Annotated in this window: 103 protein-coding genes, 3 tRNA genes and 1 other RNA gene (1 of these 107 only partly in view); 58 read left to right on the top strand and 49 right to left on the bottom strand. The window is 72.1% G+C overall.

All coding sequences use genetic code 11. The features are described 5' to 3' along the window. Positions 1-825, top strand: coding sequence for a phytanoyl-CoA dioxygenase family protein (locus FHR37_RS23445; RefSeq protein WP_092881927.1), 825 nt, complete (start codon positions 1-3; stop codon positions 823-825). Between the two features lie 127 nt (positions 826-952). Then, positions 953-2,098: an FAD-dependent oxidoreductase gene (locus FHR37_RS23440; RefSeq protein ID WP_092881929.1), complete on the top strand. Its 1,146-nt coding sequence runs from the start codon at positions 953-955 to the stop codon at positions 2,096-2,098. Here the strand turns inward: FHR37_RS23440 and FHR37_RS23435 are convergent. After that, entirely contained in the window at positions 2,083-3,303 is a 1,221-nt protein-coding gene (locus tag FHR37_RS23435; protein ID WP_092881931.1) for an MFS transporter, read from the bottom strand. The genes FHR37_RS23440 and FHR37_RS23435 overlap by 16 nt on opposite strands. 90 nt (positions 3,304-3,393) lie before the next feature. On the opposite strand from FHR37_RS23435, the gene FHR37_RS23430 reads away from it, so the two are divergent. After that, complete coding sequence (locus tag FHR37_RS23430; protein ID WP_092881933.1) at positions 3,394-3,954, top strand: TetR/AcrR family transcriptional regulator; 561 nt, start codon at positions 3,394-3,396, stop codon at positions 3,952-3,954. Positions 3,955-4,029: 75 nt separating this feature from the next. Continuing rightward, the gene (locus FHR37_RS23425) at positions 4,030-4,419 is read left to right on the top strand and encodes a hypothetical protein (protein ID WP_092881935.1); all 390 of its coding nucleotides are present in this window, start codon (positions 4,030-4,032) and stop codon (positions 4,417-4,419) included. 35 nt (positions 4,420-4,454) lie between these two features. On the opposite strand, the gene FHR37_RS23420 is transcribed toward FHR37_RS23425, so the two are convergent. Continuing rightward, on the bottom strand, positions 4,455-6,011 hold the full coding sequence (locus FHR37_RS23420; RefSeq protein ID WP_092881937.1) for a protein kinase domain-containing protein: 1,557 nt from the start codon (positions 6,009-6,011) through the stop codon (positions 4,455-4,457). Between the two features lie 197 nt (positions 6,012-6,208). After that, entirely contained in the window at positions 6,209-7,171 is a 963-nt protein-coding gene (locus tag FHR37_RS23415; protein WP_139238843.1) for a M23 family metallopeptidase, read from the bottom strand. Between the two features lie 393 nt (positions 7,172-7,564). Between FHR37_RS23415 and FHR37_RS23410 the strand changes: the two genes are divergently transcribed. Then, positions 7,565-9,559, top strand: coding sequence for a DNA polymerase (locus FHR37_RS23410; protein ID WP_092882429.1), 1,995 nt, complete (start codon positions 7,565-7,567; stop codon positions 9,557-9,559). Between the two features lie 21 nt (positions 9,560-9,580). Here FHR37_RS23410 and FHR37_RS23405 read toward each other — a convergent pair whose 3' ends face one another. After that, positions 9,581-10,054: a Dps family protein gene (locus tag FHR37_RS23405; RefSeq protein WP_237768624.1), complete on the bottom strand. Its 474-nt coding sequence runs from the start codon at positions 10,052-10,054 to the stop codon at positions 9,581-9,583. A gap of 267 nt (positions 10,055-10,321) precedes the next feature. On the opposite strand from FHR37_RS23405, the gene FHR37_RS23400 reads away from it, so the two are divergent. The 3 genes from FHR37_RS23400 to FHR37_RS23390 all read left to right on the top strand — a co-directional run bounded on the left by FHR37_RS23400 (position 10,322) and on the right by FHR37_RS23390 (position 12,371). Continuing rightward, positions 10,322-11,224 (top strand): SDR family oxidoreductase, encoded by a 903-nt coding sequence (locus FHR37_RS23400; protein ID WP_092881941.1) that lies wholly within the window; start codon positions 10,322-10,324, stop codon positions 11,222-11,224. A gap of 118 nt (positions 11,225-11,342) precedes the next feature. Then, positions 11,343-11,609, top strand: coding sequence for a DUF6458 family protein (locus FHR37_RS23395; protein WP_092881943.1), 267 nt, complete (start codon positions 11,343-11,345; stop codon positions 11,607-11,609). Then, positions 11,610-12,371, top strand: a complete 762-nt coding sequence (locus FHR37_RS23390; RefSeq protein ID WP_092881945.1) for an SDR family NAD(P)-dependent oxidoreductase — start codon at positions 11,610-11,612, stop codon at positions 12,369-12,371. A 59-nt stretch (positions 12,372-12,430) separates the two neighbouring features. Here the strand turns inward: FHR37_RS23390 and hpnH are convergent, their stop codons facing one another. The 9 genes from hpnH to FHR37_RS32685 form a co-directional block, all read right to left on the bottom strand. Then, entirely contained in the window at positions 12,431-13,438 is a 1,008-nt protein-coding gene (gene hpnH, locus FHR37_RS23385) for an adenosyl-hopene transferase HpnH (RefSeq protein ID WP_092881947.1), read from the bottom strand. Continuing rightward, positions 13,435-14,973 carry a 4-hydroxy-3-methylbut-2-enyl diphosphate reductase gene (gene ispH, locus FHR37_RS23380; RefSeq protein WP_238344811.1) on the bottom strand — a complete coding sequence of 513 codons (1,539 nt, stop codon included), beginning with the start codon at positions 14,971-14,973 and terminating at the stop codon, positions 13,435-13,437. The genes hpnH and ispH overlap by 4 nt, the downstream gene beginning before the upstream one ends. Beyond that, positions 14,970-16,895 carry a squalene--hopene cyclase gene (gene shc / locus FHR37_RS23375; RefSeq protein WP_092881951.1) on the bottom strand — a complete coding sequence of 642 codons (1,926 nt, stop codon included), beginning with the start codon at positions 16,893-16,895 and terminating at the stop codon, positions 14,970-14,972. The genes ispH and shc overlap by 4 nt, the downstream gene beginning before the upstream one ends. Next, positions 16,895-17,920: a polyprenyl synthetase family protein gene (locus FHR37_RS23370; protein WP_092881953.1), complete on the bottom strand. Its 1,026-nt coding sequence runs from the start codon at positions 17,918-17,920 to the stop codon at positions 16,895-16,897. Before FHR37_RS23370 ends, shc begins: the two co-directional genes overlap by 1 nt. Next, a complete protein-coding gene (hpnE, locus tag FHR37_RS23365) occupies positions 17,917-19,332 on the bottom strand; it encodes a hydroxysqualene dehydroxylase HpnE (RefSeq protein WP_092881955.1) in 1,416 nt (471 codons plus the stop codon). Before hpnE ends, FHR37_RS23370 begins: the two co-directional genes overlap by 4 nt. Continuing rightward, positions 19,329-20,327 carry a phytoene/squalene synthase family protein gene (locus FHR37_RS23360; RefSeq protein ID WP_092881957.1) on the bottom strand — a complete coding sequence of 333 codons (999 nt, stop codon included), beginning with the start codon at positions 20,325-20,327 and terminating at the stop codon, positions 19,329-19,331. The genes hpnE and FHR37_RS23360 overlap by 4 nt, the downstream gene beginning before the upstream one ends. 7 nt (positions 20,328-20,334) lie before the next feature. Continuing rightward, positions 20,335-21,372 carry a squalene synthase HpnC gene (hpnC, locus tag FHR37_RS23355; protein WP_237768625.1) on the bottom strand — a complete coding sequence of 346 codons (1,038 nt, stop codon included), beginning with the start codon at positions 21,370-21,372 and terminating at the stop codon, positions 20,335-20,337. A gap of 239 nt (positions 21,373-21,611) precedes the next feature. Continuing rightward, complete coding sequence (murJ, locus tag FHR37_RS23350; RefSeq protein ID WP_092881961.1) at positions 21,612-23,180, bottom strand: murein biosynthesis integral membrane protein MurJ; 1,569 nt, start codon at positions 23,178-23,180, stop codon at positions 21,612-21,614. Next, positions 23,177-24,640, bottom strand: a complete 1,464-nt coding sequence (locus tag FHR37_RS32685; RefSeq protein ID WP_092881963.1) for a sensor histidine kinase — start codon at positions 24,638-24,640, stop codon at positions 23,177-23,179. Before FHR37_RS32685 ends, murJ begins: the two co-directional genes overlap by 4 nt. 124 nt (positions 24,641-24,764) lie before the next feature. Between FHR37_RS32685 and FHR37_RS23340 the strand changes: the two genes are divergently transcribed. Both FHR37_RS23340 and FHR37_RS23335 read left to right on the top strand, forming a co-directional pair. Continuing rightward, on the top strand, positions 24,765-25,451 hold the full coding sequence (locus FHR37_RS23340) for a response regulator transcription factor (protein ID WP_092881965.1): 687 nt from the start codon (positions 24,765-24,767) through the stop codon (positions 25,449-25,451). 195 nt (positions 25,452-25,646) lie between these two features. Beyond that, positions 25,647-26,327, top strand: a complete 681-nt coding sequence (locus FHR37_RS23335; RefSeq protein ID WP_237768627.1) for a hypothetical protein — start codon at positions 25,647-25,649, stop codon at positions 26,325-26,327. Between the two features lie 34 nt (positions 26,328-26,361). On the opposite strand, the gene FHR37_RS23330 is transcribed toward FHR37_RS23335, so the two are convergent. After that, entirely contained in the window at positions 26,362-27,189 is an 828-nt protein-coding gene (locus FHR37_RS23330; protein ID WP_092881967.1) for a GAF and ANTAR domain-containing protein, read from the bottom strand. A gap of 372 nt (positions 27,190-27,561) precedes the next feature. Here FHR37_RS23330 and FHR37_RS23325 point away from each other — a divergent pair, with 372 nt between their 5' ends. The 8 genes from FHR37_RS23325 to FHR37_RS23290 all read left to right on the top strand — a co-directional run bounded on the left by FHR37_RS23325 (position 27,562) and on the right by FHR37_RS23290 (position 36,414). After that, positions 27,562-29,409 (top strand): ABC transporter substrate-binding protein, encoded by a 1,848-nt coding sequence (locus FHR37_RS23325; protein WP_092881969.1) that lies wholly within the window; start codon positions 27,562-27,564, stop codon positions 29,407-29,409. Beyond that, on the top strand, positions 29,406-30,467 hold the full coding sequence (locus tag FHR37_RS31990; protein ID WP_092881971.1) for an ABC transporter permease: 1,062 nt from the start codon (positions 29,406-29,408) through the stop codon (positions 30,465-30,467). The genes FHR37_RS23325 and FHR37_RS31990 overlap by 4 nt, the downstream gene beginning before the upstream one ends. A gap of 9 nt (positions 30,468-30,476) precedes the next feature. Continuing rightward, positions 30,477-31,352 (top strand): ABC transporter permease, encoded by an 876-nt coding sequence (locus FHR37_RS23315; RefSeq protein WP_092881973.1) that lies wholly within the window; start codon positions 30,477-30,479, stop codon positions 31,350-31,352. Further along, positions 31,345-32,235, top strand: coding sequence for an ABC transporter ATP-binding protein (locus FHR37_RS23310; protein WP_237768628.1), 891 nt, complete (start codon positions 31,345-31,347; stop codon positions 32,233-32,235). The genes FHR37_RS23315 and FHR37_RS23310 overlap by 8 nt, the downstream gene beginning before the upstream one ends. Continuing rightward, complete coding sequence (locus FHR37_RS23305; RefSeq protein WP_092881977.1) at positions 32,232-33,173, top strand: ABC transporter ATP-binding protein; 942 nt, start codon at positions 32,232-32,234, stop codon at positions 33,171-33,173. The genes FHR37_RS23310 and FHR37_RS23305 overlap by 4 nt, the downstream gene beginning before the upstream one ends. Before the next feature lie 44 nt (positions 33,174-33,217). Continuing rightward, entirely contained in the window at positions 33,218-34,648 is a 1,431-nt protein-coding gene (gene fxlM, locus FHR37_RS31020; protein WP_202817943.1) for a methyltransferase, FxLD system, read from the top strand. Positions 34,649-34,879: 231 nt separating this feature from the next. After that, positions 34,880-35,512: a DUF4956 domain-containing protein gene (locus FHR37_RS23295; protein WP_092881979.1), complete on the top strand. Its 633-nt coding sequence runs from the start codon at positions 34,880-34,882 to the stop codon at positions 35,510-35,512. Further along, complete coding sequence (locus FHR37_RS23290; RefSeq protein WP_092881981.1) at positions 35,509-36,414, top strand: polyphosphate polymerase domain-containing protein; 906 nt, start codon at positions 35,509-35,511, stop codon at positions 36,412-36,414. Before FHR37_RS23295 ends, FHR37_RS23290 begins: the two co-directional genes overlap by 4 nt. 145 nt (positions 36,415-36,559) lie before the next feature. Here the strand turns inward: FHR37_RS23290 and FHR37_RS23285 are convergent, their stop codons facing one another. Continuing rightward, a complete protein-coding gene (locus tag FHR37_RS23285; RefSeq protein ID WP_092881983.1) occupies positions 36,560-39,829 on the bottom strand; it encodes a glycoside hydrolase family 2 TIM barrel-domain containing protein in 3,270 nt (1,089 codons plus the stop codon). Positions 39,830-39,993: 164 nt separating this feature from the next. Further along, positions 39,994-40,767, bottom strand: a complete 774-nt coding sequence (locus tag FHR37_RS23280; RefSeq protein ID WP_092881985.1) for a dienelactone hydrolase family protein — start codon at positions 40,765-40,767, stop codon at positions 39,994-39,996. Between the two features lie 89 nt (positions 40,768-40,856). On the opposite strand from FHR37_RS23280, the gene FHR37_RS23275 reads away from it, so the two are divergent. Genes FHR37_RS23275 through FHR37_RS23265 form a run of 3 tightly spaced genes read left to right on the top strand, consistent with a single transcriptional unit; the run spans position 40,857 to position 43,686 of the window. Then, positions 40,857-41,981 carry an NAD(P) transhydrogenase subunit alpha gene (locus tag FHR37_RS23275; protein WP_092881987.1) on the top strand — a complete coding sequence of 375 codons (1,125 nt, stop codon included), beginning with the start codon at positions 40,857-40,859 and terminating at the stop codon, positions 41,979-41,981. Then, on the top strand, positions 41,982-42,290 hold the full coding sequence (locus FHR37_RS23270) for an NAD(P) transhydrogenase subunit alpha (RefSeq protein WP_092881989.1): 309 nt from the start codon (positions 41,982-41,984) through the stop codon (positions 42,288-42,290). Further along, on the top strand, positions 42,283-43,686 hold the full coding sequence (locus FHR37_RS23265; protein WP_092881991.1) for an NAD(P)(+) transhydrogenase (Re/Si-specific) subunit beta: 1,404 nt from the start codon (positions 42,283-42,285) through the stop codon (positions 43,684-43,686). The genes FHR37_RS23270 and FHR37_RS23265 overlap by 8 nt, the downstream gene beginning before the upstream one ends. Before the next feature lie 62 nt (positions 43,687-43,748). Here FHR37_RS23265 and FHR37_RS23260 read toward each other — a convergent pair whose 3' ends face one another. Both FHR37_RS23260 and FHR37_RS23255 read right to left on the bottom strand, forming a co-directional pair. Next, positions 43,749-46,049, bottom strand: coding sequence for an HNH endonuclease signature motif containing protein (locus FHR37_RS23260; protein WP_179771019.1), 2,301 nt, complete (start codon positions 46,047-46,049; stop codon positions 43,749-43,751). Positions 46,050-46,257: 208 nt separating this feature from the next. Further along, positions 46,258-46,812 carry a cysteine hydrolase family protein gene (locus tag FHR37_RS23255; protein ID WP_092881995.1) on the bottom strand — a complete coding sequence of 185 codons (555 nt, stop codon included), beginning with the start codon at positions 46,810-46,812 and terminating at the stop codon, positions 46,258-46,260. Positions 46,813-47,004: 192 nt separating this feature from the next. On the opposite strand from FHR37_RS23255, the gene FHR37_RS23250 reads away from it, so the two are divergent. Continuing rightward, positions 47,005-48,018, top strand: a complete 1,014-nt coding sequence (locus tag FHR37_RS23250; protein ID WP_202817944.1) for an ABC transporter ATP-binding protein — start codon at positions 47,005-47,007, stop codon at positions 48,016-48,018. Beyond that, on the top strand, positions 48,015-48,788 hold the full coding sequence (locus FHR37_RS23245) for an ABC transporter permease (protein ID WP_092881999.1): 774 nt from the start codon (positions 48,015-48,017) through the stop codon (positions 48,786-48,788). The genes FHR37_RS23250 and FHR37_RS23245 overlap by 4 nt, the downstream gene beginning before the upstream one ends. A gap of 7 nt (positions 48,789-48,795) precedes the next feature. Here the strand turns inward: FHR37_RS23245 and FHR37_RS23240 are convergent, their stop codons facing one another. After that, positions 48,796-50,322: a glycosyltransferase family 2 protein gene (locus FHR37_RS23240; RefSeq protein ID WP_092882001.1), complete on the bottom strand. Its 1,527-nt coding sequence runs from the start codon at positions 50,320-50,322 to the stop codon at positions 48,796-48,798. 101 nt (positions 50,323-50,423) lie between these two features. Next, on the bottom strand, positions 50,424-51,074 hold the full coding sequence (upp, locus tag FHR37_RS23235) for a uracil phosphoribosyltransferase (RefSeq protein ID WP_092882003.1): 651 nt from the start codon (positions 51,072-51,074) through the stop codon (positions 50,424-50,426). A 349-nt stretch (positions 51,075-51,423) separates the two neighbouring features. On the opposite strand from upp, the gene FHR37_RS23230 reads away from it, so the two are divergent. From FHR37_RS23230 to FHR37_RS23205, 6 genes are all read left to right on the top strand, one after another. Then, a complete protein-coding gene (locus FHR37_RS23230; protein WP_092882005.1) occupies positions 51,424-51,777 on the top strand; it encodes a hypothetical protein in 354 nt (117 codons plus the stop codon). Positions 51,778-51,953: 176 nt separating this feature from the next. Then, positions 51,954-52,448, top strand: coding sequence for a tRNA adenosine deaminase-associated protein (locus tag FHR37_RS23225; protein WP_092882007.1), 495 nt, complete (start codon positions 51,954-51,956; stop codon positions 52,446-52,448). A gap of 130 nt (positions 52,449-52,578) precedes the next feature. After that, positions 52,579-53,115 carry a tRNA adenosine deaminase-associated protein gene (locus FHR37_RS23220; RefSeq protein ID WP_175542389.1) on the top strand — a complete coding sequence of 179 codons (537 nt, stop codon included), beginning with the start codon at positions 52,579-52,581 and terminating at the stop codon, positions 53,113-53,115. Positions 53,116-53,180: 65 nt separating this feature from the next. Continuing rightward, positions 53,181-53,618, top strand: coding sequence for a tRNA adenosine(34) deaminase TadA (gene tadA, locus FHR37_RS23215; protein ID WP_092882011.1), 438 nt, complete (start codon positions 53,181-53,183; stop codon positions 53,616-53,618). 34 nt (positions 53,619-53,652) lie between these two features. Continuing rightward, positions 53,653-53,737 (top strand) — tRNA-Ser (locus tag FHR37_RS23210). 103 nt (positions 53,738-53,840) lie between these two features. Next, on the top strand, positions 53,841-55,376 hold the full coding sequence (locus tag FHR37_RS23205; RefSeq protein ID WP_202884557.1) for a potassium/proton antiporter: 1,536 nt from the start codon (positions 53,841-53,843) through the stop codon (positions 55,374-55,376). 12 nt (positions 55,377-55,388) lie between these two features. Here the strand turns inward: FHR37_RS23205 and FHR37_RS23200 are convergent, their stop codons facing one another. Both FHR37_RS23200 and FHR37_RS23195 read right to left on the bottom strand, forming a co-directional pair. Beyond that, on the bottom strand, positions 55,389-55,964 hold the full coding sequence (locus FHR37_RS23200; RefSeq protein WP_092882013.1) for a LytR C-terminal domain-containing protein: 576 nt from the start codon (positions 55,962-55,964) through the stop codon (positions 55,389-55,391). Between the two features lie 29 nt (positions 55,965-55,993). Then, complete coding sequence (locus FHR37_RS23195) at positions 55,994-56,290, bottom strand: type II toxin-antitoxin system VapB family antitoxin (RefSeq protein WP_092882016.1); 297 nt, start codon at positions 56,288-56,290, stop codon at positions 55,994-55,996. A gap of 186 nt (positions 56,291-56,476) precedes the next feature. On the opposite strand from FHR37_RS23195, the gene dhaK reads away from it, so the two are divergent. Genes dhaK through ptsP form a run of 3 tightly spaced genes read left to right on the top strand, consistent with a single transcriptional unit; the run spans position 56,477 to position 60,591 of the window. Then, positions 56,477-57,478, top strand: coding sequence for a dihydroxyacetone kinase subunit DhaK (gene dhaK / locus FHR37_RS23190; RefSeq protein WP_092882018.1), 1,002 nt, complete (start codon positions 56,477-56,479; stop codon positions 57,476-57,478). A 6-nt stretch (positions 57,479-57,484) separates the two neighbouring features. Next, positions 57,485-58,141, top strand: a complete 657-nt coding sequence (dhaL, locus tag FHR37_RS23185; RefSeq protein ID WP_237768629.1) for a dihydroxyacetone kinase subunit DhaL — start codon at positions 57,485-57,487, stop codon at positions 58,139-58,141. 2 nt (positions 58,142-58,143) lie between these two features. Then, positions 58,144-60,591: a phosphoenolpyruvate--protein phosphotransferase gene (ptsP, locus tag FHR37_RS23180; protein ID WP_092882020.1), complete on the top strand. Its 2,448-nt coding sequence runs from the start codon at positions 58,144-58,146 to the stop codon at positions 60,589-60,591. Here ptsP and FHR37_RS23175 read toward each other — a convergent pair. Next, positions 60,584-61,858: a PrsW family intramembrane metalloprotease gene (locus tag FHR37_RS23175; protein ID WP_237768630.1), complete on the bottom strand. Its 1,275-nt coding sequence runs from the start codon at positions 61,856-61,858 to the stop codon at positions 60,584-60,586. The two genes, ptsP and FHR37_RS23175, sit on opposite strands and share 8 nt — an antisense overlap. Positions 61,859-62,186: 328 nt before the next feature. Here FHR37_RS23175 and FHR37_RS23170 point away from each other — a divergent pair, with 328 nt between their 5' ends. Beyond that, the gene (locus FHR37_RS23170; protein ID WP_092882022.1) at positions 62,187-62,525 is read left to right on the top strand and encodes a YciI family protein; all 339 of its coding nucleotides are present in this window, start codon (positions 62,187-62,189) and stop codon (positions 62,523-62,525) included. Between the two features lie 12 nt (positions 62,526-62,537). On the opposite strand, the gene FHR37_RS23165 is transcribed toward FHR37_RS23170, so the two are convergent. Then, on the bottom strand, positions 62,538-63,539 hold the full coding sequence (locus FHR37_RS23165; protein WP_092882024.1) for an ArsR/SmtB family transcription factor: 1,002 nt from the start codon (positions 63,537-63,539) through the stop codon (positions 62,538-62,540). A gap of 131 nt (positions 63,540-63,670) precedes the next feature. Between FHR37_RS23165 and FHR37_RS23160 the strand changes: the two genes are divergently transcribed. Beyond that, positions 63,671-64,891, top strand: a complete 1,221-nt coding sequence (locus FHR37_RS23160) for an MFS transporter (RefSeq protein ID WP_092882026.1) — start codon at positions 63,671-63,673, stop codon at positions 64,889-64,891. 64 nt (positions 64,892-64,955) lie between these two features. Here FHR37_RS23160 and FHR37_RS23155 read toward each other — a convergent pair whose 3' ends face one another. Both FHR37_RS23155 and FHR37_RS23150 read right to left on the bottom strand, forming a co-directional pair. Further along, positions 64,956-65,327, bottom strand: a complete 372-nt coding sequence (locus tag FHR37_RS23155) for an SgcJ/EcaC family oxidoreductase (RefSeq protein WP_092882028.1) — start codon at positions 65,325-65,327, stop codon at positions 64,956-64,958. 198 nt (positions 65,328-65,525) lie between these two features. Beyond that, positions 65,526-65,614: transfer RNA gene (locus FHR37_RS23150), tRNA-Ser, on the bottom strand. Between the two features lie 161 nt (positions 65,615-65,775). On the opposite strand from FHR37_RS23150, the gene ffs reads away from it, so the two are divergent. The 3 genes from ffs (at position 65,776) to FHR37_RS23135 (ending at position 70,666) form a co-directional block, all read left to right on the top strand. Beyond that, an RNA gene (gene ffs, locus FHR37_RS23145) (signal recognition particle sRNA small type) lies at positions 65,776-65,872 on the top strand. Positions 65,873-65,958: 86 nt separating this feature from the next. Then, positions 65,959-69,150 (top strand): DNA polymerase III subunit gamma and tau, encoded by a 3,192-nt coding sequence (locus tag FHR37_RS32680; RefSeq protein WP_237768631.1) that lies wholly within the window; start codon positions 65,959-65,961, stop codon positions 69,148-69,150. A gap of 232 nt (positions 69,151-69,382) precedes the next feature. Then, on the top strand, positions 69,383-70,666 hold the full coding sequence (locus FHR37_RS23135) for an MFS transporter (RefSeq protein ID WP_237768632.1): 1,284 nt from the start codon (positions 69,383-69,385) through the stop codon (positions 70,664-70,666). Positions 70,667-70,685: 19 nt separating this feature from the next. On the opposite strand, the gene FHR37_RS23130 is transcribed toward FHR37_RS23135, so the two are convergent. Further along, positions 70,686-71,309, bottom strand: a complete 624-nt coding sequence (locus FHR37_RS23130) for a hypothetical protein (protein WP_092882033.1) — start codon at positions 71,307-71,309, stop codon at positions 70,686-70,688. Between the two features lie 543 nt (positions 71,310-71,852). On the opposite strand from FHR37_RS23130, the gene FHR37_RS23125 reads away from it, so the two are divergent. The 3 genes from FHR37_RS23125 to FHR37_RS23115 all read left to right on the top strand — a co-directional run bounded on the left by FHR37_RS23125 (position 71,853) and on the right by FHR37_RS23115 (position 73,597). After that, positions 71,853-72,197 (top strand): YbaB/EbfC family nucleoid-associated protein, encoded by a 345-nt coding sequence (locus FHR37_RS23125; protein WP_202884556.1) that lies wholly within the window; start codon positions 71,853-71,855, stop codon positions 72,195-72,197. Positions 72,198-72,270: 73 nt separating this feature from the next. Next, on the top strand, positions 72,271-72,870 hold the full coding sequence (recR, locus tag FHR37_RS23120; RefSeq protein ID WP_092882035.1) for a recombination mediator RecR: 600 nt from the start codon (positions 72,271-72,273) through the stop codon (positions 72,868-72,870). A gap of 154 nt (positions 72,871-73,024) precedes the next feature. Further along, positions 73,025-73,597: a DUF5063 domain-containing protein gene (locus tag FHR37_RS23115; RefSeq protein ID WP_092882437.1), complete on the top strand. Its 573-nt coding sequence runs from the start codon at positions 73,025-73,027 to the stop codon at positions 73,595-73,597. Positions 73,598-73,707: 110 nt separating this feature from the next. On the opposite strand, the gene FHR37_RS23110 is transcribed toward FHR37_RS23115, so the two are convergent. The 6 genes from FHR37_RS23110 to FHR37_RS23085 form a co-directional block, all read right to left on the bottom strand. Continuing rightward, a complete protein-coding gene (locus FHR37_RS23110; protein ID WP_092882037.1) occupies positions 73,708-74,127 on the bottom strand; it encodes a VOC family protein in 420 nt (139 codons plus the stop codon). Between the two features lie 5 nt (positions 74,128-74,132). Continuing rightward, positions 74,133-74,567 (bottom strand): helix-turn-helix domain-containing protein, encoded by a 435-nt coding sequence (locus FHR37_RS23105; protein WP_092882039.1) that lies wholly within the window; start codon positions 74,565-74,567, stop codon positions 74,133-74,135. After that, positions 74,564-75,139 carry a GtrA family protein gene (locus FHR37_RS23100; protein WP_175542390.1) on the bottom strand — a complete coding sequence of 192 codons (576 nt, stop codon included), beginning with the start codon at positions 75,137-75,139 and terminating at the stop codon, positions 74,564-74,566. Before FHR37_RS23100 ends, FHR37_RS23105 begins: the two co-directional genes overlap by 4 nt. Positions 75,140-75,203: 64 nt before the next feature. After that, positions 75,204-75,965 carry a decaprenylphospho-beta-D-erythro-pentofuranosid-2-ulose 2-reductase gene (locus FHR37_RS23095; protein WP_092882439.1) on the bottom strand — a complete coding sequence of 254 codons (762 nt, stop codon included), beginning with the start codon at positions 75,963-75,965 and terminating at the stop codon, positions 75,204-75,206. A gap of 46 nt (positions 75,966-76,011) precedes the next feature. Next, positions 76,012-77,394, bottom strand: a complete 1,383-nt coding sequence (locus FHR37_RS23090) for an FAD-binding oxidoreductase (protein ID WP_092882041.1) — start codon at positions 77,392-77,394, stop codon at positions 76,012-76,014. Beyond that, on the bottom strand, positions 77,384-78,310 hold the full coding sequence (locus FHR37_RS23085) for a decaprenyl-phosphate phosphoribosyltransferase (protein ID WP_092882043.1): 927 nt from the start codon (positions 78,308-78,310) through the stop codon (positions 77,384-77,386). Before FHR37_RS23085 ends, FHR37_RS23090 begins: the two co-directional genes overlap by 11 nt. A 242-nt stretch (positions 78,311-78,552) precedes the next feature. Here FHR37_RS23085 and FHR37_RS23080 point away from each other — a divergent pair, with 242 nt between their 5' ends. Then, entirely contained in the window at positions 78,553-79,872 is a 1,320-nt protein-coding gene (locus FHR37_RS23080; protein ID WP_092882045.1) for an aspartate kinase, read from the top strand. On the opposite strand, the gene FHR37_RS23075 is transcribed toward FHR37_RS23080, so the two are convergent. Both FHR37_RS23075 and FHR37_RS23070 read right to left on the bottom strand, forming a co-directional pair. After that, positions 79,869-80,465 carry a phosphoribosyltransferase family protein gene (locus tag FHR37_RS23075; protein WP_175542391.1) on the bottom strand — a complete coding sequence of 199 codons (597 nt, stop codon included), beginning with the start codon at positions 80,463-80,465 and terminating at the stop codon, positions 79,869-79,871. The two genes, FHR37_RS23080 and FHR37_RS23075, sit on opposite strands and share 4 nt — an antisense overlap. A gap of 20 nt (positions 80,466-80,485) precedes the next feature. Next, the gene (locus FHR37_RS23070; RefSeq protein WP_092882049.1) at positions 80,486-82,171 is read right to left on the bottom strand and encodes a DHA2 family efflux MFS transporter permease subunit; all 1,686 of its coding nucleotides are present in this window, start codon (positions 82,169-82,171) and stop codon (positions 80,486-80,488) included. 173 nt (positions 82,172-82,344) lie between these two features. On the opposite strand from FHR37_RS23070, the gene FHR37_RS23065 reads away from it, so the two are divergent. Next, positions 82,345-83,445: a GNAT family N-acetyltransferase gene (locus FHR37_RS23065; protein WP_139238845.1), complete on the top strand. Its 1,101-nt coding sequence runs from the start codon at positions 82,345-82,347 to the stop codon at positions 83,443-83,445. Here the strand turns inward: FHR37_RS23065 and FHR37_RS23060 are convergent. After that, positions 83,391-84,677: a DUF418 domain-containing protein gene (locus FHR37_RS23060; protein ID WP_092882053.1), complete on the bottom strand. Its 1,287-nt coding sequence runs from the start codon at positions 84,675-84,677 to the stop codon at positions 83,391-83,393. The two genes, FHR37_RS23065 and FHR37_RS23060, sit on opposite strands and share 55 nt — an antisense overlap. Positions 84,678-84,740: 63 nt before the next feature. On the opposite strand from FHR37_RS23060, the gene FHR37_RS32675 reads away from it, so the two are divergent. Then, positions 84,741-85,718, top strand: a complete 978-nt coding sequence (locus tag FHR37_RS32675; protein ID WP_139238846.1) for a DprA-like winged helix domain-containing protein — start codon at positions 84,741-84,743, stop codon at positions 85,716-85,718. A gap of 10 nt (positions 85,719-85,728) precedes the next feature. Continuing rightward, complete coding sequence (locus FHR37_RS23050; protein ID WP_237768633.1) at positions 85,729-88,728, top strand: glycine--tRNA ligase; 3,000 nt, start codon at positions 85,729-85,731, stop codon at positions 88,726-88,728. A 21-nt stretch (positions 88,729-88,749) separates the two neighbouring features. Here the strand turns inward: FHR37_RS23050 and FHR37_RS23045 are convergent, their stop codons facing one another. Together FHR37_RS23045 and FHR37_RS23040 are read right to left on the bottom strand one after the other, a co-directional pair. After that, on the bottom strand, positions 88,750-89,169 hold the full coding sequence (locus tag FHR37_RS23045; protein ID WP_092882057.1) for an ester cyclase: 420 nt from the start codon (positions 89,167-89,169) through the stop codon (positions 88,750-88,752). Between the two features lie 137 nt (positions 89,170-89,306). Next, a complete protein-coding gene (locus FHR37_RS23040; RefSeq protein WP_330831767.1) occupies positions 89,307-91,364 on the bottom strand; it encodes an ABC transporter substrate-binding protein in 2,058 nt (685 codons plus the stop codon). A 382-nt stretch (positions 91,365-91,746) separates the two neighbouring features. Here FHR37_RS23040 and FHR37_RS23035 point away from each other — a divergent pair, with 382 nt between their 5' ends. Then, the gene (locus FHR37_RS23035; protein ID WP_092882061.1) at positions 91,747-92,292 is read left to right on the top strand and encodes a DoxX family protein; all 546 of its coding nucleotides are present in this window, start codon (positions 91,747-91,749) and stop codon (positions 92,290-92,292) included. Positions 92,293-92,409: 117 nt separating this feature from the next. Beyond that, positions 92,410-93,015: a GNAT family N-acetyltransferase gene (locus FHR37_RS23030; RefSeq protein WP_237768634.1), complete on the top strand. Its 606-nt coding sequence runs from the start codon at positions 92,410-92,412 to the stop codon at positions 93,013-93,015. Here the strand turns inward: FHR37_RS23030 and FHR37_RS23025 are convergent. Next, entirely contained in the window at positions 93,004-94,020 is a 1,017-nt protein-coding gene (locus FHR37_RS23025; RefSeq protein WP_092882063.1) for an amidohydrolase family protein, read from the bottom strand. The two genes, FHR37_RS23030 and FHR37_RS23025, sit on opposite strands and share 12 nt — an antisense overlap. A gap of 240 nt (positions 94,021-94,260) precedes the next feature. On the opposite strand from FHR37_RS23025, the gene FHR37_RS23020 reads away from it, so the two are divergent. Beyond that, positions 94,261-95,094: a class I SAM-dependent methyltransferase gene (locus tag FHR37_RS23020; RefSeq protein ID WP_092882065.1), complete on the top strand. Its 834-nt coding sequence runs from the start codon at positions 94,261-94,263 to the stop codon at positions 95,092-95,094. Between the two features lie 42 nt (positions 95,095-95,136). Here the strand turns inward: FHR37_RS23020 and FHR37_RS23015 are convergent, their stop codons facing one another. Both FHR37_RS23015 and FHR37_RS31975 read right to left on the bottom strand, forming a co-directional pair. After that, complete coding sequence (locus tag FHR37_RS23015; protein WP_092882067.1) at positions 95,137-95,718, bottom strand: mycothiol transferase; 582 nt, start codon at positions 95,716-95,718, stop codon at positions 95,137-95,139. 47 nt (positions 95,719-95,765) lie between these two features. Further along, positions 95,766-97,544: an HNH endonuclease signature motif containing protein gene (locus FHR37_RS31975; RefSeq protein WP_092882069.1), complete on the bottom strand. Its 1,779-nt coding sequence runs from the start codon at positions 97,542-97,544 to the stop codon at positions 95,766-95,768. A gap of 200 nt (positions 97,545-97,744) precedes the next feature. On the opposite strand from FHR37_RS31975, the gene FHR37_RS23005 reads away from it, so the two are divergent. Next, entirely contained in the window at positions 97,745-98,590 is an 846-nt protein-coding gene (locus tag FHR37_RS23005; RefSeq protein WP_092882072.1) for a phosphotransferase, read from the top strand. 95 nt (positions 98,591-98,685) lie between these two features. Here the strand turns inward: FHR37_RS23005 and FHR37_RS23000 are convergent, their stop codons facing one another. From FHR37_RS23000 to FHR37_RS22985, 4 genes are all read right to left on the bottom strand, one after another. Beyond that, on the bottom strand, positions 98,686-99,627 hold the full coding sequence (locus tag FHR37_RS23000) for an aminoglycoside phosphotransferase family protein (RefSeq protein WP_175542392.1): 942 nt from the start codon (positions 99,625-99,627) through the stop codon (positions 98,686-98,688). 143 nt (positions 99,628-99,770) lie between these two features. Beyond that, positions 99,771-99,844, bottom strand: a tRNA-Pro gene (locus FHR37_RS22995). A gap of 16 nt (positions 99,845-99,860) precedes the next feature. Then, a complete protein-coding gene (locus tag FHR37_RS22990) occupies positions 99,861-100,424 on the bottom strand; it encodes a GNAT family N-acetyltransferase (RefSeq protein ID WP_202817945.1) in 564 nt (187 codons plus the stop codon). A gap of 24 nt (positions 100,425-100,448) precedes the next feature. Continuing rightward, the gene (locus FHR37_RS22985) at positions 100,449-101,351 is read right to left on the bottom strand and encodes a metallophosphoesterase (protein WP_092882442.1); all 903 of its coding nucleotides are present in this window, start codon (positions 101,349-101,351) and stop codon (positions 100,449-100,451) included. Between the two features lie 97 nt (positions 101,352-101,448). Here FHR37_RS22985 and FHR37_RS22980 point away from each other — a divergent pair, with 97 nt between their 5' ends. Then, positions 101,449-101,901: a GatB/YqeY domain-containing protein gene (locus tag FHR37_RS22980; RefSeq protein WP_092882076.1), complete on the top strand. Its 453-nt coding sequence runs from the start codon at positions 101,449-101,451 to the stop codon at positions 101,899-101,901. Positions 101,902-102,008: 107 nt separating this feature from the next. Here FHR37_RS22980 and FHR37_RS22975 read toward each other — a convergent pair whose 3' ends face one another. Further along, the gene (locus tag FHR37_RS22975) at positions 102,009-104,447 is read right to left on the bottom strand and encodes a penicillin-binding protein (RefSeq protein WP_175542394.1); all 2,439 of its coding nucleotides are present in this window, start codon (positions 104,445-104,447) and stop codon (positions 102,009-102,011) included. A 236-nt stretch (positions 104,448-104,683) separates the two neighbouring features. Here FHR37_RS22975 and FHR37_RS22970 point away from each other — a divergent pair, with 236 nt between their 5' ends. Further along, the gene (locus tag FHR37_RS22970; protein ID WP_092882080.1) at positions 104,684-105,007 is read left to right on the top strand and encodes a WhiB family transcriptional regulator; all 324 of its coding nucleotides are present in this window, start codon (positions 104,684-104,686) and stop codon (positions 105,005-105,007) included. Between the two features lie 122 nt (positions 105,008-105,129). Here the strand turns inward: FHR37_RS22970 and FHR37_RS22965 are convergent, their stop codons facing one another. Together FHR37_RS22965 and FHR37_RS22960 are read right to left on the bottom strand one after the other, a co-directional pair. Next, positions 105,130-106,284: an ArsA family ATPase gene (locus FHR37_RS22965; protein ID WP_175542395.1), complete on the bottom strand. Its 1,155-nt coding sequence runs from the start codon at positions 106,282-106,284 to the stop codon at positions 105,130-105,132. Further along, the gene (locus FHR37_RS22960) at positions 106,281-107,291 is read right to left on the bottom strand and encodes an ArsA-related P-loop ATPase (protein ID WP_092882082.1); all 1,011 of its coding nucleotides are present in this window, start codon (positions 107,289-107,291) and stop codon (positions 106,281-106,283) included. Before FHR37_RS22960 ends, FHR37_RS22965 begins: the two co-directional genes overlap by 4 nt. A 131-nt stretch (positions 107,292-107,422) precedes the next feature. Between FHR37_RS22960 and FHR37_RS31970 the strand changes: the two genes are divergently transcribed. From FHR37_RS31970 to FHR37_RS22940, 4 genes are read left to right on the top strand one after another with little or no spacing between them, the layout of a single operon-like run. After that, on the top strand, positions 107,423-107,578 hold the full coding sequence (locus FHR37_RS31970) for a DUF4177 domain-containing protein (protein ID WP_092652338.1): 156 nt from the start codon (positions 107,423-107,425) through the stop codon (positions 107,576-107,578). Continuing rightward, on the top strand, positions 107,575-108,036 hold the full coding sequence (locus tag FHR37_RS22950; RefSeq protein WP_092882084.1) for a RidA family protein: 462 nt from the start codon (positions 107,575-107,577) through the stop codon (positions 108,034-108,036). The genes FHR37_RS31970 and FHR37_RS22950 overlap by 4 nt, the downstream gene beginning before the upstream one ends. A 9-nt stretch (positions 108,037-108,045) precedes the next feature. Beyond that, positions 108,046-109,026 (top strand): NUDIX hydrolase, encoded by a 981-nt coding sequence (locus FHR37_RS22945; RefSeq protein WP_237768635.1) that lies wholly within the window; start codon positions 108,046-108,048, stop codon positions 109,024-109,026. Then, the gene (locus tag FHR37_RS22940; RefSeq protein WP_237768636.1) at positions 109,023-109,844 is read left to right on the top strand and encodes an MBL fold metallo-hydrolase; all 822 of its coding nucleotides are present in this window, start codon (positions 109,023-109,025) and stop codon (positions 109,842-109,844) included. The genes FHR37_RS22945 and FHR37_RS22940 overlap by 4 nt, the downstream gene beginning before the upstream one ends. 9 nt (positions 109,845-109,853) lie before the next feature. Here the strand turns inward: FHR37_RS22940 and FHR37_RS22935 are convergent, their stop codons facing one another. Then, complete coding sequence (locus FHR37_RS22935; protein WP_092882086.1) at positions 109,854-110,528, bottom strand: Crp/Fnr family transcriptional regulator; 675 nt, start codon at positions 110,526-110,528, stop codon at positions 109,854-109,856. Between the two features lie 287 nt (positions 110,529-110,815). Here FHR37_RS22935 and nth point away from each other — a divergent pair, with 287 nt between their 5' ends. The 4 genes in view from nth to FHR37_RS22915 are tightly spaced (at most 5 nt apart) and all read left to right on the top strand, a layout consistent with a single transcriptional unit that may run on beyond the window. Further along, entirely contained in the window at positions 110,816-111,511 is a 696-nt protein-coding gene (gene nth / locus FHR37_RS22930; RefSeq protein ID WP_237768672.1) for an endonuclease III, read from the top strand. Continuing rightward, positions 111,508-112,227 carry a TlpA family protein disulfide reductase gene (locus FHR37_RS22925; protein ID WP_092882090.1) on the top strand — a complete coding sequence of 240 codons (720 nt, stop codon included), beginning with the start codon at positions 111,508-111,510 and terminating at the stop codon, positions 112,225-112,227. Before nth ends, FHR37_RS22925 begins: the two co-directional genes overlap by 4 nt. Further along, positions 112,224-112,931 (top strand): NUDIX hydrolase, encoded by a 708-nt coding sequence (locus FHR37_RS22920; protein ID WP_175542397.1) that lies wholly within the window; start codon positions 112,224-112,226, stop codon positions 112,929-112,931. The genes FHR37_RS22925 and FHR37_RS22920 overlap by 4 nt, the downstream gene beginning before the upstream one ends. 5 nt (positions 112,932-112,936) lie before the next feature. Further along, positions 112,937-113,607: the 5' portion of a MarP family serine protease gene (locus tag FHR37_RS22915; protein WP_237768673.1), read on the top strand. 514 nt of this gene lie beyond the right edge of the window; the window shows 671 of its 1,185 coding nt (coding positions 1-671); its start codon is at positions 112,937-112,939; the stop codon falls past the right edge of the window.

Raw genomic sequence — 113,607 nt, 5'->3', positions numbered from 1 at the left:
GTGGACGACGAGGCATTGGCGACGGCACTGCGGACCTTCCGGGACTCCGGACTGCTGATCCTGCCCGGCGTGTTCGACGCGGACCGGGTGGCGACCCTGCGGTCGGCGTACGACGACCTGCTGCGAGCCGAGCTCGGGCAGGACCTCGGCGACGGCACCGGCCGCGAAACCGGCCGTGACACCTCCGGCCGGGTGCAGCCGACCGACGGGCGCAAACACGTGCAGATGCAGTTGCCGCTGGTGCCGCCGTTCTCCGACGTGGAGACGATCGCGCACCCGCTGCTCCTCAGGGTGCTGACCGCCATCCTCGGCGACGGCCTGCACTGCTCGTACTACAACTCCAACACCGCGTTCCCGGGCTCGACGTACCAGCGGGTGCACCGTGACGCCGGCCCGGTCTTCGGCGCCGACCTCGGCGTGCCCACCCCCACCACGGCCGTCGTCGTCAACATCCCGCTGTGTGACTTCACCCGGGAGAACGGCAGCACCGAGGTCTGGCCCGCGTCGCACCTGATCGTGGACTCGGTGCAGGACGCCGGCGTCGACCTCACCACCAGGGCGCAGGCGCTGGCGTCGGCCCGGATGGACGTGCCGGCCGGCGCCGCGGTGATCCGCGACCTGCGGCTGTGGCACCGCGGTGTGCCCAACGAGTCCGCCGGGGCCCGCTCCATGCTCGCCGTCGTCTACCAGCGTGCCTGGCTGTCCTGGCGGGCGCCGTCGCTGCGGGTCCCGGCGGCCACCTGGCAGGCGTGGCCGGACCATGTCCGATCGATCTTCTCGGCGGCGCCTGTCGACGCCGAGGACGGGGACCGTCCTGACGTCTGAGGAAACGGCGAGGACCTGCGTGACCTTCCCCGCGGCCGGGCCTGGCTGACCTGGCCGACCTCCGGCCCCGGCCCGGCTCGATCCCACCGGTGGGAAGGCTTCGGCCGCTCCGCTGGTTGGACCGGGCGTGGGCAGCCCGGAGGAGACGCAAGCGCAGGCCGAGGTCGACGTGGTGGTGATCGGCGCCGGACAGGCGGGCCTGTCCAGCGCGTACCACCTGCGGCGCGACGGGTGGGCGCCCGGCACCGGGTTCGTGGTGCTGGACGCCGACCCGCTGCCCGGCGGTGCGTGGCGGCACCGGCCCAGCACGCTCACCATGGCCAAGGTGCACGGCATCTTCGACCTGCCGGGCAGCCGGTTCGGTACGGCCGGAAGCGATGACGGACGCGACGACGCCGACGGCACCGACCCGGGAGTGAGTCGACCGGTGGCCGAGGTGGTGGCCGACTACTTCGCCGCGTACGAACGCCGCAACGCGCTGCCGGTGCTGCGCCCGGTCCGAGTGGACAGCGTGCGCGAGTTCGGCGACCGGCTCGTAGTCGCCGCGGGTGACCGTGAGTGGGCGGCCCGCGCGGTGATCAACGCGACCGGGACCTGGCGGCGGCCGTACTGGCCCGCCTATCCCGGCGCCGCCGGCTTCGCCGGACGGCAGTTGCACTCGGCGAGCTACCGCGGCCCGGCGGAGTTCGCGGGCCGGCGCGTGGTCGTGGTGGGCGGCGGCAACTCGGCGGCGCAGATCCTGTCCGAGATCGCCGACGTCGCCGCCGCGACCACCTGGGTGACCCGTCGCCCGCCGGTGTTCCGCGACGGTTTCACCCGCGAGGACGGCCGGGCCGCCGTGGCCCGGGTCGAGGAACGCGTGCGCGCCGGGCTGCCACCCCAGAGCGTGGTCAGCGTCACCGGACTGGCGTACACCACCGTCGTCAAGGAGGCCTTGCGCAAAGGCGTCTTGACACGGCTGCCGATGTTCGAGCGGATCCGGCCCGACGGCGTGGTGTGGCCGGACGGGGCGTTCGTTCCAGCGGACGTGATCGTCTGGGCGACCGGCTTCCGCCCCGACCTCGGCCACCTCGCGCCGCTGCGGCTGCGCGAACCCGGCGGCGGCATCGCGATGGACGGCACCCGGGTGGTCGCGCAGCCTCGCCTGCACCTGGTGGGGTACGGCCCGTCGGCGAGCACCGTCGGCGCCAACCGGGCCGGCCGGGCAGCCGCGCGAGAGGTCGCGCGGCTGCTGGCGACCGAACTGCCGGTGGCGGATCAGGACGCCGGCTGACGTTCGGCCGCAGGCGCCGTCGCCACCGTCGGGACGGTCGACACAGGGAGCCGGCGGTGCAGACCTTCGGAGACGAGCAGTCCGACGGCGACGAACGCGGCGGCCACCCAGGGCAGCGCGGTGACGCTGGTGACCTGCAGGGCGCCGGCACCGGCCAGTCCCGACAGCGAGACGCCGAGGTAGAGGGCGGAGGCGTTCAGCGCGACGACCAAGGCCGGCGAGGACGGGCGCAGCGCGATCAGCCGGTGTTGCTGCGGCACGTTGACCGCCCAGGCGCCGAAGCCGTACGCCGCCATGCCGATGCCCGCGCCCACCACGGTCGTACTCGCCACGGGCAGCAGGGCGAACGTCACCAGCAGGATCGCGGCGGCACCGGTGATCAGCCACCGCGGGCCGACCCGGTCGGTCAGGTGTCCCGACAGGGGAGTGCTCACCATGCCGGCGCAGCCGGAGACGAGGAGCAGCACCGCGAGGACCGCGCCGTCGCCGTGGGTGGCCGGGCCGAGGATGACGCTCGCATAGGTGTAGGCCACGTACACGCCGAGGTACATCGCCAGCGTCACCGCGAGGCACCGCACCACGAGCCGGTCGCCGAGCGGGGACAGGCGTTCGCGCAGGGAGACCGCGGGCGGTGCGGGCACGTCCGGCAACCAGCGGGCGATCCCCAGCGCGGCGAGAACTCCCAGGGCGGCGACGAACCACATCGTCTCCCGCCAGCTCAGGACGGAGGCGAGGAAGGTACCCAGCGGGGCGCCGAGCGCGGTGGAGGAGGTGAGCCCGAAGGCCACCCAGGAGATGGCGCGGGCCCGTTGCTCCGGTGGCGCCAGCGCGGCCGCGGTGGCGCTCGCGTTGGGGGTGAACATCGCCGCACCCGCGGCGGCCAGCAGCCTGGCGACCACCACCAGGACGTACGAAGGTGCCAGCGCGGTCGCGACGTTGCCGAGCACGAACACCAGCAGTGCTGTCAACAGCAGCTTGCGCCGCGGCCACCGTCCGGTGAGCGCGGCGAGCACAGGTGCCAGGACGGCGTAGGCGAGAGCGAAGACGGTGACGAGCTGCGCCGCCTGCGCCACACCGACGTGCAGTGAGCGGGCGAGGTCGGGCAAGACGCCGGCGACGACGAAGGCGTCGGTGCCGACGGCGAACGTCCCGACGGTGAGGACGGCCGCGCGGGACGGCGGCGCGCCGGTGCGGTGGGTGTGCACGGGTCTCCCAAGATTCGGTACCGATCGGTTCCGTTTCCAGACGGTACTGACCGGTTCCGTTTTTCGTCAACCTCGGGTACGGTGAGCGGCATGCCGACCTGTGCGCGCGACCGGCTGGTGGAGGCCGCCGAGGAGCTCTTCTACTCCGAGGGCATCCGCGCGGTCGGGGTCGAACGCCTGCTGGAGGTCTCCGGCGTCGGCCGGGCGTCCTTCTACCGCCACTTCGCCGGCAAGGACGACCTGGTGGTGGAGATCGTGCGGCGTTCCGGTGAGCGCTGGCAGGCCGGGATGGAGGACGCGGTCGCGGCCCGCGGTGGCTCGCCGCTGGCGGTCTTCGACGCCCTCGCCGAACGCTTCGAGCGCCCGACCTTCCGTGGCTGCTCCTCCATCAACGCCATGGTCGAGGTCGCCGATCCGGACAGTCCCGCCCACAAGATCGCGGCCGCGCAGAAGGAAACGCTGACCGGCTACATCCAGGGCCTGCTGGTCGCGTCCGGGCAACGCCGGTCCCGCGCCCGCACCCTCGCCGAGCAGTTCGTGCTCCTGGTCGACGGCGCGATCGTGACCGCGATGCGCGAGCCGGGTCCCCGCCCGGCCCGCCAGGCGAAGGCGATGGCCGCCGCCCTCCTCGACGGAGCCGCCCGGCGATGATCGTCGGCGCGGTATAGTCCCCCCGCCACCCCGCCCGGGACGTTCGGCGTGCGGTGGCGGGGAGGGAAAGAACCGATGGACGCGTACGCCGCGCTCGCCATCGTGGCTGTCGCCGTCGTCTCGCTGGTCGTCGTACTCGTCGCCGCCGCGCCGGCGGGCTCGCCCGGTCGGCTGGACCGGCTGTGCCCGCGCCGAGGTGCCGACTCCGGCGCCGACCCGTTCACCGCCCACCGCGCGCTCCTCGGTCAGGTGTGCACCACGAGTTCGGTGCGGGTCGACCGGTACGTCGGCGCGGCCGACGCGCCCGGGCCGGACGGCTCGCAGACCCGGATCCAGGTCCGCCAGAACGGCGAGGAAAACCTGCCGGCCGGGTCGACGGCGCTGATCTACGACTACGAGCCGGACGGCGGGTACTACTGGATCGCGGCGTACGACCCGAGGCACGACCTGTCCGAGGGCGGCTGACGTCCGCTTGCTCGCCCGGCCGGACGGCCGGGGGGTCAGGCGCTGGGGTCGAAGGCGCGCCGGGCGTGCCAGGCCAGCGCCGACCGCACTTCCTCGATCTCCCGTACCCGCGACCGGCGCCCGTCCTGGTGGCCGACGGGGTAGAGCCGGTAGCCACCGTGGTACTTGCGGAACGCCCGGCCGGTGACCTTGCGCGGCGGCGTCCAGCCGTCCACCAGCCAGACCACCACCCACGGCTCGGAACGGTCGCCGACCACCCGCACCCGCGCGACCGTCTCCCACGGAATCTGCCAGCGCCGGTGTCCCTTCGCCGCCACCATGCTCTGCCGGTTCAGCTCGAGCGTGTATCCCCGGCGCGCCGACCGGATCAGGTGCCTGGTCGCCAGCACGAGCAACACGATGAACGCGAGCAGCGCGGCCACCCGCATGACCGGGTCGGAGTCGGACGACTCCCCGGCCCAGCGGGCCAGGAAGAGCCCGGCGAGGAGCTGGCAGCCCGCGATGACCAGCCCGGCCAGCCGGTTGCTGGTGAAACGCACCGTGCCGCCGTCGGTGGACGGCCGGTCGGGTTCGCCCGGCCGCCTCGCCACCTCGGCGGGCGGTGCCCCGGAGTCCGCGGGCCGCACGTCCGGGTCGGCGACCGGCGGCGCCTGCTGCCCCGCGGACGACGGCGCCTGCTGCTCGGCGGACGGCTCCTCCGGAGCGGAAGTGCTGTGCAGCTGGGTGGCGTACTGCCGTACGAGGGTCCGGACCGGCGCCGGCAACCAGTCCGCACCGTCCGGCCCGGGCGGAGGGAGGCCACCGATGCGGTCCAGGACCTGCCCGGGCGCCGGCCGGCGGGCCGGATCGCGGTCCAGGCAGGCCCGCACCACGCCGGCGAGGTCGGAGGACAGGCCGTCGAGAGTGGGTTCGTCATGCATCGCGCGGTACATCAACGCCTCGGTCGGCCCGCTGCCGAACGGGCCCTTGCCGGTCGCGGCGAAGGTGAGGACGGCGCCGAGCGCGAACAGGTCGGTGGCGGGGCCGACGTCGGCGCCGCTGATCTGCTCGGGCGCGAGGTAGCCGGGTGTCCCGAGGAACTCCCCGGTCGCGGTCAGCCGTACTCCCTCCAGCGCCTGGGAGATACCGAAGTCGATCACCCGGGGACCGTCGGCGGCGAGCAGCACGTTGGACGGCTTGAGGTCGCGGTGGATCAGCCCGGCCGAGTGGATCGCCTGCAGCGCCTCGGTGAGCCCGGCTGCCAGCCGGCGGACCGCGGGCGCGGGCAGCGGGCCGTACTCCGACACCGCCTGCTGGAGGGTGGGGCCCACGACGTACTCCGTGGCCAGCCACGGCTGGGGTGCCTCCGGGTCGGCGTCGACGACGCCGGCGGTCCAGAAGCCGCCGACCGAACGCGCCATCGCCACCTCGCGCCGGAACCGCTCGCGGAAGTCCGAATCGTCGGCCAGGTCGGTGCGGGCGACCTTCACCGCAACCGCCCGGCCGCCCGGAGAGGTGCCGAGGTAGACAGTGCCCATCGCGCCGCCGCCCAGCCGCCCACGTAGGGAGTAGGCGCCGACCTGGTGGGGGTCAGCTGGTCCCAGCGGCCGCACGCGCGCTCACTCCGTCCCGAGGCATCGGCCGGGGCGTCCCGGCGGCGGTTCCCACGTTCACGGCAGAGCATAGGCGTCGCCGGTACGCCGGGCATCGGCCACGCGCCTGATGTGCGGGGTGCGCGCGGCGTGCCCGGCGGACCGACCGGACGGAGTGGGACCCGAGTGAGACCTCGAGTGGGACCCCGGGTGAGACCTCAGCAGGAGTTCTTGCTCGCCACCACCGGCTCGTCGCCGTCGGGCTGCACGGAGTACAGCACTCCCTGCAGGCGCGAGTGCACGATCTCGCCGGGGCTGTCGGCCCAGCCGTCGTGGTTGCTGTCGTAGATCTGCTCGTAGTGCAGGTGGGAGACGCCGGTGCCGACCGCGCCGGCCAGGCCGATCCGCTCGCCCTGCCTGACCTTCTGGCCGACGGAGACGTCGCGCTCCTGCATGTGCAGGGACATCGTGTACCACCCGTCACCGTGGTCGATCTTCACGCCACCCGGCTCGGACAGCTTGACCACGGTGCCGGCGGCGGAGGCCACCACGACCATGCCGTCGGTCGCTCCGCTCTCGTTGAAGAAGTCGATCTTCATGTCGTCCGGGGCGTGTCCGGCGTACGTCGTGAACCGCAGTTCGGTGCCGCACTTCGCCGGCAGGTCGAAGGCGGGGCGGCCGTCGCTGGAGCGGGTCGCCTTCTTGGCGGCGGTCTTCCTGGTGACCTTCGGCTTCGGCGAGGCCTTCTTCGTGGCCTTCGGCTTCGGCTTCGGCTTCGGCGAGGCCTTCCTGGTGGCCTTCGGGGTCGCCTTCGCGGTCGGCTTGGCCTTCTTGGTGGCCTTCGGGGTCGGCGTCGCGGTGGCGGTCGGCGTCGCCGGCGGAGCCACCCGGTTCTGCGAACGGGAGGCGCGCTCACGCTCGGCGCGCTCGCGCGCGGTGTCGACCTGCCTGCTCACCGAGTCGTACGCCGCGACCTTGGCGGCGGAGTCGTCGAGGTGTCCGGCCTGGCGGGCGAGGATCCACGGGGTCACCGCACCCGCGGTGAGGGCGAGCACGCCGGCGACGACGGCGAGGACGCGGAGTGGCCGGCGGGGGCTACGGGAGTCTTCGGGACGAGCGAGGCTGCTGGGGCCGTCGGAGCGATGTCGGGCTGAGGAGCGGCGCGGCAGTTTTGGCGGCATCGAGCGATCTCTTTTCGTCGTGGCGGCGCGTTCACGGCACGTCCCCAGGACGTGGGGCGGTTCGCGCTCACGCACTCTCGTCCGCCGGGCGGACACGGTGCGCGGGCAGAGGAAGATCACGCGACGAACGGTGGACGCCGGCAGATGGGCCGGGCGCCGTAAGCCTTCCGGGAGCCGTGGTGCGAGGTGCTTTTGCGTTGTGTTGCCGGTTCGGCCCCCGTGGCCGACCTTGGGCAGTTTGCGGGATCGGCAGGACGTCTGCCAAGCTCGGTGTCCGCTTTGCGGGAAAATCTACGGCGAATTCCGGTCCGATCGAGGACCTTGGACCCTGGACGACGCGTGCGACGGTGACCTCCCGCGCCACTGTCGGTGGCCGCGGGCAGGATGATCGCCATGGAGCCGTGGTCGACCGCCGAGCATGCCCCCACACTGGCGGGGCTGGCGGAGCTGGTGGGATCCGCGCCCGGTCGTTGCCTCGCACTCGTCGTGGTCCCCGGCCTGGGCGTCGGGCTCGCCGTCGACGGCCACCGCCGGGCGGTCCGTTGCGCGGACCCGGCCGGGCTGGTCGCCGAGCTCGACCGGGAGCTCCGGCCGAGGTGGGTCTGGTGGGACGCCCGTACGACCGCCGGCCAGCTGCTCGCCGCGGACGTGCGGGTCCGCGCCTGCTGGGACCTCGCCGCCGGCCACCGGGTGCTCCACGGCGGCCGGCGCGATGACCCGGCCGCGGTGTGGGCCGCCGCCACCGGCCTGCCCGAGCCGCCGCCGCCCCGGCGGGAGGTGACCCTGCTCGACTGGTCCGAACCCGCCACCCTCCCGGGTGCCCTCTCCAACTCCCTCGGCGGTTCCGACGCCGCCAACCCCGCCGTCAGCTCCGACGCCAACCCCGCCGCCGGCTCCGACGCCAACCCCGCCGCCGGCTCCGACGACGAGTCCGCCGACTTCTTCGCCCACGACGGCCGGCTCCGGCCCGACGTGGCCGGTCAGGACTGGCTCGCCGACCGGGTGACCGGACCCGCCGCCGACGCCGTCCTCGACCGCGCGGCCAGGTGGGCCGCGCTCGCCCTGCGGGTCCGCGCCGCCCAGGACGCCGGCCTGCGCGCGCTGCCGGATCCCCGGGCCAGCCCGCGGTCGCTGCCGCTGGCCGTCCTCACCGCGTACGCCGAGTCCGCCGCCGCGCTGCTGGCCGTCGAGCTGGAGCACGACGGGCTTCCCCTCGACCGCGGGGCGGCCGAGCGGTACATCTCCGGCTTCGTCGGCCCCCGCCCGGCCACTCCCGCCGCCGAGGCGGCCGCCCGGGCCAGGCGGGACGCCGCGGTGGTCGACCTGTTCCGCCCCGGCTCGGGGGAGGAGGCCGGGGTGCGCGTCGACCTGCGCAACCCCGTGCAGGTCCGCGAGCTGCTGGGCCGGGTCGGGTTCAACCTCCCCGACACCCGGTCCTGGCGGCTGGAGCCGTTCCGCGACTCCCATCCGGGGGTGGCCGCGTTTCTCGACTGGCGCAAGGCCGAACGCATCGCCACGACCTACGGCTACGGCTGGCTCGACCGGCACGTCGGCGCCGACGGCCGGTTGCGCGGGACGTGGGCGGCCTCCGACGGCGCGGCCGGCCGGATGACCGCGGGCGCCGGGCTGCACAACCTGCCCGCCGGGCTGCGGGTGGCGGTCGCCGCCGAGCCGGGCCACGTTCTTGTCCGCGCCGACCTGGGCCAGATCGAGCCCCGGGTGCTGGCCGTGGTCTCCGGCGACGCCGCGCTCGCCCGGGCCGCGCGCGCCGACGACCTGTACGCCCCGGTCGCCGCACAGCTGCACTGCGACCGGCCCACCGCGAAGGTCGCCGTTCTCGCAGCGATGTACGGCCAGACCTCCGGCACGGCCGGCGCCGCCCTGCGGCGGATGGAACGCGCCTACCCGCGGGCGATCGGCTACCTCCGTACGGCAGAGGAGGCCGGCCTGGTCGGCCGGGACATCCGCACCCACGGCGGCCGGCTGATCCGGCTCCGGCCGGGGGAGAGCGACGCGAGTGATGCGGCCGAGGAGCCGGTGGACCCCCGCGCGGCGGACGCACCACCTGGATCGCGGCCGGCGGCCGACCGGGCCCGGCGGCACGGGCACGGCAGGTTCGCCCGGAACGCCGTCGTCCAGGGTGCGGCGGCGGAGTTCTTCAAGGCGTGGGCCGCGGCGGTGCGCACCGGCCTGCGCCCGTTCGGCGGCCGGATCGTGCTGTGCCTGCACGACGAGCTGTTGTTGCACGTGCCCGCCGAGCACGCCGGCGACGCGACCGCGCTGCTGGCGAGCGCGCTGGAGTCGACGGCGGGGTTCTGGGCGGCGGGCAGCTCGGTCCGCTTCGTCGCCGACGTGAGCGTGGTCACCCGCTGGTCGGAGGCGAAGTGAGGCGCGATCCGGCCGCGCGGCTCAGCCGAGCTGCGCGGCGAACATCCAGCGGTGCTTCTCCAGCGTCCGCAGGGCCTCGATCACGATGTCCTGGCTCACCGGGTCCGTCGTCTCCAGCGCCTCCATCGCCGTGCGCGCCCGCGCGATCGTGGCGTCGAGCTGGTCGACGACGGCGCCGACGACCTTGTCGTCGCTCGTGAAGCCCGGCGCCACCTCCGGGAGGTTGGTCGTGGTCGCCACGGTCGCCGGCCGGCCGTCGGCGGGTACGTCCAGCGCGACCAGGCGCTCGGCGACCGTGTCGGCGAAGTCCCGGGCGTCGTCGATCACGACGTCCAGCCGCTCGTGGACGGGCAGGAAGTAGCGGCCGCGCACGTGCCAGTGCAGCTGCTTGCCGTTCTGGGCCAGGCCCAGGAGGTCGACGAGGACCGGTTGCAGGACCTTCGCGACGTCCTTCCCCGACACCTCGTCGGTGGTCTTGGCGTGTCCTTGGGTCACCGAACTCACCTCACGTCTTCGTCACGTGGCAGGCACCCTCCACTGCCAGCCTGCGTCCCGGTCCGATGGCAGGCAAACCCCGCCGCGACCTGAGCGGATCGCCCGGCAAGGCGTACCGGCCGCCGCCGGTACGAAACGGAGCGACAGGCGGGTCGTTCCCGTACGTGATAGGAGGGACTTACGGGGTAAGCCTCCGACACGAGCGAACCGGTGCCGACCGGCGCCGACCGGGAACGGCCCCTCACACGTGCACGAGCTGGGAGATTCATGACGCAGCGCGACCAACCCGACCAGACGAGCCAGCAGGACCCGCAGCACCAGCACCCCCGCCCGGACTTCCCCGGTCAGACCCAGGAACACCCCGGCCTGGACTCCGAGATGGACCCCAAGCCCGACTACGGCTACGACACCTACCGCGGGCTGGGCCGGCTGGAGGGTAAGAAGGCGCTGATCACCGGTGGTGACTCGGGCATCGGCCGGGCCGTCGCGCTGGCGTTCGCCCGCGAGGGTGCCGACGTGGCGATCGCCTACCTCGAGGCCGAGGAGTCCGACGCGGACGAGACCGCCCGGGTGGTGGAGGAGGCCGGCCGCAAGGTGCTGCGCTTCGCGACCGACCTGAGCGAGGAGGGCAACTGCCGCCGGCTGGCCGACCAGGTGGTCAAGGAGTTCGGCCAGGTCGACATCCTGGTCAACAACGCGGCGTACCAGATGAGCTTCGGCAGCTTCGACAAGATCCCGTCGGACCTGCTGGAGCACACGTTCCGCACCAACATCATGGCGATGTTCTGGCTCACCCAGGCGGTGCTGCCGGCCATGCCCGAGGGCGGCACCATCATCAACACCTCCTCGATCCAGGCCTACCAGCCGACGCCGGCGCTGCTGCCGTACGCCACCACCAAGGGCGCCATCGTGACGTTCACCAAGGGCCTCGCGGAGGAGCTCGCCGAGCGCGGCATCCGGGTCAACTCGGTGGCGCCCGGCCCGGTGTGGACCCCGATCATCCCGGCGTCGATGCCCGCGGAGAAGGCGGCGTCGTTCGGTGCGGACGCACCGCTGGGCAGGCCGGGTCAGCCGGCCGAGCTCGCGCCCGCGTTCGTGTTCCTGGCCTCCCAGGAGTCGAGTTTCGTCAGTGGGCAGATCCTCGGCGTCACCGGCGGCCGGCTGCCGTAACCGTCCCCCGCTGGCCGACTCCGGTATCCCCCACGCGCCCGGAATGCGCGGGTGCCGGAGTCGGCCGCCGGAAAGTAGTTGAATATGGGGGTACGCGACGTTCGACGGAGGTTCCGACATGAGTATCGGCGCGGGCATTTTTCTCATCGCGTTCGGGGCGATCCTTGCCTTCGCCGTGCGGGCCAACCCGGACTGGCTGAGCCTGGACGTCGTGGGCTGGGTGTTCATGCTCACCGGCGCGACCATCCTGGCCATCACGCTGACGCTGTGGAACAAGCGGCGCCGGGCGGCCTCGATCAGCGAGCGGCAGGTCATCGAGAACGGCCGGCAGACCACCGCCGAGCGGCGGGTCTACCGCGAGACCGACGTCCCGCCCGAGGTGTGAGTGCGGGTCGCCGGTCGGTTCGCGGTGGTGACCGGCGCGTCCGGCGGGATCGGGCGCGCGGTGGCCGAGCGGCTGGCCGCCGCCGACTGCCGGCTTCTGCTGGTCGGCCGGGACGCGGACCGGCTCGCCGCGGTGGCCCGGTCCACCGGCGGGGAGCCGCTGGTCGCCGACCTCGCCGACCCTGACGACGTCGCCGGCCTGGCGGCCCGGCTGGCCGACCGGGACGAGCCGCCCGACCTGCTGGTCAACAACGCCGGCGTCGGCGCGGTCGGCCCGGCGGCGCAGGTCGACGACGCCGACCTGGACCGGCTGCTCACGGTCAACCTGCGCGCGCCGATGGAGCTCACCCGGGCCGTGCTGCCGGCGATGACCGCGCGCGGCTCAGGCCACCTGGTCTTCGTCTCCTCCATCGCCGCGGTGCTGGGAGTCGCCGGTGAGTCGGCGTACGCCGCTGTCAAGGCGGGCTTGCATGTGTTCGCGGCCAGCCTGCGGGCGGAGGTCGCCGGCGCCGGCATCGGGGTGAGCACGGTGGTCCCGGGCGTGGTGGACACCGACTTCTTCGCCCGGCGCGGCGCACCGTACGCCCGGCGCTTCCCGCGCCCGATCCCGCCGGAGCGGGTGGCGGCCGCGCTGGTGCGGGCAGTCGAACGCGACCAGGCCGAGGTCGTCGTACCCGCCTGGCTGCGCGTCCCGGTGGCCGTGCGTTCACTGGCGCCGACGACCTACCACCGGCTGGCCGGGCGCTGGGGCGGCGACGGCTGAGCCGCCGCCCGCCCCTGTCAACCGGCCCTTGTCAACCGGCCCTTGTCAACCGGCCCTTGTCAACCGGCGATGGCCCGCAACGACTGGCGCAGTGAGCCCATCGTGGCCAGCACCGCCGTCGGTTCGTACCCACAGTGCGCCATGCAGTTCGCGCACCGCGGATCCCGGCCCCGTCCGTAGCTGTCCCAGTCGGTCTCCTCGACCAGTTCCTGGTACGTCGAGGCGTATCCGTCGCTCATCAGGTAGCAGGGCCGCTGCCAGCCGAACAGCGAGTACGACGGAATTCCCCAGGCGGTGCAGGGAAAGTCCACCTTGCCCTCGAGGAAGTCGAGGAACATCGGGGAGTGGTTGAGCCGCCAGCGCGCGCGGTTGCCGTTCGCGAACGCCTTGCGGAACAGCTCCCGGGTCTGGGTGACGCCGAGGAAGTGGTCCTGGTCGGGCGCCTTCTCGTAGGCGTAGGCCGGCGACACCATCATCTGGTCGACGTGCAGGTCGTCGTTGAGGAAGTCGAGTACGTCGATCACGTTCTGCGGGCTGTCGCTGGTGAAGAACGTGGTGTTGGTGGTGACCCGGAATCCCTGTGCCTGCAGGAACCTCACCGCCGCGACCGCCTCGTCGAAGCCGCCCTCGTGGTCCACCGACGCGTCGTGGCGTTCGCGCAGGCCGTCGATGTGCACCGCGAACGCGAAGTAGGGCGAGGGCTGGAAGTCGAAGCGGTCCCACCACTTGCGGACCAGCAACGCGTTGGTGCACAGGAAGACGTAGATCTTCCGCCTCACGAGTTCGGCGACCATCCGGTCGATCTCGGGGTGCATGAGGGGTTCGCCGCCGGCGATGGAGACCATCGGCGCGCCGCACTCCTCCATCGCGGCCACGGCCTGCTCGACCGGCATCCGGCGGCGGAGCTCGTCGGCCGGGTGCTGGATCTTGCCGCAGCCCGCGCACTGCAGGTTGCAGGCGAACAGCGGCTCGAGCTCGACCAGCAGGGGAAACTTCTCCCGGCCGCGCAGTCGCTGGGTCAGCAGGTACCGCCCGATTCGCAGGCTCTGCCGCATCGGCATGGTCATGGGTTGCGCACCTCCTTCGGCAGGGTGAACTCGATGTCCTCGGTGGTGGCCACGTGCTCGCGCACGTCCACCGGGCCGAGGCCGCGCAGCGCGTCGACGGTCGCGTCGACCAGCGACGCCGGTGTCGAGGCGCCCGCGGTGACCGCGACCGTGGCCGCGTCGGGTAGCCAGGCCAGGTCGATGCCGCCGGGGTCGTCGACCAGGTGGGCCGGGGTGCCCAGGCGGCGGGCGAGCTCGACCAGCCGGTTGGCGTTGGAGGAGTTCCGGGAGCCGACCACGAGGACGAGATCGGCCTGCCGGGCCACCGACCGCAGGGCGTGCTGGCGGTTGGTGGTGGCGTAGCAGATGTCGTCCGACGCCGGACCCTGCAGCGCGGGGAAGCGGTCGTGCAGGACGCCGACGATCTCGGCCACCTCCTCCACCCCGAGCGTGGTCTGCACGAGGTAGGACACCCGGCCGGGGTCGGGCACCCGTACGCGGGCGGCGCCGGCGAGGTCCTCCACCAGCACCGTGCTGCCCGGGCGCTCGCCCACGGTGCCCTGGGTCTCCTCGTGCCCGTCGTGTCCGATGAACAGCACGGTGTCGCCGCGGTCGGCGAACCTGCGCGCCTCGCTGTGCACCTTCGCCACCAGGGGGCAGGTCGCGTCCACGACGCCGAGACCGCGGGCGGCGGCCTCGTCCCGGACCGCGGGGGACACACCGTGCGCGGAGAAGACGACGGTGGCGCCCGCGGGCACCTCGGCCAGTTCCTCCACGAACACCGCGCCGAGGCCTTCCAGCCGGGCCACGACGTGGGAGTTGTGCACGATCTGCTTGCGGACGTAGACCGGGGCGCCGCGCTGGACGAGGACCCGCTCGACGATGTCGATGGCGCGTTCCACCCCGGCGCAGAACGACCGCGGGTGGGGAAGCAGGACGGTCCGCGCCCCGGTCGCCGCACCCCAGTCGGCCAGCGCGGGCGCGACGGTGGTGAGCGTGCGCGCCGCCGTCCGCAGGTGGGCCAGCGTGACCGGTCGCCACAACGCGCCGGTGGCCGGGTCGGCGACCACCCGTACGCACGCGGTCGCGGTCGAGGCGGGCAGGCCGGCCGCGAGCCAGCCGGACTCCAGGTCGACGGCGAGGGCGCCGCTGTCGCGCAGGGGCGTGCGCGCGGCGCCGCTGACCAGGTGGTCCCGGCTCACCACCGGGCCGGTGCGCACCGTCAGGCCGATCCGGGCCAGCCGGGCGGCCAGCAGCGGTGCGCTCGGGCAGGCGACGACGCGCTCGCCGGCGCGTACCTCCGTGGCCACCACCACGTCACCCGGTGCGAGGCCGGGGTCGAGCGCGCCGGCCACCCCGGTCACCAGCACACCGCTCGGTGGCCGGCCGGTGTGCGCGAGCAGGTGGGCCGCACGTTCGGCGTGCCGGCGGCCCATGCCCGTACGCAGCAGCGTGGCCGAGGTGGTTCCCGCGGGCAGGCCACGCCGGACCGCGGCCGTCTCCAGCCGGGTCGGCGCGCACAGGGCGAACTCGGCCGCCATCGCAGCTCCCCTCATGCCCGGTCCTGCGCATCGCCTGCCGGGGTGAGCAGCCGGCCGAGCGCGGTGACCGGGAACACCAGCCGGTAGAGGTGGTAGTTGATGTAGAAGTCGCCGGGGAATCCGGTGCCGGTGAACTGCGGCTCGTCCCAGCCGCCGTCGGGGCGCTGGGTGGCCACCAGCCAGGCGATCCCGGCGCGGACGGCGGGGGACCCGCTCAGCCCGGCCGCCTCCAGCGCGAGCAGCGCCCACGCGGTCTGCGACGCCGTCGACGTGCCCTTGCCCACCCAGGTGGGATCGGTGTAGGAACGCAGGTCCTCACCCCAGCCGCCGTCGGCGTTCTGGTGCGCGGTCAGCCAGTTCGCGCCGCGGACGACGGCCCGGTCGTGCCGGGAGAGGCCGGCAGCCACCAGCGCGGGCAGGACCGCGCCGGTGCCGTACACGTGGTTCGCGCCCCACCGGCCGAACCACGAGCCGTCCTTCTCCTGCGCGTCCAGCAGCCAGCGCACCGCGCGCTGCACCTCCGGGTCGTCGGCGTGCCCCTCGTGGGCGAACATCTCCACCACGTGCGCGGTGACGTCCGCGCTGGGCGGATCGATCACCGCGCCGAAGTCGCAGAACGGCAACTGGTAGGCGAGTTCGCGGGTGTTGTCAGCGTCGAACGCGCCCCAGCCGCCGTCCCGGCACTGCATGCCGCGCAGCCAGATCCGGGCCCGGCGTACCGCCTCCTCCACCTGTGGCGACTCGGCGGTCCGGCGCAGGCCGAGCACCACCTCGGCGGTGTCGTCGGTGTCGGGGTAGCCGTCGTTGTCGAACTCGAACGCCCACCCGCCGGCGGGAGTGTGCGGCCGCCGTACGGCCCAGTCGCCGCGGACGGTGATCTCCTCCGCCAGCAGCCAGTCGCGCGCCCGCACCATCGGGCCGGCCTCGGGATCCACGCCCGCGTCGCCGAGCGCGACCAGGGCGAGTGCGGTGTCCCAGACCGGCGACTGGCACGCCTCGATCCGGCGTACGGTGCCGTCCGGGGTCTCCTCCCTGATGGTGAAGCGTTCCCAGCCGGCCAGGCCCGCCGCGAGCACCGGGTGGTCCAGCGGGTAGCCGATGGCGTGCAGCGCCATCAGCGAGTAGACCCACGGCGGCTGGATGCCGCCCCAGCAGCCGTCCTTCTCCTGCCGGGCGACGACCCACTCCGCGGCCCGGCGCAAGGCCAGCTTGCGCACCGACCGGACCGGCCGGCGTTCGTAGGCGTGCAGGGCCCGGTCCAGCCGGGTGAACGCGCCCCGCCACGTGGTCGGCGGGGCCGGTGGCGGTGCCGGCGAACCGGTGCGGAGCTCGTCGACGCTCACCCCGAGCGGGCGGTTCGGCCGGAGCGCGCCGAGGATGGTGAGGGGTACGAGAGTCTGCCGGGCCCAGCAGCCCCAGTCGTAGACGTTGAACGGCACCCAGGCCGGCGCCAGCACGATCTCCGGCGGCAGCGCGGGCACGTCGTCCCAGCTCCACTGCCCGAACAACGACAGCCAGATCCGGGTGAACACCCGGGTGGCCTCGACCCCGCCGCTGTCAAGGATGAATTGACGGGCCTGCTTGAGGTGCTGGTCGTCGGCGTCGTCGCCGGCGAGCCGGAGCGCGACGTAGGCCTCCACCGACGTGGACACGTCGCCCGGCCCGAACCGGAAGTTCGCCCACGAGCCGTCGTCGCGTTGCTGGCTTCGGATCCAGGTGGCCGACTGCGCGGTCTGCTCGTCGGTGCGGACGCCGAGGAACTGCCGCATCATCAGGTCCTCGGCGTCCATCGTGACGTTGGTCTCCAGCTCGCCCTTCCACCAGCCGGCCGGGTCCTGCAGGTCCAGCAGGTGCTCGACGGCACGGTCCAGCGCGGCGTGCGCCGACGCGTCGTCGTCGGCGTTCGGTTGCACCGACCGCGCGGACAGGCCGGCCATCAGGCGCTCCGTCCGCGCAGCTGACCCGCGACCCGGGTCAGGTCGTCGCGCACCGGGTCCGGCAGGTCGACCGTGCCCAGTGCCCGGATCCCGGCCGCGAGCTGGCGGTCCGCCTCGTCCTCGGTCCAGCCGCGGCCACCGGCCTGTTCGACCAGAGACGCGGCCCGGGCGAGCTCGGCCTCGTCCAGCGGGTCGGGCCGGCGGTAGAGGTCGCGCAACTCCTCCGCCGCCATCGTCGGGGCGGTGAGCGCGGCGACCACCGGGACGGACTTCTTCCGCGCCCGCAGGTCCGACAGCACCGGCTTGCCGGTGCGCACCGGGTCGCCCCAGATGCCGAGCAGGTCGTCGGTGAGCTGGAACGCCATGCCCACGTGCCGCCCGAACGTCGTCAGCGCCGCCAGCAGGGTGGCCGGCGCCCCCGCGAGCACCGCACCCAGCGAGGCCGAACACGCCAGCAGGGCGGCGGTCTTGTCCGCGGCCATGCTGGTGCACTCGGCGAGGGTCACGTCGTCGCGCTTCTCGAACGCGATGTCGGCGGTCTGGCCCGCGATCAGCTGCCGCACGGTCTCACCCAGCCGGCGTACGGCCACGTGGACGTGGACGGAGTCGGCCTCGGCGAGCACCTCGTTGGCCAGGGACAACAGCGCGTCGCCGGCCAGGATCGCGTCGGGTACGCCGAACCGCGCCCACACCGTCGGCCGGTGCCGGCGTTCGGTGTCGCCGTCGATCACGTCGTCGTGCAACAGCGAGAAGTTGTGCACGAGCTCGCAGGCGAGCGCGGCCGGAACGCCCGCCTCGGGCGGTGCCTGCGCCGCCTGCGCCGACAGCACCGCGAGGACCGGCCGCAGGCCCTTGCCGCGCGCTGTGGGCTCGGCCGGGAACTGGCCGTCGGAGTCCCAGAAGCCGAAGTGGTAGCCGCAGGCGCGCCGGGTGTCCGCGTCCAGCCGATCGAGTGCGGCGAGCAGGGCCGGCTCGACCATCCGGTGGGTCTCCGCGATGCGGCGTTCGGTGGGGAGCAGCGTCATGGCAGGGCCTCTCCAAGGGGGCGCGACGTCGGGGTCCTGGTGAGGGAGAGCGCGTCCGCCGCCCGCAGGCCGCTGCGTACCGCGCCCTCCATGGTGTCCGGCCACCCGGTGGCGGTCCACGCGCCGGCGAGGGTGAGCCCGGGCAGTCCGGTGTGGGTGGGTGGGCGCAACGCCGCCGTGCCGGGGCCCTGGCGGAACGTCGCGTGGGGTTCGCGGGTGACGAACGACTCGACCACCCGGGCGGTGCGGGCGCCGGGCAGCAGGTCGTCCACCGCGTTGGCGTACGTACGGCGGAGTTCCTCGGTGGTCGTGCCGACCTCGGCGTGCGCGGCCGACACCGACACCACGAGGTACTGGCCGCGGTCCACGCCCGCGGCCCGGGTCCGGTCGAAGATCCACTGCACGGGGGAGTCGAGCGCACCGGCGTACGGGAACGCCGTCACCCGCCGGTCGTAGCGCAGGTGGACGTTGACGATGGGCGCCGACCCCAGCCGGGCCCAGCGTTCCCGTGCCTCGTCGGGCACCGCGCGAGCCGGCACCAGCCGGGCGGCGGACTGGTGGGGGACCGCCACCACGACCGCGTCCGCGGTGAGTTCGTCGGTACGGGTACGCAGGACGAACCGCTCGGCGCCGGCGCCCGGATCGGCGAGTGGTTCGACGGCCAGCACCCGCACGTTCGTGCGGACGTCGACACCGAGGCGTTCCAGCAGCCGGGCCGCGGGCTGGGCGTGCAACTGCCGCAGCGACACCGCGGGCACGCCGAGGTCGGCGGCCTCGGGCCGGTCGAGGAACGCGGTGCGGAACACCTTGGCGGCCAGCGCGAGGGACGCCTCGTCGGGCGGGAGGTTCAGCGCGGCGACCGCGATCAGGCCCCACAGGCGCTCGATCGCCCGCCCGGACTGCCGGCGTTCGCGCAGCCACTCGCCGAACGTCGAGGTGTCCCTGCGCGGGTCGTCCGGGTCGACCCGGCGCAGCGCGAACGCGGCCGCGCCGGCGCGAAGCCGTTCCAGCGGGGTCAGCGGCCTGTACGCCGCCAGCGATCGGGCCAGGTGCAGCGGCGCCGGTCCGCGCCGGGTGCGGTAGATCCAGGCCGGCTGGTCCGCGTGCTCGCCCGAACGCCCGTCCGGCCGCAGCACCGGGATCGCCAGATGGTCCTGGACCGGTGCGAGTGCTGCCACGTCGAGGCGTTCCAGCAGGGCGCGGTAGGCGTGGTAGCACCGCAGGAACACGTGCTGGCCGGTGTCGGCGACCAGGCCGGACCGGCCGGAGACGGCAGGCCGGTCCAGGGAGTACGTCGCACCGCCCAGGTGCGTGCGCGCCTCCAGCAGGGTCACCCGGGCACCCCGGTCCGCCAGCCGGACAGCGGCCGCGATCCCCGCCAGGCCGCCGCCGACGACCGCGACCGACGTCATGCCTCACCTCGGGCCAGCGCCCGCGCCGCCGCCGCGAACTTCGCCCTGCCCGGCGACTCCAGGCGCTGGTCGCGAATCAGGTCGGGGTCGGCGCTGATCCGGTCCAGCAGCCGCAGGTGGACGCCGGCGATCGCCGCCGTGCACGACCGGCTGCGGCGGTCCAGCAACGGGAGCAGGGTGAGTCCGCGCACGTACCACGCCCGCGTGCGGTTCGCCTCGAACCGCACCAGGTCGGCGAAGCTGTCCGGGTCGATCAGGCCCTCCTCGGCGGCGCTCTCGCGCGGGTCGCGGGGCTCGCGCGGGTCGATGGGGCCGAGGGGGTCGCGGCCGTCGCGGGGCTCGTGGCCCTCGCGGAGTTCGCGGAGCTCGCGTAGCTCGAGGGTGCAGGCGTAGTCGTCCAGGTCGGTGGCCGGGAGGTAGATCCGGCCGCGCAGCCGGTCGTCGTACAGGTCGCGCAGGATGCAGGTGAGCTGCACAGCGACGCCGAGGGTGTCCGCCAGCGGCTCGGCCTCGGCGTAGGACCGCGGGCCGAACACCCCGAGCGACAGCCGGCCCACCGAGCCACCGACCTGGCGGCAGTAGCCCACCAGGTCCTCGAACGTCTTGTAGCGCATGCCCCGGACGTCGGCCTCGCATCCGTCGAGGAGTTCCAGGAGGGCGTCCAGCCGGATCGGGAACCGCCGCGCCGCGTCGGCCAGCGCGACCACCACCGGGTCGGACGCGGCCGGGTCGGCGGGGTCGGCCGGATCGGGGGGCGCGGGCGGCGGGCCGGCCAGCAGGCGTTCGGCCTGGTTGCGCACCACCGCCAGCCGGCGCAGCTTCTCGGCCACCGGCAGGTCGGCGTCGCCGATGTCGTCGACGCGGCGCGCCATGGCGCACACCGCGGACAGGGCGCGCCGTTTCGGCCCGGGGAGCAGCGCGATGCCGTAGGAGAAGTTCCGCGCCTCCCGGCGGGTGATCGCCGCACACGCGCGGTAGGCCTGATCGACGTTCATCTCCCTCTCATCCCCGGCCACCCGCCGGAGTACGCCGGGAACCGAGCATGCTCCGCAGCCAGGCTCCGGCGATCACCGGTGAGGTGGGCCGCGGCACCCGGCGCAGCGGGTCGTAGCCGGCGCGGCGGAGCGCCGAGCAGGTGGCCCGCCCGCCGGCGACGGAGCCCGCGACGCTCACCCGCGCCCAGCCCGACAGCGTGCCCAGCACCTGCGCGCCCGCCTCGAGGAGCTTCTGCGCCCGGGCCGTCTCGAACGCGATCAGCGCCCGCAGCGCCTCGCTCGCCCGGGGCCGGCCGAGGTCCTCCTCGCCGACGGAGAACGCGCGCAGGTCCTCCCGCGGCAGGTAGATCCGGTCCCGGCGGTAGTCCTCGCCCACGTCCTGCCAGTGCGCCAGCAGTTGGAGTGCCGTACAGATCTGGTTCGAGCGGCGGACGCGTTCGGCGGTCGCGCGGCCGAAGACGAGCAGGACGAGCTCGCCCACGGGGTCCGCGGAGTAGTGGCAGTGGTCGAGCAACTCCGCGAACGTGTCGTACCGGCGGACCCGCTGGTCGCGCCGGCCGGCCTCGATCAGCCGCAGCAGCGGGTCGGCCGGCACCCGCTGCCTGGCCACCAGCGAGGCGAGGTCGGCGACGACCGGGTCGTTCACCGGGCCGCCGTGGTAGAGCGCGCGGATGTCCGCGTCGATGCCGGCCAGCCGGTCGAGTACGGCCGACCGGTCGGCGGGTGCCCCGTCCCCGGTGTCCTCGGTGTTCCCGGCGGTTCCGGTGCCTTCGGTGTTCTCGGTGTTTCCGATCTCCTCGACGTGCCGGGCGTAGCGGTAGACCGCTTCCAGGTCCTGCCGAATGCGTACGGGCACCACCCGCAGGGTCACCGGGAAGTTCTCCGCCGCCGCCTTCGCCCACGGATCCTCGGCACCGCCGACACCATCGGTCCCGCCGGCCCCGAACCGGGCCGTCGCCGGCCCGTCCATGCCACGCGGGCCATGCGGGCCATGCGGGCCATGCGGGCCATGCGGGCCGTACGGGCCGTCCGGTCTGTCGGACATGACGCGCTCCTCGGGCGTATCTCCCCCAGCCCCCGACGACCCAGGGCACCTCGGCCGGTCACCGGCCGACGTGGGCCAGCCTATGCACGGGTCCGCGGGCGCGCGCCGACATTCGCGGGAGAAATGCCGCAAGCGATCCGTACCACCGATGATCCCGGGCGCAAGGCGGCCTTGCGGCAAGCCGGCCTTGCGGCAAGGCCGCGTTGACAGTGCTCCGGCGGCAGGACCGGGCGCCATCTCTAGGTCGGGTCCCGGCGTGGGCGCCCGCTGGTCAGGTCCCGCGCGGCCGCGCGCAGGTCGGCCAGGGCGGGCACCCGGGTGAGGACGAGCACCACGGCGTACGTCAGCAGGCAACAGGCGCCGGTCACCGCCAGGGACACCAGTGCGTGCCGGGCGCCCTCGACCGGCAGCCGGCGCGACACCGCGAAGCCCGCCGCCGCCGACGCGGCCGCGGCCACCCCGACCGCGAGGACGGTGCGTGCCACCGGCGCCAGCGCGAGGGCCCGGTGGCGCCGGGCGGTCAGCACGCTGAGCACGGTCGCGGCCAGCAGTACCGACATCGACGTGGAGGCAGCGAGTCCGGTCACGCCGTACCGCACACCGAGGGTCAGGTCGCCCACCACGTTCACGCCCATCGCGCCCAGCGCGGTGAGCACCGGCGCGCGACTGTCGCCGACCGCGAGGCTCGCCCTGGCCACCACCTCGCGCACCGCGAGGCCGAGCAGCGCCAGTGCGTACGTGGACACCGCCAGCGTGGTCAGGTGGACGGCCCGCTCGTCGAAGCTGCCGCGGGCGAACAGCAGCACGACGATCGGCCTGGCCGCCACCGCGAGCACCACCACCACCGGGGTGATCACCACCAGCACCACGCCGAGAACCCGTCCGGTCGCGCGCCGGAGCTCGCCCCGGCGCTCGGGCCGGCCGAGGGCGCTGAACGCGGGGAACAACGCGGTCGCGAACGCCGTTACCAGCACGACCTCGGCCAGCGTGACCACCCGCCAGCCGTAGCTGAGGGAGGCGATCGTGCCGGCGCCCTGGGCCGAGCCGACCGCGCGGTCGACCGTGGTGTTGACGTTGACGATGGCGCTGCCCACCAGCAGCGGCGGCACCATCCGCATCATCTCCCGGAAGCCGGGATCGCGGACGCGCAGCGAGGGCCGCAGCCGCAGGCCGATGCCGCGCACCGCTGGCAGCTGGGCGGCGAACCGGGCGGCCGACCCGACGACGAAACCACCGGCCAGCGCGGCCACGCCGAACTTCCCGCCGAAGGCGACCATCGCGCCGATCATCACCAGGTTGAACGGCACCCCCTGCACACCGGCCCAGAAGAACCGGCCGTGTGCCTGCGCGGCGCCGGCCAGGAGGTTCGTGCCGGAGACGAACACCGTCGCGACGAGGACGATGCGGGTCATCGTCACTGCCAGCGCCTCGGTGTGCGGGTCGAAGCCCGGCGCGAGGACGTCGACCACCTGATCGGCGAGGACGAACATCACCGCGGACGCAACCAGCAGGACTGCCATCGTCACTGTCAACGTGACCTGGACAGTGCGTTGCCCTTCCTTCGGGCGGTTCTCCTCGACCGCCCGCGCCACCGGCGGCACCAGCGACCTGGCCATCGCGCCGGAGACCAGCCCGAGAACGACGTTCATCACGCCCTGGGAGACGAGGAACGCGTCCACGGCGGCGTCCGCACCGAACACCGCGGCCATCACCGCGTCCCGGGCGAAGCCGAGCACCTGGCTGATTGCGGTGAGCCCGACGAGCAGCGCGGAGGAGCGGACGACGGCGGCCCGCCGGCCCCCGCTCAGCGGGTCACCCGGACATGACCGGCGGCGGGTATCCGGTCGGCGTCACCGGCGAGCTCCGGCTCGCGTTCGCCGGTGCGGTGGCGGGGCTGATCGGCGCCGCTGCCGACGAGCGGGATCAGCACCGTGAACGTCGAACCGAGGCCGGGCGTGGAGTACAGCACGACCCGGCCGTCGTGCGCCTTGGCGATCGCGGCGACGATCGCCAGGCCCAGCCCCGAACCGGACCCCGGCTCCTCCTCGGCGGCGCGTTCGAACCGGCCGAAGATGCGTTCCTGGTCGGCCTCGCTCACGCCCGGTCCGGTGTCGCGGACCCACAGCCTGGCCATCCGGGTGCTCTCGTCGACACCGGAGCCGAGCGCGATGGTGTCGTCCTCGACGGTGTGGCGTACGGCGTTGTCGGCCAGCTGCAGCAGGGCCTGGGTCAGCCGCTGGGCGTCGGCGACCACGGTGGCGTCGGTGCTCGCCTCCACCACCCAGTCGCGGTGCCCGAGGGTCCGGGCCTTCTCGGCGATCTCCTTGACCAGCACCCCGACGTTCACCGGGGCGGGCCGCAGGAAGTCCGGCCGGTCGGCGGTGGCCAGGGTCGCCAGGTCGTCGACGAGCCGCGCCATCCGGTCGAGTTCGTCCAGCACCAGATCACGGGTGGCGGCGACCTCGGCCCGGTCGTTCGGGTCCAGGAGTTCCAGATGCCCGCGCATGATGGTGATCGGCGTCCGCAACTCGTGGCCGGCGTCGTCGAGGACCTGCCGGTGCAGGGTGAGCGGCGCGAACGTGAGCGGCTGCCCGGTGGTGGGGCGGACGGGAACCCGCAGGCGGGTGAGGATCCGGCCGGTGGCCGCGAAGCCGGCCAGGGTCGCCAGCGCCAGTCCGGCCAGCGCGACGAGGGCGTACGTACGGAACTCCGCGTAGAGAACGGCCTCCAGCCGGGTGGTGTCCCGGGCCACCACGAGCGTGGCGCGGTGGCCGCCGGAACCCGGCACGGCCGTGCCGGCTAGGCGCAGGTCGCTCGCGACCGTCACCTCGCCGGACGCCGGTCCTGTCGTCCGGGCCGCCGCCCGGGCGTACGGCAGAACCTCGCTGAAGGCGGCCGGGCCGGCGAGGCCGCTTCCGGCGGACCGGGCGAGCAGCAGGCCGTCGACGAAGCCGAAGTACGCCTCGTCCGGACGCGGTGGGTGGGCGGCGAACGCGGCCGAGAAGTCCCGGCGCGTCGGTACGGCGGCCTGCCCGGTGCCGGGATCGAGGCGTACCGCCGCCGAGTTCGCGAGTTGACGGACATCGCGACTCAGTTCGGCGTCGACTTCGTGGGTCGTCCGGTCATGTTCGATCGCCATCACCGCGCCGCCGGCCGCGGCCATCGCCACGGCGCACAACGCCACCAGCCAACCGAGAACGCGGATCCGTGCCGACCGCGGAACGCGCACCAGTTGGTGCGGCGAATACCCGCCAGTGCTCACACCCACCGATTGCCCCAGTTGTCCTCGATTCGATCCGCCTCATTATCCGAAGTTACGACTCAAATGGCTGGGGAATCGCAGTTATCGCTGCCACTTGTGCCGGACGTAACGAGTCGGAAGGAGTCCGGTGATGACCCATATCCTCATTGCCGAGGACGAGCAGGGCATCTCGTCGCTGATCGAGAAGGGCCTGCGGGGCAACGGGCTGGACACCACCACCGTCCCCGACGGGGACTCCGCGCTGCGTCAGGCCCAGTCGGGCGACTACGACCTGATGGTGCTCGACCTCGGACTGCCGGGAAAGGACGGGTTCACCGTCCTCCGGCGACTGCGGGAGTCGCGCAACGCCATTCCCGTGGTGATTCTGACCGCGCGCACCTCGGTCGCCGACACGGTCGCCGGCCTGCAGGGCGGGGCCGACGACTACATGAGCAAGCCGTTCCGGTTCGAGGAGTTGCTGGCCCGGATTCGCCTTCGCCTGAACGCGATTCCACGCCCGCCGGTCACGGTGGTACGCCACGGGGAGTTCTCGCTGGACCTGCGCACCAGGCGTGCCGTCGTCGGTGACCGGGCGGTCGACCTGACCACCCGCGAATTCCTGCTCGCGGAGATGTTCCTGCGTCATCCCGGTCAGGTGCTGTCCCGTAAACAACTGCTGTCCCACGTCTGGGGATACGACTTCGACCCCGGCTCCAACGTGGTCGACGTCTATGTGCGGTACCTCCGTCGCAAACTCGGTTCGGACCGCATCCAGACGGTGCGCGGTCAGGGATACCGGCTCGTCGGCGAGAACGTCGCGGTCGGCTCGCCCGGCTGATCGGTACGCCCACCGATCTCGTCGGCACTTCGCGACCACTCGGAAAAGGGCCAATTATGCCCGGCGTAACCAAATCTGCCGCACAGATTCTCGAATGGCCGGACAAATTAGAAGGATTTCATCTCCGCCAACGGCGCGTCGCCTCGCGTTAAGACTGGTTTTGCCTGGCGACACCATGCTGGACGGGGGAGAGTCATGTCGGTTTCCGCGCCGCTCATCTGGTCGAAGATCACCGTGGACGGACGGTCGTTCCAACGGCTTCCGGTCAGGACGCGCTGGCTGACCGAGCAGGACGACCTGGCCGAGGTGCTGTCGGAGCACCTGCTCGAGATGGAGCCCGGCGACACCGTCGCGATCAGCGAGAAGGTCGCCCTGCTGCTCGAGGGCGGCACGGTGCAGACCGGCGACGTGCGGGTGGGCCGCGAGGCGCGACTGCTCGCGTCGTTCGTTCGGCCGCGCCCAGGCTCTCGCGGGCTGTCGGTGCCGGAGAAGATGGCGTACGTCCTGCGGAAGACCGGACGGGTGCGCGTCTACGCCGCCGCGGCCGCGGGCGCGGTCGGGCGCGCCTTCGGGGTGAAGGGGACCTTCTACCGCGTCGCCGGTTCGCTGGCCCGCGACATCGACGGCGGACGGCCGCCGTACGAGCACCTGCTGTTCCCGCCGTTCGAACCCGAGCACGCGGCGCGGGTGTGCGCCGAGCTCGAGCACCGGCTCGGCGTGGGCGTCGCGATCGTCGACATCAACGACTTCGGCGGCTCGGTGCGTGCGGTGTCGCCACTCTCGCTGCCGGCCCCGACGCTGGCGGCCGCGCTGGCCGACAACCCGTTGCGGCAGCGGCTGACGGGTACGCCGTTCGCGGTGGTCCGGCCCAGCTGACCGGCTGGTCCGCGCTGCCCGGCCGCGCCCTGGGTCAGGGACGGTCGGGGCGCGGTTGCACGGCCGGCCGGCGAGGACTCATCCTCGCCAGGTCGGCGGGTCCGGGACGGCCCGGCTGCGGGCGCGGCGCCTGCTGCTGGGCCGGGTGGCCGAGGAGGCTGCCGTCCGCCGTGCCGTCGAGGACCTGGCCGGCCAGGGTGGCCAGCCGCATCTGGTGCCGGCGGGCGTGGCCGCGCAACAGGACGAACGCCTGGTCGATGCCGAGACTGCGGCGTTCGGCGAGCACGCCCTTGGCCTGTTCGATGACCAGCCGGCTGTCGAGCGCCTGCTGGAGCTGCTGGGTGAGCACGTCGGCGCGCTGCTGGCGGCGTTCGCGGAGCAGGCTGATGGCGGCGACGTGGGCCAGCGCCTCGGCGAGCTCGGCGTCGGGTTCGTCGTACGGACCGGAGGTGGCGCGGTAGAGCTCGACCGCACCGAGCACCTCGTCGCGGTCGCGCAGGGGCCACGCGTGCGCGCAGGCGTACCCCTCGGCGCGGGCGGCGGCGGCGAAACCGTCCCAGCGTTCCGGCGGTGTGTCCAGGTCGGGGCAGGCCACCGGGCGGCCGAGCGCGTAGGCCTCCGGACCGGGTCCGCTGCCGGCGCGCAGGCCGGTGACCTCCGCCAGCCGGATCGACGGTGAGGAGGTGGCGGCGAGACCGAGCCGGCCGTGTTCGTCGGCGAGCATCACGGTGGCGCCGGCCGCGTCCACCAGGTCGGCGCATCGTTGCGCGAACAGCCGCAGGAAGCCGGCGTCGCCGTCCTGGCTCGCCGCGGTGCCGGCCAACTCGACGAACGTCTCGGTGATGCGTCGCTCCCGGGACACGCCAACCTCCCACCTTGCATACTCGACGGTCAGTGTCCCCGGTGCTGGCGGGGTTTGCCTCGCGGGTTGCCGACCTTGGACGCCCCGGTCTCGGGGGATTACCCGGACCCCTGGGTTCGAAACTTGAACACAGGTCCAGATCTGGCAACCACAGTGAGTGCGCGATCTGTTGACTCCCTCTGTCGGCAGGAATTTACTTGGGCGGCGTCACGCAGTGCCGAGTCGCCCCTCAGTTACATTCCGCTCTTCTTCCACGCCCCCCGTGGGCGTACATCGGTGTGCCCGGATGTGCCCGGAGTGTGCCCGGAATGTGCCCGGAAGCAAGGCGCCGACGCACTGTCCCCACGTTCGGCGAATGCATGGAGGTGCCCGATGGAGTCGTCGGACCGCAGGTTCGAGAACGTCGAAGAGGTGTTGAGCTATCAGCTCATGAACCGACGCGGCGCGCTGAAGGCCGGCCTCGGCGCCAGTGCCGCGTTGCTGTTCGGCGGCGGCTTCCTCAGCGCGTGCTCCAGCGGTGGCGGCAGCTACTCCGGCAACGGCAAGAAGCCCGAGGGTGCCGACGACGAGCCCGCGGTCGGCAAGGCGAACATCCCGACACCGCGGAACAAGACGGTCGTCATCGGCCAGGTGGACTACCAGGTCTTCAACAGCTTCAACCTGCGGATCCCCAACGGCAACGCCGCCGGCAACGGCTTCGACACCGTGGGGCGGGAGTACCTCTTCTACCTCAACCTGCCGACCGGCGAGCTGATGCCGTGGCTGGCGACCGGCTACGAGTACAACAAGGACTTCACCTCGCTCACCTTCAAGTTCGACCCGAAGGCGAAGTGGAGCGACAACAAGCCGTTCACCTCCGAGGACTTCAAGTTCACCGTCCTGCTGATGCGCGACAACGCCGAACTCCTCGGCGGCGGCGGCGACCTCAAGGACTTCGTCAAGGACGTCTCCACCCCGGACCCGCACACCGCGATCATGGAGCTGTCCAAGCCGAACCCGCGGCTGCACTACGGCTTCATCTGCACGATCGCCAGCGGCTTCGACGTCCTGCCCAAGCACATCTGGGAGGGCAAGGACCCGACGAAGTACCGCGACAACCCGCCCGTCCGCACCGCGCCGTACGTGCTGGACAAGGCGATCGCCAGCCAGAAGATGTTCGTCTGGAAGCTGAACCCCGACTACTGGAACAAGGACAAGTTCTACCCCAAGGTCGAGTACGTCATCTTCCAGTCGACCGCGCAGTCCCAGGACGCGGCCAGCCAGGCGTTCAAGCGGGCGGAGTTCGACGTCGGGTCGCTGGACGAGCAGCACGCCAAGTCGCTGCGCAGCCAGGGCTACCCGAACCTCGTCACCACGCCGTTCCACGACCCGTGCCCCCGTGCGCTGTGGCTGAACTGCGACCCGGCCCGCGGCATCATCGGTGACCCGCGCATGCACTGGGTCATCTCCTACGTCATCGACCGGCAGAAGGTCGGCTCGACGGTGTGGCCGGTGAAGACGCCGACCGCGCAGTACCCCTGGGCCGACTACGACGGCAACGACAAGTGGGAGGTCGCGTCCGTCGCCGGTGAGTACAAGATGGAGTACGACCCGGCCAAGGCGGCCAAGCTGCTGGACGAGATGGGCGCGAAAAAGGGCGCCGGCGGCAAGCGGATGTGGAAGGGCAAGCCGGCCACCATCGAGGTCATCACACCGTCCGGCGTGGACGGCGCGGAGTTCGTCATCGGCCAGCTCATCGTCGGTGAGCTGAAGAAGCTCGGCGTCACCGCCAACATCCGCAGCTACAGCGGCTCGGTGCACAGCGAGAAGTTCGAACGCGGCCAGTTCGACATCTCCTCCCAGTGGGTGTGCAGCGTGTCCTGGGACCCCAACCAGCTCTACGTCGGACTGCAGGGCAAGTACGCCAAGAAGATCGGGGTCAACTCGGTCGGGCGCAACGAGGTGCGCCTGAACGATCCCAAGCTGGACGCGCTGTCCCACCAGCTGGCGGAGATGAACCCCGAAAGCCCCGAGGCCAAGCCGCTGATGCAGCAGGCGCTGGCGGAGTACTACAAGCGGCTGCCGGTGATCCCGGTGATCCAGACCGCCTACCCGTCGTACTACAACACGACGTACTGGAAGGGCTGGCCGACCGGCTCCGACCTCTACCAGGTCCCGAACAACTGGTGGGGACAGTTCATGTTCGTGATCGGGAAGCTCCAGCCCACGGGGAAGAAGTGAGCTCGGAGGTCGCGGTCGAGCCGGGACGCGTGCGGTCCTGGCTCGCCGCGCACCCGCTCGCGAGCTACGCCGTCCGCAGGTTCGGGCTGTACCTCGTGGAGCTGTGGGGCGCGGTGACCGTCGCGTTCTTCTTCTTCCGGCTGATCCCGGGCGACCCGATCCAGACGTTCATCCAGACCCTGCAGCAGAACTACGTCTACAACGCGCAGGCCAGCGCGGCGGTGATCGATCGCTACCGCGCGGAGTTCGGCCTGGACGGCAACCTGTTCTCGCAGTACCTGCACTACATGTACCGCGTGCTGTTCCAGCAGAGCCTCGGGCCGTCACTGATCAACTACCCGACGCCCGCCCAGGACGTCATCATGCGCGCGCTGCCGTGGACGGTCGGCCTGCTCGGGCTGTCCGCGGTGCTGGCCTGGGTGATCGGCCTGCTGGTGGGTGCGCTCGCCGGATGGCGGCGGGGCAAGGCGGGCGCGGACCTGGTGACCAACGTGGCGATCGCGTTGTCGCACGTGCCGTACTACTTCCTGGCGCTGATCCTGACGTTCGTCTTCGCCTACCAGCTGGCCTGGCTGCCGGCGCGTTCGGCGTACAACGCCAGACTGACCCCGGGCATCTCGCCGGAGTTCATTTTCAGCCTGCTGAAGTACGGCCTGCTGCCCAGCCTGTCGATCGTGGTGATCGGGGTGTTCAGCTGGCTGCTGTCCACCCGGATGCTGATGGTGCCGGTGCTCGGCGAGGACTACCTCACCTACGCCCAGGCGAAGGGGTTGCGGCCGCGCAAGATCCTCACGAAGTACGCGCTGCGCAACTGCTACCTCCCGCAGGTGACGGCGTTCGGGATCTCGCTGGGCTTCATCTTCAACGGCAACGTGCTGGTGGAGCAGCTGTTCAACTACCCGGGGCTGGGCGCGACGTTGGTCAACGCCATCCAGATCCTCGACTTCAACACGATCCTGGGTGTCACCAACCTGGCGATCTTCGCGGTCCTCACCGCCAACCTCATCCTCGACCTCCTGCTCCCGCTGCTGGATCCGCGGGTCAAGTACTGGCGTTAGGGAGTGGGCATGAAACTGGTACGCGGCATGGGACGCGTGTTCACCAGCAACTGGAAGTTGACAACCGGGTTGGTGCTGCTCCTGCTGCTGATCCTCACCGCGGTGACGAGTCCGCTGATCGCCTCCGCGGTCGGCGGCGGGCAGGACCCGGTGGCGATCGCGGCGTACGAGAAGTGGCAGGTGCCCTCGCCCGACCACTGGCTCGGCACCGACCAGTTCGGCCGGGACGTCTTCGCGATGGTGATCGGCGCCCTCGCGGTGTCGCTGAAGGTCGGCGCGATCGCCGGGGTGATCTCCACGATCGCGGGCGTGCTGATGGCGTTCATCGCCGGCTACAAGGGCGGTGCCGTCGACGGGGTGCTGTCGACCTTCACCGACATGGTGCTGGTGGTGCCGAGCTTCCCGCTGCTGATCGCGCTGTCGGCGTACACCAAGAACGTCGGCATCACCCAGGTGGCGCTGATGCTCGCGGTGTTCAGCTGGCCGTTCGCGGCCCGGACGATCCGCGCGCACGTGCTGAGCCTGCGGGCGCGGCCCTACGTCGAACTCGCCAAGGTGACGAAGTTCCGCGACCTGGAGATCATCGCCTACGAGCTGCTGCCGAACATGCTTCCCTACATCGGGGTGGGCTTCGCCTCCTCGGCGCTGGGCGCGATCTTCGCCCTTGTGGGCCTTGAGGTGATCGGGCTCGGGCCGGGCGAGACCATCGACCTGGGGAAGATCATCTTCAGTGCGATCGGGACCGGTGCGCTGACCCTCGGCGCCTGGCCGATGTTCGTCGCGCCGATCCTGTTGCTCACCTTGCTGTTCGCCGCGCTGAACCTCTGCAACATCGGGTTGGAAGAGGTCTACAACCCGCGTCTGAGAGGAGTCGCCGGTGCCTAGGCCGAGCGCGACCGAACCCGCCCCGTCTCCGCCGGCGGACGCCGCGCAGCAGCGGCCGGTGCTGGAGATCAAGGGACTCAAGGTCCACTACCGCACCACCGGCGGCGACGTCGCTGCCGTCGACGGCGTGGACCTGACCGTACGCCGAGGCGAGATCCTCGGCATCGCCGGTGAGTCCGGCAGCGGCAAGAGCACCATGGCGGTGTCGCTGCTGCGGCTGCTCCGCCCGCCCGGTTACGTCGCCGGTGGCGAGATCGCCTTCCACCCCAGCGATGGACCGTCGGTCGACCTGCTCAAGGTCGACGAACGCCGGCTGCGGGCACTGCGCTGGCGGGCGCTGTCGTACCTCCCGCAGGGTTCGATGAACTCGATGAACCCGGTGATGCGGGTCGGCGACCAGTTCCGCGACGTCATCGTCGAACACGCCGGGCAGCGCCGGGGCGAGATCGACGAGATGATCCCGCGGCTGCTGCGCTCGATGGGCCTGGATCCCGGTGTGGCCCGGATGTACCCGCACGAGCTGTCCGGCGGCATGAAGCAGCGGGTGCTGATGGCGATGTCCATCGCCCTCGAACCCGACCTGGTGGTGGCCGACGAACCCACCACCGCGCTGGACGTCACCATCCAGCGGGTCATCCTGCAGAGCCTGGGCGACCTGCGTGACCAGTTCGGCGTGACGCTGGTGGTGATCTCCCACGACATGGGTGTGCACGCGCAGCTCGTCGACCGGGTGGCGGTGATGTACGAGGGACGCGTGGTCGAGGTCGGTGATGTACGCCAGGTCTTCAAGGAACCCCAGCATCCCTACACCCGCAGCCTGATCGAGTCGATCCCCCGGATCGGGGACGCGCCCTGGCAGCAGAAGGAGAGTGAGGTGCGGTGACGGCGCAGGACACCCGGGCGGAGGACACGCGGGGCAGGGACGGGCGCGGCAAGGACATCGAGCTGCGGCAGGTGGTGCAGCGGTTCCACGCCCGGGGCTCGGCGACCGGCTTCCTCACCGCGGTCCACGAGACGTCGTTCGCGCTGCGCTCCGAACCGCCGCAGATCGTCAGCCTGGTAGGGCAGAGCGGCAGCGGCAAGAGCACCATCGCCCGGATCATCCTCGGCCTGCAGGCACCCACCTCCGGCGCGGTGACCTACGGCGGCAAGGACATCTCGAAGCTGTCGCGGGCGGAGTACGACGACTACCGGCGCAACGTGCAGCCGGTCTTCCAGGATCCGTACGCGATCTTCAACCCCGTCTACCGGGTGGACCGCGTGCTGCGCAGCGCGATCAGGAAGTTCGGGCTCACCCGGTCCAAGGAGCGGGCCGGTGAGCTGATGGAGGAGTCGCTGCGGGCGGTGAAGCTCGACCCCGGCCAGGTGCTCGGGCGTTACCCACACCAGCTGTCGGGTGGGCAGCGCCAGCGCATCATGCTGGCCCGGGTGCACATGCTGCGGCCGGCCTTCATCATCGCCGACGAGCCTGTGTCCATGCTGGACGCGCAGGTGCGCAAGCTGTTCCTCGACATCCTGGTCGACTTCCGGCGCGACTACGGCATGTCGACGTTGTTCATCACCCACGACCTGTCCACCGTCTACTACGTCGGCGGCGACGTGAAGGTGATCACGAAGGGCCGGGTGGTCGAGCAGGGTCCGGTGTCGGAGGTCATGCACACGCCGAAGCACCCGTACACCCAGCTGCTGCTGGCATCGGTCCCACAACCGGACCCGGACGCCCGCTGGACCGACCGGATCGACGTGGACCAGGCCGAACGCGAGGAGGCCGGCCCGGAGCTTCCGCCCGGCGACGAGGCACTCGAGGCGCGGGTGCCCTGAGGGGCCGAGGTTTTCTGAGGGGCCGAGGTGTTCTGGGGGGCTGGGTGACTGTCAACCCGGACTTGCGCGCGCTGCGGGAGGCGCTCGTCGCCGACCTGAGGGCGCGCGACGTGCTGCACGACTCTCGGGTGGCGGAGGCGCTGGCGACGGTGCCGCGGCACCTCTTCCTGCCCGGCGTACCGGCTGAGGAGGCCTACGCCGACGAGGCGGTGGTGACTCGCCGGGACGCGGACGGCACGGCGACGAGTTCGTCCTCCCAGCCGGCGATCATGGCGATCATGCTGGAGCAGCTGGACGTCCGGCCCGGCCACCGGGTGCTGGAGATCGGTGCCGGCACCGGATACAACGCCGCGCTGCTCGCACACCTCGCCGGTCCGGACGGCAGGGTCACGACGATCGATCTGCAGCCCGACGTGGCCGACGCGGCGCGGGCCGCGCTGGTGGCGGCGGGGTACGACCGGGTGCGCGTGGAGTGCGGCGACGGCGCGCTGGGTGTGCCCGGCGGTGCGCCGTACGACCGGATGATCGTCACCGCCGGCGCGTGGGACCTGCCGCCTGCGTGGCGCGAGCAACTCGCGGTCGACGGCAGGCTGGTGGTGCCGTTCGACCTGCGGGGCGTGATGCGGTCGATCGCGTTCGAACCTGTCGAACCTGTCGAACCTGTCGAACCTGTCGATGTTGTCGATGCGGTCGACCCTGTGGACGCGGTCGGTGGGAACGCCGGGCCACGCTGGCGCAGCCGGTCGGCGTACACCTGCGGCTTCATGCCGCTGCGCGGGCTGGCCGCCGGGCCCGGACGGCGGTTCCGGATCGGCGCGTCCGGTGGGTCTGGCGTGCCCCAGGGGGAGAACGTCGGCGTCTCGTTGTCGGTCGACGACGAACGGGAGATCGGCGCCGACGGGCTGGCCTTTGCGCTGGCCGGCCGGCCGGTCGAGGTGGCCACCGGGCTGGAGCTCACCACGCCCGAACTCGTGGACGGCCTCTTCGGCTGGCTCGCGCTCACCGAACCGGACAGCTGCGGGCTGTACGCCGCCGCCGAGGCGATCGAACGCGGGCCGGTGGAGTTGCCGGTCGTCTACGACGGACCGTCCGGCCCGTCGGCCGCGATGGGCGCAGGGCTCGTGGCCGGCGCGAGTGCCGCGCTGCTGGCGAGACCGCGTACCGGCGACCGGTCGGACGTGGCACCACTGGCGGTCCGTGGTTACGGCGCCGACGGGTCCGTACTGGCCACCCGGCTGGTGGCCGCCGCCCGGGCGTGGGACGACGCCGGCCGGCCCGGCAGCGAGCTCATGCGGGTGGAGGTGCTGCCGCTGCCGGTCGGCGGTTCGGGCGACGGCGGTTCGGACGACGGCGGTTCGGACGACGGCGGTGCGTACGAGGGAAAGTACGTCGTCGACAAAAGGTACGTGCGGGTGTTGGTGTCCTGGACCGCGACGGCGACGCCCAGCCAGTGTCGTTCCTCGGAATGTGGTTGATGACAAGGCGTTCATCGGCTGCGTGACCCGAAACTGTCAGGTGTGGTCGGAGCGACCTTTCCGGACGTCGTGGACGAGCGATGCGTCATCCCCCGAGACCGTCCCTCATCGGATGAGAGACCTCTCAATCCACGTCGAAAGGCGGCTCGTCGCCGACGGGGATCACCGATTCTGGACGCAGCCGGGCGACGTCAACGACCCGTGAACACCAGCTGTCTTCGAGGAGAAGTGATGCGGAACCTTTGGACGGCACTAACCGCCAACAACCTTTGGACGGCACTGATCGCCGACCTGGTCGCCATCTGCGTCCTGGCCTATTTCGTGTACTTCCGGCGCTACTACCGTCGCGACCTGCTGCTGGCGTACATCGCTCTCAACGTCGGCGTCCTTGTCGTCACCACCCTCCTCGCCAGTGCCGGCTCCGGTGCCGGCCTGGGCCTCGGCTTCGGATTGTTCGGCATATTGTCGATCGTCCGGCTCCGTTCGGACTCGATCACCCAGGAGGAGGTCGCCTACTACTTCATCTCCCTGGCCCTCGGGCTCATCAATGGGCTACACACGGGACGCGTCTGGTTCACGCCCGCGCTGTCCGCGACGCTCCTCGCTGTCATGTACGTCGCGGACCACCCTCGGCTGCTCGTCCGGACCCGACGGCAGACGGTCACGCTCGACGCCGCCTATCCCGACCCGGGCCGCCTCTACGCAGCCCTTGAACAACTCCTGGCCGGCAAGGTCAAACACTGTGTCGTCCGTGAACTCGACCTGGTGCGTGACATCACCGTCGTCGACGTGCGGTTCCGGCTCTTCGACCGCCGCACCTCCCCGACGTACGTCGCCCGCCAACTCGACCGGATTGCTCCATGACGGCCCCCGTCGCGACGCCCCACCCTGCCGAGGTCCCGACCCGCGCCAGCGCACTCGTCGCCGACGCGCTCGCACCGCTGACCGGAGTGGACCTGCCGACGGTGCTGGAGCAGGCGGCTCTGCAGACCCGGGTCGACCGCAAGTACCTCGTTCCCGCCCAAAGCTTCACCGAGCTTCTCACCCGGCTCGGCGAGCGGTACTCCGTCCTGGAGATCGATGGCCGACGACTGTTCCAGTACGAGTCGGTGTATTTCGACACCCCTCAGTTGCACCTCTACCGCCAGCATCTGCAGGGCCGCCGACTCCGCTACAAGGTCCGTACGCGCACCTATGTGGACTCCGGCATCTGCATGTTCGAGGTCAAACTGAAAGGCCGCCGTTCACAGACCGCCAAGGCCCGCTTCCCCCACCCGGCCGAGCACCGCGCAGCGCTCACCGATGAGGCCCACCGCCTGCTCGACGACCTGCTCCACGCCGAGTACGGCATCGGCGCGCCCGAACTGGCACCGGTCGTCACCACCAGGTACCTTCGCGGAACCCTTGTCGACCTCGCAGAGGGAAACCGTTTCACCTGCGACCTCGACCTCGTCTGCCAGCACCGCGGTCGGACGGCCGACGGGCTCACGGACCAGATCCTCGTGGAGAGCAAGACCGTCACCGGCAACAGCACGGCCGACCGGATTCTCCGCGAACTCGGAGTCCGGCCGGTCAGCATCAGCAAGTACTGCGTCGCCCTCGCCCTTCTCAACCCCACAGTTGTGACCAACCCGTGGAACCGGGTTCTACGTCACCATTTCGACTGGCGTCCAAAGTCCCACCTACGCGAGTGGAACGACGTCGCAGACCCAGGAGCCGACCAATCTGACACCTGCGTCCAGATTGGTCCGCCACCAGCTACGTGACAGCACTGGGTCCGAACAGCGCTCGGTCTGAACAGCGCTCGGTCTGAACAGCGCTCGGTCCGACAACGAAGCGGCGGTCCGACCCCGAGGAGTCGGACCGCCGCTTCACTCGGACCAGACCACGACCGGCTGCTCAGCCGATCGTTCAGATCGCCCGGTGCACCTGCGCCGGGTCGTCGCCGGCGCGCAGCGGGACCAGCCGGTAGGCCAGGTCGTACGACGTACCCGACGGCACGTGGTAGACCTCCAGCGTGTCCGGCCCGCAGCTCGCGCCACCCAGCCCGCGCTGGCGGACGTCGACGGTGAGGTAGGTGACTTCGTCGCGGACCAGATCGACGGTGTGCCGCGCCGTCCCGAGCGTCTGCGCGGAGTAGTGCGACACCCCTGCCTCCACCGGCGTCGGCGCGCTCACCAGCAGCCCCGCACCGTCGGCCCGGCGCAGCGCGAGCCAGCGCACGTCGGTCTTGTTGCCGTGTTCCTGCGGCAGGATGTACGGCACGTACTGCTCGTCCACCGTCCCCGACCAGCGGCCCACCGCCGTACCGGCCTTGCGGTCGACGTAGCTCTCGTGCGGCCCGCGGCCGAACCACTCCACCTGCTCGAACCCCGCCGGCACGGTGGCCAGCACACCCACGCGCGGCAGGTCGGGCAGCCCCGCGCCCACCTCGACGTGGTGGCTCGCCGTCACCGAACCGTCGGCGCGGATCTCCCAGCGGGCCTCGTGCACGATGCCGGTGTCCGCGCCCGCCGTGCCCGCCGCGCCCTTGCCGTCCTCGGCGCCACTCTCCGGGGCGAGCCGCTCGACCCGGGTGACGAGAGCGCCGCCGTCCTTGGCCGCCTCGACCCGGACGGACTCGGTGCTCGTGACCAGGTGGTCCAGGCCCGCGTCCAGCCAGCGGAAGTACGCCTGGTGGCCGCGCTGCCACGGGCTCTCGTCCAGCCGGATGCCGTCGTTGTCGACGGGCGCCCGCCAGGTGTTGACCACGGGGCCCGACTCCAGCAGGTCCACACCGTCCACCCGCCAGGCGGTGAGCGCTCCGTCGGTACGCCGGACCGCCACCTCCACCCGGTCACCGCGAACGGTCCAGCCGTCCCCGGACTCCTCGACCGACAACGCGGCGGCCGCCGAGGCATCCGTCCTCGCGGAGGCCGCGGCGCCGGGGGCCGCCGGTCCGCTGCCGATCGGCAGCTGCACCCAGCCCACCTCGTGCCCGGGCCCGGCCAGCGGCACGTCGTCGGCGTGGAACCGCAGCGTGCCGTACGCCTCCTGGCCCGGCTCGAGTGCCGGCCGCTTCCACGGCACAGCGATCTCCTCCTCCGCACCCGGCGCGGTGGACAGCCCCGGCAGCGTGCCGGACTCCACCACGGTGCCGTCCACGCTGACCTCCCAGGAGATCCGCAGGTGGGACAGGTCGCGGAAGTCGTACTTGTTGCGTACGCGCAGCCGGTCCTCGCCGGCCAGCGTCGCGTCGAACGGCTGGAACAGCCGCTTGGCCTCCCACATCGCGGGGTGCGCGGTCCGGTCGGGCCAGAACAGCCCGTCGCAGACGAAGTTGCCGTCGTGCGGGGTGTCGCCGAAGTCGCCGCCGTACGCCCAGTAGCCCGGCTGGTCACCGGAGGAGAAGCCGGGCCGCGGGTCGTCCGGGCTCTTCCGGATTCCGTGGTCGAGCATCTCCCAGATGAACCCGCCCTGCAGCCCGTGGTAGCCCTCGATCGCCGCCCAGTAGTCGGCGAGGTTGCCGCAGCTGTTGCCCATCGCGTGGGCGTACTCGCACATGATCAGCGGCCGGAAATCGGTGGTGGTCTTCGCCCACTCCACGATCCGGTCGATCGACGGGTACATCGGGCAGATCAGGTCCGAGGACGGGTGACCGGCCGACCAGTCCGGCGCGATCGCTCCCTCGTAGTGCACCACCCGGGTCGGGTCCACCCGGCGCACCCAGCCGGCCGCCGCGTCGTGGTTGGGGCCGTAGCCGGACTCGTTGCCGAGCGACCAGGCGATGATGCTCGGGTGGTTGCGGTCGCGCAGCACCATCCGGCTCACCCGGTCCACGAACGCCGCCTGGTAGCGCGGGTCGTCGCAGACGGTCGTGTAGTTGGCGTGCGCCTCGATGTTCGCCTCGTCGACGACGTAGAAGCCGTGCACGTCGGCGAGCTCCAGGAAGTACGGGTCCGGCGGGTAGTGCGACGTGCGGACCGCGTTGACGTTGAACGCCTTCAGCACCCGGACGTCCTGCTCCACGGTCTCCTTCGGCACCGCGCTGCCGAACGTCTCGTGGTGCTCGTGCCGGTTGACGCCGCGGATGTAGACCGGGCGGCCGTTGACCAGGAGCTCTCGGTCGCGGATCTCGACGGTACGGAAACCGGTGCGGACGCGGGTCGCCTCGACCTCGTTGCCGTCGGGGTCGGCCAGGCTCACCACGACGGTGTAGAGCGTGGGCACCTCCGCGGACCAGGGTGAGACCGAGGGCAGGTCGGCGGCCAGGCCGACCACGCCGAGGCCGGGCAGGTCGCCGGCGCGCGCGGCGGTCTCGCCGGTCAGCGGCTGCGCCAGCGCCGGCCCGCCGTCGGGGGCGTCCAGGGTCGCGGTGACCTTCCAGCCGGGACCGGGCAGTTCGCCGACCTCGGCCGAGACGGTGAGGGTGCCCGCGCCGGTGGTGTGGTCGTAGCCCGCGGTGACCGCCACGTCGGCGAGGTAGGTCGCCTTGGTCGCGTAGAGATAGACCGAACGGTGGATGCCGGCCTGCCACCACTGGTCCTGGTCCTCGACGTAGCTCGCGTCCGACCACTGGATGACCTGGACGGCGAGCGAGTTGGCGCCGGGGCGCAGTGCCGCCGTCACGTCGTACTCGCTGGGCAGCCTGGAGTCCTTGCCGATGCCCACCGGGACGCCGTTCACCCAGATCGAGGACACCGAGATCGCGCCACCGACGTGCAGGACGACCCGCTCGCCGGACCAGTCCGCGGGCAGGTCGAACGTCGTGCGGTACAGCCCGGTCGGGTTGGCCGCCGGTACGTACGGTGGCCGGTTGGGCGCGAACGGCATCTGCACGTTGGTGTACTGCGGGCGGCCGTGGCCCTGCATCGTCCAGTTGCCCGGCACCGCCACCGTGTCCCAGCCGGAGACGTCCAGGTCTGCGGCGGGGAAGTCGGCGGGGGTGTCCTCGGGCCGGTCGACGACCCTGAACGCCCAGTTGCCGTCCAGCGACAGCACCCGGGCGCCGGTCTCGGTGCGGGCCTGCTCGGCGGTCGGGTACGGCAGCATGGTCGCGCGGCCGGGCAGGCGGTTCGCGCCGGTGAACTCCGGCGTCTCCCACACCCGGAGCGAGCCGAGCGCGTCGGCGCCGGTCCCGGCGGCTCCACTGGAGTGGGTCGGGTGGGCGTCGGGCCGCCCGGTCGGATCGTTCGCAGCCATGGGTGGCCCTCCTGGGTGGGATCGTTCTCAACCCACCGTAAGGCCCCCTCCGCAAGCAGGGGAAAGCGCCTGCCCGCCAGCTGAACGCCGTTCGGGAACAACCTGCGCCACCCCCACCCGCGAACCGGGGCCGCCCACCCGGACCCGGCTGGGTGACCCCTCCGTCAGGCTGGCCGGGGACCGGAGCGGACGGCGACGAACTCCCGCACCCGGGTCCACGCGTCGGCGCACTCGGCCGAGTAGTCGTCGAAGCTGCGGTCGAAGAAACTGTGCGGCGCGCCCGGGTAGGTGTGCAGCGTGTGCTCGACCCCGGCGGACTCCAGCGCGGACCGGAACTCCTCGACCTTCTCCGGCGGGATGCTCTCGTCCGCCCCGCCGAACAGGCCGAGCACCGGCGTCTTGTACCCCGCGGCCTCGCTGATCGGCGTCGGGCCGCCCTCCACGCGCTGCCGCATGCCGCCGTAGAAGCCGACGACGCCGGCGAGGTCGGTGCGCGACGCGGCGAGGAAGGAGTACGAGCCGCCGAAGCAGAAGCCGACGGTGAACACCGAGGTCACCCGGCCACGGCTCCGCAGCCGGTCCACCGCGGCGCCGACGTCGGCCGCGACCGATTCCGGAGTCGTACGGGCGACGTGGGAGCGGAAGTCGAAGTCGTCGCCACGCGCGTGCGGCGGCTCCTCGGCCGTTCGGCCGAAGTAGTCGATGGCGACGGCGTCGATGCCCACGCCGGCGAAGCGTTCGGCGAGGTTCTCGTAGAAACCGAACAGACCGCGCACGTCCGGCATCACCACCACACCGGCACCACTGGACGCGGGCGCGTCCGCCTCGTAGGCGCCGAAGGTGGCGCCGTCGGCGGCGGTCAGCGTGATGCGGGAACCGGTGACCGGTTCGGCACCGCCGGGCGGCTCGGGGGGAAGGGCGTCCGCGGGGAAGCACATGGGGTGCTCCTTTCGTCGGTGGGGTACCGCTGTCCGGGCACGGCTCCGAACCTACCTCCGCCTCCGGGGGTGCCGTAGGGTGGCCGCCCGTGAGGATAGCCGTACTTCGGGAACGCAGGACCGGTGAACGCCGCGTCGCGCTGCTGCCGGAGCAGTTGCCCCGGCTGCTGGCAGCGGGCGTCGACGTGTCGGTGGAGTCCGGCGCCGGCAACGAGGCGGGTGCCACCGACGAGGACTACCGTGCGGTGGGCGCGCAGGTGAGCGAGGAGGTGCTCGCCGGTGCCGACGTCGTGGTGTCGGTGCAGCCGATCAACCTCAGCACCGCCCGCCAGCTCGGCGAGGGTGCCGTGACGGTGTCCTTCCTGCCGACGGCGGAGGAGGGGCCGCTGGTCCGCCGGCTGCGCGAGCGCCGCATCACGTCGTTCTCGATGGACCTCGTGCCGCGCACCGCCCGCGCGCAGCCGATGGACGCGTTGTCGTCGCAGTCGATGGTCGCGGGCTACCGCGGCGCGATTGTCGCGGCCGAACGCCTGCAGCGGTTCTTCCCGTTGTTCATGACCGCCGCCGGCACGGTGCGGCCGGCGGCGGTGCTGGTGCTCGGCGCCGGGGTCGCCGGGCTGCAGGCGATCGCCACCGTGCGCCGGCTCGGTGCGGTGGTGGAGGCCTACGACGTCCGCGAGAGTTCGGCGGAGGAGGTGGCCAGCGTCGGCGCGAAGTTCGTGCAGCTCGACCTGCCGCCGCTCGCGGGTGCCGGCGGCTACGCGCGGGAGATGGACGAGGAACGCGCCACCCGCCAGCGGGAGCTGCTCGCCCCGCACGTCGCCGCCGCGGACGTGGTGATCACCACCGCCTCGGTGCCCGGCCGGACCGCGCCGGTGCTCGTCACCACTGACATGGTCGCCGGGATGCGGGCGGGGTCGGTGGTGGTCGACCTGGCCGCCGACCAGGGCGGCAACGTCGAGGGCAGCATTCCCGGCCATGAGGTGATGGTCGGGGGCGTACTGGTCTGGGGCGGCTCGAACGTGGCCAGCCAGTTGCCGCGACCGGCCAGCGAGCTCTACGGGCACAACGTCGTCAACCTGCTGTTGCTGATGGTGCGGGTCGGCGCTCTCCATCTGGACTTCGGTGATGACATCCTGTCCGCCACCTGTGTCACCCACGCGGGTGAAGTGGTCCACCGGCCGACGCTCGAACTCCTCGGGGAGGTGGGGTAGATGACCGAGGGAGTCGCTTTGCTGACCGTGTTCGTGCTCAGCGCGTTCACGGGGTACGAGGTCATCTCGAAGGTGTCCACGACATTGCACACGCCGTTGATGTCGGGGGCGAACGCGATTCACGGCGTGATCCTCATCGGGGCGATCCTGGTGACCGGCCGTGCCCGCGACGCCGTGGAGCTGTGGGTCGGACTGGTGGCGGTGTTCCTCGCGACCCTGAACCTCGTGGGTGGCTTCGTGGTGACCGACCGAATGCTGGAGATGTTCCGTGGAAGGACTCCTGCCAGGAGCCCCAGACGTCATGGCTGACCCCACGACCACGCCCGTGTGGGCGCAACTCGGCTACCTCGTCGCGGCGGTGTGCTTCATCCTCGCCCTTCGCGGGCTGGCCGCACCGCGCACGTCGCGGATCGGCAACCTCGTCGGTGCCGCCGGCGCGGTGCTCGCGGTGGCCGTGACCTTCGCCGCCGTACGTCCTGACAACCTCCTTCCGATCCTGGTCGCCATCGCTCTCGGCGCCGCGGTCGGTGCGGTCGCCGCCCGCCGGGTGGTGATGACGGCGATGCCGCAGCTGGTGGCGTTGTTCAACGGGGTCGGCGGTGCGTCGGCCGCCCTGGTGGCGCTGCTCGAGCTCCGCGAGCTCGGCGAACTCGGCGGGCTTGCCGACGCGGATGTGGGCGTCCGGATCGCGGTGGCGTTCACGGTGCTGGTCGGCGCGGTGAGCTTCGCGGGTTCGCTGGTGACGTTCGGCAAGCTGCAGGACTGGGTGCCCGGCCGGCCGATCGTCGTACCCCACACCCGGCTGGTCTACGGCGGCGTCCTGGTCGTGACCCTCGCCGCGGCGGTGACCACCGTCGTACTCGGGTCGGTGGTGTTCGGGATCGTGCTGGCGCTGCTCGCGCTCGGCGTGGGTGTGCTGCTGGTGCTCCCGATCGGCGGTGCGGACGTCCCGATCGTCGTTTCGCTGCTGAACGCCTTCACCGGCTTGTCGGTGGCGGCGAGCGGCTACCTGCTCGGCAACGCGCTGTTGCTGGTGGCGGGCACCCTGGTCGGTGCGGCCGGCACGTTGCTGACCAGGCTGATGGCACAGGCGATGGGCCGCAGCGTGACCACGATCGTGTTCGGCGGGCTTGCCGGACCGTCGACGCAGGGGGCGACGGAGGAGAGTTCCCGGCCGGTCAAGTCGGCCGGTGCCGGAGACATCGCGGTGATGCTGGGGTATGCGCGCCGGGTGGTGCTGATCCCCGGATACGGGCTGGCCGTCGCGCAGGCACAGCACGTTCTCCGCGAACTCGCCGAGGCGCTGGCCGCGCGCGACGTCGAGGTGGTGTACGCCATCCACCCGGTCGCGGGCCGGATGCCCGGCCACATGAACGTGCTGCTCGCCGAGGCCGACGTGCCGTACGAGCAGTTGGTGGAGATGGCCGACGTCAACTCGGAGTTCCGGGCCACCGACGTGGCGCTCGTGGTCGGTGCGAACGACGTGGTGAACCCGTCCGCGCGTGAACCGTTCGGCTCGCCCATCGCGGGGATGCCGATCCTGAACGCCGACGAGGCCAGGGCGGTGGTGTTCCTGAAGCGGTCGATGCGGCCCGGGTTCGCCGGGATCGAGAACCCCCTGCTGCATGACCCGAAGACAACCGTGCTCTTCGGTGACGCCAAGGAGTCGTTGACGAGGCTGGTCGCCGCGCTCCGCTCGGTGTGAGCGCAGGGAGGCCAGCTGGGCAGGCGTGAACTGCCCAGGTGACACTCCCGGGTCGGGGTCCCTCATGGTCGTTGCACTTTCTGGTGGACGTCCACCCATTCGGGCGGGATGTATTCGGGGTGGCCGTGGCTGCCCATGCGGACGGTCCAGCCCTTGTGGTGGACGAACGTGTGGTGCGTCTTGCACAAGAGGACTCCGTTCGCGAGGTCGGTCGGCCCGAAGTCATCCCAAGCCGTCATGTGGTGGGCGACGCAACGTCGTTCGGGTACCTGGCATTCGGGGAAATGGCAGTGGGATCCGTCGCGGACGGCGAGGGCCCGGCGTTGCGCTTCGGTGAAGAACCGGTCTGCCATGCCGACGTCGAGGACCTCGCCGTTGCCGCCGAGTACGACGGGGATGATGTTCGCGTCGCACGCCATCCGCCGGATCGTCGCGACCGAGAGCGGCTCCCCGCGTAGTCCGGTGATGCGGGCCGATCCGCCACCGCCGCACTTCTGACACCCGTCGTGAGGATCAACGGGCTGGTTGGGGCGGGCGCGGTCGTCGTGGTCGGGGGCAGCCTCGGGCTCCGCCGCACCCTCTTGGAATTCGGCGTCGTCTTCGGCTCCGAGGTCGCAGTCCTCGGGGCCGGTATGTGGTTCCGGATTCCCGTTGTGTGGTTCGGGTTCCGGATCGGATGATCCGGGTCCCGGTCCAGTTCCCGGGCCGGGATTGGTTCCGGTGGCGGTGTTCGGTTGTGGGTGGTGTCCGGGTTCTCGTGGTGCGGGTATCCGCTCAGCGGTTCCGACCGACGGGTCCGGCCGGTCGGCTGGTAGTTTCTCTTTGTCTGGTTGATCTTTTCGGGCAGCCGCTGTGGTCTCGGCGGCAGTGGGAGCCGCCTCCGGAGCACTGGTACCGGTCGGCACCGCACTCTCGCCGAGGTCACCTACCGCGTCCGGGTCGCCAGAACCGGCCGGGCTGTTGGGGCGGACGGGGTTGCTCGTCACGTTCGGGTCACCGACGTCGCCGAGGTCTCCGGGCTCGCCAGCGCCGCCCAGCTCGGCGGTGGGGCCGCTCGTGTCGTCGGGGTCGGTGACTGCTTGGCCCGGCTGGGCGTCGGGCGCGGTGTCGTCGACGTCCTCGCTGGGCTCGGCGTCTGCACGGGGCTCGCGGCAGCTGCTCTGCTCGGCGTCCTCAGGTGTGGCCGCCTCGGTGCCGTCAGGAGTCCTACCCGGCTTGGTGTTCTCGGCCTTGTCGGGCTTGGCGCTCTCGCCATCGCCGGCACTCTGGCCGGGTTCGGCGTCTGTCGTGCCGCCGCGACTTGCGCCCCGCCCGAACCCCCCGGACTCGCCGGACTCACCAGACTCGGAACTCTTGCTGCGCTTGGCGTTCTTGCGGGCCTTGCGCTTGGCGTTCTGGCGTTTGGCGTCGGGAGTCTGGCAGCCACACGGCATGGGGCGGATGGGGTTGAGGTCGTCGATGCTGCCGAACCCGACACCTGCCATCAGCTGCTGCAGGTGGATCAGCACGGTGACACAGTCCCGGCCCCGGCCGCGGTTGGGCGATGCCTCCCACTCGGCCATCCGGGCGATGAGTTCGGCGAACGCGTCACCACGCTTCTGGTCCAGGGGACGGTCGTCGGGTTCGGCACGCTTGTCGGAGGCGACGAGCGCTTCGATGATCTTGCGGAGTTGTTCCATCTCCAGCACCGGCAGCTTGATCACCACGGTTTCGGAGCCGGGGATGCCGTTGGGCCGGTAGAACAGGGACCGGCTGCGTTCGGCGGCGCGTTCGGCGGCGTCGAGTACCTTGCCGAGCTGCTTCTCCCATTCCTCGGGCGCGATGACCCGCAACAGGTGCCGGCCCAGCAGGCGTACGTCGTCGGGATTACGCCGCCGGGACTCCTCGATCAGGTACTCCTCGGCCGCCGCGCGTTGTTCGAGGCTGATCCACTTGGGCAGGTCTTTGATGGCTCCGGCGATGACCTGCGCGTGCCGGAACGAGACCTCCCCGCGTGCCATGGCGCGGGCGGTCAACGTGATGGTGCGGTCCAGGTCGCGGGCGAGGTTGACGGTGGCGTAGGAGTCCTTCGTGCCCATCCGCTGGGTGGTGCGCAGCCAGGCCGCCGTGGTGGCCGCGCCGGTGGTTTTGCCGATGTCGCAGGCCTCTGCCTGGCGTACCCACCCCAGTTTCAGCGCGTCGAGCCGGGACTCCTCGACGGTCAGTTCGCCGATCAGCTCACCGAGGGCGCGGGACTCGACGTAGGTGGCGGGGGTGGCCAGGGCCTCGTCGAGTCCGGCGCGGAACATGCCGACCGCAGCCCTCAACCGGGCGACGGTGCCGTAGCCACCGCCGCCGGGAAGGTCCTGCGTCGTCGAATGCATGTTCGAACTCTACTGGCTGCCACCGACACCTAACTCGTTGTCCACAAGGGCAAGCCGATCAGCTACCTGTGGACAAAAACCTGGCACCGGCCGACCGTGATTCGGGAGCACGAGCCAGGCCGTAACTCATGAGGTGTCAACGGCACCTTGCGCGCACGTAGTGCCAGTGCACGCCTGACGTGACGGGGACGAGTGGAGAACGGGACGCTCAGCCGAAGTCGACGGAGTCGGTGGTGACCGTGCCCGCCTGCCGGCCGGGGGCGGTGTGGTTTGCCCAGTAGAGATTCGTGTGGTCGATGACCTTGTCAGGCGTGGGTGCACCCCACTCGGACAGGTCCTCGGTGGTGTGGGCGTCGCCGACCAGGGTCACGTCGTACCCCCGGACGATCCCTCCGTGGAGCGTGGAACGAATGCACTCGTCGGTCTGCGCACCCGCGACGACGAGGCGCCCGATCCGGCGCTCGGCGAGCACCGCCTCGAGATCGGTGTCCTCGAACGAGTCGGGATACCGCTTGTGCACAACGGGCTCCGAGTCCTTCTGGGTGAGCTCGGGGACGTACTGCCAGCCGTCGCTGCCCATCGGCAGGTTGTCGGCGGAGGAGTGCTGCACCCACACCACGGGAATGCTCTCCGACCTCGCCCGGTCCACGAGCCGTGCGACGTTGGCAACCACGGCGTCACGGTTGTGGGCTCCTCCGACGATGTCGTTCTGCACGTCGATCACCAGCAGCGCGGTGTGCGGGCGGTTGCTCAGGGTGGTCATGGCGCTCCTCGGCGGCCAGCGGTGGTTCGGTGTGCTGACGGTATGCCCACCCGCCGACAGGCGACACCGACAAGGCGGCACCGACAGACGACACCGGCAAGCGGCAGGGCGCCGGTCGACCCTACGAAAGTCGCATCCGGTGGCGACCGAACGCCGTGGCGCGCACCGTCACGCCGTACCCAGACTGATCGGGTGACCAACGAGACCTGTACCGCCGACGGGAACGCCGTCGTGGTGGCGGACCTGCACAAGAGCTACGGCCAGGTGCGCGCCGTACGAGGTGTGAGCTTCACGGTCCGGCACGGGGAGATCTTCGCCCTGCTCGGACCCAACGGCGCCGGCAAGTCGACCACCCTGGAGATCCTCGAAGGCTTCCGTACGCGCGACTCGGGGCACGTGGAGGTGCTCGGCATCGACCCCGGGGACCGGGCGGGCGAGCGGGAGCTACGCGAGCGGATCGGTCTTGTGCTGCAGGACATCGCGGTCGAGCCGCACCTCACGGTACGCGAGACGATCGCGCGTGACGCGGGCTACTACCGCGCGCCCCGCGACGTGGACGAGGTGATCGGCCTGGTCGGCCTCACCGAGCAGCGGCGCCGGAAGGTCCGGTCGCTGTCCGGTGGCCAGAAGCGCAGGCTGGACCTCGCGCTCGGCATGATCGGCGACCCGAGCCTGCTGTTCCTCGACGAACCCACGACGGGCTTCGATCCCGCCGCCCGGCAGGGCGCCTGGGAGCTCGTACGCCGGTTGCGCGCGGCCGGGACGACCATCGTGCTCACCACGCACTACATGGAGGAGGCGCAGCAGCTCGCCGACCGGGTGGCGGTGATCACCGGCGGCCGGATCATCTCCGAGGGAACCCCCGCCACGCTCGGAGGCCGCGACAGCGCCCGGGCGCGGGTCCGGTTCGCGCTGCCCGACGGCTGCACGCTCGAAGGGATCCCGGTGGCCGCGGGGGAGTCCGTCGCGGGCCCGGAACGCGACGAGCTGGTGACCGTGGAGACCGCGGAGCCGACCGGGACGCTGCACCGGCTCACCGGCTGGGCGCTCGCCGCGGGCGCGGTCCTCGAGGGCCTCACCGTCGAACGCCCCAGCCTGGAGGACGTCTACCTCCGCCTCACCGGCTCGTCCGGAACCGACGCGTACGAAAACGACCCGGCAGGAACCGACCCGTCGTCGACCGTCCTGGAGGAGAGCGCCCGATGAGTCGCGACCTCGCGCTGCTGTGGCACCAGATCCGCTACGAGCAGCTGACGTTCTGGCGCAATCCGCAGAGCGCGTTCTTCACGTTCGCGTTCCCCGTACTGATCATCACCGTGTTCGGTCTGCTGTTCGGCGGCATCGGCCCCAGCGACTACTTCTTCGGGCTCACGGCACTGCAGTACTACGTGGGCACCATCGCGGCGACCTCCGTGCTCGGCGCGTGCTACAGCCAGCTGGCGATCGTGTTGTCGACGCGGCGTCAGAACGGCCTGCTCAAACGGGTCCGGGCGACGCCGCTGCGGAGCGGGACGTACTTCCTCGGCCTGCTGGCGCACTGCGTCCTGGTGAGCGTCGTTGACGTCCTGCTCATTCTCGGCATCGGGCGGATCTTCGGCGTACCGCTGGCCGGGCCGTCCCACTGGCCGGCGATCGCGGTGACGCTCGTGCTCGGCGCGGCCGCCTTCTGCGCCCTGGGGGTCGGGGTGGCCTCGCTGATTCGCAACGCCGAGGCCGCGCCGGCGGTCGTGCAGTTCGTCCTGTTCCCGCTGGTGTTCGTGTCCGGCACGTACATGCCGATCCACGCGGACGTGCTCAACCGGGTCGCGGACTTCCTGCCGGTACGGCCGTTCAACCAGGCGTTGCTCGCGGCGTTCGGCGGTGGCAGCGGAGGCGGCGGGTTCGCGTGGGCCGGCCTCGGCGTCCTGGCCGCGTGGGGAGTCGCCGGGGCGCTGGTCGCCGTAAGGAGGTTCCGCTGGGACCCCCGCCCCGAGTGACGGGAGATCAGATTCCGGCGACCCGCACGCTGAGGTTGCCGAGCGTGGTCCAGTGCGGCTCGACCAGCGTTCCCGTACCCACGACATGGCTGGGGCAGGGCGGTTCGGTCTGGTAGAGGCTCGGCCGGGCGATCCGCCGCTGTACGTCCCAGCCGCAGCTCTGCGCGCGCACGAAGCAGTCCCACAGCCCGTCCTCCAGCGGCCGGCCGGCCTTCGCGACGCGCGGGTCGAGCCGGGCGGTGCCGCGCAGTACGACCTGCTCGGTCTGGTCGGCGGTGTCGGGCACCAGGTGGCTGGTCGTCGGCAGCCGGTAGTCGCCGGAGTCGTTGCGGTTCTGCACGTACACGTCCAGCCGGCTGCGGCTGATCGCGGCGGTCACGTCGTAGGCGTCCTCGGGCACGTCGACCCGCAGCGGGACCGGCGGCTGCCACAGCAGCCGCCCGCCCAGCCGCCGGAAGGTCACCGGCCGGCCGTCGGCGTAGCTCAACCGGCCGCTGACCCGGATCAGCAGGTTGTCGCCGTCCCAGTCGACGCGTTCCAGGGTCGGAACGACGGTCAGCTCGCGTTCGGCGCGGGCCAGCCGGGCGATGTCGGCGTACGCGCCGGCACGCAGCAGCCGCGCCCGGACCCGCATCGACAGCGGCAGCCAGCCCTCCACGGCCGGTCCGAAGCGCTCCTCGGCCAGCTTGCCCACCTCGCGGTAGAGGAGGTGCTGGCGGTAGCGCACCGGCAGCCCCCCGAACGTCCGGCCGCCCAGCAGGCGGAGCATCTCCGCGTCGTACCAGTGCGCGTAGATCTGGTCGCGCTCGTCGCCGGGGGCGGTGTGGCTGTCCACGACGTCGAGCACTCCGCGCAGGGCGCGGTAGTACGCCCGCGGGTCGAACCGGCGGGCGGCCTGCTCGCGTTCGGGCCGGCGGATCCAGTGGCAGCACACCTCGTCGGCGAGAACGCTGATCACCTTCGCCCGGAAGTACGCCTGTGCGACGAAAAGCTGGTCGCCCAGCCAGGCCGGGCCCTCGGCGAACCGCAGGTGGTGCTCGGCCAGGAACGCCGATCGGAACAGCATGTGCGGTGTCAGCAGGCCGAACAGCTGGTCCTCCACCAGGTCGGCCTGGTCCCGCGAGGCCCGGAAGACGTGCCGGGAGACCGACCGGCCGCCGTGGCCGACCAGCTTCCCGATCACGAGGTCGGCGTTCGTACGGGCAGCCGTGGCGTACATGCGTTCCAGCGCGTTCGGGGTGAGCCGGTCGTCGGGGTCGAGGAAGTAGACGTACTCGCCCTGGGCGCGTTCGATCCCGATGTTGCGCGGCCGCCCGGGCCCGCCGGTGTGCCCGGCCTGGATGGAGCGCAGCGGCGCATGCAGCGGGGCGAGCTTCTCCAGCCGCTGGGCGGTCCCGTCATGGGAACCGTCGTCCACCATCAGGATCTCGTACTCACCGGACCCCAGGGACTGGCCCAGCAGTGACTCCAGGCAGGCGTCGAGATCGGGCCCCAGGTTGTGCACCGGGACGACGACGCTGACCTTCACGCCCATGGGAATCCCCCCATGCCGTCAGCATGGGCCGGATGTGCCGGCGACAAACCTGTGGACCGGTAAGGGACCGGTAACCGCGGGGCTTCGGTCGGACAGTCAGGTCAGCCGGCGACGCCGTACAGCCGGTCGCCCGCGTCGCCGAGCCCGGGGACGATGAAGCCGTGCTCGTTGAGGTGGTCGTCCACCGCGGCGGTGACGACCGTGACGGGGACGCCCACCGTGTCGAGCTCCGCGAGCTCGCGTTCGAGGAAGCGGAGGCCCTCCGGAGCGGCGAGCAGGCAGACCGCCGTGATGTGGTCGGCGCCGCGCTCGACCAGGAAGCGCACGGCGTCGACGAGGGTCCCGCCGGTGGCCAGCATCGGGTCGAGTACGTAGCACTGCCGGCCGGACAGGTCCTCGGGGATCCGCTGGGCGTACGTCGAGGCCTTCAGCGTGTGCTCGTCGCGGACCATGCCGAGGAAGCCGACCTCGGCGGTGGGCAGCAGCCGCACCATGCCCTCGAGCATCCCGAGCCCTGCGCGCAGGATCGGCACGACCAGCGGCTTGGGCGCCGCCAGCTTCACTCCCTGCGCCTTCGCGACCGGGGTGGTGACGGTGACCGGCTCGGTCCGGACGTCCCGGGTGGCCTCGTAGGCGAGCAGGGTGACCAGCTCGTCGGTGAGCAGCCGGAACGTCGGGGAGTCGGTACCGGCGTCACGCAGCACGGTGAGCTTGTGCGCGATCAGGGGGTGGTCGGCGACGTGGATCCGCATGGGCGTGACCCTAGGCCATCGAGGGGCGGAGCCGGAGCCGCGGTGGAGCGCCGTCCGCCCACACCACGTGGGACTCCCGTACGCCGAATCCGTACCGTGAACGAGTCCTCCCGGAGAGCCAGCGAACTGCCGTGGGAGCACGTGCGGCGCGTAAAAAGTGCAACTCGGCGTGAAAAAACCGGTCGCAGACATTGCTCCGGTCCCGGGACAAGGTCCACCTTTAGTGAGTCATGTCAGGGGTCGCCCACACCCGGCTGGTGGCCCCTCGTCACAACGGGGATCGTCCGGATCGGCGGTCAGGGTCATGAACGCAGCACAGAGACGGCAGTCGGACTCGCCAGCTCTCCGCGTGTCGGCGACGGGCGTGGTCCGCAGCGGCTGGGCCGTACCCTTCACGCAGGCCTCCACGCAGGCCTCGAGCCATCCCGGCGACCCGGGACCGCGACCTGGAGGCGCACCCGCGGGACCGGCTGCCGGCCGTACTCCCGACTCCTCTTCCTCCTCCACCACATCCTCGGCAGCCCCCGAAACCTCCCCGCCTGCCACCGAAGCGGCCGACCCGCGTCCCCTCACCGAACGCGAGTGGGAACGCCTGCGCCGCCGGGCCGCGCTGCTGCGCGACCTGGCCGAGGCCAAGGACCTCTTCGCGGTCCGGGCCAACCAGCTCCGCCGGCGGCGCCAGGCTCTGCGCCGCGCTCTCTAGCACGTCCGCCCGGTTCGTTGCGAGCTGTGCACGGGTGCCCTGACCGGCCCCGCCCCGCCGCACCTGCCCACCGCGGTCCGGGTTCGGTGGAACTTCCGGCGAAAAGGCACGGATCGGGCGAACAAAGGCCGGGAAAAGCCGGTGCATTTTCGCGCGCGTCTGCCACGATGCCCTACATGGCCGAGGAGAGCAGCACGGCGATCGACTTCGCGGTGGTCACCTACCTCGAGGAGGGCTGCTGGCGGGCGTCGTCACTGGCGAGCACGGCGGCGCGCGACCTCGACACGTTCGTGCGCACGCTGCGGCAGATGCCGGGTGACATCGGCTGTATCGGCTCCGTCTCGGTCGACGACGACTTCTTCATCCTGGTCCGGGTCGTGGGCGGCGAGGTGCGTTACCTCCTGTCCGACGTGACCGCGGCGACCGACTGGCCGCTGGCCCGGGAGGTCCTCGACGAACTCGAGTTGCCGGTTCCCATCGAGGACGACGAGGAGCAGGCACAACCCGCCGGCGACCTCACCATCGTGGCCGACCTCGGCATGGCCGCGATGGAGATGGGCGCCCTGTGTGACGACCTCGACCTCTACCCCGACGAGATGCTGTCCAAGATCGCCGAGCGCCTCGGGTACGGGCCGGCGTTCCAGCGGGCGGTCGAGGCCTCGGTCGGCTGAGACGCCGGCCATGCCGACCAACTGGCACGGTCGTGGATCGCGATCCGTAGGTTTCGATCGCGGACCCCGGCGAAAGACAGGTCCAGACAAGCCGTAGGCGCAGATCGAGAGCTCGAAGGAATGGTGCGCGGTGTCGTACTTCGCGGCGGCGTTCGCCCGCAGTGGGGACGAGTGGGTGGCGAGTGAGACCGACCTCGACGACGTGGAGACCGTGGAGGACGTGGTCGACGCGGTACGCGACGTCGAGTCCGACGACGAGATCGTCCTGGTCCTCGTCGAGGAGGAGAACTGGTTCGGCGTCGTCCGGGTGGAAGGCGACGAGGAACCCAGGGTGTACGTGTCCGACGGGGCCGAGACGCTCCGCTCACCGGTCGGTGAGGCACTGGTGAGCGAACTGGTGGAGGAACACCGGCTCGCCGCGGTGGTCGCGGGCGACGTGGGCGCCGAGCTGCCGGTGGTGCCGGCCACCGACCTCGACGAGGACGAGGACGAGCCGGTGGAGCTGCCGGCCGAACCCATCGGCGAGGCCGGGCTGCTGAACGACCTCGGCATCCGGGCCGAGGACCTGAACCGGCTGGCGAAGGCGATCGGCACGTCCCCCGCGGCGGCGGTGACGTTCCTCGCCGAACGCCTGGGGTTCGCCGAGGCACTCGAGGCGGTCCACTGAGCTCCGGTCTGGAGGGTTCCGGCCGGGAGGGGTCCGACTTGGAGGGTTCCGGCTGGGAGGACCCGATGCGGGCCGCCCTCGCCGAGGCCGCCCTGGCCCCGGACACCGGTGACGTACCCGTCGGCTGTGTCGTCCTCGGCCCCGACGGCGCCGTGCTCGGCCGGGGGCGCAACGCGCGGGAGGCGACCGGCGACCCCACCGCCCACGCGGAGGTGCTGGCGATCCGGGAGGCCGCCGCCGCGCGAGGGGAGTGGCGGCTTTCCGGATGCACCCTCGTCGTCACCCTGGAGCCCTGCACGATGTGCGCGGGTGCGCTGGTGCAGGCACGGGTCGACCAGGTGGTGTTCGGTGCGTACGACGACAAGGCCGGCGCCGTCGGCTCGCTGTGGGACGTCGTACGCGACCGCCGGCTCAACCACCGGCCGCGGGTCACCGGCGGAGTGCTCGCCGAGGAGTGCGGCGAGCTGCTGCGCCGGTTCTTCGTTGCTCGCCGGGGCGTGTGAGGCACTTCCCACGCCGTCCGGTAACCTACCCGGCGGTGGCGTGTCCGAGCGGCCGAAGGAGCACGCCTCGAAAGCGTGTGAGGGGCAACCCTCCGTGGGTTCAAATCCCACCGCCACCGCAGCAGGAGGGCCTGGGCACGAGCACCTGACGTGCCCAGGCCCTTCGGCATTGGCAACGAAACCGGCCCTCGGGGCCGACGGGGGCGGGGGGAGGTGCCGGCGATGATCACGGTCGCCGAGCTCAACGACTTCCTGCTGTACGGCGCGCTGGTCCTGCTGCTGGCGATCCTCGCCGTCCGCGCCTCGGTGCGGTTCGGCTTCCCCAGCCTGCTGATCTACCTCGCGATGGGCGTCGCGCTCGGCGAGGCGGGCCTCGGCGTCCACTTCGACGACGCCCAGCTCGCCCACGCGCTCGGCTTCGCCGCCCTGGTGGTCATCCTCACCGAGGGTGGCCTCACCACCCGTTGGGCCGAGGTACGCGGGTCGATGCTGCCCGGGCTCGTCCTCGCCACCGTCGGTATCGCGGTCAGCGTGCTCGTGGTGGCGGTGATCGTGCACGGCACCCTCGGCTTCGGCTGGCGGCTCTCCCTGCTCCTCGGTGCGGTCACCTCACCGACCGACGCGGCGGCGGTGTTCTCGGTACTGCGGAAGGTCCCGCTGCCCCGCCGGCTGGCCGGGGTGCTGGAGGCCGAGTCCGGCCTGAACGACGCCCCGACCGTGCTGCTGGTCACGCTGCTCAGCTCCACGGCGTTCGCGGAGGAGGGCGTACCCCGCATCGTCGGGCTGATCGTGGGCGAGCTCGCCGGCGGCGCGGCGCTCGGGTTCCTCATCGGGTGGGGCGGTGCGTGGCTGCTGCGGCGGGTGGCGCTGCCGTCGTCGGGCCTGTACCCGCTGGCTGTGGTGTCGTTCGCGGTGCTGGCGTACGCCTTCACCTCGTTCGTGCACTGCAGCGGTTTCGCCGCCGTCTACGTCGCGTCTCTCGTCCTCGGCAACGCCGAGCTCCCGCACCGGCCGACCACGCGGTCCTTCGTGGAGGGACTCGCGTGGCTGGCCCAGATCGGGTTGTTCGTGATGCTCGGGCTGCTCGCCTGGCCGAGCCGGCTGGACTGGAGCGACGTGCTGGCCGGCCTGGTCGCCGGGCTGGCGCTGACCTTCGTGGCCCGGCCGCTGTCGGTGTTCGTGTCGATGCTGCCGTTCCGGCCGAGGGTGCCCGACCAGTTGTTCCTCGCCTGGGCGGGGCTGCGCGGTGCGGTGCCGATCGTGCTCGCCACGATCCCGCTGGCGGCCGGGCTGGAACGCGCCGACCGGCTGTTCAACGTGGTCTTCGTCCTGGTCGTGGTGTTCACGCTGGTGCAGGCGCCGACCCTGCCGTGGGTGGGCAGGGTGCTGCGGCTCGGCGGTGAGGACGAGGTGCGTGACCTCGACGTGGAGGCGGCGCCGCTGGAACGCCTGGACGCCGACCTGCTGCAGATCCGGATCCTGCCCCGCTCCCTGCTCGCCAACGTCGAGGTGGGTGAGCTGCGGCTGCCCGAGGGCGCGTCGGTGGCGCTGGTGGTCCGTGAGGGCCGCAGCCTGGTACCCGGGATGCGAACGGCGCTGAAGGTCGGTGACGACCTGCTCGTGGTCGCTCCGCGGCGGGTACGCGAGGCCACCGAACGCCGGCTGCGGTCGGTGAGCCGTTCGGGCCGGCTGGCGGGGTGGCTGGAGGGCCATCAGCAGCCGGTGCATGCGCGGGTGCGCTGGATCCGCCGGCCCTGATCGTAGGAGCCGTCAGCCGGCGGCGTCGCCAGGCGCCGTGGGACTCGGCTTCACGCAGACCGGCACGGTGGTGGTGACGTCCATCGCCGTCGGCGCCTTGGTGACGAAGCCGTGGAAGTCGGTGCCGAGGACCAGGTCGACGCTGGCGTCGGTCCGGTTGTCCACGCTGACCTTCTCCTTGGCGACCTGGGCGGCGACCAGGATGACCTCCGGCGCGTCCTTGGCCCGGCCGCGGACCTCCGCGAACTTCACCTTCGCCTTCTTCGGGTCGTTGGCCACGGTGCCGACGGTGAAGCCGCGCTGGCGCAGGTCGGTCGCCGTCCGCTCCGCGAGCCCGCCGATCTTGCTCGCGTTGTAGACGTTCACGACCACCTTGGTGGCCGAGATCCGCTGCGTCTGACCGGCTGCGGGTGTGCTGCACACGAGGTCCGGCCCGGCGCCCGGGATGGCCTTGAGGACCGCGTGCCAGCCGAACCACCCGGCTCCGGCGACGAGGCCGAGGAGGACGGCGAGGGTGAGGGGGCCGCGGATCCTGCGCCTGCGCCGCCGCCGGATCCGGCGTTGCTCGGCGGTGTCGTCCCATGCCATGTGCGCCCCCTTCCCCGTTCGGGAAATCCTCAGCCCTTGAGCCGAAGCACGCGGGCGTGCAGCACCATGCGCTGGTGCAGGGCGGCTCGCAGTGCCCGGTGCAAGCCGTCCTCGAGATACAGCTCGTTCTGGTATTCGACCACGTGGGCGAAGAGATCTCCGTAGTAGGTGGAGTCCTCCGCGAGGAGGGTGTCCAGATCGAGGGTGCGTTTGGTGGTGACCAACTGGTCCAGCCGGATGGGGCGCGGCGGCAGGGCGGCCCATTCGCGTTGGGTCGTGCCGTGCTCGGGATAGGGGCGTCCGTCGCCGACGCGCTTGAAGATCACGGTTGGGCAGTGTAGTGGTGCCTCCTGCGGGTGACCGGGCAGAAGCGCTGGGTGTCTTCACCGTAGGCCGAATCGTGCCCTGGCGCTGCCCCTGGGGCGTGTTGGGGGTCGGCGGCGGAGCGCTCGGGTAGGACAGATCTCGGGTAGGACAGTGACGCCAGGACGGCACGGTGGGAGGGTGCGGGGATGAAGAAGATCATCAACGATCCGGCGAACGTCGTCGCGGAGGCGCTGACCGGCCTGGCCGCCGCGCACGGCGACCTCGTGCGCGTGCATCTGGACCCCGACTACGTGGTGTCGGTGGACGCGCCACGCCGGGGCAAGGTCGGCGTGGTCTCCGGCGGCGGCAGCGGGCACGAGCCGTTGCACGCCGGGTTCGTGGGGTACGGAATGCTGTCCGCGGCCTGCCCCGGGCCGGTGTTCACCTCACCGACGCCGGACCCGATCCTCGCCGCGACGAAGGCGGTGGACGGCGGTGCCGGCGTACTCCACATCGTGAAGAACTACACCGGCGACGTCCTGAACTTCGAGACCGCCGCCGAACTCGCCGCGGCCGAGAGCGTCGAGGTGGCCGCGGTGGTGATCGACGACGACGTGGCGGTACGCGACAGCCTCTACACCGCCGGCCGGCGCGGGGTCGGCGGCACCGTCCTCGCGGAGAAGATCGTCGGGGCGGCCGCCGAGCGCGGTGACGACCTGGCCTCGGTGGCCGCGCTGTGCCGCCGGGTCAACGACAACGTGGCCAGCATGGGGATGGCGCTGGACTCGTGCACGGTGCCGCACGCCGGCAAGCCGACGTTCGAGCTCGGGCCGGACGAGATGGAGATCGGCATCGGCATCCACGGCGAGCCCGGCCGCGAACGCGTGCCGCTGGAGCCCGCGAACGCGATCGTGGAACGCCTGCTGGCCCCGATCGTGGAGGACATGCCGTTCGAGTCCGGCGACCGGACGCTGCTGTTCGTCAACGGCATGGGTGGCACCCCGCTGATGGAGCTCTACATCGCCTACGCCCACGCCGAGAAGGTGCTGGCCCAGCGCGGCATCGCCGTCGAGCGGCGACTGGTCGGCAACTACATCACCTCGCTGGAGATGCCGGGCATGTCCGTCACGCTGCTGCGCCTGGACGAGGAGATGGTCGAACTGTGGGACGCACCCGTGCACACGCCCGCCCTGCGCTGGGGACGGTGACGCCGCATGTCCTCCGGTGACGACGTGCCGATGACCACGCGGGACCTGCTCCGGGTGATCGCCGACTACGCGGCCGTGGTGGCCGCCAACCGTACGTACCTCATCGAACTCGACGCCGCCATCGGGGACGCCGACCACGGGGAGAACCTCGACCGCGGCATGAAGGCCGCGGTGGACCGCCTCGCCGAGACCGAGCCCGGTACGCCCGCCGACGTGCTCCAGTCGGTGGCCACCGCGCTGATCTCGAAGGTCGGGGGAGCGGCCGGCCCGTTGTACGGCACGGCGTTCCTGCGCGCCGCCACCGCCGTCAAGGGACGTGACGAACTCGGCGCGGCCGACGTCGCGGGCGCCCTGCGAGCCGGGCTGGGCGGCGTGGTGGCGCGCGGGAAGGCCGAGGTGGGCGACAAGACGATGGTGGACGCCTGGGACCCGGCCGTCCAGGCCGCCGAGCGCGTCGTCGCGGCCGGCGGCTCCACCCGGGAGGCGCTCGCCGCCGCGGCCGACGCCGCCGAGGAGGGCATGCGGGGCACGATCCCGCTGGTCGCTCGCAAGGGCCGGGCGAGCTACCTCGGCGAGCGCAGCGCCGGCCACCAGGATCCCGGCGCCACGTCGTCGGCGCTGCTGTTCCGGGTGTTCGCCGACGTCGCCGACCACTCCTCCTAGGCATGGCGAAGCCGAACGCCCGAGTCGGAGTCGTTCTGGTCGCGCACGTGGCCGCCCTCGCCGAGGGCGTACGCACGCTCGCCGCCCAGATGGCGCCGGAGGTGGACATCCGCGCGGTCGGGGGCACCGACGACGGCGGGGTGGGTACCAGCTTCGACGCGATCCTGGAAGCGGTACAGGGCGTTCGGTCGGACGCCGGGGTGGTCGTGCTGTACGACCTGGGCAGCGCGCAACTCACCGCCGAACTCGTCCTGGAGACCCTCGACCCGGAGCAGGCCGACCGGGTGCTGCTCGTCGACGCGCCGCTGGTGGAGGGTGCGGTCGCGGCCGCGACCACGGCCGCCGGGGGAGCGGGCCTGGCCGCCGTGGCCGCCGCGGCGCGGGCGGCGTACGTGCCGTCCGCCGAGACCGGCGGGGCCGAGCCCCCGGAGCCCTCGGAGCCCTCGGAACCGGGGGAGAAGCGGGGCGAGGGGGAGGTACGGGCGCGCACGACGTTGCGTAACCCGGCCGGCCTGCACGCCCGGCCGGCGGCGGCGCTGGCACGCCTGGTCCGGGAGTACGACGCGCGGGTGACGGTCGGCCGTCCCGGTGAGCCCGGGGTGGACGCGGCCGGTGTGCTCGGCGTGGTCGCCCGGGGGCTGCGGGTCGGCGACGAGCTCGAGGTCGCCGCGGCCGGCGAGGGCGCCCGGGCGGCCGTGGACGCCGTGCTCGCCCTGGCCGACGCGGGATTCGGTGAGCTGGACGAGAAGACGCCGCCCCCGGTGCCGCCCGAACCTTCGGCGCCGGCCGAGGCCGCTGTGCCTGAGGCGTCCGAGCCGCCTGAGCCGCCCGAGCCCGGCACGCTGCGGGGCGTCGGCGCCTCGGCCGGCCTGGTGGTGGCACCGGCCCGGCACCTGCGTCGTACCGAACCCCGGCTGCCGCCGGCCGGCGGCGCGCACGAGCCGGACGCCGAACGCAGGCGGCTGGCCGCCGCCGTCGACCGGGTGAACGCCGAGCTCGGTGGCCGAGCGGCCGGCGGCGGGTCCGGCGCCGACATCGCCGGTGCCCACCAGGCGATGCTGGCCGACCCGGCGCTGCTGGCGGGAGCGCAGGCGCGGCTCGACGAGGCCACGCCGGCCGAGGTCGCCTGGTGGAGGTCGGTGCTGGAGGCGCGTGACCTGCTGGCCGGCGGGACGGACCTGGTCGCCGAGCGCGGGGTCGACGTGGAGGACCTCGGCCGCGCGGTGCTCGGCGCCCTCGGCGTGGACGTCCGGCCGTCCGTACGACCGGAGGACGTCGCCCGCGCCGTGGTGGTCGCCGAGGAGGTGTTCCCCTCCGACGTCGCGGCCCTCGGTGAGGCCGGGGTGGCGGGGCTCGCGGTCGCGCGCGGCGGGCGTACGTCGCACGCGGCGATCCTCGCCCGCGGCCTGGACCTGCCGATGGTGGTCCGGCTCGGCCCGGAGGTTCTGGACGTCCCGGACGGTACGCCGGTGATCCTGGACGCGCGGACCGGAGACCTGCGGGTGGACCCGCCGGAGCCGGAGCTGACCGCCGCCCGGCAGACCGCCCGCGACCTCGCCGCCGACCGGGAGCGGGCCCGCGCGGAGGCCGCCGGCCCGGTGGTGCGGGCCGACGGGACGCCGGTGACCGTGAGCGCGAACGTCGGCGGCCCGGTCGAGGCGCGCGCCGCCGTGGCCGCCGGTGCCGACGCGGTCGGACTGCTGCGTACCGAACTCCTCTACGTCGACCGGCCCCGGCTGCCCGGTGAGGACGAACAGGCGGCGGAGCTGGGCGCGGTGCTGGCCGAGCTCGGCGGCCGCCGCGCGGTCGTCCGCACCCTGGACGTGGGCGGTGACAAGCTGCTGCCGGCCCTCGACCTCGACCCGTGGCGGCACGGGCCGCTCGGAGTGCGCGGGCTGCGGTACGCCCTCGCGCACCCGGACCTGCTGCGGACCCAGCTGCGGGCGGCGCTGCGCGCGGCGTACGGCCACGGCGAGGTCTGGCTGATGGCGCCGATGGTGACGGTGGCCGCGGAGGCGCGGCGGTTCCGGGTCCTGGTCGAGGAGGTGGCCGGGGAGCTCGCGGCGGCGGGGACGGCGTTCGCCCGGCCGGCGAAGGTCGGGGTGATGGTCGAGGTGCCGGCGGCCGCCCTGGTCGCCGACGAGATCTGTGCCGAGGTCGACTTCGTGAGCGTGGGGAGCAACGACCTCACGCAGTACGTCATGGCCGCCGACCGGACCAACGACGCGGTGGGCGACCTCTACCAGCCCGGCCACGAGGCGATCTGGCGGCTGCTGGGGACGTTGGTCGACGCCGCCCGGGCGGCCGGTCGGCACGTCGCGGTGTGCGGCGAGCTCGCGGGGGAACCCGGCGCGGCCGTTCGGCTGGTCCGGATGGGTGTGGACGAACTCTCCATGACGCCGAACGGGATACCCGCTGTGAAGGCGGCGCTGCGGAGCCGGCTCAGCTGATCGGCTCGGGCGCCCGGTGGGCCGGCGGCGGACCGGAGACCTCCTGGGCGGTGGCCATCGCCTGGGGGTGCAGCACCGCGCGCTCGCGTGCCTCCAGCACCTTGCCGATCAGGTCGTCGCGCCAGTGGTCGGCGTCGTACCCGATCGCGCCGCGCTGGTAGCGGTCGTAGAAGAACGCGAGCTCGGTGACGGCGGTGTGGTAGTCGCGGACGGCCTTGGCGGCCTCGGCGCCCCACCTGCGCTTGACCGCCGAGCGCCAGCCGCTGCGTCCGGGCAGGCTGGACAGCAGGCGTACCTCCTCCGGCGCGATCCAGTTGGCGGCGACGAACCGCGGCAGCTGGCTCGCCACGATGCGCTGCTCGCGGCGCCGCTGCCACAGCACCACCATCGCCATCGCGGCGAACACCGGCACCATGAAGACGACGTAGACGAGGAAGAAGCCGAACTGGCTGAGCAGCGACGCGGAGGCGTTCCACAGCGCGTGCAGGCAGACCGCGGCGAGATAGCCGATCAGCGGGTAGACGAACCGGATCTGTCTGCGGCTGCGCGCCATGATGCCGACGGCGAGCCCGGTCATCGCGGTGAAGATCGGGTGGGCGAACGGCGACAGCACGCACCGCAGCGCGAACAGCATGATGCCGCCGTGGAGTCCGCCCTCGTGGATGGCGGTGCCGAGATAGAGGATGTTCTCGCTGAACGCGAACCCCACCCCGACCAGGCCGGCGTAGACGATGCCGTCGACCACGCCGTCCACCTCGCGCCGGCGGGTGGCGAGGAGCACGAACAGGAACGCCCCCTTGACCGCCTCCTCCACGAACGGCGCGGTCACCACCGTGCTCACCACGTCGCCGATCTCGGTGCCGACGGTGCGTGACCAGGCGTAGTTGAGGGCGAAGTTGCTGACCGCCGCGGCCAGCGCCGCCACCCCGGCGCCCCACAGGAACGCCATCAGCAGCAGCCGGCCGGGCTCCGGCTCCCACCGGTCGATCCACAGGAACACCGCGACCACGGGGACGACCGGCAGGAACGCGAACAACGTGCCGAGCGCGGCCGGCTCGGGTCCGGCGCCCAGCACGGTGAGCCCGATCAGCGGGGTCATGAGCGCGGCCATCACCACGATCAGGACGACCGGCGCGAGCACCCGGCGGCGGTTGCGGTGCCGGCCGGCCCAGGGGCGCAACGGCACGAGCGGTCGGCCACCGGGCAGCCCGGGCAGCCCAGAGTGAGCGGGGCCGGACTGAGCGGAGGGGGGAGGGGTCGCGCTCATCCGGAGAGCCTAGATCAGCCCGCCCCCGCTCGCAGACCGGCCGGAGCCGGGCCGGCAGGGCGCGCGCGGCCGCTCCCAGCGTCGTCGGTGTGGTTGTGGATGTGGCTGTCGATGCGGTTGTCGATGTGGCCCCGTCCCGCTCGTCATCTGGTCGACGGGCGAGGGGAGCGGGAGTGAGCAGGGACACAGGCGGCAACGAGTACCGCTGAGGAGCCGGTACGCGTGGAACCCGACCTACCTGCCGTACCCGACATGTCCGGCAACCGCGACGTTCGCCGGTCCGCACCGGGCCCGGCCAGGGCCCACCGAAGTGAGCGAAGGAGACGAGATGAAGTTCATGATGCTGGTGTGCTGGGCCGAGGGTGAGGAACTCGGTCCGGAGGAGTCGGCCGCGATGCGGCGGGACTCGATCGCCTGGATGGAACGGATGGACGCGCGTGGGGTTCGGTTGCAGGGCAACCGGCTGCGGCCGGTCGCCGACGCGCGGACCGTCCGCGTCCGCGCCGACGACGTGCTGGTGGTCGACGGCCCGTTCGCCGAGACCAAGGAACAGATCGCGGGGTACGACCTGCTGGAGTGTGCCGACCTCGACGAGGCGGTCGAGGTCGCCTCGGAACACCCGGTCGCGAGGTACGGCGCGATCGAGGTCCGGCCGTACTGGGACTGACGGCGGGAGAGTTCAGTCTCCGTCGGGGGTCAGCAGAGCGTCGGCGACGGACGTACGGGCGTAGAGAACCGACCGGCCGCTGCGGTGCGCGGTGACCAGGCCCGCGTCCCGCAGCGCCGTGAGGTGCTGGGACACCCCGGCGGCGGACATCCCGGCGCGGTGCGCGAGCTGGGTGGTCGAGGACGGAGTGTCGAGCTCGGTCAGGATCCGCGTACGGGATCGCCCCAGAACACCAGCGACCGCCGCGGCCGAGGTGGGCGTGCGCGGCTCCCACAGGTTGCCGACCCCGCGCGCGGGATACGCGAGCTGCGGCGGCTCGCCGGCCACCGACCGGGTCAGCACCCGCGGCCAGACGAACACCGATGGCACCAGCAGCAGCCCACCGCCCGCCTGGCCGCGGGTCACCGAACAGTGCCGGCGGACCAGGCGCAGGGTGCCGTCGTCCCAGTGCACGGAGTCGTGCAGCTCGTCGAGGACGTGGGCGGAGCCGTGTTCGGCGGCCTGCCGGGCGCGGTGGAAGACGTCCGCCTCGAGGAGGTCCCGGATCCGGGCCCAGTAGGGCGCGAGGGCGATCTCCCAGTACGTCTCGATCTCGGCGGCCACCTTCGCGAGCGTCTCCTCGGGCGCCTCGTACAGCAGCCTGGAGCGGGCCGACCGTCCGCCGTCGCGCCGGTCCTGGTCGGCGGCCAGCATGTCCAGCTCGGTCCGCACCTGCTCGGCCGGGGTCGCCAGGATCGCCGCCAGCTCCCCGGACAGGGCGGGGAACGGCGCGGCCGGCGTGGGGTTGAGGAAGTCGGCGAGGTAGCCGTTCAGGGGGATCAGCTCGGCCAGCCAGCCGCTGTCGAGTCCGGCCCGCGCCAGCCGGGGGCGGACCTGCGCCGCCCAGCGCCGGTGGAGCGGGGGCTCCACCTCGTCCCGGAGCAGCCGGAAGCTGGTGACGACCTCCCACATCGGCGAGACCGCGTACCTGGTCAGGGCCAGGTCCGCGGTGGAGAAGCTGAGCACCGACTCCATGCGTACTCCTCGCTGTGCCTCGGACCGTCCGGACCGTCCGGAGTGGTCCGGTCGGGTCCGGTTGGGTCCGGTGGATTCGGGTGGAGCTTAATCAATGGTCCGCCGGGTGGGCCAGGCCGCAGGGTCTGGCCATGCTCTCCTCGTTCTCCTCCTTCCGCGGGCTCCCGCCGGTCGTCTGGACCGTGTTCGCCGGCACGGTCGTCAACCGGCTCGGCTACCTCGTCACCCCGTTCCTGGTGTTCTTCCTGGCCACCCGCGACGTCACCGGTACGCAGGTCTCCTACGTCCTCGGCGCTCTCGGTGTCGGCAACCTGCTCGGGCCGGCGGTCGGCGGACTGCTCGCGGACCGGATCGGCCGGCGTCCGACGATGCTGGCCGGGCTGGTCGCCGCGTCGGTGGGGCAGGGTGCGCTCTTCCTCGCCCCCAGCGTGGCCACGATGGCGGCCGCCGCGTTGCTGATCAGCGCCGCGGGGTCGATGGTCGGGCCGGCCGCATCCGCGCTGCTGGCCGACGCCGTGGACGCCGCGCATCGGCAGCGGGCGTACGCGCTGTTCCAGTGGGGCGTGAACATCGGTACGGCCGTGGCCGGGGTGCTCGGCGGGTTCCTCGCCGCACACGGCTACTGGCTGCTGTTCGCCGTCGACGCCGGAAGCATGCTGGTCTTCGCCGCGGTGGTGGCGTTCCGGCTGCGCGAACACCGGCCGGCGGCGCCGGGTGGGGCCACGGCTGCGGCCGGGGAGAGGCGGACGGACGGGATCGGGTACGGAGTCGTCCTGCGGGACCGGCTCGGGCTTGCGCTGCTTCCGCTGTTCGGCGTACAGCTGTTCGTCTACTCGCTGACCGAGGTGGCGCTGCCGCTCGCCATCCACGACAGCGGACTGTCCCCGTCGGTCTACGGCGCGATGGCGGCGCTGAACGCGGTGATGGTGGTGCTGCTCCAGCCCGTGGTGACGGCGCGGCTGACCCGGCTGCCGCAGCTTCCGGTGCAGTGCGCGGGCGGTGTCCTGATCGCCGTCGGAGTGGCGATGACCGGACTCGCGGATTCGGTCGCCGGCTACGCGTTCTCGGTGGTCGTCTGGTCCGTCGGTGAGGTGGCCGTCGCCGGCATCGCCGCGTCGGTCATCGCCAACCTCGCCCCGGCGCACGCGCGCGGCCGCTACCAGGGCGCGTTCGGCTGGATGTGGGGGACGGCCAGGTTCGCCGCCCTCACCCTGGGCGTCGCGTTGTACTCCGGGCTCGGCCCGGGTGTGCTGTGGTGGACCGCGCTGGCGGCCGGCATCGCCTGCTCGGTGGCGACTCTCGCGTTCCACGGACGGGTCGCCCGGCGGATGGACCACGTCCTCGCCGCGTGATCGACCTTCCGGGTCACTGCCGGGTCAGCCGCCGCGGGGTCGCCGCCGCCGGGTCACTGCCGGGTCACTGCCGTAGAACGACGTTCGTGGTGGTGACCCGCCAGCCCTCGTCTTTTCGGACGAGCACGTAGGTCGCGTGCGCGACGCGGTCCGGCTCGATCCACGACTCGTGCACCACCGCGAGCTCCGGTGTCACGATGCGAACTGCCTCGGTCCGGCGTTCCGCGGCGAAGACCGCCGGCCGGCCGGTGCGTGCGAGCTCTCCGAGCCGCTCCGCGATCATCTTCCTTCCGCGGCACCACTGGCCGGTTCGGTTGACGAGATCCGCGTCCTCGTCGAACCCGGCGACGTAGGCGTCGATGTCGGCCGCGCGCCACGCCTCGCGCAGGCGGTCGATGACCGCCACGACCTCGGCTGTGCTGATGTCGGAAGCCATGGATTCTTGTACCAGGCGACGCCCTGAACCGAAGGAGTGACCGGCGAAGTGGCCGATGGCGTGACTGTCGGAGTAGCCGGGGAGTGGCCGACGGAGTGGCCGACGGAGTGACCGGTGAAGTAGCCGGTGAAGTCAGAAGGGCCCCGGCCGGTGAACCCGGTCGGGGCCTTTCAGGTGCTGGACACCCAGCTGTGGGACTGGCGGAGGATAGGGGATTCGAACCCCTGAGGGATTGCTCCCAACACGCTTTCCAAGCGTGCGCCCTAGGCCAACTAGGCGAATCCTCCGCGCGAGACAGTACCCGCTCGGTGGTCCGCCGGGCCAACCGGGGGCCGGTGGACAACGGCCGGTTGGGCGGGGTTGCGCCTTCTGAGACGCCCGAGGCTGCTCTGTCCCGGGTTGCCCGGCGGCGGTGGGCGAAGTCGCGGGGGTCTCGCGTAGACTGCTCCGCGGCTCCCCGCGCGGCGGTACCTTGCCCAACTCCCCCAGGGCCGGAAGGCAGCAAGGGTAAGCAAGCTCTACCGGGTGCGCGGGGAGTCCTTTCGTACCACCGCCGCCCTCGACGCGCCTCGCGTCGCGACCGGCGCGCGGTGCGGCCGCGCCGAGCCGGCCCGCTGCTCCGCGACCGTCGGTGGCGCGGGCTAGGGTCCCTATCGTGGAAGCGCCGCTCGCCCTTTACCGTCGCTACCGGCCGCAGACGTACGCCGAGGTCATCGGCCAGGATCACGTCACCGAGCCGTTGCAGCAGGCGCTGCGCAACAACCGCGTGCACCATGCCTATCTCTTCTCCGGGCCACGCGGCTGCGGGAAGACCACCAGCGCCCGGATCCTCGCCCGCTGCCTCAACTGCGAGGTCGGTCCCACTCCCGAGCCGTGCGGTGAGTGCCAGAGTTGCCGCGACCTGGCTCGCGGCGGCCCCGGCAGCATCGACGTGATCGAGATCGACGCGGCCAGCCACGGTGGCGTGGACGACGCCCGTGACCTGCGCGAGCGGGCGTTCTTCTCGCCGGTGTCCTCGCGCTACAAGATCTACATCGTCGACGAGGCGCACATGGTGACCACGCAGGGCTTCAACGCCCTGCTGAAGCTGGTCGAGGAGCCGCCGGAGCACCTGAAGTTCGTCTTCGCCACGACCGAGCCCGAGAAGGTCATCGGCACCATCCGGTCTCGTACACACCACTACCCGTTCCGGCTGGTCCCGCCGAAGGTCCTGCAGGAGTACCTCTCCGACCTGTGCGAGCGCGAGGGGGTGCAGGTCGAGCCGACCGTCCTGCCGCTGGTGGTCCGGGCCGGAGCAGGGTCGGTTCGCGACACCCTTTCGGTGCTCGACCAGCTGATCGGTGGTGCGGGCGACGACGGTGTGACGTACGCCCGGGCGGTGGGGCTGCTCGGCTACACCCACGAGTCGCTGCTGGACGAGGTGGTCGACGCGCTCGCGGCGGGTGACGGCGGCAGCGTCTTCACCGTCGTCGACAAGGTGATCGAGTCCGGGCAGGATCCGCGTCGCTTCGCCGAGGACCTGCTCCGGCGGCTGCGAGACCTGGTGATCATCTCGGCGGTGCCCGACGCGATCGGGCGCGGCCTGCTCGAAGGACCGGGTGACCAGGCCGAACGCCTCACCGCACAGGCGGCGCGCCTCGGCACCGCGGAGCTCACCCGGGCCGCCGATCTGGTCAACGAGGGGCTGAACGAGATGCGGGGTGCGACCGCGCCCCGCCTGCACCTGGAGCTGATCTGCGCGCGGATCCTGCTGCCGGCGGTCGACGACAGCGAGCAGGGCCTGCACGCCCGCCTGGACCGGCTCGAACGCCGGCTGTCCATCGCGGGCGGTCAGGACGTGCCGTCGGCGGCCGGCCCGAGTGGTTCTTCGGGCGGCCCGGTCGGTGGTTCGGGCGGTGGCTCGGTTGGCGGCTCGGTTGGTGGAGCGGCCGCCGCGAGGGACCAACTCGGCAGGAGCTCTGCCGGTCAGCGGCCATCCGGGGGCGGCGGACGCGAAGCGGCGCGCGACGCGGCGAACGCCGAACGCCCGTCCCGGGTGGGCGAGGCTGACCGCGTTACCGGCCGTGACGCGGACACCGCCGCAGCGGCGCCGGACTCCACCCAACGGCCCTCCGCGCGGCCGCCGACAGCCGACTCGGCCGGATCGGCCGCTTCTGCTTCGGCGGAGGCGCCCCGGCCGGAGTCTTCGACGCGGGGTCCCGCGGCGGAGACCCGTGCGCCGGAGTCCGCGCAGCCGGACGGCTCGGCTCGAGCCTCGGCCGCTGCGGCGGCCGCCGCTGACTGGGGTACGCCCCAGGCTCCGCACGAGTCCTCCGACGCGCCGCCCGCCGGGCCTTCCGTGGACCAGGCCGGTTGGTCGGTCTCCGCGCCGCCCGCCGGGCCGGTGGCCGGATCCGAGCCGGCGGGCGTCGTCCTGGACGAAGCTGCGGGCGGGGGGTCCGCGGCACCGAACGAGTCGGACGCGGGTGGTGCCGCGCCCGGTGAGGCGGCTTCCGGTGGCGCGGGGACGCCGGGCGCACTGGGAGTCACCGACGTACGCCGGCTGTGGCCGGACGTCCTCGAGGCGGTGAAGGGGAAGCGCCGGTTCAGCTGGGTGATGCTGAGTCAGAACGCCCACGTCGCCGACCTGCACGGCAACGTCCTCACTGTCGCGCTCGTCAACGCTGGGGCGAGGGACTCGTTCACCCGCAGCGGCAGCGACGAACTGCTGCGGCAGGCGCTGCGCGACGTGCTGGGCGTCGACTGGCGGGTCGAGGCGATCATCGACCCCTCGGGCGGCGCCGGCGGTTCGGGTGGCCCGGGTCCGGGTGGCTCGGGTGGTTCGGGCTCGGGTGGTTCGGGTGGTTCGGGCTCGGGTCGAGGCGGCCAGGGTCCGGCCGGCGGGGCTGCCGAATCCCGCGGCGGCACTTCCGGTGGCGCTACTTCGGGTGGCGGTGCTTCGGGACCCCGGGCAGCGGCTGCCCGGGGTGGCGGCAACGATTCCTTCCGTTCGGTGAGTACGCCGCGGCCGGGCGGCGAGGCAGCCGGGGACGGCACGGCCGTGCCGGCTGCCGCGGACGCCCACTCTTACGACAGTCCCGGCGGGGCCACTCCCGAGGCGCCAGACGAGGCCGACCAGGACGACGGGTGGCCGAGCCCGGCGCGGGTGCCGGGCTCCACCCCGCCCCGCGAGCCTGCCTCCGACCGCTCGGCCGGCGACGGGTCCCGCGCCGAAGCACGCACCCGCGCCGGCGACCGACCTCCCGGTGACCAGTCCGCTGACGACCGACCTGCCGGTGACCGGTTTTCCGGTGACCGGTTTTCCGGTGACCGATCTGCTGGTGACCGATCTCCTGGCGACCAGTCCACCGGTGAGCGGTCCCGCGGCGGAGATTGGGGCGCCGCCGAGCGCCGGGGCGATCCGGAGCAGGGCAACGGCTCCGGCCGGGGCAACGACTCCGGCTGGGCCGGCGTGGCCGTGTCCACCCCGGGCGGTTCCGCTGCTGGTCAGAACGCCGGCACTGAGCCAGGCGGTGCCTCCGATCGCAGAGGTGCTCCCGATCGACAGGACGCCGGTCGGAGGGGCGGCGTCGACCGAGGTACGCCCACCGGCCAGAGCGGCACCGGCGGTCAGGGAAACGGATCGCGCCCGATGTCCAGCGCTCGGGCCCGAGCCGCCGCGGCGGCGGGTGGCACTCCCCGTCCGGCCGAGCCCACGCACGACCCCGACAGCGATGTCGACCCCGACACCGACAACTCGCTGTCCGACGACCCGAGATCCCACACCGATCTTCTCGAGCGCGAGTTCGGCGCCCAGTTGATCGAGGAGATCCCACTCAACTGACCAGCCCTCGTCTGACCAGCCCTCGTCTGACCAGCACCCGCAACGGACCAGCCTCCTCGGGCGGCTTACCTCGCTCGGCCGGCCGGCCCGCATGGCTTGCAGATCTCGCCCGGCTGACTGGCCCATGCCGGCACTGCCGTGCGCTGACCAGCGGGTTTGCCCGCGCTGACCCTCGGACGGTCGGCAACACCGGGGTGCGCCGGTCCTTACCGCTGTGGGACGATCGGCGGCTGTGCGAAGACCATCCAACCCGTTCGCCGGGATGCCGCGCGAGGTCGCCGTCCTCGCCGCGATCGCGTTCGCGGTAGCCGTCGGCTTCGGGGTGGTCGCCCCGGCACTGCCGGTGTTCGCCCGGGACTTCGGCGTCGGCCACACGGCGGCTGCCGCGGTGATCTCGGCCTTCGCCCTGATGAGGTTCGTGTCGGCGCCGTTGGCCGGTCGGTTGGTCGACCGGATCGGCGAGCGGACGGTGATGCTCGCCGGGATCTTCTTCGTGGCCGCGTCCTCGGCCGTGGCGGGCCTTGCCCAGAGCTACCTCCAACTCCTCCTCCTGCGTGCCGTCGGCGGTGTCGGCAGCGCGATGTTCACCGTGTCCGCAGTCTCGTTGCTGCTGCGGGTCGTGGACGCCGACCGCCGTGGCCGGGCGAACGGGTTGTTCCAGGCGGGGTTCCTGATCGGCGGGCTGATGGGGCCCGTGGCCGGCGGCCTGCTCACCGAGCTCTCGCCACGGTTGCCGTTCTTCGTCTACGGCGCGACCCTCGCGGTGGCCGGCACGATCGGCGCGCTGGCGCTGGCGCGTACGACCCTGCACGAGCGACTCGGCCGGCAGGACGACGAGGCGAACCGGACGAGCCTGCGGGAGGCGCTTCGCCATCGGGCGTACCAAGCCGCACTCGTCAGCAACTTCGGCACCGGCTGGGCGTTGTTCGGCGTCCGGTCGAGTCTGATCCCGTTGTTCGTCGTGGAGGGCCTGAAGGTCGGCGCGATCTGGACCGGTGTCGGTTTCCTGGCCGGGTCGGTGGCCCAGGCGCTGTCCCTGGTGTCCGCCGGAAAGGTCGCCGACCAGGCAGGCCGTCGTCCGGCGATGATCCTCGGCGGGTCGGTGGCGTTCGCGGCGATGGTGGTGGTGACGGTGTCGTCCACGCTGCCGACGTACCTCCTCGCGATGGGCCTGTTCGGCGTCGGTGCCGCCTTCTTAGGTGTCGCTCCGGGTGCCGTGATCGGCGACATCATGCGCGGGCGGGGGGGACAGGTGGTGGCCGTCTTCCAGATGTCCTCCGACCTCGGAGCGATCGCCGGACCGCTGGTGGCGGGGGTGCTGGTGGACAACCTGTCGTTCGGGTCCGCGTTCGGCGCCACCGCGGCGATCCTGGTGTTCGGTCCGCTGCTGGCGTTGCGGATGCCGGAGACGAGGTACGCCCGGCAGGCGGAGCCGGTCGACGATCCGTCCGGCCCGGACGAGCCCACGCTCGGTGGGCGCGCCCGGCCGGAGGAGTCCGGGGGCGGCCAGACCTAGGCCGGACCCCGCGACGAGATCACCGTCCCGTCACCGGCCGAATGCCGTAGGCGGTGCGCAGCAGGTCGCCGGCGCCGAACCGCTCCCGGTCGAGCTTCACCGCCACCCCCACACCCGGCGCGGCGAGCCAGAACGCGATGGTGCCGTCGTGCCAGCCGGGCTGCCCGTGCTGCTTGAACGGGTCGAGCCGCCAGGTGGCGGGATCGCGCTCGTAGTAGTCGGTGAGGTAGTCGCGCAGCGCCCCCGCGCTGGTCAGCGACTCCCCGCGCAACACGTCGACGGTCAGGTCGACCTGGTAGCCGCCGTCCGCGTCCGGTCCGCTCTCCCAGACCCGGCTGCGGTGCGCGACCTCCTCCCACTCGAACGCGAAGTCGGTGACGAGCTCACCAACCCCCGCCGGGACCGACCCGACGAGGAAGCCGTCCAGCGGCCGCCGGGCGGTGTAGTCGTCGTCATCGTCGTTGGTGCCCACCCAGGTGGCGCACGGAGCCTGGTTGCCGGTGCAGCGGTCCACAACGCCCCTGAGCTCCGCGTCGGGCATCGCATTGGCGATGCGGACAGTGGTCGCCGCCTGCGCGGGAGCGACGGCCACACCGAACACGCAGACGGTGGCGCCGAGCGTCGCACTCAGCGCGGCGGTCATTCGCGCGGACCGGCGAAGCCGACGCCGGTCCGGAACCGATCCGGCGACAGGTGGCCGCGCGGCGACGTCCGGCCCAGCGCGGAACGAGCGGAGGCGGAAGGAGCGCGCCTGGAAAGGGCGAGCGAGGAAAGAGCGAGCGAAAGGCGACGGGGTGAGCGGGGTCGTGGCCGGCATGGCATTCCTCCGAGCGTGCGGACGGGACTGAGCGGTCGCGATTCATGCTCGGCGGAGCGGCGGGCCGGCCGCGTCGGCTGCTCATCGGCTGTGGAGAAACTCGCCGGCAGGGCGGTTGTGGACAAAAAGCCGGCGACCGACGATCGGGCCGGCGGGGTGTCCCGAGAGGTCTCGCGGCGGACTCGGGCACGGACGGCAGAAGGGACCGGCATCCCTCCTGGGGGTGCGGCATCGTAGGCTCGTCGTACGCCGGTCGGTTCGTCTCGGACAGGGCCCGTGCGAGGCCCGTCCGGGCCTGCGTACGGCGGTGTCGGGTGAAGATTCTCCGGTGTGAAAAAAGCTTCGCGGCCCAAGACGAGGGAGATCATCTTGTTCCCTGGCGGAACGCCCGACATGCAGCAGCTACTCCAGCAGGCGCAGCAGATGCAGCAGGACCTGATGTCCGCCCAGGAGGAACTCGCCCAGACCGAGGTCAAGGGCACCTCCGGAGGCGGTCTTGTGACCGCGACCGTCAACGGCGTGGGCGAGCTCCAGGGCATCGAGATCAAGCCCGAAGCCGCCGACCCGGACGACACCGAGACGCTGTCCGACCTGGTGGTGGCCGCCGTCCGGGACGCCGCCAACAACGCGCGCGAGCTGGCCTCGCAGAAGTTGGGACCTTTGGCCCAGGGACTCGGTGGCGGTATGCCGGGCGGCCTGGGACTGCCCGGCTAGGCCGAGACGGCGGCGAGCCGGCCCGCACCCAGGCGGGCGGAAGCCGCACAGCCGCGAGAGAGCAGAGGTACGCATGTACGAGGGCGTGGTCCAAGACCTCATCGACGAGCTCGGTCGGCTGCCCGGGATCGGCCCCAAGAGCGCCCAGCGCATCGCGTTCCACCTGCTCGCGGCCGACCCGATCGACGTCCGGCGACTGGCCGAGGTGCTCGTCCAGGTCAAGGAGAAGATGCGCTTCTGCGAGGAATGCGGCAACGTCGCCGAGCAGGAACGCTGCCGCATCTGCCGCGACACCCGCCGTGACCCGTCGGTGCTGTGTGTGGTGGAGGAGGCGAAGGACGTCGTGGCGATCGAACGCACCCGGGAGTACCGCGGTCGTTACCACGTTCTCGGTGGTGCGATCAGCCCGATCGAGGGCATCGGGCCGGACGACCTGCGGGTGCGGGAACTCATGCAGCGCCTGGCCGACGGGACCGTGCAGGAGGTCATCCTGGCGACCGACCCCAATCTCGAGGGTGAGGCGACGGCGACCTACCTCGCGCGCATGCTGGGTCCCATGGGCCTGCGGGTGACCCGCCTCGCCAGCGGCCTGCCGGTGGGCGGTGACCTGGAGTACGCCGACGAGGTCACCCTCGGCCGGGCGTTCGAAGGAAGGAGACTGCTCGATGCCTGACGTGAACGGTCGGCCTGACGTGAACGGCCGGGGTGCCGAGCGGTCGGCGCGCCGCCCGCGCAGCGGCTCGCGTGCATCGCGCGGTGCGAAGGCCGGCGCGGCGACCGGTCCGAGAGCCGGCACGGAGGTCCGGACGGAGACGGGGGGAAGTGAGATGACGACGACAAGGTTCGACGAGGCACCCACCGGCAAGACGCCGCCCAGTGAGGTGGAGGACTTCGCGCAGGAGATCGCCGACCAGGTGGAGAGCTTCCTCATCGCTCTGCGCGAGATCGCCCGGGCGGAGGACCTCGCGACCGGTGTGCCCATGCTGCTGCTCGAGGTGAGTCAGCTCATGTTGGCCGGCGGCCGGCTGGGCGCGATCAGCGACGTCGTGCCCGTCGACCGCTTCGAGCCGGACGCCGGGCCCGACCCCGACCTCGACGAGTTGCGCGAGCGGCTCGGCTACCTCCTCACCGACGTCGACCTCTACACCGAGGTGTTCGACCCCTACACCCAGCCGCCGGAGCTGCTCAACGGCCGGCTGTCCGACGACCTGGCCGGAATCGCGGCCTCCCTGGTCCACGGACTCAAGCACCACCGGGCCGGCCGGATCGACGAGGCCCTGTGGTGGTGGCAGTTCTCCTACCTGTCCAGTTGGGGAGCCGAGGCGGGCGCGGTGCTTCGCGCACTGCACTCGGTCATCGCGCACGCCCGGCTGGACTCCGCACGCGAGGACTCCGCCTGACCGGCTGACCGACTGAAAGCCCGGACCCGGCTACACGGCAACGGACCGACCAGACGGGCTGCACAACGCCCGCGGTCGGTCCGTGTCGTTCCGGCTGTCGCTCCGGCTGTTCAGGAAGTCGGCGTCTTGTGCTGGACGAACCGGAAGTGGTTGCCGAACGGGTCCCGCGCGCCGCAGTCGATGCCGTAGTCCCGGTCGGTCGGCTCGTCGGTGAACTCGACCCCCTTGGCACGCAGGGTCTCGTACGTCTTCTGGCAGTCGTCGGTGGTGAAGCCGACGCTGAATCCCAGCGCGCCCTTGGTGACGAGCTCCCTGATCTGCGCGGCGGTGGCCTCGTCGTGCGACGGCGGGCCCGGCTTCTCCAGCAGGATCTCCCGGTCGGAGTCGCCCGGGACGCGCACGGTCAGCCAGCGCATGAAGCCGAGGTCGATGTCGGCGCTGACCTCGAGCCCGAGCTTGCCGACGTAGAAGTCGAGGGCCTCGTCCTGGTCGAGGACGAAGATCTGTGAAATTCGCGTGGTGGTGAACATGCCCCTCAACCTACGGACCCCGGCGTACGGCCGCTTCTCCGAAACTGCTCACTGCTCACCCGGGTCCACGCCCGCACGAAACACGACGGGGCGGCCAGCCGAGGCGACTCCGCGCGGTACGCAGAGGGCGACCGGCCCACGATGTCCCGGAACGTCCGGCTGAAGGTGCCGTGACTGCCGAAGCCGACGGCGAAGCAGATCTCGGTCACCGGTGCGTCGGTCTCGCGGAGCAGGAACATCGCGCGCTCGACCCGGCGCCGCTGCAGGTAGCGGTGCGGGGTCTCCCCGAACGTCGCCCGGAATGTCCGGATGAAGTGAGCCGGTGAGACGTGCGCGATCCGGGCCAGCGCGGCGACGTCGAGCGGCTCTGCGTACGCACGGTCCATCGCGTCCCGCGCGCGCAGCATCCGGCGGTTGGACTCCTCGGTCGCCCGGCTCATCCCTGGCTCCCGCTCCCGGCGCGTTCCGGCTCGGCCTCGGGCTCGGATCCGGACTCCGCATCGGCCCCGGGCTCGGCGACGGGCACCGGCAGCCCCGTGTGCGGATCGACCGGCGGCAGCTCCGGCGGCAGGAAGACCCACTTCTGGTACGCCCAGAAGCGGAACAGCGTGCCCAGCCCGAGCCCGACGACGTTCGCCGAGAGGTTGTACGCGAGCGGTCCGTGCAGTCGCAGAACGTAGTAGGTGAACCCGACCACCGCGAGCGCGATCGCCAGGCCGACGGCGTTCAGCGCGAAGTAGAGGAGGTACTCCTTGGCCAGGCTGTGCCGCGCCCGGTGCCGCCAGGTCCAGAACCGGTTGCCGAGGAAGGCGACCGTCGCGGCGATGGCCACCGAGACCGCCTTGGAGGCGAGCGGCTCCATCCCGACGCCGAACCGCAGCAGGTTGGAGCCGGCGATGTCGACGACCGCGGCGGCGGCACCCACGGTCCCGAACTTCGCCACCTCGGCGAGCGCGACCTCGAACCGCTCCCACAGGGTCCGCAGGGTCCGCTCGGTCCTGACCAGTCTCACCCGTCGCAATCTACCCAGGTCGCGGACCGTGCAGGCCCCCGCGGGGCGGAGCTCAGCCCGGGGCTCAGCCGGGCAGGCGGCGCCAGACCGCGCGCGGCGCGAACCGGAGTACGCCGAACACCAGGCGTAGCTTCGCCGGCGCCCACACCGTCTCCCGGCCCTGGGCGAGCCCGGTGACGACGGCCTGCGCGACCTCCTCGGGCCCGGTGGCGAAGGGCGCGTCCGGGAGCCCCGTGGTCATCCGGGTACGCACGAAGCCGGGCCGGACCACCATCACCCGCGCACCGGAACCCGCGAGCGCGTCGCCGAGCCCCTGCGCGAACCCGTCCAGCCCGGCCTTGGCCGCGCCGTAGACGTAGTTGGCCCGGCGGACCCGCACCCCGGCCACCGACGACAGCACGACCAGCGTCCCGTGCCCCTGAGCGCGCAGAAGGTTGGCGACCGCGAGCCCGAGGCTGACGTGCCCGGCGAAGTTGACCACCGCCGCGTCGGCGGCGCTTTCGGGGTCCTGTTCGTACGCCGGGGTGGAGCCGAGCACGCCGGCCGCGTCGATCACGACGTCCAGGTCGCCCAGCCGGGCGGCGGCGGCCTCGACCACCGACTCGTGCGTGTCCGGGCGGGCGACGTCGAACTCCAGCCCCTCGACCAGCGTCGCGCCGCACTCCCGCAACCGGGCCACCACGTCGTCGTCGGGCTTGCCGCCCCGGACGGCGAGCAGCACCGAGCGGGCGCCGGCCTCGACCAGGCGGCGCACGACGGCCAGGCCGATCTCGCTGCGGCCACCGAACAACAGCACGGTGTCCACGCCGCCCACGGCGTTCTTCACGACGGTCTCCTTCGTCCGGGTCCTACGGCGTTGGTCCATCACGCGGTCACAGCCCGAGCCGCCGGGCGAGGTCGGAACGCAGCACGCCGTCCGGGTCGACCCGCGCCCGGACCGTCCGCCAGGCGTCCAGCCGCGGATACATCGCGGGCAGCAGGTCGGCGCGCAGGGTGGAGTCCTTGGCGAGGTAGACCCGCCCGCCGGCGGCGACCACCCGCTGGTCGAAGTCGCGCAGCATGCCGGGCAGCCGCCGGTCGCCGAGCGGGATGTCCAGGGCCAGCGTCCAGCCGGGCATCGGGAACGACAGCGGCGCGGGGTTGCCCGGGCCGAACCGCTTCAGGACGGCCAGGAACGACGCCACCCCCGCCTGGGACAGATCCCGTACGACCGAGCGCAGGGTGTCCTCCGCGCCGAACGGCACCACCAGCTGGTACTGCACGAACCCGCGCCGCCCGTACAGCCGGTTCCACCCGCGCACCCCGTCCAGCGGGTGGAAGAAGGAGGGGATCGAGGCGACCTCGCCGCGGCGTTCGCGAGGCGCGCGGCGGAACCACAGCTCGTTGAACGCCCGGACCGAGCCCCGGTTGAGCAGCCCGGACGGCACCCAGGGCGGGGCGGCCAGCGGTGAGCGCGGCGCGAACCCCAGCGGGTCCCGTCCCGCCGACCGGCCGAGGTGCGCTGGGTCCGCGTGCGACCCGCGGGTCAGCACGCTGCGTCCGGTCGCCGCGCCGCGGGCCAGCAGGTCGATCCAGGCGACGGTGTAGTGGTAGCGGTCGTCGGTGGCGGCCATCACCGCGAGTGCCTCGTCCAGGTTGGCGGCGCGTTCGGTGTCCACGACCATCCGCGACGTGCGGACCGGCAGGCACCGGAACGTCGCCGCGGTGATCACACCGGTGAGCCCCATCCCGCCGACCGTCGCCCAGAACAGCTCCGGGTCGTTCCCGGGGGCGTTGTCGGGAGTGAGGACGACGAGCTTGCCGCCGGGCAGCGCCAGCGTGAGGTCGACCAGCGCGGCGCCGAACGAGCCGTCGACGTGGTGGTTCTTGCCGTGCACGTCGGCCGCGACCGCCCCGCCCACGGTGACGTGCCGGGTGCCCGGGGTCACCGGGACGAACCAGCCGAGCGGCAGCAGGTCGCGCATCAGCTGGTCCAGGCCGAGGCCCGCGGACGCGCTGACGATGCCGTGCTCGGCGTCGATGGTGCGGGACGGGGCCAGACCGGTGCAGTCGAGGACCAGGCCACCGGCGTCCTGGGCGGCGTCGCCGTAGGAACGGCCGAGGCCGCGGGCGATCACCCCCCGCTCGGGTGGGTCGGCCAGCGCGGCGGCCACCTCCTCCGCCGACCGGGGGCGCAGCACCCGCGCGGCCGTGGGGGACGTACGCCCCCAGCCGGTGAGCAGCCGCGGTTCGCCCGAAGCCGGGTCAGAACGCATACACACCCACCCCGAGGCAGGCGACCACGAGCAGCCCGGACACCAGCAGCATCCGGTCGTCGAAGACGATCTCCTCCGGCGCCTCGCCCGAGCCGCCGTCGACCAGCATCGCGTACCGCAGGATTCCCACCGCGAACGGCACGATCGACAGCCCGAACGCGACCTTCGACAGCCCCTCGTGGAGTTCGAACGCCCACAGGCAGTACGCCACCAGCAGGGCGCCGGACGTGGTGGCCCGGACGTAGCCGAGGAACTCCCGGGTGTAGGAGCGCAGCGTGAGCCGGGACCCGCCGAGCTCGGGGTTGGCCAGGCCGGCGTTGCGCAGCTCGGCCTCCCGCTTGCCGGCGACGACGAACAGCGAGCCCAGTGTGGCCACGGTGAGGAACCAGCTGGACACCTCGACGTGCACCGCCGCCGCGCCCGCGACGGCCCGCAGCACGAACCCCGCGGCGACGCTCACCAGGTCGACGATCGCGAGGTGCTTCAGCCACAGGGAGTAGGCGGTGGTGAGGGCGACGTACGCGGCGATCACCGCGGCCAGCTCCCAGCCGCCGGTGAGCAGGGACAGCGCGACCCCGAGCACCAGGAACGCGACCCCCAGCGCGTACGCCAGGCCGACGGGGACGACCCCGGCGGCGACCGGGCGGCTGCGCTTGCGGGGGTGCACCCGGTCGGCCACCGCGTCGCGGGCGTCGTTGACGAGGTAGGTGCCGCTGGCCGCCAGGCAGAAGGCGACGAACGCGAGGACGACGTCGAGCACCGCGCTGGGCCGGCCGAGGACGCCGGCCGCGGCGGGGGCGGCCAGCACCAGGAGGTTCTTGACCCACTGCCGGGGCCGGCAGGTGCGGACGAGACCGCGCAGCCGCCCGGGCGGGGCCGGGGCGGCGGCCGTACGCCGGGGGGCGGTGGTCGTCACGCAGGCATCCTAGAGTCTGTCCCGCCGCCGGCCCCGTGGATCATGGCCGCCGCGCGGCGTATCCGTACCTTCGGAACCCTCTCGGCATCTGGACGCTCCGACCGCCAGGTGGGCACCTCGCTAGACTGTCGCCCGTGACCGGCACCGGTCAGCAGACCCGGTGGTGCCGTGCACACACCGCCGTCCCGGCCGGTGCCCCCACCGGTGCGGGAGTAGTCCGATCCGCTGAGCAGGAGCATCCCGTGGGCCTTGTCGTGCAGAAGTACGGCGGGTCGTCGGTGGCCGATGCCCAAGGCATCAAGCGAGTCGCGCAACGCATTGTGGCGACCAAGAAGGCCGGCCACGATGTCGTCGTGGTCGTCTCGGCCATGGGCGACACCACCGACGAACTCACCGATCTCGCTCAGCAGGTGACCCCGCTCCCGCCGCCGCGGGAGTTCGACATGCTGCTCACCGCGGGTGAGCGGATCTCGATGGCCCTGCTGGCGATGGCGATCGCGCAGTTGGGCCAGGTGGCGAAGTCCTACACGGGCAGCCAGGCCGGAGTGCTCACCACGTCCCAGCACGGGCGGGCGAAGATCATCGACGTCACGCCGGGCCGGATCCGGCAGGCGCTGGACGAGGGCGCGATCGCGATCGTCGCCGGCTTCCAGGGCGTCTCCCAGGACACCAAGGAGATCACCACCCTGGGCCGCGGCGGCTCCGACACCACCGCGGTGGCGCTGGCCGCCTCGATGGGCGCCGACGTGTGCGAGATCTACACCGACGTCGACGGTGTCTTCACCGCCGACCCGAGGATCGTGCCGACCGCCCGCCGCATCCCGCGGATCAGCTACTCCGAGATGCTGGAGATGGCGGCCTGCGGCACCAAGATCCTGCACCTGCGGTGTGTGGAGTACGCCCGCCGCTACCAGATCCCGATCCACGTCAGGTCGTCGTTCAGCAACAAGATCGGTACCTGGGTCGCCGATCCGGAGATCGTGGAGACCGCCCGGCGCGCCCACGTCACCGACACGCCGGACCCCCTCGAGGAGGCCGAGATGGAACAACCGATCATTTCCGGGGTCTCACACGACCGCACCGAGGCCAAGATCACGGTGGTGGCCGTCCCCGACAAGGTGGGCGAGGCGGCGCACATCTTCAAGACGCTGGCCGACGCCGAGATCAACATCGACATGATCGTGCAGAACGTCTCCGGCGTGGCCACCGGCCGTACCGACATCTCCTTCAGCCTCCCCCGGGTCGACGGCCAGCAGGCGATGACGTCGCTGGCCAAGATCAAGGACACCGTGGGGTACGAACAACTGCTCTACGACGACCGGATCGGCAAGGTCTCGCTGATCGGCGCCGGGATGCGCACCAACCCCGGTGTGGCGGCGCGGTTCTTCCAGGCGATCTCGGAGGCGGGCGTCAACATCGAGATGATCTCCACCTCCGAGATCCGGGTGTCGGTCGTGGTCGACGAGGACGGCGTGGACGCCGCGGTCGCGGCCGCCCACCACGCGTTCGACCTGGACGCCACCGAGGTCGAGGCGGTCGTCTACGGCGGCACCGGCCGCTAGGCCTGGGTCAACGGCTCGCCGGCGGCGCAGCGCGGACACGTCGCCGGCTCCCACAGGAAGCTGTCGGCCTCGGCGAGTGCCTCGACGCGGGCTCCTCCGATGCTCGCCGGCCGGGTGTCCGGTGGTCCGAGGCGTAGCAGCGCGCCCACCACCACGGGCTCACCGCCGCCGGTCGTCACGCTGTCCAGGGTCGCGCGTACGGCCGAACCGGCGTTGACCACGTCGTCGACGACCGCGACCCGGCGACCGCTCAGGTTGGCACCGTCGGGCAGGGCGTACGCCGCGGAGAAGAGCACGCCGGCCTCGGGAGCACGCACCCGCTGCGTCCAGTGGAACTCCACGCCGAGTTCGCGGGCGAGCAGCTGGGCGAGGAAAGCGCCGCCGGTGAGCGGGCCGCAGACCGCGTCCGGGTCGTACGCGCGAAGCCGGTCGGCAAGCGCCGTCACGAGGGGCGGGAGATCGCCCGGCCGCCGGAAGACTCCGTCCAGGTCGTCCAGCCAGACGTCGCCGTGGTACCCCGACTCCAGGCGGAAGTGGCCGTTCCGTGCGCCGGCGAGCCGCAGCAGGAAATCGGCCCCGAGGTGGTCGATCATCCGGTGATCGTCGCAGCTGCTCATCCGGAGTGGGCGGCCGTACCCGCGTCGCTGGTTGCGCGGTGGCGTCCGTTCGCGTGCGCCCTCGGCCGCATCGCCAGGCAGGCGACCACCCCCGCGACGAGCACGACCACCGGCAGCAGCAGGGTGGTCCGCATCGCCGCCGTGAACGCGTGGTCGAAGACGCTCGCGCCCAGCTGACGCAGCTGGGCGGCCGCGGCGGACGGGATGCCGGGTGGCAGCGGGGCCCGGGCGGCGGCGGAGAAGTCGCCGTTGCCGGCGGCCGCCTTGGCGAACCCCTGCTCGAACTGTTCGCGGTAGGGAGCGGGCAGCTTGGCGGCCGCGGTCGCCGCCTGGGCCGGTAGTTCGACGGCGAGCCGGGCCTGCAGCAGCACCCCGATGGCGGCGCTCCCGATCACGCTGCCCACCTGCCGTGAGGTGTTGAAGATGCCCGAGCCGGCGCCGATCAGCCGTGGGTCCAGGCCGGAGGTGGCGAGGTTGGCCAGCGGGGAGAAGATGCAGCCGACGCCGAGTCCGGACACCACGAAGGCCGGGGTGAGCGCCCAGCCGGTGCTGTCGTAGTGCGCCAGCATGGTCAGCATCAAGATGCCGAGGGCGAACGTCGCGATGCCGCCGGCGACGATCCACTTCCCGCTGATCCGGTCCGACATCCGCCCGGCGAACGGAGCGACCACGCCGGACACGAACGACAACGGCGCGGTGATCAGGCCGGACATGATCGCCGAGTAGCCCAGCACCGACTGGATGTAGATCACCAGCGGCAGGAACATCCCCGCCATCGTGAACCCCACCGTGATGTTGGCGAGGTTCGACATGGAGAAGTTGCGGTGCCCGAACACCGACAGCGGCAGCAGCGGCTCGTTGCGGTTGACCCGCTGCCACACCACGAACGCCACCAGCAGGAGAACGCCCACCCCGATGATCTCGGGCACGGTGACCGGTCCGGCGATCGTGCCCCAGTCGTAGCGCTGCCCCTCCTGCAGGCCGAAGACCACGCAGAAGAGCCCGACGCTGCTGAGGGCGATGCCGAGCGGGTCGAAGCTGTGGCTGTGCCGGGGCTGCCAGTCCGGCACCAGGATCAACGTCGCCACGACGGCCAGGACGCCGATCGGCACGTTGACGAAGAAGATCCACTCCCAGCCGAGGGTCTGGACGAGGACGCCGCCGAGCAGTGGGCCGGTGATGGTGGCGACCCCGGCCACCGCGCCCCACAGGCCCATCGGCGCGCCCCGCTTGCTGGGCGGGAACAGCCGGGTGATGAACGCCATCGTCTGCGGCGTCATCGCGGCCGCGCCGAGGCCCTGGACGGCGCGGGCGACGATCAGCACGGCGGCGCTGCCGGCGAACCCGCAGGCGGCCGAGGCCAGGGTGAAGACGACCAGCCCGCCGAGGAAGAGCCGCTTCGGCCCGAACCGGTCGCCGAGCCGGCCGGTGAGCAGCAGCGGCACGGCGTAGGTGAGCAGGTAGACGCTGTTGATCCAGATGACCTCGGACAGGCTGGCGTTCAGGCCCCTGATCATCGCCGGGATCGCGATGTTCACGATCGTGGTGTCCAGCATGATCATGAAGAACCCGGCGCACAGGGCGGCCAGGGCCAGCCAGGGCCGGTCCACCTCGCCGGACGCGCCGCCGCCCGGCCCGCCCGGTCCGCCGGCCGCGGAGTGTCGCGCGATGGGTCCGCTCATCCGGTCGTCTCCTCGGTCCTTCCGGCTCGTCGGTGTTCGGTTCGTAGGTGTTCGGCGCCAACTCATAGTTGACATCAAGCCGGAGCCGGTCGGCCAGCCCACGCTCCCGGACGCGGCGAGGCAACCGGAAAACCCCGCGCCCGCCGGGGGTGCGCGGCCGTACCCTGCCGACCATGAACGCCGACGCCGACTCCGCCGACGTACGCGAAGCCGCCCAGCCGCCCGCGGCACCTGAGGACAGCGTGCCCGAGACCACCGACAGCGAGCCGAGGCGAAGCTGGGACGACCCGGCGGTCCGGCCGATCGGGTCCGGCGACCTGCCTGCCTGGGTGGAGCTGCTGCGCGCGGTGGAGATCGTGGACGACCAGGGTGAGCACTACGACGCGGAGGACCTCGCCGAGGAGATGTCCGACGCCACACGGAGTGCCGCCGACGACACCCGCGCGCTGTGGGACGGCGACCAGATGGTCGGCTACGCGGTGGTGCACGCCCGGCCGGGCGCGCAGGAGACGGACCGGATCCGGCTGGAGGGCGCGGTGCACCCGCTGTGGCGGCGGCGCGGCCTCGGCACCCGGCTGCTGGACTGGATGTGCGAACGCGGCCGGCAGGCGCACACGCAGAAGAACCCCGCCGTCCCGGGGGTGCTCACCACCGGGACCGGCGCGGGCAACGCCGGTGCGCGCACGATGCTGGAGCGGTCCGGGTTCGCCCCCGCCCGCTACTTCTTCGGGATGCAGCGGGTGCTGGCGGAGCCGATCCCGGCGGCGGAGCTTCCGGCCGGGCTCACGCTCACCACGTTCCGCCCCGAACTCGACGGCGCGCTGCGCGCCGCGCACAACGAGGCGTTCCTCGACCACTGGGGTTTCCAGCCGCGGGACGAGGAGGTGTGGCGAATCTGGGTGACCGGCTCGCGGTCGTTCCGGGGCGCGACGTCCCACCTGCTGCTGGACGGCGACCGGATCGCGGCGTACGTCCTCACCTACGAGTACGAAGCCGACACCCTCGCCACCGGTATCCGCGACTGCTACATCGGTCAGGTCGGCACCCGCCGGGAGTACCGCGGCCGCGGCGCCGCCCGCGCGCTGCTCAGCCGCACTCTGGTCGCGGCCCGCGACGCCGGGTTCGACGAGGCCTCGCTCGGTGTGGACTCGGTCAACCCCACCGGTGCGCTCGGTCTGTACGAACGCCTCGGCTTCCGCACCCGGCGGGAGTGGGTCAACTACGACCTGGCGCTGGACGGGGCAGCCGGCGAAGGGGAGGCGGCGCGGCCGTAGACGATCCGGCGGAGCAGCCACTCCGCCGGACCACGCCGGCCGTGCCGGGCCAGCCAGGCAGCGCCGAGCACGGTCACCAGCCAGGTCGCGACCGCCAGCAGGGCTGTCGCGGCGCTGCCCAGCCGGGCACCGAGCCCGAGCCCCCACGGTGACAGCAGCGGGACCAGGACGACCGACTGGGCGAGGTAGCACGACAGCGACCGCGCGCCGCAGGCCGCCAAGCCCGGAATCAGCACAGGGATCAGCACAGGGATCACCCGACCGGGGATGTCGGCCCGGGTGACCCGGGCCGCGACCAGCCCGGCGAGGGCGGCCAGGCCCAGACCGCCGGCCACGCCCGTCCCGGTGTGCAGCACCGCGAGTCCGAGGTCGACGCCCAGCGAGGACGTCGGCAATGCCCCGGCCACCACCAGCGCGAACGGGATCCCGCCCAGCACGCCGACGCCGACCCCGAGCCCGGCCGCCCACCGCAACGCCCGCAGGTGCCGGTCCGGCTGGTCGAGGTAGCCGCGCCGGCCGGCCCACACGCCCAGGCAGATCGGGACGAGCATGCCGAGCGCGCTGACCGGCGTGGCCGGCAGCCACTCGCCCAACCGGAGCGCGGCCGCCGTCAGCGCGGACGGCTCGGCGGCCGACCGCAGGTAGGTGGCGCCGGGTTCGGGTGGCACGCCGTACGTCGCGCCGACCGCGAGGAACGGGATGCCGAGCACGGCGGCGGTGAGCAGCAGCCGGCCGTTGCTCATCGCGAGCAGGGTGAGGATCACCAGCCCGGCCAGGCCGTACGCGCCGAGCACGTCCCCGGACAGCAGCGCCACCGCGTGCACCAGGCCGATGCCGAGCAGGGCGAGGTGCCGGCGGCGCAGCAGCCGCCGGAGGGCGGCGTGGGTCGTGCCCGCGCCGAGTTGCCGGCGGACGATCGACACCACGCCGTAGCCGAGCAGCGCGGCGAACATGGGGTACGCCCGGCCGTCGACGAACGCCGTGGTCGCGAACGTCACCAGCCGGTCCGCCCAGCCGGTCTCGGCGAGGTGGCCGCGCAGGCTCAGCGGCCGGTCGTACAACAGAACCGGCGCGTTGGCCAGCGCGATCAGCAGCAGCATCGCGCCCCGGGCGAGGTCGGGCGCCAGGTGGCGTTCGGCCGCGCCGACCGGTCCGCGCGTCCCAGGAGGTCCGGCCACGTCCTGGGCGGGGCGCAGGTCGAGACGCCCCACGAGTGGATCGAGACGTCCCATACGTGCTGAATGTACGGGACGGCCTCACGGCGGTACTCGCATTCGCGGCCTACCGTTGTCGCCGTGAGACGTCGACCGTTGCTCCTCTTCCTCGTCGTGGCGGCGGTCGCCCTCGTCCCCTGGATCGGCTTCCTGCTGGTGACCCTGCCCGACCAGTACCAGACCAGGCACTGGCGGCTGGCCTGGGTCGGCTTCGACCTGGCCCTGGTGATCCTGCTCGCCTCGGCGGCGTGGCTGGGCTGGCGGCGGCGCCGGGCGGCGGTGCCGGTCCTGGTGGCGACGGCCGCGCTGTTGTGCTGCGACGCGTGGTTCGACGTCGTACTCGACTGGAACAGCGATGACCGGTGGCTGTCGCTGGCGACCGCGGGCCTGGTCGAGATCCCGATCGCGGTCCTGCTGGCCGTACGCGCACGCACCATCGTCAACGCCCGGGTGGCCTCGCGGGAGCTGACCGTCCACGACATCGAACTCGTGCTGGGCAACCCGTCCGCGCAGCGCCTGCTGACCCTGCTGGGCACCCAGGTGATGACCATCGACGAGCTGACCGCCGAAACCGGGCTGTCGCGGGCGGAGGTGTGGGCGACCCTGGGGGAGCTCTCCCTGGCCGGCTACGTCGAGGCGGTCGGGCCGGGGTGGCGGGAGGTCCCGCTCAACCTGCGCGCGCCCCGGCCCGAGGACATCGCCGAGGCGGACCGGCCCCGGTTCGAGGCGTTCTGGGACGCCAGGCTCGCGCACGAGCTGAACCTGTTCCAACGGGCGTTCCGGCACCCGGAGCGGTACGGCCCGTGGGCCCAGGGCTCGCGGGCGCGGCTGCTGCTGTCCCGGGCCGAGCTGCGGCGGTTCGCCGAGGAGTATCTCGAGCTGCTGGACCGCTACCAGCTCCTGCACGCCCAGGACAGCGGCGCCGGGGACGGCGACGGAGAGGTCCGGGCGGTCGCGCTCCGCTTCTACGCCTTCCCGGAGAACCTCCTGGCCGCGGAACCCGACGGCGGGTCCGAGCGCGGAGTCCCGGTCGACAGCCCCAGCCCGGAGCCCCTCTAAGGTGGGCCGCGTGGCAACTGTGGTGACGATGCAGGACGCGCTCCTCGCGCTGACGAACTACTGGACCGAGCGCGGCGCGATGATCGTGCAGCCCTTCAACACCGAGGTCGGAGCGGGTACGTACAACCCCGCCACGATCCTCCGGGTGCTGGGGCCGGAGCCGTGGCGGGTGGCGTACGTCGAGCCGAGCGTCCGCCCCGACGACGCGCGGTACGGCGAGAACCCCAACCGCCTGCAGACCCACACCCAGTTCCAGGTGATCCTCAAGCCCGACCCGGGTGACCCGCAGGAGGTCTACCTCGGCAGCCTGGGCGCGCTCGGCATCGACGTGGACGCGCACGACATCCGGTTCGTCGAGGACAACTGGGCGTCCCCGGCGCTCGGCGCGTGGGGCCTGGGCTGGGAGGTGTGGCTGGACGGCCTGGAGATCACCCAGTTCACGTACTTCCAGCAGGCCGGCGGCAAGAACCTCGACCCGGTGTCGGTGGAGATCACCTACGGCATCGAGCGGATCCTGATGGCGCTGCAGGGCGTCGGCCACTTCAAGGACATCGCCTACGCGCCCGGTATCTCCTACGGCGAGGTGTTCGGCCAGTCCGAGTACGAAATGAGCCGGTACTACCTCGACGACGCCGACGTGGCCACCAACTGGCGGCTGTTCGAGGACTACGAGGGGGAGGCCCGCCGGTGCATCACCGAGCGGCTGCCGGTACCCGCGCACAACTTCGTGCTGAAGTGCTCCCACGTCTTCAACGTGCTCGACTCCCGCGGCGCGATCAGCACCACCGAGCGGGCGAACGCCTTCGGCCGGATGCGCTCGCTGGCCCGCCAGGTCGCCACGCTGTGGGCCGAACGCCGGGAGGAGCTGGGCAACCCGCTCGGCCTGGTCGAGCCGCCGCCGCTCGCGCAGGCGCCGGCCGAGGACTCCGCGTACCCCACGATCGACGAGCCGTCGACGCTGCTGTTCGAGCTCGGCACCGAGGAGCTTCCGCACGCGGAGGTACGCCGGACCGCCGAGGCCGTCCGCGAGGGGCTGACCAGCCGGCTCGCCGGCACCCGGCTGACCCACGGTGAGGTCCGCACCTACGCCACGCCGCGGCGAGTCGTCGCGGTCGTGGAGGCGGTGGCCCCGCACGAGCCGGACGCCGAGCGCACGGTGCGCGGCCCGAAGGTCGCCGCCGCCTACGACGCCGACGGCAACCCGACCAAGGCGGCGCAGGGGTTCGCCCGCGGCCAGGGCGTGGACCCCGCCGACCTGACCCGGATCGAGCAGGGCGGCACGGAGTACGTCGCCGCCGTGCGCACTGACGTCGGCCGGCCGGCCGCACGGGTGCTGTCGGAGCTGCTCGGCTCGCTGGTGGCCGACCTGCGTTCGGACACCAACATGCGCTGGAGCGACCCGAAGCTGTCGTTCACCCGCCCGATCCGCTGGCTGCTGGCCCTGCTCGGTGAGCAGGCCGTTCCGGTCGCGGTCTCCGCGCTGGCCTCCGGCACCACCACCCGGGTGCGGCGTACGGCGGCGGAGCCGGTCGTGACCGTGCCGTCCGCCGACGGCTACCTCGACTTCCTGCGCCGGCACGAGATCACCGCCAGCCCGGACGAACGCCGCGAGCTCGTCGTGGCCGCGTCCCAGGCGCTGGCCGCGCAGGTGGGCGGCGTGATCGACCTGGAGGGCGAGGCGGCCCTGGTCGAGGAGATCGTCAACCTGGTCGAGCACCCGGTGCCGCTCCTGGGCTCGTTCTCGGCCGACTACCTCGACCTGCCGGCGGAGATCCTCACCACGGTGATGCGCAAGCACCAGCGCTACCTCCCGGTGCGCGCTGCCGACGGCACGCTGCTGCCGCACTTCGTCGCGGTCGCCGACGGTTCCTGTGACGCCGACGTGGTGCGCGCCGGCAACGAGGCGGTGCTGCGGGCACGGTATGAGGACGCGGCGTTCTTCTGGCGGGCCGACCTGGAGGTGCCGCCGGAGCAGCACCGCGCCGGGCTCGCCAAGCTGGCGTTCGAGAGCCGTCTCGGCTCGATGGCCGAACGCGCCGACCGGATCTCCGCGGTGGCGGGCCGGCTCGGTGAGCTGGTGTCGGTCTCCGGCGACGACGCGACCGCGCTTGCCCGGGCGGGTGAGCTGACGAAGTTCGACCTGGGCTCGCAGATGGTCGTCGAGCTGACCTCGCTGGCCGGGACGATGGCCCGCGAGTACGCCGTGCGCGCGGGGGAGACCGAGGCGGTAGCCGCCGCGCTGTACGACATGGAGCTGCCCCGTGCCGCCGGTGGCCCGCTGCCGGCGACCCGCCCGGGCGCCCTGCTCGCGCTGGCGGACCGGCTGGACCTGCTGGCCGGACTGTTCGCGGTCGGTGCCAACCCGACCGGAAGCTCCGACCCGTTCGCGTTGCGGCGGGCCGCGCTGGGCGTGGTGAGCATCCTGCGCGACCGGGCCGACCTCGCCGCGGTGACGGTGGAGCGTGGGCTTTCGCTGGCCGCCGAGCGGATCCGGGCTCAGGGCGTCGAGGTGCCCGACAAGGCGCTGGCCGACGCGGGGGAGTTCGTCGTACGGCGGTACGAACAGCAGTTGCTGGACGCCGGGCACGAGTACACCCAGGTGCAGGCGGTGCTGCCGCTGGCGGGGACGCCTGCGCTGGCCGACCAGACGCTGCGGGAGCTGTCCCGGCGTACGTCCGACCCGGCGTTCGCCGACGTGGTGGCGGCGCTGCAGCGGGTGCGGCGGATCGTGCCGGCCGACGTGGCCGGCGGCTACGACCCGGCCGCGCTGACCGAGCCGGAGGAGCTGGCGCTGCACCAGGAGCTGGGCAAGGTCGCCGACGCTCTCGGGACGGACTACTCCCTGGCGGAGTTCGCGGACGCGGTCGGCGGGCTGGTCGGGCCGGTCAACGCGTTCTTCGACGCGGTGCTGGTGATGGCCGACGACCCGGCGGTACGCGCCGCCCGGTTGGGGCTGCTGGCCTCGATCCGTGACCTGGCCGCGCCGGTGCTCGACTGGGACGCCCTGTAGAGCTCGAACCGCCTGGCAAGGTCAGATGAGCGCCACGGCGTTCAGCTGGCGGAGCAGGCTGAGCTCGTCGGACAACGTGGTGACCGCGCTGACCCGGCCGCCGGACACGGTGAGCAGGTCGACCACCCGGATCTCCACCATCCGCCCGGTCGGTGCGACCGGGCCGAGCGGGGTGGCCAGCGCACCTACGTGCCGTCCCCGCATCCGGACCGCCAGCGCGATCCGGCCGTCGGACTCGAACGTCTCGATGATCTCCGTCGTACGGCCTTCGTAGGTTTCCTGCAGGGCCAGCGCCCGGCTCACCAGGTCCGGCACGGCCAGCTTGACGTCGTTGACCACCACCGGGTCGGCGTACACCGCGTGGAAGGCGGTCTCGGCCGCCGCCCAGTCGACGATCGGTTCGTCCCACAGCCGCAGGATCTGCCTGACGAAGGAGTTCATGGCAGCAGTCTGCGGCCGCGGAACCCGGTGAGGACGCAGCCAGAACGCCCGACTTGGAAGGCCGAAGGCCACGTCGCCGAGGGCCCCGCCGCGTCGCCGGAGGGCCCCGGCCGCGTGGCCGGGGCCCTCCGGTGACCTCAGGTGGTGTGCTTGTCGGGGTTCTGCCAGAAGTACGTCTCCGGGTCGTACACCGCGGGCGTCGGGTGCTGCCACGGGTTGACGAAGCCGCCCTGGGTGAGGTTCTCCTTGCGGGGCACGTTGCGCAGGTCCTTGTGGGCCAGCATGACCGCCGGGGTGTTGGCCACCGTGCCCATGAAGAACGGTCCCTCGTCGATGTGGATCTTCACGATCTCGAACGCGAGCCGGCGCCGCTTGAGCTCGTCCGGCTCCAGCTTGGCCTGGTCGTACAGCTTCCACAGCCGCTCGATCGGGCCGCCCTTCTCCGGCGCCATTCGCGGCGGGGTGCGCTTGAACGGGTCGACGTCGAGCTGTTCCTTCTCCGCCGCCGTCCCGCGCAGGTTGAACATCTGCCCCTCCAGCGGAGCCCACCGGCTGGACTCGACCGGCACCAGCCAGGCGACCTGGGCGAAGTGGTCAGGTCCGTTGCTGACCTCCCACGCGCACTGGGAGGCCAGTCGGCCGTTGGCCCACTGGTCGCCGTAGCCCTCGGGTGCGACCGGGTTGAGTTTGACCGTCAGGCCGACCGCTTCCCAGTCCCGCTTGAGCATGTTGTTCTTCTGCTGGTGCTCGTCACCGGTGTCGGCGGGATAGTCCAGCCGGATCGCCAGCGGGCTGCCGTCGGGCATCTCCCGCTTGCCGTCGCCGTTGGTGTCCTTGACGCCGAGCTCGTCAAGCAGCGCTTTCGCCTTGGCCGGGTCGTACTTCACGTAGGAGTCGCGCCACTGCTTGTAGATCTTCTGACCCTCGGCGCCGGACTGGTACTCCCCGGCCTTCGGGCTCATCGTCCCGGTGGTGAGTTCGCCGGTGTTGAAGTAGATCTGCTTTCGGGCGTCCGCGCGTTTGAAGGCGTACGACAGCGCCTGGCGGAACTTCGGCTTGCGGACGAGGGCCCGCATCTTCGGGTCCTGGTAGTCGTAGTTGAAGAAGAACATCGAACCGGTGCCGGTTCCGCTGTCCCAGAAGAAGGTGTCCATCCCGCTGCGCTTCTGGGTCTGTTTGAAGCCCGACACGTCCCCGAGCGTCAGCCCGGTGAACGGGCCGTGGACGTAGTCGACCTTGCCCTGCTGGATCTGCAGCTTGCCGACCTCGACGTCCTTGTTGGCACGGAAGGTGATCTGGTCGACGTTGGGCAGCTGGCGGCCCTCCCGGTCGACGACCCAGTAGTAGGGGTTGCGTTCCCAGACGGCCTGGCGGCCCTCCTTGTAGGACTTGAGGACCCAGCCGGTCATGACGGGGCAGCCGGGCGTCTGCACCTGGTTGCGCTTCTTCTCGAACTCGCCGTCGGCACTGGCCCAGTTCTTCGGCGCGGACTTGTTGTAGCGCGGGTGATACTGCTTCAGGTAGTGCTTGGGCTCCATCCAGGTCGAACCGTTGCCACGATTGACGTACCCCGCCAGCCGGATCGGCGTGAGCGGTGCCGGCGCGTCGTAGGAGAGGACGAGGGTGTTCTCGTCCGGTGCGGTCATCTTCATCACGGTGCCCTTGCCCGACCGTGCCTCGTCGGGCGGGACCTCGGTGTGCTCGGTGTTGAGGACCATGTCCTCCCACCAGAACATGATGTCCGCCGTCGTCCACGGCTGTCCGTCGGACCAGTGCAGCCCCTTGCGGAAGTGCAGCGTCCACTCCGAGGCGTCGGCGTTGGACTCGAAGCTCTCCACCAGACCGGGACCGATGTCCAGGGCATCGTTGAGGAACCGCAGCAGGGAGTGGCCGTACATGTACTCCAGGATCTGCAGGTCGTTGGTCTCCGGAACGAGGACGTTGAGGTTTCCGCCGTACTTCGCGGGCTCGAGCCACTTGTGCGGAACGACGTACGGGCTGGAAGGGACTCGCTTCGCCACCTCCGGGAGCTTGCCGGCCTTCACCTGGTCGGCCAGCATCGGCGCCTCGGTGAGCTTCTTCGGCGGTGAGAGCGGCTTGCGCTCCGAGCCCTTCCCCGAGGTCGCCGCCGACTTGCTCGCCTTGGGTTGTGCGCCCTGTTCACCGCCTCCCGAGGAGCACGCGCCGAGTGTCACGGCACCGGCGGTGAGGCCTGCGCCGTAAAGGAATGTGCGCCTGTCCAGCATCCTGTCGTCTCCGCTTTCGTCGACTGCAAATACAAGCTCCCCGCATGGAGCAACGAGCTTCCGTACGTGGAGCTACGCCGGGAAGTGTTCAGGTTCTGACTGGGAGACGCGCCGCACTGTCCTCACCTGGTCGGCCGGCAACCGGTGTTGGCCGCTCCTGATGCCTTGACCGCACGCCATCGCCATGGATTCAGGTCCGGTGCTTCGGCGCTCACGTCAGGAAGTGATCGCTGAGCGGGCGTGCGGAACCCGGTTGCCAACCGCGCCACCCATAGTGGATAGTACGAGTATCCATAAACGGATAGTTTAACTATCTACTGTGAGGTACCCAGTGATCGAAGTCCTGCTCGTCTCCGCTCTGCTCGTCTTCCGCGCCGTCGGTGCGCTGGGTGTACGCCGGTTCCGCACCTGGCCGGCGAGCGCCGCGCACGCCTTGGCGGTCATGCTCCTCGTCACCGCCAGCGCCCACTTCGTGCCGGCGGCCGTGACCGCGATGCCGAACCACGGGGACCTGGTCGCAATGGTGCCGCCGATCGTGCCGTTCCCCGACGCGGTCGTGTATCTCACCGGCGTGCTGGAGCTACTCGGCGCCGCCGGTCTGGTGGTCGTGGCGACGCGCTGGTCCGCGGCGGTCGGCCTGACGGCGCTGTTCGTCCTGCTCCTTCCGGCGAACGTCTACGCCGCTCTTGCCGACGTGCCGTTCCAGGGGCACGCGCCCACGCCCCTGGGGCTACGCGTCGCCGAACAGGTCCTCTACCTCGCGGTCGCCGTCTGGGTGGCCCGTTCGGCTGATCCCGCACCCGCCCGGCGCGTACTGCACGTACTCCACCCGCGCCGGCCCCAGGCGACGCCGGAGCCGGCCACCGGCCGGTCGTGAGGGCGTTGGCGAACCCACCCAGAAGAGGAGTGCCGCCGGGGTCGCGCGTCTCGGCATCGGTCTGCTCATCGCGTGAAAGCCGTTGTGGCGGAGGGTTGCCGTACCGACAATCCTTGGGTGACCAACGAGCTGCCCGTGAGCGCCTTCTCCGTCAAGCCCACCCTGGTCGGGAAGCAGGTGCTGCTGCGGCCCTTCCTCGCGGAGGACACCCCCGTCCTGCGGTCCATGCTCCGTGACGTCGAGATCGCCCGGCTGACCGGCAGTGTGCACGCCGCCGACCAGACCGACCCCTGGGACGAGACGGCCGAGGCGCGGATGCAGGCGTGGTACGGCAGCCGGAACGCGCAGCCGGACCGGCTGGACCTGGCCGTCGTCGATCGGCGCAGTGGCGGGTGTGTGGGTGAGGTCGTCCTGAACCAGTGGGACGAGCCCAACCGCAGCTGCAACATCCGCATCGCGCTCGTGGCCGGCGGTCAGGGCCGCGGTCTGGGTACCGAGGCGATGCGACTGATGGTCGGCCACGGGTTCGAACAGCTCGGCCTGCACCGGATCTCCCTGAACGTGTACGACTTCAATCCCCGCGCCCGACGCGCCTACGAGAAGGTCGGCTTCGTGCAGGAAGGAGCCCGGCGCGACGTGCTGTACGTCGACGGCGGCTGGGAGTCCGACGTGCTGATGAGCATTCTGGCGCCGGACTGGGAACGCCGCCGTTCAGTGCAGTGATGGCCGCGCGACCTGCTCGACGTGATCGATCAGTTCGGTACGCCGCTCCGCCGTGGTGAAGGCAGCTCTGATCGCGTTCCGGGTGATCTGCAGAAGTTGGTCGTTGTCAACCCCGAGTTGCGCAGCGGCGGCATACTCCGCGTCGATGGTCGTCCCGATCTGGACCGGATCGTCGGTCGCCAACGTGACCGGCACTCCGGCGGTCAGTAGCGTGAGCAGTGGATGCTCCTGCGTGGCAGGAAGAACGCCGAACAGTTCGTTACAGGAGAGCGCGACTTCCAACGTCACCTCGCGGTCCAGCAGGAGCTGGGTCAGCGAAGGGTCGTACGCCGCGTGCACACCGTGTCCGATCCGGGTCAGGCCGGGCATGCGCGCGGCGGCCGGGAGGTCGGCGGTGGTCAACTCTCCCGCGTGCGCGGTGATGCCCAGGCCGGCTTCGGCGAGCGGCTCGGCCAGCCGGTATGCGACCGACCAGTCGGCGTCGCTGCCGTACGGCGTGACGATGAAGTCCACCCCGGCCAGACCCTCAGCAGCCGCCCGTACACACGCATCGGCCTTGCGGGCAAGGTAGTCCGCGGGCGCGGTGAGGTCGGCGAAGACCGCGAGCGCTTCGGCGCGCAGGTGAGGATGGACTGTCTGAACCTGGTGTTCGGCAGTACGGAACAGTTCCATGAACCCGTCTCGCAGCACCGAGTCGCCGCCGCAGCGCACCTCGACGTAGCACCCACCGGCACTGGCGTGCTCGGTCAGGATGTCGACGGTGCGCGCCACGAACATCTCGTCGTCGTCGAGCTCCATCAGGATGGGGGCGCTGCCCAGCGAACCCAGCCGGAGCTGCCCGGGTGGAAGCTCCGCCACCAGCCGACGTCGCCAGGCCGCCCAGTCGTAGGGCGGGCGTTCCTCCCGCCGGGCGAGGACGCGGTCCAGCCGCGGGGCGGCTTCCTGGTGAACATGCAGGTCCGCTTTCGGCAGAGCCGCCACCTGGCCGGGGTCGGGCGGTGTCATGTCCGCACGCTAACGACTGCCGGCCCTCGATGGCCGAGTGTTCGCCTCGGGCGTATACGGGTGAGGAAGCCCAACCAGGGCTTGCCGTGTCCGCTACGGTGGTGGCGTGCGAGATAGCAACTAGCCCAGCGCCCGGATTCCGCTTCGCAGCCAGGAGTTCCGGCGCCGCGCCGACGGTGAGTTGCCTGTCGGCGTGTCCTGTGTTGCCTCGTACCTTCGTCTCGAACAGGACCTCCGATCATGGATCCCCGCCGTACTGTTTCCTCGACCGAACGCGCCGCCCCCTCTCACCCGCCCGACACCTACGAAGACCTCGTCGCCGATGCCCTGGCCGCCGCCGAGGCGATGAGCGGGTGGGACTTCTCCTACCTGCAAGGGCGGACCAGCGGCGGCGAGCTTTCCTGGTCCTACCCGGCCCTTGCCCGCGAGGCGGTCTCGCGCTCCGCCGCCCTGCTCGACCTCGACACCGGCGGTGGTGAACTGCTCGCCTCGCTGGCCCCGCTTCCTTCCCACACTGTCGCCACCGAGTGCTGGGAGCCGAACGTGCGCGCCGCGCGAAAGCGCCTCGAGCCGTTGGGTGTCGAGGTACGCAGGGCGCAGGAGGACGCTCGGCTACCCGTCGCCGACGGTGAGTTCGACCTGGCCCTCAACCGGCACGGGGCGTTCGACGTCGACGAGGTGTGGCGGGCGTTGTCGCCGGGCGGGATCTTCCTCACCCAGCAGGGCGGAACGCGCAACGACCTCGAGCTCAACGCCGCGCTCGGGGCGCCGCCCGCCCAGGACGTGGACGCCGACGAGTGCGCCAGAACCCTCGCGGGGTTGGAGAATCGTGGGTTCTCGATCCTCACCACACAGGAGGAGTTCGCACCGTACGCCTTCCACGACATTGCCGCGGTGGTCTACCAGCTGACCGTGGTGTCCTGGGTGATCCCCGACTTCGACGTACGCCGGTACGACGCGAAGCTCCGGGAGCTCGACCACCAGCTCCGCACGGAGGGTCCGCTCGTGGTGCACAACCACCGCTACCTGATCAGGGCTGCGAGGCCGACGGCGGACACGCCTGCCCACCGCTGACGTTGGATGGTGAGAGCCCGTCGGTCCGGCGTACGTACTGGTTCAGACGTGCCAACCGGCCGGAGGGTCCTCACCGACCGCGCCGTCCACCGCCTCGCGGAGCAGGTCGGCGTGCCCGGTGTGCCGGCCGTACTCCTCGATCAGGTCGCACACCAGCCGGCGCAGGCTGGCGTGGCGACCGTCGGGGGAGGAGGCGTGCACGAGTTGGTCGAGCCCGCCGTCGGCCAGCGCGGCGTCGAGTCGCGCCTGGGAGCGTTCGACCGCACCGTCCCACAGGGCATAGAGCTCCTCAGGGGAGTCGTCGGCGGCCGAGGTGAACTCCCAGTCGTTGCTGCCATCCCACCCCATCGCCTCCCACGGATCACCGATCGGCTCCCCGCGCAGCTTGGTGGTGAAGATGTAGTCCTCGCAGCCGGCGAGGTGTTTGAGCAGGCCCCCGAGCGTCAGCGAAGAGGCCCCGATGCGTGTCTTCAGCCCGGCCTCGTCGAGGTGGCCCGCCTTCCAGCGGAACGTCGTACGCAGCCGGTTGAGCGCGCCGAGGAGGTGCTCGGTCTCGGTGCCGGCGAGCGGTGGCTCCCAGGGCGGGTCGATCGCCTGAGCGGTCGTCTGGTCGGTGTCGGTCATGGCGGCACCCTAGAACCCATCCCGGACGTTTCCGAATGCAACGAGTCTCAGAACGGCGGTAGGTCATCCTCGGCCGACCGTGCTCCGGCGGTGGCGGGTTCCGGCTCGTCGACGGCTGGGTCGGTGAGGGAGGGCGCCCGGCTGAGGTACTGGCGGCCGAAGGGGTTGGTGAGGGTGTGTTCGCCGGGTCCGGTCTGCTTCAGTTTCCAGTCCCTCTCGGTTTTCGCCTTGTGGTGGCGTGGGCACAGGGGTGCGATGTTGTCGACGGAGGTTTCTCCGCCGTCGGCGTACTCGGTGTTGTGGTCCAGGTGACAGGTCGCGGCGGGTCTGCGGCAGGTGGTCCACACGCAGCGCTGGTCGCGGGCATGGACGAGCTCGGCCTGCAGTCCGCGCAGGAACCTCGCCGGTATGGGATGCAGGTGCAGTAAGCGTCCGGTGACCGGATGGGTGACGCCGACGCTGAAGCGGGCTTCGGGGTTGTCGAGGTGGTTCGCCACGATGCGTTCGGCGACCTCGGTGATGACGGGTCCGAACCCGCCGAGTTCCCCGGGCTGGGTGGACAGCCCCATCAGCGTGGTCAGCGGGATGTTCAGCTGGATCTTCGAGCGCGTTCGTATCGGCCCCCAGCTCGGCTGCGAGGACGACCAGGGCGGCCGCGGTGGTGTCGACCCGGCAGGTGGCGGGTCGGTCGGGTCGGTCGGCTCGTCGGGTCGGCGGTTCTGCTGCGGGATCTGTCCCGCGGCGGAACCGGTGTCGGAACCGGTGTCGGAAGCGGCGGCCGGACCGGCTGCACTCACACCTGCTTCGCCCTCACCGGCTGCGTGCTCTGCGGCTGCGTCCTCGCCGGCTGGGTGTACTGCGGCTGCGTGGTGCTCGGCCGCCTCATGTGCTGCGGTGTCATGGGTGACGGAGCAGGTGCACCAGGTGTCGACACCTGTCAGGGCGCCGGTCTGAGCGGGAGCGCAGTCCCCGCACTGGCACCAGTCGGGGTGCACGTCGTGGTCGGGGTACCGGTGAACGGTGCAGTGCCCGTCCCCGCTCGGCCGCTGGTCGGGCTCACCTTCGGCCTGCCCTGCCTCGTCCTGCTCGGGCTCTTCTTGAGCTGCCTGGTCTTCGTCGGTGTGATTGTCGGTGTCGGTGGGGGTGGAGCAGTCGATGATGTCGGCCATGCCGGTCAGCAGGGAGGCGGCGACGTCGGCGCGGAGCTGGCCGAGTTTGCGGGGGTCGCCGCCGGACTTCACTGCACGCGCGATCGCGTCGATGTTCCCGTACGCCTCCGCGGCCTGGTCGGCGGACAGTCCTCGGATGCCGAGGTCGGCGACTCCGTCGACGGAGGGCCAGATCGCGACGTCACGCGCGGAGCGCTTGGCCTTGTGCCGTTCCACTGCCGCGTCGGTGTCTGCCCTGAGGACCTCTGCCTCCACCTTCGCCCGCAACAACCCGCCCCGCAGTTGGAGCACCTTCGGAAACAGGGCGGCCTCGATGGCGTCCCACAGGTCGGGCTTGGCGTCGGTGACCCGGTCGACGATGACGCGAAAGTCCGCGGTGAACCTGCGCCCGCCCGGACCGGTACACATACCCGGATCAGCGTGGGCAAGCTCGTTCACCCCTGTCAAACAGCGGGACTCCACCCAGCAGCTCAGCCGCCGTGCCCCCTTGACGTACTCCTCCAACTCCCACCCGTCACACGCGGCCAGGTCGACCGAAGCGATCGCCACCGCCAACTCCGGCCCACCCGGCAAATCCTCAAACCCCGCAGGCAGCACCCGACAGCCACCCAGGTCCTCACCCGGGTGGCCGTCGAAGTGCTTACCGTCGTCGCTCATGTGTTCGAATCTACCGAACAAGATCGGTTTCCGCTCGCGGGAAACCCCTTATCCACAAGGCGAATCTGCGTCAGCTTCAAGTTGCGCTCGTTCGGGCTCGGGCTGCGGCGAAGCAGAGCGGACACGGGCAGGAGGATCCTTCACGGTTACGCCACTGGTGCTTCCACCCCTGCCAACCAGGACAGCCCTAGGCTTCCGTGATGACTTCGGAGGCTCAGCTTTCACAGCAGCAGCGCCACCTGTTGGAGCGGTGGCTACCTGGCGCGGAGGTGGTGCGAGACCACAGCTGGGGACTGGTCGGGACCGTAGTGCTCGAGCTGCGTCACAACGCGGTCCGGTACATCGCCAAGGCGGGTGACGGCAAGGATCACCACCTGGCGCGTGAGCTACGGGCGCACCGCAACTGGCTCCAGCCCTGGACGTCACGCGGACGGGCGCCGGGCCTCGTGTACGCGGACGCCGACGCGAAGCTGTTGGTGACTCGCTACCTGCCTGGTGAACTCGTACAGGGAAACGACCGCGAAGGCGATCCGGACACCTACCGCCAGGCCGGCCGGTTGCTGGCGCTGTTGCATGAGCAGCTCTCGGTCGAGGACGACGAGTTCGAGGAAGGGGAAAACGCAAACACGCTGGCGTGGCTGAACCGACCGCACCGGATCGCGCCCGACGTTGCCGCGCGTTTGCGAGAGACGGTCGAGTCGTGGCCCACGCCGACAAGCACGCTGGTGCCGACGCACGGCGACTGGCAGCCTCGCAACTGGCTCGTCCACAAAGGAACAGTGAGCGCGATCGACTTCGGGAGAGCCGACCTGCGTCCGGCGTTCACGGACTTCGTTCAGCTGGCCACCCGGCAGTTTCGGTCCGATCGGCGCCTCGAGGACGCGTTCCTGGACGGATACGGCCGGGATCCGCGAGAGCCCGCGGCGTGGCGCCGAACCCGGATCCGCTACGCGATCGGGACCGCCGCGTGGGCCTACCAGGTCGGCGATGAGTCGTTCGAGGAGGAGGGCCACCGTCTGATCGCCGAGGTACTGGCGGAAGGTTGAGCAGGCGGCCGGGCCCTCGACTCACTCGATCGCTCCGATGGTGGGCAGCTCGTCGGGGGAGCTGTCAACGCGCCGTTGCGCTCGTACGCCACCGGTCAAACGTGGTCCGGTGACGCGAGGAGTTCGGCGGTCTCGAGGTAGGGGCGGGCCATCTCGTCGGCGCCGAAGCTCAGCGCGTACAGCCCGGTCGACACCCGCTGGAGGAATCCCCACTCCCAGATGGCCTTCTCGTCGAGACCGGTGTGGCCCGCCAGCAGCGCGCAGTAGTGCCGGGCCAGGACCGGCGCGTCGCCGGCGAGGAGCTGCGGGCCCCAGTCGCGAAGGACGACACCGAGGTCGTACGTCGGATCCGCGATGAGGCCGTCCGGGTCCACGAAGACGAAGCCGGACTCCGCACCCGGCCTCGGCGTGAGCACCCGCAGCGTGTTGCCGGGATGGGGATCGCCGTGCACCACGACCGAGCGGTCGAGGTCGAAGGCGGCCGCCCGTCGTTCGGCGTAGGTCAGGGCCTGCGTCACGACGCGTTCGGAGCACGGGTGGCCGAGCCGTTCCCACAGGGTGCCGACGAGCTCGATCAGGCCCAGGGCCGGGTCGACCGCCGGTCCCGGAGGCCGCGGCACCTGCCAGGCCTGGCGGAGGGTCGCGCACAGGGTCGCGATCTTGTCCTCGGGAGGAACGTCGACCTCCCCCAGCGGCCGGCCGAGCGCCTCCAGCAGCATCGCGTGCTGGTCGACGTCGTGGGCGAGCAGCCGGACGTACCCGTGCCCGTCCGCGTCGACGAGCGTGCGTACCTGGCCGCCGAAGTCGTACTCGGGCACCGCGAGCTTGAGAACGGCGTCCTGGCCGTCCGCCGTACGGGCGCGTGCGACGAAGGACGCGGTGCCGCCGGACAGCGGCGGGCCGACCGTGACGGACCACCTGCGGGCGAGCTCGTCCACGAGGGCGGGCAGTCCCGCGAGCCACTCCTCCCCGCGGGGGCCGAGGTGCGCGGCCTTGCGCCGCACCACGTCCTGCAGCTGGATCGTCCGTTCGGTCACGGCGCCGATGGTCCCACACCGATCCCGGCAGCCCCGATCCCGAGTTCGCGGCGAGGACGGAGATCGCCGCTCGGGTGCCCCGAAACGGGCCCCAGACGCTCGAAGGCCCTGCCGGAGGAGTCCGGCAGGGCCTTCGACCTGCGTCGGGGTGGCGGGATTTGAACCCACGACCTCTTCGTCCCGAACGAAGCGCGCTACCAAGCTGCGCCACACCCCGAGAACGCCAGGTGAGTCTATCGGGCCTCTTCGCGAGCCTGCGACTGGGTATCGCTCATGGCGTCCGGGATGCCCCGGTAGACCGTCAGCGGCCATTCCTGGAACTGCACCTGCCGCCAGTAGGTCATCCCGAGCTTCTCCATCACCCGCACCGACCGGACGTTCGCCGCGACCGTGATCGCGATCAGCGACCTGAGCCGGAGCTGGCCGTACGCGAGATCACGAACGGCCACTGCCCCCTCGGTGGCCAGGCCCTGGCCCCAGGTGGACCGGGCCAGCCGCCAGCCGATCTCGACCTCCTGCGGGACGGCGAGGTGCTGGTGCAGGCCGATGAAGCCGGCCAGCTCGCCCGTCGACCGCAGCTCCACCGCGTACAGCCCGTAGCCCCGCTTCTGCCAGTGCTCCTCGATGCGCTCGGCCAGCTGGTCGCTCTCCGCCTGGCTCATCGGCGTACCCATGATGTGTTCCATCACCATCGGGTCCGCGTTGAGGGCGGTGAACGCCGGCCGGTCCTCCGCCCGCCACGTCCGCAGGATCAGCCGCGGTGTGGTCAGCCGGGCCGGGACCCTCAGCAACCTCACGCAGGCACCCTCACTCGACCACCCTCACCGGGCGGGTCGCAGGGTCAGCAGGCTGGCTTCGGGATAGCAGGCGAACCGGATCCGGGCGTACGGCGACGTGCCCAGGCCCGCGGACACGTGCAGCCACGACAGGCCCCAGCGGGACAGGCCCTTGGCCCGGCCCCTGTCCAGGTCACAGTTGGTGACCAGTGCGCCGTACAGCGGTAGGGCCAGCTGGCCGCCGTGGGTGTGCCCGGCCAGCAGGAGGCGGTACCCGTCGGCGGTCATCGCGTCCAGCACCCGGCGGTACGGCGCGTGCGTGACCCCGATGGTGAGCTCGGCGGACTCGTCGGCGGGCCCCGCGACCTCGGAGTACCGGTCGACGCGGATGTGCGGGTCGTCCACGCCCGCGAACGCCCAGCGCCTGCCGTCCGCCTTCAGCTCGCCCTTGGCGTTGTTGAGGTCCAGCCAGCCGGCCTCGGTGAAGCCTCTCCGCAGGTCCTCGATCGGCAGCTTGGGGGCGACCAGCGGCCGCGGGCCTTCCTTGCGCCGGAGGTAACGGAACGGGTTCACCGGTGATGGTGCGTAGTAGTCGTTCGACCCGAAGACGAAGACGCCGGGCAGCTCCAGCAGCCGCTCGTAGGCGTGCAGCGCCACCGGGATCGACTCCGGGTCGGAGATGTTGTCGCCGGTGTTGACCACCAGGTCGGGCTCCAGCGCGGCGAGGCCGCGCACCCAGTCCACCTTGTCCTGCTGGTCCGGCATGAGGTGAAGGTCGGACAGGTGCAGGATGCGCAGCGGCCGGCTGCCCGGCGCCAGCACCGGTACGTCGAAGCGGCGCAGGCGGAAGGCGTGCGCTTCGTACGCCGCGGCGTAGGTCACGCAGGCGGCGCCGGCGGCGACGGCACCGGCGGCTGTTCCCAGGGAGTACTTGAGCAGCGGATGCACCCGGCCAGCGTCCCACACCAGGCTGTGGTCGGCGAACTCAGCGGCGGGCCCGGCTCGTAGCCGCCGGCCCGGCGCGCACCGACCGTAGGATCGGCGCATGAGTGACCTCAAGGACCGTCTGCGCAGTGACCTGACCGCCGCGATGAAGGCGCGGGACGCGTTGCGCGCCTCGACGCTGCGGATGACCCTGACCGAGGTGACGAACGCCGAGGTGGCCGGCACCTCCGCGCGGGAGCTGAGCGACGCCGAGGTGCTCGAGGTGCTGGATCGGGAGGCGAAGAAGCGCCGGGAGGCGGCCGACGCCTTCGAGCAGGCCGGCCGCGGCGAGCTCGCCGGGAAGGAACGGGCCGAGGGCGAGATCATCGCCGAGTACCTCCCCGCGCAGCTGTCCGACGAGGAGCTGGCGGCGATCGTGGGCGGCGCTGTCGACGAGGTCGGCGCGACCGGCATGAAGGACATGGGCAAGGTGATGAAGGTCGTCCAGCCGCAGGTGAAGGGCCGGGCCGAGGGTGGCCGGGTCGCCGCCGCCGTCCGGTCGAAGCTCGGCTGACCGAGGCCCCCCGTACGCACAGCACAGGGCCGCCCGGCCACCGGATCTCTCCGGTCGGTCGGGCGGCCCTGTGCCTGATGCTCCAGTCTCGTACGGCCGGCCGGGGCTCAGCCCGCTCCCAGGACTCCGCCGAGCGGTCCCTGCGGACCCGGGTTGTGCGGTCCGCGGGGCTTACCGGGACCGGGCGGGAACGGACCGGGCGGCAGGTCCGGCCCCTTCGGCGCCGGCGGGTTGGGCTGCGGCTGGGGCTGGGGTTGCGGCGGCGGCGCGGGCGGGGTGCCGTCGGAGATGTAGACGACGATGGTCGAGCCCGAACCGGCCTTGCTGTTGGGCCCTGGGCTCTGCCGGGCGACCGTGCCGCGGGGCAGCCCGGAGTCGACGAAGGAGCCGACGGCCATGCTGAAGCCGGCCGCCTCGATCGTCTTCTGGGCCTGGTCGCGGCTCATCGAGATCACCGACGGGACGTCGGTCGGCACGCCCTGCACGACGTCGGGGTTGGGCTCGACGAAGTTCGGGCTCTTCTTGCCCTCCAGCGCACCCTTCATCGCCGCGGTCCACATCGGACCGGCGAGCTTGCCACCCCAGACCTGGTCGCCGAAGACCCGGCGGCCGCCGATCTCCTTACCGATCAGGCTGGTCTGCGGCGCGTCCGCGTCGGTGATCACCGACGCGGCGGCCATGTTCGTGGTGTAGCCCATGAACCACACGCCGATGCGGTCCTCGCTGGTACCGGTCTTACCGGCAGCCTGACGTCCGTCGAGGTGCATGTCGGCGCCGGTACGGCCCGGGTCGGGGCCGTCGATGACCTGGCGAAGGACGTAGTTGACGCCATCGGCGACGTCACGCGGCATGACCTGCTTGCAGTCGGGTCCCTGCACCTTGACCTGGTTGCCGGCGCGGTCGGTCACCTCGGTGATCGGGATCGCGTTGCAGTGCAGCCCACGGGCGGCGAACGTGGCGTACGCCTCGGCCATGGACACCGGCGCGATCTCGTTGACGCCCAGGGTGAACGGCTTGACCTGCTGCAGCGGCCTGCCGTCGGCGCGGACGGCACCCATCTTGGCGGCGATGGTGGCCGGCTCGCAGATGCCGGTCACCTTCTCCAGTTCGGCGAAGAACGTGTTCACCGAGTGGGTGGCACCGGAGATCATCGTGCTGGTCGGGCCGGCGCTGGTGGAGTTGCTGACGTTCCACGGCTCGGTGACCGCGCCGGGCCTGCCGCCCGGGCAGGTCTTCACCGGCCCGGTGATCGTGGTGCTCTGCGGCGACGGGAACGACTGCGTGATCGGGATGCCCTGCTTGATCGCCGCGGCCAGCACGAACGGCTTGAACGTCGAACCCGGCTGGTAGCCGAGCGTGCCGTTGTACTTCTGCGGGACGTTGAGGTTGATGAACGTGTTGCCCTTGCCCTGGCCGTAGCCCCGTGACTGGGCCATCGCCTTGATGTAGCCGGTGCCCGGCTCGACCATCGACACCGCGCCGATCGCGCCGTCCTTGGGCCGGACGCTGTCGTGCACGGCCTTCTCCGCGGCCGCCTGGGCCTTCGGGTCCAGCGTGGTCTGGATCGTCAGCCCGCCCTGGTCGATCAGCTGCCGGCGCTGGTCGCGGGTCTTGCCGAGGTGGGGGTCGTGCAGCAGGAGCTGCTCCACGTAGTCGCAGAAGAACGGGTACTTCGAGTAGTAGCAGCCGCGGGGCGTCCTGCTCAGCTTCAGCCCGACGCCCGTCGCCCGCGCGTCCTGGTACGCCTTCGGCGAGATCATCCCGAGGGTGGCCATGCGGGAGAGCACGAGGTTGCGGCGGTTCAGCGCGGCCTTGGCGTCGGCGACCGGGTTGACGTTGTTCGGGTCGCGCACCAGCCCGGCGAGCATCGCCGCCTGGGGCACGGTGAGCTTGGCCGCGGTGGTGCTGAAGTAGTGCCGGGCGGCGGACTCGACGCCGTAGGCGCCGTCGCCGAAGTAGACGATGTTGAGGTACTTGCCCAGGATCTCGTCCTTGGTCATCTTCTTCTCGAGCTCGACGGCGTAGCGCAGCTCCTGGAGCTTGCGACCGTAGGAGTCCTCGATGACCTGGGCCTTCTCCTCGGGGGTCTGGGCGTTCTCGAACAGCACCTGCTTGACGTACTGCTGGGTGATGCTCGAACCGCCCTGGGAGACCCCGCCGGACTGCTGGTTGCGGACGAACGCACGCAGTGTGCCCTGGATGTCCAGCGGACCGTGCTGCCGGAAGCGGGCGTCCTCGATCGCGACGATCGCCTGCCGCATCGCCGGGGCCACCTTCTCCAGGGGCACCTCGACGCGGTTCTGGTCGAAGAAGGTCGCCATCACCGAGCCGTCGGCGGCCAGCACCCGGCTGCGCACGGGGAGCGGCGGGCTCGCGAGGTTGCCGTCCATGTTCTCGAACCCGTCGGTCGCGGACTGGGAGGAAAGCCCCAGCAGACCGGCGAAGGGGACGGCCAGCCCGGCGACGAGGGCGCCGGTGAGCGCGCTGATCCCGACGAACAGCAGGATCTGCGAGACGAATCCCCGCTCACCGTGTGTTCGCGACATGGCTCGGATTGGGCTCATGACGGCATAGCCTACGCGGTCGTCCTGAGTGATCGCTTCGTCAAGTCGCCGACCTCCCGAGCTCTACTTACCCCGTCCGACGGTCGACACAATCGCAAATCTGGCCTTCGGGGGCTGTCGCTTTGGGCTCTCGTGGCCTTACCCTCCTGCCAGGACGTTGGGGGAACGTCCGTGCATCGGTCACCTTGCGTGGCCGACGTCAGGGGAGGGACAAAAGAATGACATGGAATGGCGACTGGGTCCGGCTGGCCGCCTGCCGCGGAAGTGACGAACCCGACCGGCTGTTCGTCCAGGGGGCCGCTCAGCACGATGTCAAGACCGTCTGCATGGGGTGCCCGGTGCGTACCGAGTGTCTCGCCGAAGCACTGGACGGTCGGATCGAATGGGGGGTCTGGGGTGGAATGACCGAGCGCGAGCGTCGTGCCGTGCTCCGTCGGCGCCCCACCGTCACCTCGTGGCGGCAGCTGCTCGAAACCGCTCGTACGGAGTACGAACGGGCCTACACCACCCACGGACCCGCCCGGGTCCGTGCGCTCGGGTAGACAGGCGAGCAGCGAGCGCAGGTAGCACTTCACGTCGGTGCCCTCGTCCCGGACCATGACGGGGGCCCGGCCTTTTCGAACCACCACCATCGGCGTATGCCCGTCACCTCGGCGACCGCCGGTCATTCGCCGCTGAGCCGGGCACCGATCTCGCGCAGACCGTCCAGGTCGTGCACGTCCGACGACAGCGCGGGTACGCCGGCCACGGAGACACCCGGGTGCGCCGAGGCGAACCTCTCGGCCAGGTGGTGCTCACGGACGGCCCGGCGCATGCGTTCGCCGTGCAGGCGCAGCACCGCGGCGGCGACCGGGTGCTTGCCGGACTCGGTGAGCGCCTCGGCCGCCGACAGGCTGCGTTCGGCGGAGACGTGGGTCGCCGCCGGCGAGGTCATCCGGTTGAGCACCATCCCGGTCAGCGGCATGCGCTCGTCCCGCAGGCGTTCGACGAAGTAGGCCGCCTCGCGCAGGGCGTCCGGCTCGGGCGCGGCCACCACCAGGAACGCCGTCCGGTCCTCCTGGAGCAGCGCGTAGGTGCGCTCCGAGCGCGCCCGGAACCCGCCGAACGTCGTGTCCAGGGCGGAGACGAACGTCTGGATGTCGGTCAGCACCTGCGCGCCGAGGAGCTTGGTGAGCGTTCCGGTCACCAGACCCATCCCGGCCGAGAACACCTTGATCGGGCCGCGGGCGGGCGCGCTCAGCAGCCGCAGCAGCCGGCTGTCCAGGAACGACGACAGCCGCTTCGGCGCGTCCAGGAAGTCCAGCGCGGACCGCGACGGCGGGGTGTCGACGATGATCAGGTCGTACCGCCCGTCGGCCAGGGCGTCGGCGTGCAACTGCCCCAGCTTCTCCATCGCCATGTACTCCTGGGTGCCGGCGAAGGACGACGACAGCGCGACGTAGAACGGGTTCTCCAGGATCACCTTCGCCTTCTCCGGCGAGGTGGTGGCCAGCACCACCTGGTCGAAGGTGCGCTTCATGTCCAGCATCATCGCGTCGAGGTGACCGCCCCGTTTGGTGTCGATCCCCTCCACCCGGCGCGGGGTGTCGTCGAGCTCGGGCAGCCCCATCGCCTGGGCCAGCCGGCGCGCCGGGTCGATGGTGAGGACGACGACCTGCCGGCCGCGTTCGGCGGCGCGGACGCCGAGAGCCGCCGCGGTGGTGGTCTTGCCCACCCCGCCGGAACCGCAGCAGACGACGATCTCCACCGTCCGGTCGTCCAGGAGCGCGTCGATCTCCAGTCCGTGCAGCCCGTCCACGGTCTTCTTCCGCCTGGTCATGCCATCCCCTGCGCGGTGAGTGCGTGGCTGAGCTCGAACAGCGCGCCGAGATCAACTCCGTCGGTGAGGCGGGGTAGTTCGTACGTCGGCCGGCCCAGCGCGGTGACCTGAGCCCGCAGCTCGTTCTCCAGCTCGACCCGGACCGCGTGCTCGCGGGCGTCGGTGAGCAGCCCGGTCACCGTCTCGTCGTCGGCGGACAGCCCGGTCTCGCGGAGCGCGGAGGTGAAGTCGGAGCGGGGGAGCGAGCCACCCGCGGCCGCGGCCAGCGCCTTCGCGTCGAGGGGGCTCTGCTCGGCCAGGTTGACCACGACCGCGCCGACGGGAATCTTCGCCTCCCGCAGCTCGGCGATCCCGTCCGCGGTCTCCTGGACGGGCATCTCCTCCAGCAGCGTCACCAGGTGCACGACCGTCTGCGGCGCACGCATCATCGTCATGATGCTGTCGGCCTGCCGGCGGATCGGGCCGACCCGGGCGATGTCGGCGACTCCGGCGTTGACACCGAGGAAGCGGGCGATCCGGCCGGTGGGCGGGGCGTCCAGCACCACGGCGTCGTAGACCCGCCCGTGGGTGCGCTTCTTCTCCTTGCGGCGGACGGCCTCGTAGACCTTCCCGGTGAGCAGGACGTCGCGTACGCCCGGGGCGATGGTGGTGGCGAAGTCGATCGCGCCCACCTTGTCCAGGGCACGGACGGCCCGGCCCATGCGGTAGTACATCTCGAGGTACTCCGCGAGCGCCGCCTCCGGGTCGATCGCCAGGCCGTAGACCTCGCCGGCCGTGGCGTTCTCGTCGGGCACGGCGGCGATCCGGTGCTCGTCGTAGGTGCGGTTGGGCGCGTCGAACAGCCGGGCGATGCCCTGGCGGCCCTCGACCTCGCACAACAGGACCGTCTGCCCGCTGGCCGCGAGGGCGAGCGCGAGCGCTCCGGCGACCGTCGTCTTACCGGTGCCGCCCTTGCCCGTCACGATATGGAGGCGGACACCCTCCCAGTCACTGTCACCGCGTGTCACGCTCGTCGAGACTAGCCGCTGCGACGGCCGCGCCGGTAACGGACCGCCGGACCGGGAGCTGTGGCCGGACTTTCGGACCGGACATTCCGGGCGGGCGGAGACCGTCGGCGCGGTGCCATAAGCTCGCGGCCATGACGAAATGGGAGTACGCCACCGTCCCCCTGCTGGTGCACGCGACCAAGCAGATCCTCGACAACTGGGGCGAGGACGGCTGGGAGCTGGTCCAGGTCGTGCCGGGCCCCAACCCCGACAACCTGGTCGCCTACCTCAAGCGGGCCAAGGCGTGAGCGGACCCGAGGCCAGGCTCGCCGAGCTCGGGCTGGAGCTGCCGCCGGTGGCCGCGCCGGTCGCGGCCTACATCCCGGCGGTCCGCACCGGCAACCACGTCCACACCTCCGGCCAGCTGCCGATCTCCGGCGGGTCCCTGCTGGCGACCGGCAAGGTGGGCGCCGAGGTCAGCCCGGAGGACGCCTACAAGCTGACCCGGCAGGCCACCCTCAACGCGCTCGCCGCGGTGCGCGCCGAGCTGGGTGACCTGTCGGCGGTGACCCGGGTGGTCAAGGTCGTGGTGTTCGTGGCCAGCGCGCCCGACTTCACCGGGCAGCCGAAGGTCGCCAACGGCGCCTCGGAGCTGCTCGGCTCGGTGTTCGGCGACGCGGGCCGGCACGCCCGCAGCGCGGTCGGCGTCGCGGTGCTGCCGCTGGACGCCCCGGTCGAGGTCGAGCTCGTGGTGGAGACGGGGTGAGCACCCCCGGTGGACGCGGACGCGGGTGAGACGGGGGCGCTCGACGGGCCGGCGTACGACAGTTCGGCGTACGACAGTTCGGTCCGGGTGGTGCCGCCCGCGCTGGTCGAACGCGCCGCCCGGCTGGAGGCCGGGGACTTCACTCCGGTCCGGCCGCGGCACGCCTCCACCGTCGTGCTCCTGCGCGACGGCGCCACCGGCCTGGAGGTCTACCTCCTGCGCCGGCACACCTCGATGGCGTTCGCCGCCGGGATGTACGCCTTCCCAGGCGGCTCGGCCGACGCCCGCGACGCCGACGCCGCGCTGGGGTGGGCCGGCCCGGCACCCGCGGAGTGGGCCGCGCGGCTGGGTTTCGCCGACGAGGGGCTGGCCCGGGCCTCGGTCTGTGCCGCCGTACGCGAGACCTTCGAGGAGGCGGGCGTGCTGCTCGCCGGCCCCGACACCGGCACCGTGGTCGCCGACCCGACCGGGGACGACTGGGAGCGCGACCGGATGGCCCTGCTCGGCCGGGTGCTGCCGTTCGCCCAGCTGCTCGAGCGCCGCGGCCTGGTGCTCCGTTCGGATCTGCTCGCGGCGTGGGACCACTGGATCACCCCGCGGGTGGAGGAACGCCGGTTCGACACCAGGTTCTTCGTCGCCGCCCTGCCGGCCGGCCAGCAGCCCCGGGACGTGTCCGGTGAGGCCGACCGGGTGGCGTGGATGCGGCCCGCCGACGCGCTGGCCTCGGTGCGCCGCGGCGAGATGCGGATGCTGCCCCCGACCTACCTCACCCTCGCCTCGCTCGCCGACCTGCCCGACGTCGGGGCCGCGCTGGCCGCCGCCGGCGGTCGGACGATCCGGCCGGTGCAGCCGAGGGTCCGCCGCACCCCGGACGGCGCGCGGTGGGTGCTTCCCTGGGACGCCGACTGGGACGCCGACTGGGACGCCGACGGGGAGGGTGACGCGGCCTCGGCCGACGGCCCGGCGTACGACGAGGGGGAGTTGCGGTGACCGCCCCGGAGCGGTGGACGGGTGGGCCGGTGGGGCCGCGCGCGGTGTGCGTTCTGGCGGGCAACCCGGGTCCGATGACGCTGGACGGCACCAACACCTGGGTGCTGTTCGGCGCTTCAGGTGACGCGCTGGTGGTCGACCCGGGCCCGGCCGACGAAGGTCATCTGCGGCGGGTCCTGGCGGCAGGCGGGTCGCGCGGAGGCCGGGTGACGGGTGCGGTTCTCACGCACGGCCACCCCGACCACTCCGAGGGAGCGCGCCGGTTCGCCGAGCTCGCCGGGTGCCCGCTGCGTGCGGTGGATCCGGCGTACGCCCGAGACGGCGGGCTCGCCGACGGCGACGTGCTGACGGTCGACGACCTCGCCCTGCGGGTGGTCGCCACGCCGGGCCACACCTCCGACTCGGTGACGTTCTTGCTCCCGGGCGCCGCGGGTGATCCGACAGGTCCGGCCGTCCTGCTGACCGGCGACACCGTTCTGGGCAGGGGAACCACCGTGGTGGCCCACCCCGACGGCGCGCTCGGGCACTACCTCGCCTCGCTGCGCCGGCTCCGCGAGCTGATCGTGCAGACGCCCGTACTCCGGCTCCTGCCCGGGCACGGTCCGCCGATCGAGGACCCGCTCGGCGTCCTGGACCACTACCTCACCCACCGTGCCGAACGCCTGGAGCAGGTGCGCGCGGCCGTCCGGGCCGGCGCGCGGACGCCGGGGGAGGTGGTCGAACGCGTGTACGCCGAGGTCGACAGGTCGCTGTGGCCCGCGGCGGAGCAGAGTGTGCGAGCCCAGCTCGACTACCTGGACTCCCTCACCGGGGCCTGAGCAGGCCGGTCAGCGGGCGCGGTTGGTGAGCCGCTCCACGTCGAGGATGACCACCGCTCGCTGCTCCAGCCGGATCCAGCCCCGGTGCGCGAAGTCCGCCAGCGCCTTGTTGACGGTCTCCCGGGACGCGCCGACGAGCTGGGCGAGCTCCTCCTGCGTCAGGTCGTGGTGGACGTGGACGCCGCCGTCGGCGGGCCGGCCGAACCGCCTGGCCAGGTCGAGCAGCGCCTTGGCGACCCGCCCGGGTACGTCGGAGAACACCAGGTCGGCCACCGCCTCGTTGAGGCCGCGCAGCCGGGACGCGAGCTGGTGCAGGAGGTTGCGGGACACCTCCGGCCGCCCGGTCAGCCAGGTCATCAGCTGGTCCTGGCCCAGCACCAGCAGCGTGGTGTCGGTGACCGCCGTGACCGTGGAGGACCGCGGGCCCGGGTCGAAGACCGACAGCTCGCCGAACATCTGGCCGGGCCCGAGCACCGAGAGGAGGTTCTCCCGGCCATCTGCGGAGGTTCGGCCCATCTTGACCTTGCCGTCCATCACGACGTACAACTCGTCCCCGATGTCGCCCTCGTGGAAGAGCGCGTCGCCCCGGCGCAGGCGGATCTCGTGCATGGCGGCGCGCAGAGCCGTCGCCGCGGCGTCGTCCAGGCCCGCGAACAGCGGCGCTTGCCGCAGCACGTCGTTCACTCGGTGATCCTCCTCCGGGTCCGCGCCGTGCCGACCCGCGGTCTAGTGTGCCGCGCCACACCATGATCGCGGTAGCTAGGCCACGTAGGCTGACCCGCGTGACTCCACCCGCCGCGGGTTCGGCCCGCTCCACGACCCGTCCCGGGCGCGGCTCCGCGAGCGCCGCCGGTGCGCCGAAAACCTCCGCGGGCAAGGCCGACAAGACCGCCGAGAAGTCTGCCGAGAAGGCTGCGGGCTCGCCGGCGGCGAAGCCGGGCAAGGGCGCCGGCCGCCCCGAGGAGAGCCGGCTGGCGCTGGTCCGCCGGGCGCGGCGGATCAACCGGATCCTGGCCGAGACCTACCCCGACGCGCACTGCGAGCTGGACTTCACCGACGCGTTCCAGCTGCTGGTGGCCACGATCCTGTCCGCCCAGACCACCGACAAGCGGGTCAACCTGGTCACCCCGGGACTGTTCGCGAAATACCCGACCGCCGCCGACCTGGCCGCCGCCAACCCCGAGGACGTCGAGTCGATCATCCAGTCGACCGGGTTCTTCCGGGCCAAGACGAAGTCGATCATGGGGATGGCGCAGGCGCTGGTCGAGCGCTACTCCGGTGAGGTGCCGGGCAAGCTGAAGGACCTGGTCACCCTGCCCGGCGTGGGCCGTAAGACCGCCAACGTCGTCCTCGGCAACGCGTTCGGCGTGCCCGGCATCACCGTCGACACCCACTTCCAGCGGTTGTCCCGGCGGTTCGGCTGGACCACCGAGACCGACCCGGTGAAGATCGAGCACGCGGTCGGCGCGCTGATCGAGAAGCGCGAGTGGACCGACATGTCCCAGCGCCTCATCTGGCACGGCCGCCGCCGGTGTCACGCCCGCCGGCCGGCGTGTGGCGCCTGCCCGGTCGCGCCGCTGTGCCCCTCCTTCGGCGAGGGACCCACCGACGCCAAGACCGCGAACAAGCTGGTCCGTAGTGCCGCGGAGGCACTGGACACCCAATGAGGCACGGTGGCAGACGGACGGCGTACGCGGTCGCGGGTCTCACGCTCGCCCTGCTGAGTGCGGGCTGCGCGGGTATGCGCGGTCCGGACGCGCAGCAGCCGGCCGGGGTCGGCGAGCGGGTCACCGAGACGCAGACGCCCACGGACACCCCGGCCCCGGGCACGTCCACACGTCCGGAAGCAAAGCGGCTGGCGACGCTGCGCGCACGGGCCGGGATCGCGCCCTGCGCCGCGCTGACGGTCGGCCCGGGCGGGTCCGTGCACCAGGCACCGCCCGGCCCTCCCGGTGGCAAGCCGCTGCCCGACGTGACGCTGGCCTGCCTGGGCTCCGGGCAGTCGGTGCGCCTGAGCGACCTGAAGGGCGCCCCGACCGTGCTGAACATCTGGGCGCAGTGGTGCGGGCCGTGCCGGCAGGAGGCGCCGCACTTCCAGAAGCTGTATGCCGCGGCCGGCAACTCGCTGCGCGTCGTGGGCGTCGACTTCGCCGACCCGCGTCCCGAGCTCGCCCTCGCCTTCGCCCGCGACCGCGGCCTGCGCTACCCGCAGCTGGCCGACCCCGGCAAGCGGCTGCTGGCGCCGTTCGGCCTGCTCGCTGGCATCCCCGCGACCGTCTTCGTGGGAGCCGACGGCAAGGTCGTGCACGTGGCACACCGGCCGTACGAATCCGAGCAGGCGCTGCGCCAGGACGTACGGACCTACCTGGGAGTGAAGTTGTGAGGACCGACGCCCGCGCGGACCAGGAGCCGGTCGAGCTGCCGGCCTGGCTCGAACCCGTACGCGACGTCGCCCGTCGCGCCCGCCCCGGCGACTTCAGCCGGGCGCTCCCACCCGACGGCGGTGGGCGCGCCTCGGCCGTGCTGCTGCTGTTCGGCGAGGGCGTGCACGGCCCCGACCTGCTGCTGATCGAACGCGCCCACACCATGCGCTCCCACGCCGGCCAGCCGGCCTTCCCCGGTGGCGCCATCGACGCCACCGACGCGAGCCCGGTGGCCGCGGCACTGCGGGAGACCGTGGAGGAGACCGGTCTGGACCCGACCGGCGTCACGGTGTTCGGAACGCTGCCGGACCTCTACCTCCCGCCGTCCGGCTATCTCGTCACCCCGGTCCTCGGCTGGTGGCACGCACCCTCGCCGGTGCGCGTGGTCGACGTCGCGGAGGTGGCCTCGGTGCACCGCGTACCGCTGGAGACCCTGCTCGACCCCGCCAACCGGTTGTCCGTACGCCATCCGTCCGGCTTCGTCGGCCCGGCGTTCGCGGTGGCCGGCCTGGTGGTCTGGGGCTTCACCGGCGGGGTGCTCGACCGGTTGCTCGCCCTCGCCGGCTGGGAACGGCCCTGGGACGCCGGCCGGGTCGAGGACCTGCCCACCCATCTGGTCGAGCTCGGCGCCGCCCGGGCCACCGAGGACCGGAGGCCGTCGTGAACCTGATGGGACTGAACGCACTCGACCTCATCCTGATCGTCGCGGCGATCTGCTACGGCATCTCCGGCTACCGGCAGGGCTTCCTCATCGGAGCACTCGGCGTCGCCGGCCTGATCGGCGGCGGGGTGGCCGGCGCCTGGCTCGCGCCCATCGTCCTGGACAAGTACGAACCCGGCATGCGCGTCTCCCTGGTCGCGCTCGGCATCGTGCTGGCCGGCGCCTTCCTCGGCCAGGCGCTCGGCGCCGCGCTCGGTGCCGCCCTGCGCTCGCACGTGACCTGGCGCCCGGCGCACCTCGTCGACGCGACCGCGGGCGCCGCGCTCAGCGTCGCCGCGATGCTGGTGGTGGCCTGGATCCTCGGGTCCGCGGTCGCCAACGCCCGCTTCGGCGACATCTCCACGACCGTCCGCAGCTCCAAGGTGCTGGCGACCGTCGACGAGATCGTCCCGCCGTTCGGGTCGCAGGCGGTGCAGGCGTTCGGCCGGGTGGTCGACCCCAGCCTGTTCCCGCGCTACCTCGCGCCGTTCGAGGCCGAGCGGATCGCGCCCGCCCAGCCGCCGGCTGCCGGCGTACTGCGGGACCCCGACATCGTGCGCGCCGGCCGAAGCGTGGTGCGGGTGACCGGCGTGGCGCTGGAGTGCTCGCGGTCCCTGGAGGGGTCGGGGTTCGTGTACGC

This window comes from Actinopolymorpha cephalotaxi, from assembly GCF_013408535.1.
In the GTDB taxonomy this organism is placed as follows: domain Bacteria; phylum Actinomycetota; class Actinomycetes; order Propionibacteriales; family Actinopolymorphaceae; genus Actinopolymorpha; species Actinopolymorpha cephalotaxi.
The sequence above is the reverse complement of the archived record's forward strand: the minus strand, read 5'-3'. Positions and strand labels throughout refer to the sequence as shown.

Coding starts and splice junctions, on each gene's coding strand:
- FHR37_RS23400 (WP_092881941.1), top strand. CDS start 10,322: ATGACGCAGCGCGACCAACCCGACCAGACGAGCCAGCAGGACCCGCAG.
- FHR37_RS23015 (WP_092882067.1), bottom strand. CDS start 95,718: ATGACCGACACCGACCAGACGACCGCTCAGGCGATCGACCCGCCCTGG.
- FHR37_RS23415 (WP_139238843.1), bottom strand. CDS start 7,171: ATGCCGCCAAAACTGCCGCGCCGCTCCTCAGCCCGACATCGCTCCGAC.
- FHR37_RS22975 (WP_175542394.1), bottom strand. CDS start 104,447: ATGTCGCGAACACACGGTGAGCGGGGATTCGTCTCGCAGATCCTGCTG.
- FHR37_RS23290 (WP_092881981.1), top strand. CDS start 35,509: ATGACGGCCCCCGTCGCGACGCCCCACCCTGCCGAGGTCCCGACCCGC.
- FHR37_RS23285 (WP_092881983.1), bottom strand. CDS start 39,829: ATGGCTGCGAACGATCCGACCGGGCGGCCCGACGCCCACCCGACCCAC.
- FHR37_RS23255 (WP_092881995.1), bottom strand. CDS start 46,812: ATGACCACCCTGAGCAACCGCCCGCACACCGCGCTGCTGGTGATCGAC.
- FHR37_RS23070 (WP_092882049.1), bottom strand. CDS start 82,171: ATGAGCGGACCCATCGCGCGACACTCCGCGGCCGGCGGACCGGGCGGG.
- hpnC (WP_237768625.1), bottom strand. CDS start 21,372: ATGTCCGACAGACCGGACGGCCCGTACGGCCCGCATGGCCCGCATGGC.
- dhaL (WP_237768629.1), top strand. CDS start 57,485: ATGTCCTCCGGTGACGACGTGCCGATGACCACGCGGGACCTGCTCCGG.
- FHR37_RS22925 (WP_092882090.1), top strand. CDS start 111,508: ATGAGGCACGGTGGCAGACGGACGGCGTACGCGGTCGCGGGTCTCACG.
- FHR37_RS23360 (WP_092881957.1), bottom strand. CDS start 20,327: ATGAACGTCGATCAGGCCTACCGCGCGTGTGCGGCGATCACCCGCCGG.
- upp (WP_092882003.1), bottom strand. CDS start 51,074: ATGCGGATCCACGTCGCCGACCACCCCCTGATCGCGCACAAGCTCACC.
- FHR37_RS31970 (WP_092652338.1), top strand. CDS start 107,423: ATGACGAAATGGGAGTACGCCACCGTCCCCCTGCTGGTGCACGCGACC.
- shc (WP_092881951.1), bottom strand. CDS start 16,895: ATGGCCGGCCTGTCCGCGCGGTCGGTGCAACCGAACGCCGACGACGAC.
- FHR37_RS23005 (WP_092882072.1), top strand. CDS start 97,745: ATGACTTCGGAGGCTCAGCTTTCACAGCAGCAGCGCCACCTGTTGGAG.
- FHR37_RS23130 (WP_092882033.1), bottom strand. CDS start 71,309: ATGACCGCCGCGCTGAGTGCGACGCTCGGCGCCACCGTCTGCGTGTTC.
- FHR37_RS23155 (WP_092882028.1), bottom strand. CDS start 65,327: ATGGCTTCCGACATCAGCACAGCCGAGGTCGTGGCGGTCATCGACCGC.
- FHR37_RS23205 (WP_202884557.1), top strand. CDS start 53,841: ATGATCACGGTCGCCGAGCTCAACGACTTCCTGCTGTACGGCGCGCTG.
- FHR37_RS23425 (WP_092881935.1), top strand. CDS start 4,030: ATGGACGCGTACGCCGCGCTCGCCATCGTGGCTGTCGCCGTCGTCTCG.
- FHR37_RS23065 (WP_139238845.1), top strand. CDS start 82,345: ATGAACGCCGACGCCGACTCCGCCGACGTACGCGAAGCCGCCCAGCCG.
- FHR37_RS23165 (WP_092882024.1), bottom strand. CDS start 63,539: ATGGAGTCGGTGCTCAGCTTCTCCACCGCGGACCTGGCCCTGACCAGG.
- FHR37_RS23075 (WP_175542391.1), bottom strand. CDS start 80,465: ATGATCGACCACCTCGGGGCCGATTTCCTGCTGCGGCTCGCCGGCGCA.
- FHR37_RS23340 (WP_092881965.1), top strand. CDS start 24,765: ATGACCCATATCCTCATTGCCGAGGACGAGCAGGGCATCTCGTCGCTG.
- FHR37_RS23020 (WP_092882065.1), top strand. CDS start 94,261: ATGGATCCCCGCCGTACTGTTTCCTCGACCGAACGCGCCGCCCCCTCT.
- FHR37_RS23395 (WP_092881943.1), top strand. CDS start 11,343: ATGAGTATCGGCGCGGGCATTTTTCTCATCGCGTTCGGGGCGATCCTT.
- FHR37_RS23105 (WP_092882039.1), bottom strand. CDS start 74,567: ATGAGCCGGGCGACCGAGGAGTCCAACCGCCGGATGCTGCGCGCGCGG.
- FHR37_RS23115 (WP_092882437.1), top strand. CDS start 73,025: ATGACGACGACAAGGTTCGACGAGGCACCCACCGGCAAGACGCCGCCC.
- tadA (WP_092882011.1), top strand. CDS start 53,181: ATGCGGGCCGCCCTCGCCGAGGCCGCCCTGGCCCCGGACACCGGTGAC.
- FHR37_RS23370 (WP_092881953.1), bottom strand. CDS start 17,920: ATGACGCTGCTCCCCACCGAACGCCGCATCGCGGAGACCCACCGGATG.
- FHR37_RS23335 (WP_237768627.1), top strand. CDS start 25,647: ATGTCGGTTTCCGCGCCGCTCATCTGGTCGAAGATCACCGTGGACGGA.
- FHR37_RS23315 (WP_092881973.1), top strand. CDS start 30,477: ATGAAACTGGTACGCGGCATGGGACGCGTGTTCACCAGCAACTGGAAG.
- dhaK (WP_092882018.1), top strand. CDS start 56,477: ATGAAGAAGATCATCAACGATCCGGCGAACGTCGTCGCGGAGGCGCTG.
- FHR37_RS23175 (WP_237768630.1), bottom strand. CDS start 61,858: ATGAGCGCGACCCCTCCCCCCTCCGCTCAGTCCGGCCCCGCTCACTCT.
- FHR37_RS23110 (WP_092882037.1), bottom strand. CDS start 74,127: ATGTTCACCACCACGCGAATTTCACAGATCTTCGTCCTCGACCAGGAC.
- FHR37_RS23325 (WP_092881969.1), top strand. CDS start 27,562: ATGGAGTCGTCGGACCGCAGGTTCGAGAACGTCGAAGAGGTGTTGAGC.
- FHR37_RS31975 (WP_092882069.1), bottom strand. CDS start 97,544: ATGAGCGACGACGGTAAGCACTTCGACGGCCACCCGGGTGAGGACCTG.
- FHR37_RS23090 (WP_092882041.1), bottom strand. CDS start 77,394: ATGCGTTCTGACCCGGCTTCGGGCGAACCGCGGCTGCTCACCGGCTGG.
- FHR37_RS23240 (WP_092882001.1), bottom strand. CDS start 50,322: ATGGGCGTGAAGGTCAGCGTCGTCGTCCCGGTGCACAACCTGGGGCCC.
- FHR37_RS23025 (WP_092882063.1), bottom strand. CDS start 94,020: ATGACACCGCCCGACCCCGGCCAGGTGGCGGCTCTGCCGAAAGCGGAC.
- FHR37_RS23200 (WP_092882013.1), bottom strand. CDS start 55,964: ATGGCATGGGACGACACCGCCGAGCAACGCCGGATCCGGCGGCGGCGC.
- FHR37_RS23160 (WP_092882026.1), top strand. CDS start 63,671: ATGCTCTCCTCGTTCTCCTCCTTCCGCGGGCTCCCGCCGGTCGTCTGG.
- FHR37_RS23260 (WP_179771019.1), bottom strand. CDS start 46,049: ATGCATTCGACGACGCAGGACCTTCCCGGCGGCGGTGGCTACGGCACC.
- FHR37_RS23295 (WP_092881979.1), top strand. CDS start 34,880: ATGCGGAACCTTTGGACGGCACTAACCGCCAACAACCTTTGGACGGCA.
- FHR37_RS23245 (WP_092881999.1), top strand. CDS start 48,015: ATGAGTCGCGACCTCGCGCTGCTGTGGCACCAGATCCGCTACGAGCAG.
- FHR37_RS23060 (WP_092882053.1), bottom strand. CDS start 84,677: ATGGGACGTCTCGATCCACTCGTGGGGCGTCTCGACCTGCGCCCCGCC.
- FHR37_RS22965 (WP_175542395.1), bottom strand. CDS start 106,284: ATGACCAGGCGGAAGAAGACCGTGGACGGGCTGCACGGACTGGAGATC.
- FHR37_RS22980 (WP_092882076.1), top strand. CDS start 101,449: ATGAGTGACCTCAAGGACCGTCTGCGCAGTGACCTGACCGCCGCGATG.
- FHR37_RS23045 (WP_092882057.1), bottom strand. CDS start 89,169: ATGAACTCCTTCGTCAGGCAGATCCTGCGGCTGTGGGACGAACCGATC.
- FHR37_RS23430 (WP_092881933.1), top strand. CDS start 3,394: ATGCCGACCTGTGCGCGCGACCGGCTGGTGGAGGCCGCCGAGGAGCTC.
- hpnH (WP_092881947.1), bottom strand. CDS start 13,438: ATGACCATGCCGATGCGGCAGAGCCTGCGAATCGGGCGGTACCTGCTG.
- hpnE (WP_092881955.1), bottom strand. CDS start 19,332: ATGACGTCGGTCGCGGTCGTCGGCGGCGGCCTGGCGGGGATCGCGGCC.
- FHR37_RS23170 (WP_092882022.1), top strand. CDS start 62,187: ATGAAGTTCATGATGCTGGTGTGCTGGGCCGAGGGTGAGGAACTCGGT.
- recR (WP_092882035.1), top strand. CDS start 72,271: ATGTACGAGGGCGTGGTCCAAGACCTCATCGACGAGCTCGGTCGGCTG.
- FHR37_RS23265 (WP_092881991.1), top strand. CDS start 42,283: ATGGCTGACCCCACGACCACGCCCGTGTGGGCGCAACTCGGCTACCTC.
- FHR37_RS22970 (WP_092882080.1), top strand. CDS start 104,684: ATGACATGGAATGGCGACTGGGTCCGGCTGGCCGCCTGCCGCGGAAGT.
- FHR37_RS23410 (WP_092882429.1), top strand. CDS start 7,565: ATGGAGCCGTGGTCGACCGCCGAGCATGCCCCCACACTGGCGGGGCTG.
- FHR37_RS23270 (WP_092881989.1), top strand. CDS start 41,982: ATGACCGAGGGAGTCGCTTTGCTGACCGTGTTCGTGCTCAGCGCGTTC.
- FHR37_RS23225 (WP_092882007.1), top strand. CDS start 51,954: ATGGCCGAGGAGAGCAGCACGGCGATCGACTTCGCGGTGGTCACCTAC.
- ptsP (WP_092882020.1), top strand. CDS start 58,144: ATGGCGAAGCCGAACGCCCGAGTCGGAGTCGTTCTGGTCGCGCACGTG.
- ispH (WP_238344811.1), bottom strand. CDS start 14,973: ATGAGGGGAGCTGCGATGGCGGCCGAGTTCGCCCTGTGCGCGCCGACC.
- FHR37_RS23280 (WP_092881985.1), bottom strand. CDS start 40,767: ATGTGCTTCCCCGCGGACGCCCTTCCCCCCGAGCCGCCCGGCGGTGCC.